Raw genomic sequence first — 112773 nt, 5'->3', positions numbered from 1 at the left:
TTCCGTACGCGGCCTCGTGAGCGACGACTTCTGGGCCTCCGGCATCCCCCTCACCCAGGCCGGGGCCGCGATGTCGCCGGCCGTCGCCGAGATGTCGCTCACCCTGACGCTCTCGCTCCTGCGCCGCGTGCACCGCATGGACCACGCCCTGCGCGGCGGCACCTCGTGGGATGCCGCCCGCGAGATCGCGCGCGCCAGGGAGATCAGCGGATGCCGGATCGCCGTGATCGGGGCGTCGCGCACCGGCCGCGAGTACATCAGGATGTGCACGGCGCTCGGCGCCGACGTGCGGATCTTCGACCCGTACCTGCCGGCCGGCGACCCGCTTTCCGCGCGCGCGGGCGGACTCGACGAGGTCCTGTCGTCCAGCGACGTCGTCGCGATCCACGCCCCCGCCACAACGGAGACTGCGGGGATGATCGGACGCCGCGAGCTCGCGGCGATGCCGGACGGCGCGGCGCTCGTGAACACGGCGCGCGCGTCCCTCGTCGACATGGACGCTCTCTTCGAGGAAGTCGCCTCCGGCCGACTCGACGCCGCCCTCGACGTGTTCGCGACCGAACCGCTCCCGGACGACGATCGCTGGCGCTCGCTGCCCAACGCCCTGCTCACCGGTCATGTCTCCGGAGCGACCGCGGAGTCGCGTGCGCGGGCCGGACGGATCGTGATCGACGAGATCTCCCGCTTCCTCGCGCACGAGGACCTGCAGCACCGGGTGACCGCCGACGCACTCGAGCGGATGGGCTGACCATGGCGCGCCACATCCTGCTCCTGCATTGCCACGATCTCGGCCGCTTCCTCGGGGCCTACGGCGTGACCACCGTGACGACCCCGTACCTCGACGCGCTCGCTGCGGAGTCGACGGTGTTCGACGCGGCGTTCGCCACCTCCCCGCACTGCAGTCCGGCACGGGCATCGCTCTTCACCGGCTCCTACCCGCAGCGTCACGGCGTGCTCGGCCTCACGCACGAGCCCTTCGGCTGGGACCTCGTCGATCCGACCACGCACATCGCGCATCGGCTCCACCGCACCGGCTACCGCACGGAGCTGATCGGCGTGCATCACGAATCCCGCGCACTCCCCGACAAGGAGCTCGCCGCAAGACTCGGCTTCGACCGGGTGCGCACGGGAGGCGACCGCGACGTCGTCGTCGAGCGCGCCACCGAGGCGCTGCAGCGCGCCGCGGCATCCGATCGGCCGTTCTATCTCCAGGTGGGATTCCACGAGCCGCACCGCAGTCCCTCCGACCGCGACAGGGCAGGGATCATGGGCTTCCTCGGAGATCGCGTCGAACCGGACTCCGCGAACGGGGTCTCGATCCCGGCGTATCTGAGCGACACCGCCGACGCCCACGAGGAGATCGCCGAGCTTCAGGGTGCCGTCCGCCACATGGACGAGGGCGTCGGCGCGATCCTCTCCGAGCTGGATCGCCTGGGCCTCGCAGACGACACGATCGTGGTCTTCACGACCGACCACGGTCTGGCCCTCCCCCGGGCGAAGTGCACGCTCTACGACGCGGGGGTCGGCGTCGCCCTCTTCCTGCGCGTTCCCGGCCGATCCGCCTGGCGGGCGCGGCGCATCACCGGGCTGGTGAGTCACGTCGACGTCGTGCCCACGCTCCTGGAGCTCACTGCATCCGCTCCCTCCGACGACATCGCCGGGACGAGCCTGGTGAACCTGGTCGAGCAGGATGCTCCCGCCCGCACGTTCACCTACGGGCAGCTGAGCTATCACACCTACTTCGACCCGAAGCGCTCCGTGCGCTCCGCCGACGCGAAGCTCATCCTCAACCTTTCCAATGCGCCGCGCGCCATGGACCCGACCCAGTCGTGGATGCACCGCAGCATCCCCGTCGATCTGACGGGCCCGACGATCGGGACGAGCGCTGTCATGGAGTTCTACGATCTCGCCACCGACCCCGACGAGCTCGTCAACCTCATCGACGACCCCGCCTGGAGCGAACGGATCGCCGCGTTCGCCGACGCCCTGTGGACGTGGATGCAGGACACCGAGGACCCTCTTCTGTCCCGCCCGGCATCCCCCCGCCATGCCCTCGCCCTGACCACCCTCGAGCAGATCGCGCGCACGCACTCCGCGGCGTCGATCGGCGCTCGCACCTGACCCCCACCCGAGAGAGAGAGATCACTGCAATGAAGCACCGCATCGCCCGAGCGACGGCCGTGACCGCCGTCGCCGCGCTCGCCCTCACCGCCTGCTCCGCTCCGGCCGCCGACACCGATGCCGGCGACGACGGAGCACCGAAGGGGGAAGTCACCCTCTGGATGTACCCCGTGATCCGTGACGAGGCCGCCAGCAAGGACTTCTGGGAGGCCGCCGAGGCGGACTACGAGAAGGAGTTCCCCGACGTCGACCTCACGATCGAGCTGCAGACCTTCGACAAGCGCGACGAGCAGATCTCCGCCGCGCTCGCCGCGAACTCCGGCCCGGACATCGTCCTGATCACCCCCGATCAGGCGGCGACCTACCTCAACGTGGGCGGCCTGCTCCCCGTCGACGACGCCATCGAGGACGAGCGCGACGCGTTCTTCCCTGCGACGTTGGAGGCCGCGACCTTCGAGGACGAGCTGTACGGCGTCCCGCTGTTCCAGAACGTCTTCACGACCGCCTACAACAAGACGGTCTTCGATGACGCCGGCCTCGAGCTGCCGACGACCTGGGACGAGATCCGCGACGCGGCCCCCGTCCTCGCCGACAGCGGCATCGCCGCGATGGACTACCTCGGCACGCCGGAGCAGACGCTGAACCTCAGCTTCTACCCGTTCCTCTGGCAGGCGGGCGGCACCGTGTTCTCCGACGACGGGACCGAGATCGCGTTCGACTCGAAGGAAGGCGTCGAGGCGCTCGAGTTCCTCGTCGACCTGCAGAAGGAAGGCGGCCTCCCCGCGGATGCCGCCACCCAGTCGGTCGGCATCGAGGGCTCGCCCCTCGCGGCCGGCACCGTCGGCATCCGCCCCACCACGCAGCCGTCGGAGCTCGCGCAGATGCGCGCCGCGCTCGGCGAGGAGAACGTCGTGGTGGGCCCGCCCCTGGAGGGCGAGACGCAGGCCACGTACGGCAACCCCGGCCTGCTGTCCCTCACGTCGATCAACAAGAGCGAGAACAGGGCGGCCGCGTCGTCCGTGCTCACCTTCCTGACCTCGAAGGACTTCCAGACCGACCTCAATGCCGCGGCGGGCAACTTCCCGTCTCGGACCGACGTCGAGATCGCCGGCCCCGAGGCCGACAGAGCGGCGTACGAAGCAGCGCTGAAGGTCGCGAACCCCGGCGAGCCGAACCCGGCCGCCCGCCAGGTGATGGCCGTCCTCGCGCCGTACATCCAGTCGGCGCTGCGCGGCGACCTCTCGGCCAAGGATGCACTCGAGAAGGCCGCCGAAGAGGCGCAGGCCGTCCTCGACCGCTCCTGACCCCGTCCCGCTGACCCCGTGCGGGGGCTCCGGCCCCCGCACCCACCCGAGAGGACGCCATGTCCGTCACCACCGCATCGCGCCGCACCACCGGCACCCGTGCCGCTGCGGGCCGCACCGCTCGCCGCCGCGAGGCGCTGGCCGGCATCCTGTTCGTCCTGCCGACCCTCGCGATCTTCGCCCTGTTCAAGTTCCTGCCGATCGCCGGAGCCGGGGCGATGAGTCTGACCCGGTACCGGCTCAACGGCGACATCGAGTTCCTCGGCGTCGACAACTACACCCGGCTGTTCGCTGATCCGCACTTCTGGCAGAGCCTGTGGGTCACGCTGCTCTACGTCGTGTTCTTCGTGCCGCTGATCATCGTCGTCTCGCTCGCCGGGGCCGTGCTGCTGAACCGACTGCTGCGACTGAGCGGGCTGTTCCGCGCCCTGCTGTTCGTGCCCTACCTGAGCTCCTTCGTCCTCGCCGGCATCGTCTGGAAATGGATCTTCGCCTCCGACGGCCCGCTGAACACCGTGATCACCTCGGTCGGACTGGAGCCGGTGCCGTTCCTCACCGGAGACCAGTGGCTCGTGCTGGCGAGCCTCGCGCTCGTCGCCGTCTGGAAGGGCTTCGGGTACTCCATGCTCATCTTCCTCGCGGGCCTCAAGGCGCAGCCCGCCGAAGTTCACGAGGCGGCGACCATCGACGGAGCGGGGCCGTGGAAGTCGTTCTGGCACATCACTCTTCCCCTGCTCAAGCCGGTGCTGTTCTTCGTCCTCGTGATCGAGACGATCGTCGGATTCCAGGTGTTCGACACGATCTACGTGATGACCGGCGGCGGCCCCGCCCGCGCGAGCTACAGCCTCATCTACTTCCTCTACGACCAGGGGTTCAAGTTCTTCGACTTCGGATACGCGGCGGCGGTCGGCATCGTGCTGTTCGTCATCGTTCTCATCCTCTCCCTCATCCAGCGGGGATTCTTCGAAAGGAAGGAGCGGTCATGACCTCGACCGCCATGACTCCCGCCGCAGCCGCGGACAGCATCCGTCCGTCCTCGCCCGCACCGGGCACGAAGCGCCCGCGTCGACGCCGCAGCACGGGCCAGACCTGGACGCTGGTCGCGCTCATCCTGATCTCGCTGTTCACCGTCGCCCCGCTGATCGCGGTCGTGATCCTCGCGCTGTCGCCCGCCGACGCACCGACGATCCCGCATGCGATCCCCGAGGCGCTCACCTTCGACAACATCATCCGGATCTTCCGGGTCGGCGAGTTCCCGCTCTGGGTGTGGAACTCGGTCGTCTACTCGGTGGTGTCGGTCGTCATCGTGCTCTTCACCGCGGCGATGGCCGCGTATGCCCTCGCCCGCAAGCGGTTCCCGGGGCGCAACGCCCTGCTGTGGTCGATCATCGCGACCCTCATGGTCCCGATGCAGGCGACGCTGATCCCGACGTTCATCCTCGTCGCCGGAGCGGGAGGCGTGAACACCCTGTGGGGCCTGATCCTGCCGACGCTCGCGAACGCGCAGGCCGTCTTCCTGATCCGGCAGTTCGTGATGGACATGCCGGACGAGCTCTTCGACGCCGCCCGCATCGATGGCGCCGGCGAGTGGCGCACGTTCGTCTCGATCGTCCTGCCGCTGATCAAGCCGGTGCTCGCGACCCTCGCGATCTTCGTCTTCCTCTGGCACTGGAACGACCTGCTCTGGCCGCTCGTCGTCGGCCAGTCCGACGAGGCGCGGACGCTCACGGTGGGGCTCGCGACGCTCAACACCGAGACGGTCTCGACGTCGAACATCATGGCGGCGGCGCTGATCAGCTTCGTCCCCTGCTTCCTGATCTTCATCTTCCTGCAGCGCCACATCGTCGAGAGCATCACGGCGAGCGGGATCAAGGGATGACGAGTCCGCAGCCGATCCGCTTCGGCCTGATCGGCGTCGACTCCTCGCACGCGCGGCAGTTCACGCGCCTGTTCGGCGACGGCCGCTCCGGACGCGTGCTCGGCGGAGTCGTGGCGACGGCCTGGAAAGCACCGACCTCGGCGGACTTCCCGCCCAGTCGCGACCGCAACGACGAGAACGCGAGGGCTCTCTCCGAAGCCGGTGTGCTGCTGCGGGATTCACCGGAGGCCGTGGCCGAGGCATCCGACGCCCTGCTGCTGGTGTCCTCCGACGTGCGCACGCGGCGCGAGCAGTTCGCCCGCATCGCCCCCTCGGGCAAGCCCGTGTATGTCGACACCAGGTTCGCGGTCGACGCGCAGGAGGCCAGGCACATGCTGCAGCTCGCCGCAGACTCCGGATGCCTGGTGCTCAGCGGCTCCCCGAAGCGATTCACGCCCGAGTTCCTCGCGCTGCCGGCCGCCGAGATCGAGTCGATCGAACTCCGCGGGCCCCTGGTCGTGCAGCCAGGGCATCCGGGTCTCTCCTGGTACGGCGTGCACCTCGTCGACCTCGCTGTGGCGCTCTTCGGGCCGGGGTGCGCGCTCGTCGAGCCCCGAGGCACCGGCGTGCGTCTGGTCTGGCCCGACGGGCGGAACGCGACGCTCAGCGGTCCCGCCGAGTGGGATCCGTGGACCCACGGGCGGGCACGGACGGCGACCGGCGAGATCGGGTTCGCGATCGAGTCGGAGGAGGACATGCTGACCGGTCTCCTCGAATCGGTCGTGCGGTCGTGCCGCAGCGGAGAGTCGAACATCGATCCCGCCGAGATCGTCGCGATCTCCGAGATCGTCGCCGCCGGCTCCGAGGCTCTGGCGAACCGCCTGCCCCTCGCTCTGACGAAACCTGCGCCGGATACCGGCGGCCGCTGATCGTGGCCGTCACAACGGATGAGAGTACCTGCGGACCTTCCTGCACATGCGGAACGCCGACCCGGAGCGCTCTGCTGACGATCGGCTGCGCGCCCGCCTCCTCCCCTTCCCCTGCCCTTCCGCTCGCCGGCGGCGCGGGACGACACTCCGTACCGCAGGCGATCATCCCCGCCGGACGCTTCGTCATGGGCGACTCGACCGGTGACGCCAACCGGGGCGACGGCGAGGAGCCACGGCATCCGGTGGCCCTCAACGGGTTCTCGATCGATGCCACGACCGTGACGAACGACGACTTCGCACGCTTCGTGGCAGACACCGGGTACCGCACCGAAGCGGAGACCTTCGGATACTCCGCGGTCTTCCATCTCGCGGTCGCCGCACGCGAGAGCGACATCATGGGCCCTGCGGCGATGACGCCGTGGTGGATCGGCGTCCGCGGTGCCGACTGGCGCCATCCCGGCGGGCGACTCTCGGATGCCGTGGACGACGGCCTCGGGGACCATCCTGTCGTTCACGTGAACTGGAACGACGCGGCAGCCTACGCCGACTGGGCCGGACGCCGGCTGCCGAGCGAAGCCGAATGGGAGTACGCCGCGCGCGGCGGGCTCGACGGCGCCCGATACCCCTGGGGCGACGAGGGCGTCGACGACGGCGGCTGGCGGGCGAACATCTGGCAGGGGCGCTTCCCGACCGAGAACACGATGGAGGACGGACACCTGACCACGGCACCCGCCGATGCGTTCGCCCCCAACGGCTACGGACTGCACCAGGCCGTGGGGAACGTCTGGGAGTGGTGCCGGGACTGGTACTCGGCGAGCGCCTACACGGAGGCCACCACCACATCGCCGACTGGCCCGGTTCACGGTACCGAGCGCGTCCTGCGCGGCGGCAGCTACCTGTGCCACGACTCCTACTGCAACCGGTACCGGAACTCCGCCCGCTCGCACAACACGCCCGACTCCTCGATGGGCAACGCGGGCTTCCGGACCGTCAGCAGATGAGGACAGCACGCAGATGAAGACAGCACGCAGATGAGCACGAGCAACCGATTCCCGGCATCCGTCTACCGATACGGTCACGAGGCGGACGCGAGGTTCACCCTCGCGAACGAGCGCACCTTCCTCGCCTGGGTCCGCACCGGTCTCGCCCTGATCGCCGGTGGCGTCGCACTGGAGCTCCTCGGGCTCGATCTCCACCCGGGGCTGCGGCTCGCCGCGTCGCTCGTGCTCGTCACCGCCGGCACGGTCATCCCCGCCCTGGCATGGCTCGGATGGTGCCGCACCGAACGGGCGCTGCGCGAGGATACGGCGCTGCCCGGCTCGGCCCTGAGCGCGCTGCTCGCGGCCGTCGTCGCGGTCGCGGGAGCGCTGGTGCTCCTGTCGATGGTCCTGCGGTGACGGCGCCGCCGTTCGATCGGGGCCTGCAGCCCGAGCGTTCGGAACTCGCGTGGCGGCGCACCGGTCTGGCGTTCGCCGTCACGTCGATCGTGGCGCTGCGCCTGCTCCCCGCGGTCTTCGACGATGCCCGCTGGGTCGTCGCCGGCGTGGTCGGCGTGCTGCTCTCGACAGTCCTGTGGACGCTCTCGCGGCGCCGAGGCCGACGCACGTCCGAGGCGCTCCGGGCACAGGGCCTCCGTGCGCGGCTGCCCGGAGGAGGCCTGGTCTTCGCCGTCTCGTTGGGGTTGAGCGTGGTCGGAGCCGCCGGGATCGTGGTCGTCCTCACCGCCGCGACCTCGCGCGGGTGAGCCTCGCGCGTGCGAGTCCGCGCGCTTGAATCCGGCGCGTGTCAGCGCGCGGCCGTACTGGCGCGCGCGACGAGCAGTGTCGGCACGACGGATGCCGCCGCTCCCCCGGCATCCTCCCCCTCGGCATCCTCGCCCTCGATCTCTGCGACCAGGGCACCGACGGTGCGCTGAGCGAGGGCCGTGAAGTCCTGGCGGATCGTGGTCAGCGGCGGGCGGTAGTTCGCGGCATCCGGTACGTCGTCGAAGCCGATCACGCTGACGTCCTCCGGCACGCGCCGGCCCGACTCGGCGAGCGCGCGCAGCAGACCGAGCGCCATCTGGTCGTTGGCGCAGAACACGGCGGATGCCGCAGCCAGGGCAGCACCGGCGCTGAACCCGGCGTCGGCGGTCCAGTCACCACGGACGATCTCGGGCGCATCGATCCCGGCGGCGGAGAGCGTCTCGCGCCATCCGCGCTCGCGCTCGGCCGCGGCGTACGAGTCGGCAGGGCCGGCGAGGTGATGCACGGTGCCGTGTCCGAGCTCGAGCAGATGCGCGGTCGCGGCGGCCGCTCCGCCATGGTGGTCGCTGTGCACGGCCGTGAACCCGGCATCCGTCGGCGCGTCGACCATGACGAGGCGCAGTCCCGCAGGGTGCTCGTCCGCGGAGACCTGAGCGGACGCCTCGTTGAGCACGATGGCCCCGTCGACCTCCTGCTCGGCCAGACGCTCGAAGGCGGAGGCGACCCCGTCGGCCGCCGTCGCGACCATGAGGGCGTAGCCGCGCTCCGCCGCTGCTTCGGCCGTGGCCTGCAGCATCCGGGAGTTTCCGACCGTGGCGAGGGTCGTGACCACGAGGCCGATCGTCTGCGACCGGCCGGTGCGCAGCGCGCGGGCGGCGCGGTGCGGGCGGTAGCCGAGTTCGGACATCGCCTGTTCCACGCGGGCCCTGGTGTCCGGGTCGACACGGGGACTGTCGTTGACCACCCGCGACACGGTCTGCCCGGAGACACCGGCGCGGGAGGCGACCATCGCCATCGACACGCGACCGGACGACGGGCGAGGTGAGCGTGAGTGGGGGGCGGTCACCGGCATCCTCCGTGCATAACTCAGGAATGTTGACGTTACCACAGAGATGTGCGTACCATGTTTACGTGAACACGGATAATCTTGCGGAGTTGCGCACAGAGACCCTCGGCGCCGGCGTCGTCAAGCGCGCCACGACCCTGGCCGACGGCCGCGACCTGATCTACTACGACGACCCGGAGACGACGCTCGGAGCCGAGCGCGCCGTCGACGCACGCACGCTCGACCCTCGCCCCGAGACCGCGACGATGCGCCTCGACGTGCTCACGGGCGACTGGATCACGGTCGCCGCGAACCGCCAGAACCGGGTCATGATGCCGAGCGCCTCGGCCGACCCGCTCGCGCCGCAGACGCCCGACAACCCGTCCGAGGTGCCGTCCCTCTACGACGTCGCCGTGTTCGAGAACCGCTCCCCCGCGTTCGGCCCCGCGCTGGCCGAGGCACTCGGCACGGCTCCCGCCGCCGCCAACCCTCCGCGCGGCCTCGACGACCTCGAAGCCCTCGGCCTCGGCCGCACCCGCACCTCGGTCGGTCGCTGCGAGGTCGTCTGCTTCAGCCCCGAGCACTCCGGGTCCTTCGGCACGCAGTCCGTGACGCGCGCCCGCACCGTGATCGAGGCCTGGGCGGATCGCACCGCCGCCCTCTCGAAGCTCCCCGGCATCGAGCAGATCTTCCCGTTCGAGAACCGGGGCGAGGCGATCGGCGTGACGCTCCCGCATCCGCACGGCCAGATCTACGCCTACCCCTACGTGACGCCGCGCACCACGCGCCTGCTGGATTCGATCGACCGCACCGCACCCGACCTGTTCCAGCACATCCTCGAATTCGAGCAGGCGTCCGAGCGCGTGGTCTTCCGCGGGGAGCACTGGACGGCGTTCGTGCCGTTCGCCGCGCGCTGGCCCCTGGAGGTGCACCTGATGCCGCACCGTCACGTGCCCGATTTCGCCGAGACGACGGATGCCGAGCGCGACGAGCTCGCCCCGCTGTACCTGCGCCTGCTGTCCGGTGTCGATGCGCTCTACGACTCCCCGACGCCGTACATCGCCGCGTGGCACCAGGCGCCGGTGAACGTCGGACGAGAGAGCGTGCGCCTGCACCTGCAGCTCACCAGCCCGCGCCGCGCCGCCGACAAGCTGAAGTTCCTCGCCGGGTCCGAGGCCGCGATGTGGGCCTGGGCCGCCGAGGTCACCCCTGAACAGGGGGCCGCCCGCATCCGCGAGGCGATCGAACGCGCAGCGACCGAAGAGTCCCTGAGCCCGTCGACGGATGGCGAGGTGTCCGCATGACTCTTTCCGAGACGCACGAGACCGAGACGCAGGATGCCGCACGCACCCTGTTCGTCGAGCTGACCGGCCGCGAGCCCGACGGGCTCTGGTCGGCGCCGGGACGGGTGAACCTCATCGGCGAACACACCGACTACAACGACGGCTTCGTCCTCCCGTTCGCGATCCCGCACCGTACGGTCGCCGCGGTCGGCCTCCGCGATGACGACCGCGGCCGCATCCGGGTCGCGTCGACCTTCGCGGCGGAGCCGGTCGAGGTCGCGCTCGACGACCTCGACGGACTGTTCCCCACTGCCTCCGGCGCGAAGCCCGCCGTGCCGGAGTGGGCCGCCTACCCGCTCGGCGTCGCGTGGGCGCTCCGCCAGGCGCTCGCGACGGACGGCGCCGACCATCCGTTCCGCGGGATGGACATCGCGATCGCCTCGGACGTGCCGGTCGGCGCGGGGCTCTCGTCCTCCGCCGCGATCGAGGGTGCCACGGCATCCGCCCTCAACGACCTCTGGGCGGCCGGGCTCGACCGCACCGCCCTCGCCCGCGTCGGCCGTCGCGCCGAGAACGAGGCGGTCGGCGCCCCGACGGGGATCATGGACCAGATGGCCTCGATGCTCGGTGAGCCGGATGCCGCGATCTTCCTCGACTGCCGCTCGCTGGAGGCGCAGCTCGTGCCGCTCGGTGTCGCCGAAGCCGGGCTCGCGATCCTCGTGATGGACACGCGCGTCGAGCACGCGCACTCCACAGGCGGTTACCGGGAGCGCCGCGCGTCGTGCGAGCTCGGCGCCGAGATCATGGGCGTCCCGGCACTCCGGGACGTGTCGGTCGACGACCTCCCCCGTGCCGCGGAGCTGCTGGACGACGTGACCTTCCGTCGCGTGCGGCACATCGTCACCGAGAACCAGCGCGTGCTCGACACCGTACGGGTGCTCCGCGAAGAGGGCGCGCGCGCGATCGGCGACCTGCTCGTCGCCTCGCACGTCTCGATGCGCGACGACTTCGAGATCTCCGTCCCGGAGCTGGACACGGCGGTCGACGCGGCGCTGGCGGCCGGCGCGCTCGGCGCGCGCATGACCGGCGGAGGATTCGGCGGGGCGGCGATCGCCCTGATCGAACGGGATGCCGTGGCGGGCGTATCGGAGGCCGTCACCGCGGCGTTCGCGGCATCCGGTTTCACCGCCCCGGTGCTCTTCACGGTCACGCCGTCCGCCGGCGCGCACCGCGACGCCTGACAGAATGAGTGATCGAGCCGCGATGAGTCTGCGGCAGGAGAGGAACGCCATGTCCTGGATCGTCACCGGCGGCGCCGGCTACATCGGATCCCACGTCGTCCGCGCTCTCGCGGATGCCGGCCTGACCCCCGTCGTCCTCGACGACCTGTCCAGCGGAGTCCCGTCATTCGTTCCGGAGGGCGTGCCCTTCGTGCAGGGCAGCATCCTCGATCGCGACCTCGTCGAGAAGGCGCTGCGCGATCATGATGCGGACGGCGTGATCCACGTCGCCGGTTTCAAGTACGCCGGCGTCTCGGTGCAGCGCCCGCTGCACACGTACGCACAGAACGTCGAGGGCACGCGCATCATCCTCGAGGCCATGGAGGCCGCGGGCGTCGCCAACATCGTCTTCTCCTCGTCGGCCGCCGTGTTCGGCACGCCTGACGTCGCCCTCGTCGAAGAGGACACCGCGAAGAAGCCGGCCAGCCCCTACGGGGAGTCCAAGCTCATCGGCGAATGGCTGCTGCGCGACCAGGCGATCGCGACCGCCGATTCCGCGCACCCGCTGCGCCACACGTCGCTGCGCTACTTCAATGTCGTCGGATCCGCCGACCCGACGGTCTACGACGTCAGCCCGCACAACCTCTTCCCGATCGTCTTCGAAGCACTGATCGCAGGGAAGACCCCGAAGATCTTCGGCGACGACTACGCCACGGAAGACGGCACCAACGTGCGCGACTACGTGCACGTCGGCGACATCGCGGCCGCGCACGTCGAGGCGGCGAAGCGCCTGGCCGGTGGTGAGCCCATCGAAGCCGCCTACAACCTCGGCTCCGGCGACGGCCTCAGCGTGAAGCAGATCATGGATGCCGTGGCCCGCGTGACCGGCATCGACTTCACCCCCGAGATCGGGCCGCGTCGCCCCGGCGACCCCGACCGCATCGTCGCCACCGGAGAGCTCGCAGCGCGCGACCTCGACTGGAAGATGCGGTACTCGGTGGACGAGATGGTGCGGACGGGCTGGGACGCTCGGCGTTCGGCTTCTTAGTCCGTTGTCGGTTTCTTAGGTTTCTCGGGGCGGGTGAGGGGATCGCGCCGCCGCTCGCAGAGCGGGGCGCCCCTCCCCGCAAGCGGGTCCCCTCCCCGATGCTCGCTTCGGCGCGATCCCCGCACCCGCAGCTTGCGTGACTGCGCGAGCTCCCCTGTTGTGGAGGTACATGGGGGCAGCGGCTCGCTTCGCTCGCCGACTGCGCCTTGCCGGGCGTTGAGCGAGCGAAGCGAGACGAAACGTCGCTCGGGCAGACCGCTCAGACGTCGCGCGAACGGATGGGGTAGAGCCAGAAGCAGAGCCAGGCGAGTGCGGTGAACCCGAGCGGGATCACCGCGAGCATCAGCCGGATGCCGCCGTCGACGGACTCCGGTTGCGCATCCTCGAGACCCGCGTCGAATCCGGATGCCGTCAGCACCCAGGCCGCGACCACCGCCTGCAGCACGACCGCCCCGCGCACCACGAAGCCGTTCACCCCGAAGTAGGCGCCTTCGCGGCGGTGGCCGGTGCGCACGGCATCCGCATCGATGATCTGCGCGAGCATCACCTCGAGCAGCTGCAGCAGCCCGCCGACTCCGACGCCGACGGCCACGCCGACGAGGGCCGCGCCGAGCACGTTCGACGGGGCGACGTAGCCGAGCACGGCGATTCCGAACACGGCCACGCTCCACAGCAGGGCCGTGCGCGGGCTGGTGCGCCGCACGACCGCGCTCCACAGCAGGATCGAGGGGATCGCGGTGACGAAGATCGCACCGAGCAGGATGCTGCTCTCGCCCTCGTCCGCGCCCAGCGAGTACCGCACGTAGAAGGGGATGGCGGCGAGGATCACGGCGATCGCGGTCTGCACGAACAGCGACCCGAGGACGTACGGGACGAACGCGCGGTTGCGGAACGTGTAGGTCAGCTGGTCGCGCCAGCGCATCGGGGCGGCGACCCTAGCCTCGCCGACGTCGGGCGCGCGCCGCTCGATCATGCCGCCGAGGAACGACCAGACGAGCAGCACCAGGCAGACGCCGCCGAGCACGATGGCCATGCCCGGCCATCCGATCGCGTCGTACAGGGCGGGGGCGCCGGCGGTTCCGAGCACCATGCCGAGGATCGCGAAGATCTGCCGCGGAACGTTCCCCCTGGACCGTTCCTCTGTCGTGCGGAAGATCTCGGGGAACAGGGCGGAGATGTTGAGCACCACCACCACGAACGCGATGTCGTAGACCGCGACGACGACGAGGAACCAGACGATGAGCCCCGCGACGGGGAGGTCGGGCGGCATCCACACCAGGGCGAAGGCCACGACGAGGGGCACGATGCCGAGACCGATCCACGGGACGCGCCGACCCCACGGGGTGCGCAGCCGGTCGGAGAGCGTTCCGACGACCGGGTTCAGCACCGCGTTGAGGATGCCGTGGGCGATCATCGCCACGGCGACCGCGCCTGCCGGTACCGCGAGATGCGAGACGTAGAAGTAGACGACGAACGCCGAGAACGTCTGCGCCATAAGCTGGGTGGGGAACCCGGAGGCCCCGAAGGCGATCGACTGCGCTCGCGTGGGTGCGGCGTCGAGCCGCCGTTCGCGCAGCCGTCCGCCCAGCGACGTCATCGGATACGGCTCCGCTGCAGGTCGCGTAAGTCGCGCCAGCCCACCCGCACGAGCGCTTCGTCCTCGATCGCCTGCAGCACCACCGGATCGCTGAGCAGCCGCTGCTCGTAGCCGCGCTTCGCGGCGCCGTAGTCGACCGCCGCGCGCAGCTCCTCGTCGTCGACCATCGGATGCAGGTAGATCTCGGTGAGCCCGGCCGGCACGGCGCGCAGCAGCGCGACGAAGCCTTCGCGCACCTGCTCGTACGTCTCTTCCCCGTCCGTGCCCTCGCCGAGGAGCTCGAACGGGTGGCTCCACAGCCGGTCGACGATCTCGACCCCCGCGGCATCGGCGCCCGCGGCGGCTTCGTCGAGCTTCGCCTGCAGCGCGGCATCCGCTCCGACGCCGTCCATGCTGCGCGGAAGGCGGAAGGGGAGACCGTGCCGGGCGGCGAGCTCGAACACGGGACGGAGGAAGTCGCGGCCGGTGAGGAGCCCGTAGACCGAGCCCATGTGGTTGTCGAGGTGTGTCACGTCGACGCCCGCATCGAGCGCGGCCTGCAGCTGCGCGGCGATCTCCGCGGCGACGTCGGCATCCGCGGCGGTCCGCTCGACGACTGCGGTGTCGGCGGGGAAGAATCCGTCGGCGTCGACGAGGGTCGTCGATGTTCCGGTGAGCGGACGCCAGCGGTAGCGGCTCCATTCGCTGGTCAGCACGAGGTGCACGCCGATGTCGAGATCGGTGCGGGATGCCGCGAACGCGAGCGCCTCCGGCGACCAGGAGCACGGCACCATCAGGGTCGTCGAGTCGATCCTGCCGGCGGTGAGCAGGTCGACGATGGCGGTGTTGGCGGCATGGCACATGCCGAAGTCGTCGGCGTTGAGGATGATGGCCCGCGCGCCCGGGGCGAGTCCGAGTCGATCGGCGAGGTCGGACGGAACGGTCATCGGCTGGTCCTGTCGGGTCGGTCAGCGACTGATCTTGGCGGATGGGGTGAGGATGCCGGTGAAGAGCGAGACCCGGAGAGCGGATGCCGCTTCGCCCACAGCCCCGACGAGCGGCGCCTCCGGGCCAAAGGAGGAGACCAGGAAGCGCAGCGGCAGCTGGGCCGCGTACTCGGCGGCGGTGCGTGCGACGGCGTCGACGAGCATCGGGTGCACGGCGTCGCCGCCGAGGATGAAGGCCTCGGGGTCGAGGACGAGTCCGACGCTGCCGGCGACGAGCACGATGCGCCTGCCGATCTCGGCGATGAGCTTCTGTGCGACCTCGTCGCCGGCTTGTGCGGCTTCGAGGTGTTCGAGGAGCGTGGCGTCGACGTCGAGCCCGAGGCCCAGCGCGAGATCTCCGACGACGGCGTCGTTCACGATCGGTGCGCCGATGGGCAGAGGGGTCTGCGGGAGGTAGGCGACCTCGCCGGCGACGCCGGAGAATCCGCGGTGCAGGACTCCGTCGAGCACGATGCCGGCGCCGAGGCCGTCGTCGAGGTGGAGCAGCGCGAAGCTGGCGAGTTCGCCTCCCGACCCGGCCGTGAGCTCGGCCAGGGCGGCGAGGTTCACGTCGTTCTCGACGCGGACCGGGCAGCCGAGCGTCTCGGAGAGGGCGCTGCGGAAGGCTCCGCCGTCGGGTCCGAGGTCGTCGCGGATCCCTCCTTCGGGGGTGACGATGCCCGGGACGCCGACGACCGCGAGGTGCACGGGTCCCTTGAGGGCGCGGCGGCATCTCTCGATGAGTTCGACGATGCGCCCGACGCGGTCGCCGCTGAGGAAGGCGGCGTGCTGCTCGGCCCGCACGGCTCCGGTCGCATCGACGAGGACGACGTGGGCGGCGTGGTGGTCGACGTGCACGGCGGCGGCGAAACCGAGACGCGGGTGCAGTCCGACGCGTCCGGCCGCGGGTCCGCGGGTGTCGCGGTCGACGCCGGCAGCGGCGACGGCGCCGGCCCCGTCGAGCATGCGGAGCACCTGGGTCACGGCCGTGCGGGAGAGTCCGGTGGTGGCCATCAGCTCGGCGCGGGTCTGCGGACCGCTGCGCGCCAGAGCCTCGAGGATCGCGCGGCCGTTGAGTGTGCGAAGCAGGCTCTGCGGTCCCGCGAGTGGTCTCGACATGTCATCCCTGGGTCGGCGTCCCGCCCACTATGCCACATCGGGTTGCACCCGTCGATGGGTGATTCGAGGCTCGATCCTGACGCGATTCACTGGCTTCGATCGGCGTTGACCACCGCGCATCCCGGACATCCTTGGATCACCCTCCTCGACAGGTGACGCGCAGTCGGTCAGCCGGCGCGCCTGTGGATGCTCTGGAGCAGGTGACGGGGCGTGCGCCAGCGTTGTTCGGGGTCCCACCACGCCGGGCCCCGCATCTGCGGGATGCCGTTCTGCATGCGGATCTCCCACCCACTCGTGTCGAGCGTGCGGTGGTGGTGCCAGCAGAGGGTCACCCCGTTGTCGGTATGAGTGGGTCCGCCGCGGGCGTGTTCGGTGACGTGGTGGATCTCGCACCAGGATGCCGGAACATGGCACCCGGGGATGAGGCATTCCTTGTCACGGAGGGTGATCGCCCGGCGTTGATGGACGGTGAAGATACGCTCCGTGGTCCCGATGCCGATGATGCGACCTTCGGGATCGAACAGCACCCGTTGGATATTCCCTCCACACGCGGCGTGCCGGGCGGTGCCCATGGTCGTGGGGGTGTCTGTCCCGTCGATGTGCGCCCATCCGCGGCCGGTCGCATAGTCCTGGGCGGTGACAGACACGACGACGGTCGGGGCGGCACCTCCGAGCCGGGGCATCTCGTCGTGGCGGGCGGCGATCCCGAGCGCGGCGGCGAGAGCATCGTGCTGCTTCTGCGCCCGAGTGCGGGTGTCGACCATCCCAGTGGAGTCACCACCGGGCGGAGTGTCCCCCTCGGCGTGCGGGTCCTCTGGAGTCTCGATCGTGTCGGCGTCGAGGTCGTCAGTGGGCCGGAAGCTCACACCCGGAAGGGGTGGGCCGTCGACTTTGGGGTTGAGGTAGGCGTCCCAGATGCGTTGCAGCTGCCCTGCCACTTCGGGGAGGAGGTCGCCGCGGAGCGGGATGAGGCCGTTCTTCGCCCGGCCGAGGAGCACACCGCGTCCGCGCTGGGCGATGTCCTCCGCGGGTTCGGCGCCGTCGGGGTCGAGGTAGGTCACGATCACCTTCGCAAGAAGCCGCAGATCCTCCGGGGTCGCCGGCGGCGCCGCTTCCGCATCGTCCGCATCCGCATCGTCCGCATCCGCATCCGCATCCGCATCCGCATCCGCATCCGCATCCGCATCCGCATCGGCATCGGCTTCCGCATCCGCATCCGCATCCGAACTCGCAGCGAACCCGCGTGCGAACGCCGCGAGTTCGGCATCTGCCCGCAACCGGTCTTCGGGACTGATGCGCCGCCCCGCCTGCTCCACCGGCACCGTGGCCGCCAAGAGCCCCGCGACCCCGACGACCCCGTCGAGCAGCGCTTCCCGCATCTGCGGCCACAGCGCCGGAAGCGGCGCTCCCGACGTGAACTCGGTCTCGCGGTGCACGGCCTTCGCCGCCCGCACCACCCGCCCGGCCCCTGCCGCGTCCGTGCGCAGCGCCCGCTGCAACAGCTCGTTCATCGACGCGCACCCGAACGACCGCGCGAAATCGGCATCGGTCGATGCGACGGTCTCCACGACCAGCGCATCGACCACCCGCTGCACGTCGCCCGCCGCGCGAAGCAGCTCCATCTTCTCGGCATTCGACAGCACTCGAACGGCATCCGCCCGCAGCACTCCGCGGACGTCGAGGACGACCCGATCGAAGATCTCCGCGGTGCTGTTCATACCCCCATTCAACCGAGGGCCACCGACATTCAGACCTCGAAATCTCCCAGTTCAGGGCAATATTCCAGTACTCCCGCAACAGCCAGTTCCCCTCCACAGAACACCCACCAAGACGGCTCGCTCACACTCCCGCGCCCTCACTAGGGTGGACGGATGACCGCCCCGCTCGAAGTCCGCGACGGCCGCGCCGAAGACGCCGACGATGTCGCCCGCATCCACGTGCGCTCCTGGCAGACCGCCTATCGCGGACTCATCGATCAGGACGTGCTCGACTCCCTCTCGATCCCGGATCGCGCCGCCAATTGGCGGAGGTTCATCGCGGAACCGCTGCCCACCGGCCTCGGCATCCTGGTCGCCGTCCGCGATGACCGGATCCTCGGCTGGGCGTCCTTCGGCTCAGGGCGAGACGAGGACGGCACTGCCGACGGCGAGATCTACGGCATCTACGCCGACCCCGACGCCTGGTCCACCGGCGTCGGCCACGCGCTCCTCATGACCGCAGCGGAGCGGATCATGGATGCCGGCCACACACGCGCCTACCTGTGGGTGCTCGACGGCAACGACCGCGCCGATGCCTTCTACGCACGCCACGGATGGGAGCTCGACGGCGCCACGAAGGTGGACGAGCGGCCGAATCTCACACTGAAGGAGCACCGGCGGGTCAAGGTACTCGCCGGCTGAGGCGTTTTCGTCACTTCGACCCGATCCACTCGAGCACCGCTGTGCACGCCCGCGCTCCCGTCGCGAAACCGCACCTGAGACAGGCGGAAACTCCTGTCATCTCGCGACCGGAACAGCCCGAAGGAACCCGCGCCAGCCAACGGGAGCCCGCCCCTGCGACTCGCGCTCGATTTGACCCAGCGCCGCCCAGCGCATAAATTACGAATCGGTAACGGTGGCATCCGGGGGATCGACCGCCGAGTACACCCGCCTCCGGAAGGACCCGTCACGAACTCCCTGCCAACCGAGCCCGCTCAGGGTGCCTCGGAACCAGCCACCGACATCTCCGACTCGCAGCGCCCGCTGTTGCGCCGTGATCTTCGGCGCGCCGCGTCGGCGAGTGCGCAGAGTTCCCGCACAGTCGACGCGCCTGTGTCAGCACCTGACGCACCGATGTCAGCACCGATGTCCGTACCGACGTCCCCCCAGCTACCCCCGACGATCACACCCCGGCCGACCTCGAAGACGACGCTGCCGGTCGCACCGATCTCCCGGGTTCAGTCCCGCCGGACGAAGCGCCACTGGGCGAAGGTCAAGGCGCTCGGTGCCACGCTCGCCATCGGCGTGATGATCACCGGAGCAGCATTTCCCGGGCTCAACCCGCTGAGCCATCAGACCGCCGCAGCCAGCGCCGCAGCGGCCGTCTCGTCCGCGGCAGACGCCGACTCTCAGTCATACGCGGCGACGAACGAGATCCGCGCGGAGATCGCTCCGCGCGGGGCTTTCGCCGCGACGACGCCCGAGGAGATCAAGGAGACGCGCTCCCGTGCTGTCGCTGCCGCGGTTGCCGCCGGCATGCCGCTCAGCAGCGCGATCGAGATCCCGCTCGCCGATCGCGTCGTGATGCCGATGGCCGATGGGACGTACTCGTTCACCGATGGCTTCGGCGCCTCGCGACCCGGGCGGTCTCATCTCGGCCAGGACTTCGCTGCACCCATCGGCACGCCGATCAACGCGGCCATGAAGGGCTGCGTCTCCCGGTCGACCGAGAGCTTCGAGGGCTACGGCGTGACGATCCAGATCGAGAGCATCGTCGACGGTCAGGCCGTGAGCACCGTCTACTCGCACATGTCCTACGGGAGTCGCGCTGTCGAGGTCGGCGACTGCGTCGACGCAGGCCAGTACATCGGCGACGTCGGATCGACCGGATACGTGTTCGGCTCCTGCCTGCACTTCGAGGTGCACATCAACGGCACCCCCGTGGACCCCCTGCCGTGGCTCACGACGAACGTGACCTGACCCGGATCCCGCCTGACGTCACCCCACGACCACCCGCTCCGACCCGAGCACGCGGACGAGCTGCGCCTCGAGCGCACGCCAGGCGCCGAGCTCGTACGACAGCACGATCAGGATCGGCGAGCTGACGACGATCAGCAGGCACGCCCAGAGCGGCCAGCCGAGCGCAGCGCCGATGATCGCGACCACCGGCAGCGCGATCACGGAGATCTGCAGCGGCGAGTTCTTCGGGAACTCCGAGACGAGCCAGGCGTGCAGCAGATACAGCGTGACCATGAACGCGAGCACCGGGATCGCGATCGACGAGATCGCCGTCAGTGTGCTCACGTGATAATGCTCGTCGTAGACGTAGCCGATCACATGCAGGCCGGCGCCGACCGCGGCGATCGCGGCGAACAGCACGATGTGGCCGTATCCCCACACGAGCGCCTTGGATCGACGCACCGCGAGGATCGGCGCGCTCGGCACCATGAAGTACACCCACCACAGCGCGAACGCCATCACGATCCCGAGACCGATCACCGCGATGGACGAGACCGACCAGCCCTCGGCATCCGTCACCGCCTGCGCGGCGACGAGCGTGCCGAACACCGTCTCACCGAGGGCGATGATCGCAAGCAGCGCGTAGCGCTCGGCGATGTGGTGCGGATGCCACGGGGTGGCGCCTCCGCCATGACGGAAGCCCTTCGTCTCCGCGATGATCGGGCTGGCCCAATCGATCGTCGAGACGACGAGTGCGCCGATCAGGAACCCGAACGGATCCAGCGGAAGGAAGATCAGTACGACCCAGCCCACCTGGGCGATGCCGATGACCATCGCGTAGGTCTTGGCGACGGAGCGATACTTCGGGTTTCCGTGCGCCGCGCGCCACCACTGGGCGATCACGGCGACGCGCATCACCACATAGCCGGCGACCATGACCTCGTTCGCGATCTGTTGCCCGCGCTCCAGCGAGGCGAACACCTGAGGAAGCGCGATCGCGAGCACCACGACACCCGCCATCTGCACCATCGTCAGCACGCGGAACAGCCAGTCATCCGTGTCGAACGCCGAGGCGAACCACGAGTAGTTGATCCACGCCCACACGATCGCGACCATCGCGAAGCAGAAGCCGCCGACGCCGGCCGCGATGTCTCCGTGCGCGATCGCCGAGGCGAGCTGGTTGCCGGCGACCCCGAACGCGGCGACGAACGTCAGATCGAACAGCAGCTCCAGCGGGGTCGCGGCACGGTGCGCCTCAGCAGCATCCCGCCCCGCCATCCTCCGAAGCCCGTGACGGAAGTAGGTCGGCGTGGACATGTGAACCCCCAGTGTTCGTGAGGGTCACGATAGTGGGCGACCGCCGCAGGAACCAGTATTCTGCTGGCCCCCCGGTTCGCCCTCAGTCCAGCGCCGTCATCACGTGCTTGATGCGCGTGTAGTCGTCGAATCCGTACTGCGACAGGTCCTTGCCGTACCCGGAGTGCTTGAACCCGCCGTGCGGCATGTCCGACACGAACGGGATGTGCGTGTTGATCCATACGCAGCCGAAGTCCAGGTCCCGCGAGAACCGCATCGCCCGCGCGTGATCGGTCGTCCAGACCGATGACGCCAGCGCGAACGGCACGTCATTCGCCATCGCGAGCGCCTCATCCTCCGTCTCGAACGCCTGCACCGTGAGCACGGGGCCGAAGATCTCCCCCTGCACGGCCTCGTCGTCCTGATGAAGCCCCGACACGATCGTGGCCTCGAAGAAGTAGCCGCGCTCACCCTGCCGCCTGCCGCCGGTCTCGATCGTCGCGTGCGCCGGCAGCCGCTCGACGAATCCGGACACCTGCGCGAGCTGCGCCGCGCTGCTCAGCGGCCCGTACAGCACGCCCTCCTCCTGCGGCCCACCGGTCCGGGCATCCGAGCGGGTCCGCTCGACGAGCGCCGCCACGAGCTCGTCGTGGATCGAGGAATGCACGAGCACCCGGGTCGCCGCGGTGCAGTCCTGACCGGCGTTGAAGAACGCCGCATTCACGATCCCCGCGGCCGCCTTCTCGATCGACGCGTCCGGGAACACGATCGCCGGAGCCTTGCCGCCGAGCTCGAGGTGCACGCGCTTGACGTCGTTCGCGGCGGAGCGCGCCACGGCCATTCCCGCCCGCACCGATCCCGTGATGGCGACCATCTGCGGAGTCGGATGCTCCACCAGCGCGACGCCGGTCTCGCGGTCGCCCAGCACGACGTTGAGAACGCCGGCGGGCGTGTGCTGCGCGACGATCTCGGCCAGCAGCAGCGTGGTGAGCGGCGTCGACTCCGCGGGCTTCAGCACGACGGTGTTTCCGGCGGCGATCGCCGGCGCGATCTTCCAGACCGCCATGTTCAGAGGGTAGTTCCACGGCGTCACCTGACCGATCACGCCGACCGGCTCGCGGCGCACGAACGAGGTGTGCCCGGCGAGGTACTCCCCCGCCGCACGCCCCTCGAGGCTGCGTGCCGCCCCGGCGAAGAAGCGCAGCTGGTCGACCGACTGCAGGATCTCGTCGGCGACGAGGCTCGCCCGCGGCTTGCCGGTGTCCTGCGACTCGAGATCGGCGAACTCCTCGGCCCGCGCCTGCATCTCGTCCGCGATGCGGAACAGGGCGAGCTGCCGGTCGGCGGGCGTCGTGTCGCGCCAGAGCGGGAAGGCAGCGGATGCCGCGGCATAGGCCGCATCCACGTCGCCGGTGTCCGACACCGGGATCTCGCCGTAGGGCTCCTCGGTCGCCGGGTCGAGCAGCGGCATCCGCCCGGCGCCGTTCGCGGGCACGTAGCGGCCGCCGATGAAGTTCTGCAGCGGCGCGGCGTTCTTCAGAAGATCACTGGGCATGGCGTCAGCGTAGTGCCTTCACCACGAAATCAAAAGGTATTTTCCTCCTAAAACGACTGAATCAGTTGCATGAACGAATGCCGCCTGACAATATCGACCCATGAGCACCAAGCCCAAGCAGCCGGCCCTCGACGGCATCTCGAAGCGGATCGTCGAACTCCTCCAGGAGGACGGCCGACGCCCCTACGCCGAGATCGGCCGCGAAGTGGGACTCAGCGAAGCCGCCGCCCGCCAGAGGGTGCAGCGCATGACCGAGGCGGGCATCATCCAGATCGTCGCCGTCACCGACCCGATGCAGCTGGGCTTCCACCGCATGTCGATGATCGGCATCCGCGTCACCGGCGACCCGCGCGAGATCGCCGAGGAGCTCACGAAGATCCGCGAACTGGCGTACGTCGTCGTCACGCTCGGCACCTTCGACATCCTCGTCGAGGCCGTGTGCGAAGACGACGAGCACCTGATCGACCTCATCGCGACCCGCATCCGCACGATCCCCGGCATCGCGCACACCGAGAGCCTGCTCTACGCCGGCCTCTACAAAGACCTCTACAACTGGGGCACGCGCTGACGCGCACCCCGCCCCCAACGGAAGCCACGGAGAACACCATGGGAACCACCGTCTTCGAACGTCGCCTGCCCGCCCCCGTCGCGGTCGCGGCCTCGCTGCGCGACACCGAGCTCGGGGTGTTCTGGCTCGACGACGTGTCGCGCACGGAGCACCCGACGCTCACCGGACACGTCACGGCCGACCTCGTCATCGTGGGCGGCGGCTACACCGGACTGTGGACGGCCGTGCGCGCCAAAGAGCGCGACCCCGAGCGGCGCGTCGTGCTGCTCGAGGCGTCGCGCATCGCCTGGGCGGCATCCGGCCGCAACGGCGGATTCTGCGAGGCCAGCCTCACGCACGGGCACGAGAACGGACTGACCCGCTGGCCCGAGGAGATCGACCGTCTCGAGGAGCTGGGGCTCGAGAACCTCGACGCCATCGAGCAGACGATCGCCCGCTACGACATGAAGGCCGACTTCGAGCGCACGGGGCAGCTGGCCGTCGCCGTCGAGCCGCACCAGGTCGAGTGGTATCGCGAGGAGCCCGGGTTCCTCGACCAGGAGGCCGTGCAGGCCGAGGTGCATTCCCCCACCTTCCTCGCCGGCGCCTGGGAGCGTGAGGGCTGCGCCCTCGTGCATCCGGCCAAGCTCGGCATGGAGCTGGCGCGCGTCGCCGCGGAGCTCGGCGTCGAGATCTACGAGCACAGCCTGGTGAAGCGCGTCGAAGGCGACGGATCGGGACCGATCACCCTGGTGACGGCGAACGGACGCGTGACGGCGGATGCCGTGGCCCTCGGCACGAACGTGTTCCCCTCGCTCCTCAAGCGCAACCGCCTGATGACCGTGCCCGTGTACGACTACGTGCTGATGACGGAGCCGCTCTCGACCGAGCAGCTGGCGTCGATCGGCTGGTCGAACCGTCAGGGTCTGGCCGACAGTGCGAACCAGTTCCACTACTACCGGCTCACCGCCGACAACCGCGTCCTGTTCGGCGGCTACGATGCGATCTACCACTACGGCGGCAAGGTGCGTCCGGAGTACGAGGACCGCATGGAGAGCCACCGCAAGCTCGCCTCGCACTTCTTCACGACGTTCCCGCAGCTCGAGGGCCTGCGCTTCACGCACCGCTGGGCCGGCGCCATCGACTCGTCGAGCCGGTTCTGCGCGTTCTTCGGCACGGCCCGTCGCGGGCGGGTCGCCTACGCGACCGGATTCACCGGCCTCGGTGTCGGAGCGGCACGATTCGCCGCCGACGTCATGCTCGACAAGCTGTCGGGCGAGGTGACCGAGCGGACCGAGCTGCGCATGGTGCGGGAGAAGCCGATCCCGTTCCCGCCGGAGCCGGCGGCCTCGATCGGCGTCAACCTGGTGCGCGCCGCGATGAACCAGGCCGACCACAACGAGGGCAAGCGCAACCTCTTCCTCAAGACGCTCGACGCCGTCGGCATGGGCTTCGACTCGTGAGCGGGCTCGCGGCCGGGGTGGGGCTGGATGCCGCGACGCTGACCCTCGCCCATGAGCCGCTTCCCACCGAGGAAGTGGTCTCCGGCACCCCGACGACCGCCACCCACGAGCTGACCACGCTGAACGGGCTGGAGATCGGCATCTGGGAGATGACGCCGGGCACGGCGACCGACACCGAAGCCGATGAGGTGTTCGTCGTGCTCTCGGGCCGCGCCACGATCGCGTTCGCGTCTTCCGGGCTGCCGGACCTCGAGGTGGGACCGGGATCAGTCGTGCGCCTCGCCGAGGGGATGCGCACGACCTGGACCGTCACCGAGACGCTGCGCAAGATCTACGTCGTCTGACGCGCGAGCGTCGGCCGCAGCATCCGCCCCTCCTCGAGGTGGCGCCTGTCGCCGCGCCGGCCGTCAGGCCACCGGAACCGGAACCGAGTCGATCAGCAGTCGCGTGTACGCGTGCTGCGGGTCGCCGAGGAGCTGCTCCGTCGATCCCGCCTCGACGATCTCGCCGCGGCGCATGACGATCGTCTCGGCGCACACGCGTCGCACGACCGCGAGGTCGTGGCTGATGAAGAGCAGGGTCAGTCCCTGATCGCGACGGATGCCGGCGACGAGGTCGAGCACCTGCGCCTGCACCGAGACGTCGAGTGCGCTCGTCGCCTCGTCCATCACCAGCAGCGCGGGTTCCACGGCGAGCGCCCGTGCGATCGCCACGCGCTGCCGCTGGCCTCCGGAGAGGGTGCGGGGCCGGGCGGCGACGTACTCTTCGCCCAGTCCGACGGCGGCGAGGAGTTCGACCGCGCGGTCTCGCGCCGCCGCGCCGCGGCGCCCGGTGTGCAGCGTCAGGACGTCGTCGATCGCGCGGCCGACGGGAATCCGCGGGTCCAGCGACAGGTACGGGTCCTGGAAGACCATCTGCACGCTCTTCGCGCGCTCCAGGCGTTCCACCCGCGAACGGGGGATGCCGGCCATCGAGCGTCCGCCGATCCTGATCTCACCGGCGTCCGGCTCCTCGAGACCGACGATCATCCGGGCGAGCGTCGATTTACCCGACCCCGACTCCCCCACCACTGCGAGAGAGCCGCCGCGCGGGATCGAGAGCTCGGCGTTCGCGACGGCGACCACCGGTTCCTTCCCACGTCGGCGGTAGGTCTTGCCCACGCCCGACACCACGAGCTGAGCGTCGGTGCCGGTCGCCGGCGAGGGTGCGGTGATCGCCCCGGAGATGCGCGGGGTCGCCGCCACCAGCCGCCGTGTGTAGTCGGCCGCGGGTGCCGAGAGCACCGCGGTCGCCGGGCCTTCCTCGATCACCGCGCCGTCCTTCATGACGACGAGTCGATCGCACAGCGAGCCCGCGAGATTCAGGTCGTGGGTGATGAACAGCATCCCCATCCCGTTCTGCGCGCACAGCTCTCGCAGTACCCGCACGATCTCGGCCTGGGTCGTGACATCGAGCGCGGTGGTCGGCTCATCGCACACGAGCAAGCCCGGCGATGCGCTCAGGGCGCCGGCGATCATCACGCGCTGCAGCATGCCGCCGGAGAGCTCGTGCGGATGCTGCCGGAGATGGTCTTCCGGAGCGGGGAGCCCGACCGCGGTGAGCAGCTCCAGGGCCCTGGCGTGCGCGGCATCCCTCGACCACCCCTCGCACAGACGCAGCGCCTCGGTCACGTGGTCGCCGACCGTGCGCATCGGGTTCACTCCGGCGCGCGGGTCCTGGAAGACCATGGCCGACTCATGACGACGGATCTCCTGCCGCGCGGCGGCGCCGGCGAGCGGCGAGCGCCCGTTCACGGCGATGGTGCCGCCGACGGCTGACCGATCGGGGAGGAGTCCGAGCACCGCGCGCGCGGTGAGGGACTTGCCCGACCCCGACTCGCCGACGAGCCCCACGGTCTCGCCGGCCGCGACCTGCAGGCTGATGCCGTGCAGCAGCCTGTCGCCGTTCGGCAGATCGAGTGTCAGGTCCTGGATGTCCAGCAGAGTGCTCATGCGGGGGTTCCTCCTCCGATGCGGTCGGACAGCTCCTCGCCGATGATGTTCACGGCGACGACGACGAGCACGACCGCCACGGCCGGTGCGATGGCCGGCAGGAACTGCCCCGCGGCCACGCCCGACTGCGCCTCGTTGATCATCGCGCCCCAGTCGGCCGTCGGCGCCTGCACGCCGAGGCCGAGGAACGAGAGACCGGCGAGCTCGGCGAGCACGTATCCGAAGTTGAGAGTGGATTGCGCGCCGACGATCGGCGTCACGTTCGGCAGCACGCGGCGCAGCGCGATCCACGCACCCCCGAATCCCTGCACCCGGTAGGCCGAGACGTAAGGGCGCGTGCGCTCGGCCGCCACCAGCGACCGGGTGAGTCGGGCCACGAACGGCGCGTAGGCGATGCTCATCGCGATCACCGGTGCGACCAGTCCCTTCCCGAACAGGGCGACGGCCATGATCGCGATCAGCAGCGACGGGAACGCGAAGAGCACGTCGAACACCCGGCTCAGGGCGGCGTCGATCCAGCCACCGCGCCAGCCGGCCCAGAGCCCCAGCAGGATGCCGATCACGGTCGAGAAGACGACGACCAGGAGCGGTCCGATGAGGGCGGTGCGTCCGCCGTAGATGAGGCGGCTGAGCAGATCCCGGCCGAGAGAGTCGGTGCCGAGCCAGTGCGCGGCCGATGGCGGCGCGAGGAAGGACAGGAAGTCCACGGCATCCGGATCGTACGGGGCGACGAACGGAGCGAAGATCGCGGCGAGTGTGACGACGGCGAGCACGACGATCGCCGCGAGGAAGAGGAATCGCGGCCGCTTCCGGCGCGGCGAGCGCAGCAGCCGGATCGCGAGGGTGGGGGTCGAAGAGGTCATCGGGCACCTGCTCCCGCTGCGGAGCGCGGATCGATCCAGGGTTCGAGGATGTCGACCAGGGCGTTCATCACGACGAAGGCGAGCACCACCAGGAGGACGATGGCCTGCACGACCGGGAAGTCCAGCCGGTCGACCGACTGCACCAGGAGCGAGCCGATGCCGGAGAGGCCGAACGCCGCCTCGACGATGGAGCTCGCGACGATGAGCCCGGCCACGAGCACCCCGCTCACGGTGAGGATGGGACCCAGCGCGTTGCGCAGGACGTGACGACGGATGACCGTCGACCGGCGTGCGCCGCGACTCGTGGAGACCTCGACGTGCTCACGGCCCAGCTGATCGACCATGGCCGAACGGGTCACCTTCCCGACCAGCACGATGAAGACGAGCGCCAACGCGAGCGAGGGCAGGGTCAGATGGTAGAGCATGTCGAAGAACCCGTCGCCGGAGCCGAAGGAGGGGAACCAGCCGAGCTGGATGGAGAACACGGCGATGAGCACGATCGCGCCGACGAACGACGGGATGGCGCCGAGCACGGTGAGTCCGATGAGGATGAACCGATCGACAGCCTTCCCCCGGTTGAGCGCCGCGGCAGCGCCGAGCACGACCCCGGCGATGAGCACGATCGCGCCGGCCATGGCGACGAGCATCAGGGTCGCCGGCAGTCGATCGCCGATCACCTGGGTGACATCCTGCCGGTACTGCAGCGAACGGCCGAAGTCCCCTTGCAGCACACCGAGGATCCAGCGGAGGTACTGCTCCCACGGCGGAAGATCCAGACCGTACTGCGCCGTGACCGCGGCCACCGCCTCGTCGCTCGGCTTGCGACCGCGCAGCAGGAAGCTCACCGGGTCGCCCGGCACCAGGAACCGCGAGAAGAAGACGAGCAGCGACGCCAGGAAGAGCGTCAGCAGCAGCCCGCCGAGCTTTCCCGCGACGCGACGCGCGCTGCTCATCGAGCGCCGATCGTGGCGGCCCACGGGTAGTACATGAAGGCCACAGAGGGCTGGACACCGGTGATGCGCTCGCCGAGGTACAGCGAGACCGGCGCCTGGTACAGGGGCAGCCACGGCAGCTCGGCGTTCGCGATCTGCTGCGCCTTCGCGGTCACCTCGCTGCGCGCCGCCGGGTCGTCGATCGCGGTGGCCTCGGCCACGACCGCATCGAACTCGGGGTTCGACCAGCCGCCGTAGTTGCTGAAGTCGCCGGTGCGCAGCACGGAGTACATCTCGAGCGCATCCGGGCTGGAGAGATACCAGCTGGTGTAGAACAGATCGACGCCCTCACGGGCACTCGGGTCCGAGAACAGGGCCGTGTACGCGTTGGGGGTCACGGTCTCGACGTTCACCTTCAGGCCGATCGACTGCGCCGCGGCGACGGTCGCCTGCGAGATGACGGAGAAGTCATTGCTGATGGGCGCGGTCACGTAGGTCAGCTCGGCTCCCTCGGCTCCGGCTTCGGCGATCAGCTTCTTCGCCTCCTCGACGTTCTGGTCGTAATGGCTGACATCGTCGAAGGCCGCGCCGCGCCCGGCATCCGACGCCTCCTGCCAGACCGATTCCGTCGTCATCACGTCGGTGGTCTCCCCCACGCCGCGGTAGGCGGCCTGCAGGATGCCGTCGCGATCCAGCGCGAGCAGCAGCGCCTTGCGCACCCGGAGGTCGCCGAGCGGACCTTCGAGGTCGCTGACCACGAGGTTGCCGACGGCCGTGTTCAACCCGAAGACCACGTCGCCCTTGCCCGAGGACTGCAGAGCGGGGACGGCCTCCATCGGCAGCATCCAGGAGCCGTCGACGCTGCCGGACTTCAGCGCGTTGATCCGCGCGGTGGGATCCGTCATGAACACGAACTCGACCTCGCCGGACCGTGCCTTGAGCTCGTCGTCCCAGTAGTCGTCGAAGCCGGTCAGCGTGATCGACTCGCCCGACTCCCATGCGGCCAGCTCGAACGGGCCTGTGCAGTTCACCCCGCCGGTGGAGTTGCCGTAGTCGGCCCCCTTGTCGGCGAGCGTCGCGGCCGACTCGATGACACCGGCGGCGCCGCCCATCCCGAGGTTGAACTGCGAGTCGGGTCCGTTCATGGTGACGGTCACCTGGCGGTCGCCGGTCTGCTCGATCGATGCGACGTTCTGGTACACCGAGAACCAGAACGATCCCACCTCGGGGTCGAGGTGCCTGCTCATCGAGGCGACCGCGTCGGCCGCGGTGAGCGGCGTGCCGTCGTGGAACGTCACGCCCTCGCGGATCGTGTACACCCAGGTGTCGGGGGTCGGATGCTCGAACGATTCGGCGAGACCCGGGCTGAGGGAGAAGTCCGGGTTGAGGCGCAGCAACGACTCGCAGACGTTGGCGAGCACGGAGTTGTCGGCGTAGTCGAACGCGTAGGCGTAGTCGAGCGAGTTCGGCTCGGCGTAGCTCGCGAACGTGAACGAGTCGATGTCCCCCGAGGGCTCGGCCGTGGCCTCGGTCAGTTCCCAGTCGATGGGGTCGTCGGCGCCGGAGTCGGCCGTGCCCGCCGGGGCGCAGCCGGCGAGCGCGGCGACGGCGAGGATGCCGGCGACCACACCGGCGCTCGTGCGGCGGGTGGAGCGTGCGGAGGAACGGGAGCGGAGAGAGCGGTTCATCAGGACTCCTGGCGATCGTCGGCGGATGCAGTACGTGCGGGTGCAGCAGGTGCGGATGCAGCGGGCTCCGGTGCGGTGTAGACGCGGCGCCCTTCGATCCAGGTCGAGGTGACCCGGGTGAGGTGCAGATCATCGGCGGGGATGCGGAAAGGATCAGGGGAGATGACGACGAGGTTGGCGAGACAGCCCTCGCGGATGCTGCCGGTGTCGTCGTCGCGTCGATTCACGTAGGCGCTGCCGGAGGTGTAGGCGGCGAGCGCCGTCTCGAGGTCGAGACGCTGGTGCTCGCCACCGAGAGGCGGATGCTCGGATCCCGGGTAGGCGCGGTTCACGGCGACGTGGATCGCCGCGAGGGGGTCGGCCGTGGACACGGGCCAGTCACTGCCGGCGGCGAAGCGCACTCCGTCGCGCGCCAGGTCGCCGAACGGATACTGGCGATCGACCTGACCCTCCTGCAGGAAGGGCAGCGTGAGCTCGTCGAGCTGGTCCTCGTGAGTGGCCCACAGTGCCTGGATGTTGGCGACGGCACCCAACTCCGCGAACCGTGGCACGTCATCGGCGGCGACGACCTGCAGGTGCGCGAGGTGGTGGCGGCCGTCGGTGTCGCCGTTGGCATCGCGGGCGACCTGCAACGCGTCGAGCGCCTCGCGCACGGCGCGGTCGCCCAGGGCGTGCATGTGCACCTGCTGACCCGAGGCGTCGAGCGCGGTCACGTACTCGCGCAGTCTCTCCGGCTCGATGAAGCTCAGACCGTGGTTGCACGTGTCGTGGCCGGCATCGTCGCGGTAGGGGGTGAGCATCGCCGCGGTCTGGTTCTCGGCGACCCCGTCGACCATGATCTTGGTGGTGCCGAGGTCGATACGTCGATCGGGGTGGGCTGCGGCGGCGCGCTCACGCCGCTCCGCCATCCGCTCCACCTGGTCGATCCCGCCGTCGCGCCTCCACCACTGCGCACCCACGACGTGCACGAGCAGCCGTCCGTCGGCGGCGGCACGCTCGTACGCGGCGAGCGGATCGGCGATCCCGCCGGAGTCCGCTCCCACCATGGCGTCCTGCCAGCCCGTGATGCCGAGCGCGATGAGCTCGTCCTGCGCGCGGAGCAGCCCCTGGTAGGCGAGGTCGTCCGAGGTCGCCGGCCGCACGGCGGCGAAGAGGTCCCCCGCTCCCTCGTGGAAGGTGCCGGCCGGGTATCCGTCCGACTCGCGCACGATGCGTCCGTCATCGGGATCCGGGGTGTCCGCGGTGATCCCGGCGCGCTCGATGGCGGCCGTGCTCGCCCAGGTGCTGTGGTGGTCGCGGCTCTGCAGCAGCACGGGGCGCCCGCCCGCCGCTTCGTCGAGGATGCCGCGCGGCGGATTGCCGCCGGGGAAGTGGTCCATCCCCCACCCGCCGCCGAGGATCCACTCCTCTTCGGGGTTCGCCTCGGCGTACGCCCGGATGAGCTCGGCGGACTGCGCGGCATCCTCCGCCTCCGTGAGGTTGCACTGGAGCAGTTCGATGCCGCCCCCGACCGGGTGGATGTGCGCGTCCTGGAATCCGGGGCTGAGGAGCGCGCCCCCGAGGTCGACGCGCTCCGCGTCGGCGAAGGCCGGCAGGGCGACCGACGTCTCGGGGACCACGGCGACGATGCGACCGTCGCGCACGACCACGGCGTGCTGCTCGAGGGGCGCCCCGGCACCGGTGAACACGGGACCGCCATGGAAGATGAGCTCGTCGGCCATCGTTCGTCTCTTCTCGTCGTGCTTCGCCATCGAAGCTGCTGGATCGCCCCACGGTAGAACGCCGACGGCTATGCTGTCAACAGTGTTGACAGCGGCGTGGACGAATTCGAGCGAAGTCGTGCCGATCGACGTGACACGATGGACTCGGACGGGACCGGAGAGACGATGACGAACGACAAGGCGACCACGCGGGTACGACTCGACCGGCAGCTGATCATCGACACGGGCTTGGAGCTCGCCGAATCGGGTGCGGCCACGATCTCGGTGCGCGAGCTCGGCAACCGGCTGGGCGCGGATCCGACCGCGATCTATCGTCACTTCGCGAGCAAGGATGCGCTGATGAGCGCTCTCCTCGACGAACTCACCGTGCAGGCCACGGCATCCGTCTCCATCCCGGTCGAGGACTGGCGCGGCCGCCTCCGTCAGCTCAGCGAGACGACGCTCGGCGCCTTCACGCGCTACCCGGCCATCGGGGCAGAGGCGACGTCGCTGACGACCCACGGCCCCGGCGAGCTCGCGGCCATCGAGCTCATGCTCGAGGCGTTCCATCGCGCGGGCCTGCGCGGTGAGGCGCTGGTCCGCCATTACGCGCTGCTCGCCTCGTATGTCCTCTCCGCGGCGGCAGGCATCGCGCGAGCGCGCGCCGGCCATGCCGACGAGAACGCCGACACACCCTGGATCGACTCTCCCCTTCTGGCCGACCCCCGGGAGTTCCCGCATATCGCCGAGAACGGCATCCTGCTCTCGGAGCTGAAGGACCGCGAGCTGTTCCTGCTCGGCGTCGACGTGATCCTCGAGTCGGCGGAGCGCGCCGCCGAGCGCGACTGAACATCCTCTTGCGCTCCGTATAGTTTTGTGACAAAACTATAATCGCTGCTCACGACGAGCAGGGATCAGGAGAGATCGATGAAGATCATCATCGTCGGCGCGGGCATCGGCGGCCTCGCCGCCGCAGTCAGCCTTCACGAGGCCGGCCTGCGGGACGTCGTCGTCTACGAGCGCAGCACCGCCATTCGCGGACTCGGCGTCGGGATCAACCTGCTCCCTCACGCGCTGCGCGAGCTGACCGAACTCGGCGTGGCCGAGACCATCGCCGCCCTCGGCGTCGCCCCGACGAGTCTCAGCTACTTCAATCGGCACGGACAGCGCATCTGGAGCGAACCCCGAGGCATCGCCGCCGGGTATCGCTGGCCGCAGCTCTCCGTGCATCGCGGGCGCCTGCAGCTGGCGCTGCGCGATCTCGCCGAAGCCCGCCTCGCCGAGCCGATCCGCCTCGGTCATCGCCTCGTCGGCGTCGCCGCGAACCCCGACGGCACCGAGACCGCCCGCTTCGCCACGGAGGACGGTGAGGTCGAGGCGACGGGCGACGTGATCGTCGGCGCCGACGGCATCCATTCCGCGCTGCGCGCCCTGCGCCATCCCGCCGAAGGTGCGCCGCCCTGGAGCGGCCTGACGCTGTGGCGGGGCGTGAGTCGGATCCCGGCGTTCCTCGACGGGCGCACCATGATCATGGCGGGAGACGGCGAGCAGAAGTTCGTCGCCTACCCGCTCTCGGAACCGGATCAGGATGGACGGATGCTGGTGAACTTCATCGCCGAGCGCCGGGCGGGCGGCACGGGAGACGCGGACTGGAACCGCTCCGTCGATCCCGGACCGATCGCGGAGCTCTTCCGGGACTGGCGCTTCGACTGGCTCGATGTGCCCGCCGCCATCGCTGCGGCCGACGAGATCCTCGAGTATCCGATGGTGGATCGGGATGCCCTGGCGCAGTGGACGTTCGGGCGCACCACCCTGCTCGGCGACGCCGCGCACGCGATGTACCCGAACGGCTCGAACGGAGGTTCGCAGGCGATCCTCGATGCGCGCACGCTCGCGTTCCACCTCGCGTCCGCGGGAACCGTCGAGGAAGGGCTCGCCGGCTACGAGCAGGCCCGGCGACCCGCGATGACCGCCCTGCTCGCCGGGACCCGGGCGACCGGTCCCGAGCGAGTCATGCAGCTCGCCGCCGAACGCGCCCCGCAGGGCTTCACCGACATCGATGAGGTGATCCCGCTCGCCGAGCGCGAGAAGATCGCGGCCGACTACAAGGCGACAGCGGGCTTCCTCCCGTCGGTCCTGAACGAACGCGCATCGCTCACCCCTCAGGCGGAGGCTTCGCGATGACCGGGTTCGACGCCGCGCGGCTCGCCGCCGTCATCTCACCGCTCCGCCGTGCGCTTCTCGCTGCCACACGAGCCGAGGCTGCGCTCCCCGAACTGAGCGACGCGCAGATCGACGTGATCCGCGCCCTCCCCCGCGGCACATCCCGAGGCTCGGCGGAGATCGCCACCCGCCTGCGTCTGAGCCGCCCCACCGTGAGCAATCTGCTCGGCACCATGGAGGCCGAGGGACTGATCGAACGCGCACCGGACCCCTCCGACGGCCGACGCGTCACCGTCCGCGCCTCGGCGACGGCACTGGACCTGTTCGACCGATTCGATGCGGCGAACGCTGCCCTCGTCACCCGGGCGACGGCGACCCTCGACGACGAGGATCGCGTGGCGCTCGGTCGAGCGCTACCCGTGCTCGAGAAGCTCTGCGCCGCGCTGGGAGCCGCCGACGTCCCGGCCTCGGCCGACCCGAAGGAGATCCGATGACGCCGCACGACCTGTTGCCCCCGCCGACGCTGGACGTCGCATTCGACGTGACCGTCGATCTGGGGCCGCTCGAAGATCATGGTGTCACCAGCGCCGGCCATCGCCGTGTCGTGCCGATCCTGGGCGGACGCATCACGGGCGCCGTCGAGGCGGACATCCTGCCCGGTGGGGCGGACTGGCAGGTGGTCCGCCCCGACGGCACGATCGAGATCGACGGCCGCTACTCTGCGCGCACGGCATCCGGCGACCTGCTGCTGCTGCACGCGAAGGGCCTGCGCACCGGATCGCCCGAGGTGCTGGAGCGGCTGGGCCGTGGCGAGGACGTCGACCCGCGCAGCTACTGCTTCCGCACGACCGTCGCCGTGGAGACTGCCGCGGAGTCGCTCGCACATCTTCCGCGGAGCCTGTTCCTCGCGGTGGCCCAGCGGCAGGCGAGCACCGTGCTCTACCGGGCCTATCGCGTGGGCTGAGCAGCCTCCGCCTTCCGCAGGAACCACGCCCGGCGGTCGTGATCGCGCCGCAGCCACGGCAGGAACGCCCACCACAGCAGCACGGCGACCGCCGCCCCGCCGATCAGTCCCGCGCAGGTGTCGGTGAACCAGTGCGCGTTGATCAGTGTGCGCTGCCACACCATGCCGACGGCCAGCAGCACGCCGATCGCGATCCAGATGCGTCGCGCCCACACCGCGGATGCCGGGATGAGGGCGAGCACCGTGATGATGATCGCCGCCATACTCACCGAGTGCCCGGACGGGAACGAGCCGTGATCGACCGGGACGAGCGGTCCGAACAGGCCCGCCACGGTGTCCTCGGTCGGGCGCGGCCTGTCGACGAGGTTCTTCGTGAGCTGCGACAGGAGCCCCGGTCCGGCCAGCTGCACGGCGATCACGAAGAGCGCCGAACGCCACCGCCCGACGAGCACGAGCACCAGCGGGAGCAGGAGCATCATCAGCACGACTCCGGGGAGCTGGCCGAGGTGCTGGAACAGCTGCGCGACGGCGAAGCCGGGGAGCCAGGACTCCGGCCCCACACCGGCGAACCGTCTCCAGCCGTCATCGAGCGCCTGCGACCACGGCGCATCCGGCGCGGCGAGCACGCCGAGAGCCAGCGCGACGAACACGACGAGAAGCCCGAGGGAGATCCACAGCATCCGTCGCGGGCGCGCGATCTTCACCGGCCGGGTGCGGACCCCGGCCGTCTCGATAGCGGTCACGACGCCGCACCCCGCAGCGGGCGCACCGAGGCGTAGGCGTCGGCGACATCACGCGTCGGCACGTCGTACACCCGCGCGATGCCGGCCGCCCCTTCGTGCCGTGGCCAGCCCGGGTCTCCCCCGGCGATGAACGCGACCGCGGTGCCATGCAGCTCATCGGCAAGACCCTGCGGCGGGTTCGGGCCGGCGAGCGGTTCCATCGAGGGGCCGTCGAGGCAGTCGAAGAAGAACGGCACGTCGAGGCAGTGCTCAGCGAAGCCGAAATGTCCGGACGGCCACGCGAAGCGGTACAGCCAGGTCGGGGCCGACCCGCGATCCTCCACCACGTTCAGCAGCGCGGTGCGGAACATCCGGTCGGTGAGCAGCCGCCCCGCGAGGCGCGCCTTGCCCTGTCCTGCGACATCGGCGTTCGCGGCGAGATACGCGTGCCGCGCGCTCTTGGGCAGGCCGAGCCTGGCGAGCAGGAAGTTCTGCGGCACCCAGCGCAACGCACGCTCCGCTGCGCCCGTGAACGCCATCGTGAACTCGTCGTCGGTCGCCCCGAGGACGAGCGGTTTGTCGGCGCCGACGCCCGCACGCAGCGACTCTCGCGTCGAGCGCGGCAGCAGGTCGCCGTCGATCGACGGCCCGAGCGGCAGCCCCTCGTCGACGATCGTCCCGAGCGAGTTCGGACCCATCCGGGTCGCCTTCTTCTGCAGCTCCAGGACGCGATCCTCGCTGAGCGATGAGAATCCGGCGACGGTCGGCTCGACTCCTGCGGCGGCCGCGAGACCACGACCGAACGCCTCCACCCGCTGCGGGGCGACGTCGGCGAGTGCGCCGGAGAGGGCGTAGACACCGTGGAACAGATGCTGCGCCTTCTCCATCCCGAGCAGCGTCAGTACCGCGCCGCCGCCCGCGGACTGCCCGGCGATCGTCACGCGTGACGGGTCGCCGCCGAACGCCGCGATGTTCTGCTGCACCCACTCGAGCGCCAGCAGCCAGTCGCGCACGCCGCGGTTCGACGGAGCATCCTCGATCCAGCCGAAGCCGTCGAAACCGAGCCGGTACGAGATCGACACCGTGACGACGCCGTCGCGGTTGAAGTTGCGGCCGTCGTACCAGGGGCTGGCCGGCGACCCGGCGAAGTACCCGCCGCCGTGGATCCAGACCAGCACCGGCAGGCCGGGACCCGCCTCCTCCGCCTCACCGGGTCCCTGAGCTCGTCGAAGGGCGGGCGTGAAGACGTTGACGTTCAGCGTGGCCTCGCCCTCGACGCTCGGCTCGGGGATCAGAGTGACTCCGGGGTCCCCGCGCTGTGCGGTCGGCGCGAAGACCAGCGCGTCGCGCACCCCGGCCCAGGGCGCCTTCGGCACCGGCGCCTGGAATCGACGCGCGCCGACCGGTGGCTCTGCGAACGGGATGCCGAGGAATGCGGCGGACCGCGGATTCCCCCGCCCGCCCGTGGTCGGACGCCAGCGACCTCTCACGCGCCCTGCGGCGGTGGTCACCTCGACGAACTCGGTGTCGGTGTCGGTCATCACAGCATTCTCCTGTTCGTTGCTGAGCATCAGCGGACTCCCTTGATCGGGGCGGTGGCGATCGCCGCGAGGATGACGAAGACGATCGCGAACACGAAGAGCGTCGCGTATCCGCCGAGTGCCGTGATGATCACTCCTCCGATCGCCGGGCTCAGGGCCTGCGGCACGTTCGTCGCGACGTTGAGGATGCCGAGGTCCTTGCCCGCCGAGACGCCCTCGTTCGGCAGCACCTCGGTCATCAGCGCGGCATCCACCGACATGTACAGTCCGAAGCCGATGCCGTTGATGATGCTCATCAGGATCATGCCGGTCATGTTCGGCTGCAGCAGGGGCATCGCGAGACCGGCGACCATCACGACGGATGCCGCGTAGATGAACACCTTGCGGCGCCCCACCTTGTCGCTCCACCAGCCCGACAGCGCGATCGCGATGAGCGTGGGGATGAAGGCGACCAGCGTCAGCGTGACGACGGCCCCCTGCGCGTCGGCGAGCGGCAGTCCGATGTAGTCGGTGAGCATGTACAGCTGGTACGACGTGACGACGAAGTAGCCGAGGATCAGCAGGAAGCGGGCGGCGAAGGCCCACGCGAAATCGGGGTGGCGCCGAGGGTCGATCCAGAAGCCCTTGAAGAACGCGCCCCAGCGGAACGCGTCGACCGCGGCATCCTTCGAGGACCAGTCCCGGTTGACGACGGCGAACAGCAGCGCCGCGACGATGACCGCGCCGCCGAACACCGAGTACCCGATGCCGATCTGCGCGGCGAAGGCACCGGCGAGCATGATCCCGACGGTCATCCCGAGCTGGGTGCCGAGCCCGATCATCGCGCTCGCGCCGCCGCGCTTCGCCCGGGGGAAACGGTCGGCGGTGATGGCGGTGAGCGGCGCCTGGAAGAAGTTGAGGGCGACCTGGATCACGACCCAGAACACCGTGATCCAGAGGATGTCGCTGAGCGAGCCGAGCCCGAAGAGGAAGATACCGCCGACGATCGCGCCGATCACCATCCACGGCACCCGGCGGCCGAAGCGCGACCGGGTGCGGTCGCTGAGCGCGCCGACGATCGGCTGCGCGAAGAGGGTGAAGACGAACGAGATCGTGGTGACCAGGCCGAGGTTGGCGACCTTGTTGGCCTCGTCGATCAGCAGCACCTGACTCGGCAGCAGGATCGCGATGAGTCCGCCGTAGGTGGCGAACAGGGTGAGCGAGGCGATCAGCAGACTGGGCAGCAGGCGCCTGTTCGCGGGTGGACTGGCAGCGGGTTCGCCCGGCGCGGGCGGTGCGGATCGGATCGTCCCGGTCGGGGCGAGATCGGTGGCGGGGTCGAGCGGGGACACGGACATGTCGGCTCCTCGTTGAGCGGATTCGGAATGAATACCAAACGTCATTCGGTATTCATCGGACATCGTGACAGACGAGCGGCGGCGAGCGCAAGTGATTCACGAACGTTGTTCGGTATTCGTGACCGAGTCGTGAGAAAGACATCGCCGTGACGGTTACCCTGGATCCATGGCGACTCGAGGGGCATACGCGAAGGGCGTCGCCAAGCGCGAGGAGATCCTCGAAGCCGCGCTCTCCGTCGTCGCCGAGCACGGCTACCGCAAGGCCTCGGTGCGGGAGATCGCGGATGCCGCCGGCCTCAGCCCCGCCGGCCTGCTGCACTACTTCGGCACGAAGGAAGAGCTCTTCGTCGCGATCCTCCAGGCGCGCGACGACCGCGACGAGCAGGAGTACGCCGGCGAAGACGTGATCGCCGCCTTTCTCGCCGTGACCCGGCACAACGCCTCGGTCCCCGGACTCGTGCAGCTGTACGCGCAGCTCGCGGCGGAGGCGGGCGACCCCGAGCATCCGGCGCATGCCTACTTCCGCGAGCGCACCGCGCGGGTCGAGAACTTCACGCTCGCGCAGGTGGCCGCGGACCAACAGGCGGGGCTTCTGCGCGACGACCTCGATCCGGCGTGGATCGTGCGCACCATGCACGCCCTCGCCGACGGCCTCCAGTCCGCGTGGATGCTCGACCCGACGCTCGACATGGCTGCCGAGATCGAGCAGTTCCTCGTGCTGCTGCGCCCGTCCTGACGCCGGGGCGGCTGCATCTGCAGGTTCGTTTCACGGGTGCAGGTCGAAACCGCCCGTTTCGACCTGCAACCGGGAAATCGACCGATGGATGCCGGTGGCGGCGGCTACTCAGACAGGCGCGAGACCTCGGCGTGCGGCATCCGCTCGGTCATCACACGGACGGCCTCGGGGTTGTCGTCGACGAGCACGGCGTCGCGGCCGAGCGCCGAGGCGACCGCCCCTGTCGTGCCGCTGCCGGCGAAGAGGTCGAGCACGCGGTCGCCGGGACGGCTCGACGCGGTCACGATGCGGCGGAGGATCCCCTCGGGCTTCTGCGTCGGGTACCCGGTCTTCTCGCGTCCGGTCGTCGGCACGATCGTGTGCCACCAGACGTCGGTGGGGAGCTTGCCCCGTGCCGCCTTCTCGGCGGTGACGAGCCCCGGCGCCATGTAGGGCTCGCGGTCGACGTCCTCGGAGTTGAAGACGTACTCCCGGGGGTTCTTCACGTAGACGAGGATCGTGTCGTGCTTCGTGGGCCAGCGACGGCGAGACTTCGCCCCGTAGTCGTACGCCCAGATCAGCTCGTTGAGGAAGCACTCGCGCCCGAACACCGCGTCGAGCATCACCTTCGCGTAGTGCGCCTCGCGGTAGTCGAGGTGCAGGTAGAGGGTGCCGTCGTCGGCGAGGAGCCGCCATGCCTCCTCGAGCCGCGGCATCAGGAACGTGCCGTAGTCGTCGAAGCTGTCGTCGTAGGTGCGCAGCATGCCGCGGACCCGCTCGTAGGCGTGGCCGTGGAATCCGTGCCGGACCTCAGTCGCCGCGGCCGGCTGTGCAGTATTCAGTCCATTCGTCGCGAGTTCTGCCGAACGGGCGCCTTCAACGCCCGGTTCGGCAGATTCTTCCTGAGTTGTGAACGCCCGCCGCGCGGTGACGACCTGCCGCTCCTGTGCGCGACCGGTGTTGAACGGCGGGTCGAGATAGACAAGCGTGAAGGATGCCGTGGGCAGAGCCGCTGCGACGGCGAGGTTGTCGCCCTCGATGATCGTGACGGCGCCGGTCACGGCACCCGATGCAGCCACGCCTCGGTGGCGAACTTCGACTCCACCAGGTCTTCGGCTGCGGCGTACTCCTCCGGGGCGATCGCGACCGTCTCGGCACCCGTCAGCGAACGGAAGGTGTCCTTGAAGCGCTCGATGATCTCGGCGCGCGTCAGTCCGGTCTGGCTGCGCAGCGGGTCGACGCGCTTCGCCGCCGAGGTGGTGCCCTTGTCGCTCAGCTTCTCTCGGCCGATGCGCAGCACCTCGGTCATGGTCTGGCCGTCGATGTCGTACGAGAGCGTGGCGTGGTGCAGCACGCCACCGTTGGCGAGGCGCTTCTGCGCGGCGCCGCCGATCTTGCCGGTCGGGCTCGCGATGTCGTTGAGCGGCTGGTAGACCGCATCGATCCCGAGCGACCGCAGCGCCTGCAGCACCCAGTCGTCGAGGAACGCGTACGAGTCGGCGAACGTCATGCCCGCGACGAGGGATGCCGGAACGTACAGCGAGTACGTGATGATCTGTCCCGCGGCCATGAGCATCGCTCCACCGCCGGAGATGCGGCGCACGACGTCGAAGCCGTGCCGTGCCGCCCCCTCGGGGTCGACCTCGTTGCGGTACGACTGGAACGAGCCGATCACGACGGCCGATTCGTCCCACTCCCAGATGCGCAGCGTCGGCCGGCGACGCCCTTCGCCGACGCGCGAGGTGAGCACCTCGTCGAGGGCGAGGTTCATCCGCGGCGAGACGGCCTTGTCGTGCACGATCTCCCAGTCGAAGTCGCGCCAGCCCGGCGCGGTCACCAGCGCGCGGCGCACGGCGGTGCCGACGGCCTCGGGCGTGAAGCCGAGGAGTTGCGCGCCGTCCGGGAGCGCCTCGCGCACCGCGGCGGCGATGACCGTCGCATCCGACTCGACCGCCAGGCCGTTCACGGCGGCGTTGATGTCGTCGAGCGCCGTGTCGGGCTCGAGGAAGAAGTCTCCGGCGAGGCGGAAACGCGCGATCCGATCGTCTTCGACGTCGAGGTCGACGACGACCAGCTTTCCCCCTGGGACCTTGTATTCACCGTGCACGGTTCCAGCTTAAGGCGCGCAGAGCGCCCGCGGCGGGTCAGCCGCCGAGCACCACGACTCGCTCTCCGGCCCGGATCGGCGTCGAATAGCGGTTGCCCGACGGTGGGAGCGGGCAGACGAACTGATCCGAGAACGCGCAGGGCGGCAGGTAGGCGCGGTTGAAGTCGATGATCGCCGAGCCGTCTTCGGCGGGCTCCTCGATCGGGAGGAAGCGGAACCGGTAGGTCTCGAGCCCGTTGGTGCCGTCGGCGAAGACCGCACTCAGCGTCCCCTGCGAGCTCCGCGTCACGGTCAACGTGTGCGGCGCGCCCGCGAGCTCGAAGTGCAGACGCCCCGCGACCGGGGATTCCCGCTCCTCGCCGTCGACCGCGGTGATGACGATCCGCTCGTCCGGCGTCGGCTCGAACCGCGCGGGCAGACGCCACCGCTCGTCGGGCGCGTAGGCGTCGATCGCCGTGAACCATTCGCGCTGCGGGCGGGACGGGTTCAGCACCCGGAGTGCCAGCGTCCCGTGCCGGTCGAAGACGCGCAGCTCGCGCCGCCCGAGCCGGAAGCTCTCCGCACCCCGCAGCGTCACGCTCGCGCCGGACTGCCCGAGCTCGCTGCCGCGGATGCCGCCGTCGCCGGTCAGCGCCCAGAGGCCGGGGATGCCGTCGACGGCGGCGGGCATCTCGATGAGCCAGTTCGTCGACTCGAGGGCTGACGGGCCGTACTCCGAGCCCGCGAGCCGCTCACGCGCCGCGTGCCAATCGCGCCATTCGCTGACGAAGCTCATCCGACCGCCCTCTCGCGTTCCCGCGGAATACTGGTCCGAATGTAGAGCGCATCAGGCGTCGCCTGCCCGGATGACGTCACGCACCTTCACCGTGCGTAATCTCGCGACTCCGAAGGGAATGCGCGGGCGCTCAGCCGGGTTGGCGGTCAGCTCTGCGCGCGCGAGGGGAAGTGCGTGTCGAGCCAGGCGAGCACGTCGGCGCGCACCTCTTCCTGCTGCAGCTCGTTGAAGATCTCGTGACGCGCATCCGGATAGACCAGGGTGGTGACGTCGGTGAGACCGGAACGCGAGCGGTACTCGTCGGCGAGCTTGTGCACACTGTGCGGTCCGCCCACCGGATCGTCGCGGCCGACCATCAGGAGCATCGGGATGTCGTGGCCCGCCTTCGCGACGAGATCCTTCGCCGGGCGTCCGTAGAGCTTGGCGGCCTCGATCGGGCCGAACAGCTTGAGGAGCGGGACGTCGGTGGTGAGCGGATCGTCGTCGAACGACGCCCACACGGCGGGATCGCGACTGAGCCACTCGAGCCCCGTCGCGCCCTCGTCCTTCGCCCAGCGCGCGTTGAGCGGCGCGGCGTTCAGCGAGCCCGGGGTCAGCAGGGCCGAGCCGGAGAGGATGACCGCATCCCAGGCCTCGGGGTGATGGTTGACGAGCTTCTGCGCCAGGAACGATCCCCAGGAGTGCCCGAGGAGCACGAGCGGCAGGTCGGGGTTCTCGTCGCGGATGATGCCGGTGAGCTGCCAGATGGCATCCTCCGCTGCGCGCAGTCCCCCCTTGCCGAGGTGCCCGAGTCGCGCGGGTCCGTCGTGCTGGCGGATGCCGGTGCGGCCGTGGCCGCGATGATCGTCGGCGTACACGGTGAAACCGGCTGCGGCGAGGGCCTTCGCCAGCACGCCGTACCGGCCGGCATGTTCGCCGACGCCGTGCAGGAGCTGGACGACTCCGCGCGGCGTCGTGGTGGCCGGATGGACGTCGTAGACGATGGCGATGCCATGGGCGTCGGTGAACTCGCGAGTATCCGTCACGGGGAGAGCCTACCGACCGCGGGTCGCCGGCGGGTCACCGACCGAGCGCGGCGCAGACCGCGAGCGCCGTCTCGCGGTCGGTGACCTCGTAGCCCCCGACGCCGTCGGAGGCGGACCCCATGCGCACTCCCCCGGCCTCGCTGACGGCTCGCTTCGCGGAGAAGTGGATCGCATCGACGCCGCTCGCGGCGAGCCCCGGAGCGTTGGCCGCGTCGACGCCGCTGCCCGCCATGATCTCGATCCCGCCCTCGGCCGCAGCCACGAGGGCGCGGAGCGTGTCGATGCCGTCGATCGCGACGGATGCTCCGCCCGAGGTGAGGACGCGACGGAGTCCGAGGTCTCTGGCCGTGCGCAGGGTCGCGACCGGATCGACCGTCATGTCGATCGCGCGGTGGAGGGTGACGGATGCTCCGCCGGCAGCGTCGCGCAGACGCGCCATGGCATCGACGTCGAGTGCGCCGTCGGCATCGAGGGCGCCGATCACGACACCGGCGGCACCGGCTCCGATGGCCCGGCGCACGTCGCGCTCCGAGACGACGAGCTCGTCCTCGGTGTAGTGGAATCCCCCCGCGCGCGGCCGGATCAGCACGTGCACCTCCGGCCCTTCGGCGCCGGCGGTCTCGACGGCCAGCTCGAGCGTCGCGGGCGAGGGAGTGAGCCCGCCGAGGGCGAGGGCGGTCGCGAGCTCGACGCGCGTCGCGCCGACCTCCGCGGCGATGCGCACTCCGGCGGGGTCCTGCACGGCGATCTCGAGGGCGAGGGTTCGGGTCATCCCCCCATTCTGCCGGGTCGGCCTTTCCCTCTTCCAGAAGGTTAGGTAGGCTACCTAAGTAATGTCTGCGTCTGATGAATCCCTCCACCTCACCGCCACAGACCTCCGCATGGCCACATTCCGGCTGGCCCGCCGCCTGCGCTGCGCCCGGGCCGCGGATTCGATGAGCGATGCGCAGCTCGCGGTGCTCGCCGATCTGCGCATGAACGGTCGCCGGACGATCTCGACGCTGGCCGAGCGCGAACGCGTGGCCGCTCCATCGATGACCGGCCTCGTCAACGGCCTGGAGGAGCAGGGGTTCGTCGTGCGCACGCCCGACGAAGACGATCGCCGCCGCGTGCAGGTCGACATCACCGACGCCGGGATCGCGATCGTCGTCGAGACCATCCGACGCCGCGACGAACTGCTGGCCGACATGCTGCGCGAGGTCGACTACACCGAGGCGGAGCTGACCACGCTCCGCGAAGCCAGTGCACTGATGCGACGGGCGGTCGAGCGATGAGCGCCATGTTCCGTTCGTTCGCGAACATCAACTACCGCATCTGGTTCGCCGGCGCCCTCGTCTCGAACATCGGCGGCTGGATGCAGGCCACGGCGCAGGATTGGGTCGTCCTCACCGAGCTGACCGACAACGACGCGACGGCGATGGGCGTCACGATGGCGCTCCAGTTCGGCCCTCCCCTCCTGCTGGTCAGCCAGACCGGTTGGGTCGCCGATCGCTTCGACCGGCGCCACATCCTGATGGTCACGCAGACCGCGCTGCTCGGCCTGGCCATCGCCGTCGGCATCCTCCTTCTCAGCGGCGTCATGACGCTGCCGATGATGTTCTGCTTCGCGCTCGGGTTCGGCGTCGTCAACGCCTTCGACGCGCCCGCGCGGCAGGCGTTCGTGTCCGACATGGTCTCCGCCGGCGACACGTCGAACGCGGTCGCCCTGAACTCGGCATCCTTCAACCTCGCCCGCATGATCGGGCCCGCTGTCGGCGGCCTCCTGATCGTGGCGATCGGCTCCGGCTGGGTGTTCATCGTCAACGCCGCGACGTTCCTCGCGATGATCCTCGCCCTGCTGATGCTGCGGAAGAGCCTGCTCGCCGCGCGTCCGAAGACGCGCAACAGGGGCGGCCTCCTCGCCGGCTTCCGTTACGTGTGGGGGCGCAGCGACCTGCGCGTGGTGTTCGTGACCGTCTTCCTCATCGGCGCGTTTGGCATGAACTTCCCGATCTTCGCCTCGACCATGGCGATCGAGTTCGGGTCCGGAGCCGACGGCTACGGCGTGCTCAGCTCGATCCTCGCGATCGGCTCCCTCGCGGGCGCCCTGCTCGCTGCACGACGCGACCGGGCGCGCGTGCGCGTCGTCATCCTCGCCGCGGGCGGATTCGGCGTCGCCGCCTTCGTCTCCTCCGCGATGCCGACCTACGCGTCCTACGCGGTCACGCTGATGTTCACGGGCTTCATGATCGTGACGCTGCTGACCACCGCGAACGGCTACGTGCAGATGACGACCGACCCGTCGCTGCGCGGACGCGTGCTCGCCCTCTACATGGCCGTGATCATGGGCTCGACGCCGGTCGGCGCGCCCATCGCCGGCTGGGTGGCCGATGCCTTCGGGCCGCGCACCGCGATCATGCTCGGCGGGACGGCCGGATTCGTCGCCTGCGCGATCGGCGCGATCTGGGTGTTCACCTCCGGACGCCTGCACCGCGACGAGAACCGCCGGTTCCTGCTCACCCTCGACGAGACGCGCCCCCTCAGCGTGATCGAGCGGGCCGACCCGATCGAGTTCAGCGACGAGGCCGCCGCGACCACGCCGATCCGCACCGCGACGAAGAACGACTGAAGGGTCCTCGCACGACGGCCCGTTGTCAACACCCTTCGTGCACGCTGCGGCCGAACGTAGTGTCGGCGCATGGACGAGAACAGCGAAAGCACCCCGCACCCGCAGGAACCGGCCGAAGGCGCGACCGGCGTCGACGGCACGACAGAGAACGAAGGCCATGAGGGCGGTGACAACGGCGCCATCCAGGGCGATGCCGCGCGCGGCGAGTCCACGGGCGGCGCGATCCAGGGCAGCGCAGGACCCGATCACGACGGTGCCGACAGCGGCGACGGCGGCGCGATCCAGGGCGACAGCTCCCGCGGCGAGTCCACGGGCGGCGCCATCCAGGGCAGCGCAGGTCCCGATCACGAGGCACCGCTCGGCGGCGACAAGGCGACCGAGGATCAGCTCCAGGCCGACAACGCGGCCGAAGAGGCCACCCTCAAGACGCTCGACCCTGATTCCCCGCCGGCCTGAGTCACCGCGCCGCCGAGCCGCCCCTTTTCGTGCGAGCGGCCCCTGTGAAGACGTTCACAAAGGGGCCGCTCGCACCGAAGCGGGTGGTTCGACAGGAGCGCGAGTCAGGCCCCGAGAACGAGCTTGAGCTGCTCCACCGCCCAATCGAGCTCCGTCGCGCGGATCACGAGCGGCGGGGCGATGCGGATGGTCTGACCGTGCGTGTCCTTGACGAGCACGCCCCGCGCGAGCAGCTTCTCGGCGATCTCGCGGCCGGTGCCCTTGGCGGGGTCGATGTCGACGCCCGCCCACAGTCCTGCGAGGCGGACGGCCGTGACGCCGTGGCCGATCAGCGGCTGCAGCGCCTGACCGAGGTGCTCCCCGAGTGCGCGGGCGCGCTCCTGGAACTCCCCCGACTCGAGCATCTCGACCACGCGCAGGCCCACGGCTGCGGCGAGCGGGTTGCCGCCGAACGTCGAGCCGTGCTCCCCGGGCTGGATGACGCCGAGCACGTCGGCGTTCCCGACCACGGCCGAGACCGGAAGGATTCCGCCGCCGAGCGCCTTGCCGAGCAGGTAGAGGTCCGGGACGACGCCCTCGCGGTCGCACGCGAACGTCTCGCCGACACGGCCGAGTCCGGACTGGATCTCATCGGCGATGAACAGCACGTTCTTCTCATCGCAGATCTCGCGGATGCGGCGCAGGTACCCCTCCGGCGGGATCACGACGCCGGCTTCGCCCTGGATCGGCTCCACGAGCACGGCGGCCGTGTCGTCGGTGATGGCTGCCGCGATGGCATCCGCATCTCCGTACGGGACCACGTCGAACCCGGGCGTGTACGGCCCGAAGCCGTCGCGTGCCGACTCGTCGTCGCTGAAGCTGACGATCGTGGTGGTGCGGCCGTGGAAGTTGCCGGCGGCGACGATGATGCGCGCACGGCCCTCCGCGATGCCCTTCACCCGGTAGCCCCAGGCGCGGGCGACCTTGATGCCGGTCTCGACGGCCTCGGCTCCGGTGTTCATCGGCAGGACCATGTCCTTGCCCGCGAGCTGGGCGAGCGCCGCGGCGAACGGCTCGAGCCGGTCGCTCTGGAACGCGCGGCTGATCAGGGTGACGCGTCCGAGCTGCTCGGTGAGAGCTGCGACGAGAGCCGGATGCCGGTGGCCGAAGTTCACCGCGGAGTAGGCGGCGAGCAGGTCGAGGTAGCGCTTGCCCTCGACATCCGTCAGCCAGGCCCCCTCACCCCGCGCGATGTTCACCGGAAGCGGGTGGTAGTTGTGCGCGACGTGCGGCTCGGTCACGCCTTCGACCTGGGTCCCTGAGCTTGTCGAAGGGCCGCTCAATTCGCACCGCGCAGCTCGAGCGTGCAGCACTTGATGCCGCCGCCGCCGAGCAGCAGCTCGGAGAGGTCGATCATGATCGGGTTGTAGCCGCGCTCGCGCAGCTGCTTCTCGAAGCCCTTCGCGCGCGGCGAGATGATGACGTTGTAGCCGTCGCTGGCCGAGTTCAGCCCGAACACCGAGCCGTCCTCGTCCGAGACGAGGATCGCCTCGGGGAAGCGCTCCTCGAGGATCGCGCGGCTCGCGTCGTCGAACGCGCCGGGGAGGTACGCGATGTTGGCCCGCTCCGGGCCGCCGTTCTCCGTGCCCTGCACCGGGTCGAGCACGGCGATCGCGGTGTCGAGGTGGTAGAACCGCGGATCGACGAGGTTCAGCGACACGACCTCGCGACCGAAGATCTCGCCGACCTCGCGGTGGCTGTCGCCGGTCGAGCGGAAGCCGGTGCCGGCGAGGATCACGTCGCCCACGAGCAGGAAGTCCCCCTCGCCCTCGTTGACCTCCTCCGGGATGACAGTGTCGTAGCCGGCCGCGCGGAACCAGTCGGCGAAGGCCGGGGACTCGCCCTGGCGCTCCACGAACCGGAACTTCGGCACATAGGCGCGGCCGTCGATGAGGAAGCCGCCGTTGGCCGTGTAGACCATGTCGGGGAATCCGGCGAGCGGCTCGATGAGCTCGACCTCGTGGCCCAGCTCGAGGTAGAGGTCGTGCAGCTGCTGCCACTGTGCGACGGCTTTCGCCGTGTCGGTCGGGTTGGCCGGCTCCATCCACGGGTTGATCTTGTAGCTGACGGTGAAGTGCGACGGCTTGCACATCAGGTAGTGCCGGTGGTGAGCGGTGCGGGTCGCGGTGGCCTCAGGCGTCGACAGCGTGTTTTCGAAAGACAAGATGCTCCTCGGAACGGGACGCGGCGGACTCTGTCCAGGGGCCCGGCGGTCCTTCGACCCGCTTCTCGTCAGAGGGGTTGCGGGGAAGATGCGACTCGAGCACGCCAGCTCCCATTCTGTCATCCACCCCCTGTGCGTCGCCAGAGCGCGCGCGCCGGTGTGCGGAGCGCGTCAGGCCCCGCGGACGACGAGCTTGCCGACCGTGTGCCCGGCTTCGATGTGCGCGAGCGCGGCGGATGCCTCGGCGAAGGGGTACTCGCGCTCGATCACGGGCGAGATGCGGCCCTCGGCGACGAGCTCCAGGAGCTTGGCCAGGACCTCGGGGCGCGGCGAGGCCGCGAGGGGACGGATGCGGCGGGATCCGATCGAGAGGAAGGCGGCCTTGATCATGCGCGGCACCGGTCCCAGCACGTGCCCTCCGTCGCCGGTGACGAGCACGACCGTGCCGCCGGGCGCGACGAGGCGCTGCAGATCGCGCAGCGGCATCCCACCGGCGATGTCGATGACCGCGTCGAAGTGCTCGGCCGGCAGCTCGCTCAGCGGCGACGTGCGGTGGTCGAGGGTGCGGGTGGCCCCGAGGTGCTCGATGAGCGGCGCGTTGCGCGTGCGGCACGTCGCCCAGACCTCGGCGCCGCGGAGCGCGGCGAGCTGCACCGCGAAGGTGCCGACTCCGCCGGACGCGCCGATGATGAGGACCCGTGGAGCGCTGCCCGCGCGCAGCCCGACCTCGGCGAGGTCGAGAGCCTGCCAGGCGGTCCCCCCGGCGACCGGAAGGCACGCCGCGACCGCGGGCTCGACGTCGGGCGGGACCGGCACGAGCCGGGCGGCGGGTACGCGCACGTACGTGGCGAGCCCCCCTCCCCCGACGAGCTCTCCCACCACATGTTCGTCGAGCTCGGCGCCCACGACATCGGGTCCGACCGCGACGACGGTTCCGGCGACCTCGATGCCGCGCACCGGGTATTTCGGCTTCGTGAGGCCGAACACCGGCCGCACGAGCAGCGGGTCTCCGAGCATCAGACGCACGTCGCCCGCGTTGAGAGCCGTGGCGGTCACGCGCAGGACCACCTCTCCGCGGCCGGGGACGGGCACGGGGATCTCCTGCAGGGTCGTGCCGGCGGCGGGCCCGTACGTCTCACGACGCCAGGCGCTCATGGTCGAGGTCTCAGGTGTGTTGTCCATGTCACTGCTCCGGATACTGGAAGAGGTCGTCGATCCCCACGCCGAAGGCGCGGGCGATCTGGAAGGCGAGTTCGAGCGTGGGCGAGTACTTCTCCTGCTCGATCGCGATGAGCGTCTGCCGGGTCACGCCGATCGTGCGGGCGAGGTCGGCCTGGGTCATCCCCGCCGACTCCCGGTGGGCGCGGATGCGGTTGGAGACGCGGGTGGGCTTGACCATCAGATCAGTCCCCTGCGGTAGGCGACGACCCGCGCGACGCTGCCGATGGTGGCGGCCACCCAGAAGCCGGCGAACATCGTGTTCGCGATCCAGAAGACGTCGGCGCCGACGGCGCAGAGGGCGATCACGCCGAGTCCCGCGATCACGAGGAAGGCCTGCTCGACGCGTCCGCCCAGGCGGCTGATGTCACGGTCGCGGATGTCGGACTTGCCGATGCCGCCGGCATCCGTCATCCCGGCGATCATGCCCCAGACGACGCTGAGGATGATCACGGCCACGATGCTGCCGCCGATCACCCACAGCATGAGCGGGAACCAGTCGACGTCGGTGAGCGGACCGCCGGCCGCCTGCTGAACGATGAGGATGACATAGACGATCATCGTGATCGGGCTCACGATCAGCCCCGCCCAGGCGTTGCGCTCCTCGTAGACCATGATGCCTCCTATGTAAAAGATTCTTGACACACTGAGCGTACGACGCAGGTGCGGGCTATGTCAAGAATCTTTTACATGCGGGGCCGCCGGCCCGCGCGATCCGCTCAGATGACGTCGCTGAAGCGGCGGTCGACGTTCCCGTAGCGGTGGGCGGTGATGCTGATGGACTGCTCGTGCACGAACGGCAGCAGCTCGATGCGGGCGGCCGCGGTCACCTCGCCGTCGTACACCGCGAGGTCGGGATCACCGCTCGATGCCACGGCCAGCGAGGCATGGGCCGCGGCGACCGCGTCGCGACCGCCGACCAGGCGCACCCGGTTCCGGCTCGGCGCAGGACGACGGTCGCCCTCCGCGGGCTCCTCATGGCGCAGCATCCGCTCGATCCACTCGCCCTCGGTCTCGAGGAAGACGACGGCGTCCAGATCGCCCAGGGCTCGACGCACCTCGGCCGGCAGACCGCTCGGCGTGGACAGCACGAAGCGGGCGCCCGCACGCACGCCGGCGATCACGACCCGCAGCAGATCCTGCAGGGCCGCATCGTCGGTCGCCCTGATCTCGACGGGCACCGGCCGATAGCGGAAGAGGTTGCGCTCGACGCCCAGCCGGGACACGTCGCGCACCTGCCCGAACTCGCGATCCCAGGCGAGCGCGTCCGACAGGGCGGAGCGTCGCAGCCACTCGAACGGCTCGTACGCGAGCGACGGCTGCGCCGCCTCGATCAGGGCGGTGATCCGGGAATCGAGACCGCGGAGGTGCAGGGTGCTGGATGCCGGACCGCCCGGGTGCGAGCGCCACGACCCGAGGCCGATCAGGTAGTTCGGACCACCCGCCTTGGCGCCGGGACCGACCGAGGAGCGCTTCCAGCCGCCGAACGGCTGCCGCTGCACGATCGCGCCGGTGATGCCCCGGTTGACGTACAGGTTGCCCGCCTGCACGCGGTCGAGCCACTGCGCGAGATCGTCGGGGTCCTGGGTGTGCAGGCCCGCCGTGAGGCCGTAGGCGACTGCGTTCTGCAGCTCGATCGCCCTCTCGAGCGTGGGCGCGTGCATCACGCCGAGCACGGGACCGAAGAACTCCTCCGTGTGGAAGCGCGATCCTGCCTGCACGCCGACCCGGATGCCGGGGCGCCAGAGGCGTCCGCTGCCGTCGTCGTCCGCCGCGAGCGCGGGCTTGATGAGCCACTGCTCGTCGCCCTCGAGCTCGGTCAGCGCCCAGGCGAGCTTGCCCTGCGGCTTCTCGATCACCGGGCCGACCTCGGCGAGCGGATCCGTGGGCCAGCCGACGTGCAGGGAGCGGACGGCATCCGCCAGCTGCCGCGCGAACCGGGGAGAACGGCCGACCGGCCCGACCAGGATCGCCAGCGAGGCCGCGGAGCACTTCTGCCCGGCGTGGCCGAAGGCGCTCTTGACGAGGTCGGCGACCGCGAGATCCAGGTCGGCGGACGGCATCACGATCATCGCGTTCTTGCCGCTGGTCTCGGCCAGCAGCGGCAGATCGGGCCGCCAGGAGCGGAACAGCGCCGCCGTGTCCCAGGCGCCGGTGAGGATCACGCGTTCGACCGCGTCGTGACTGACCAGCGCGCGACCGAGGTCGCCCTCCTCGATGTCGACCAGTGCGAGCACGTCGCGCGGGACGCCGGCCTGCCAGAGCGACTCCGCGACGACGGCCGCGCAGCGGCGGGCCTGCGGGGCGGGCTTGAACACCACGCCGGAACCTGCGGCGAGCGCGGCGAGCACGCCGCCCGCCGGGATCGCGATGGGGAAGTTCCAGGGCGGCGTCACCACGGTCACCTTCGCGGGGACGAAGGATGCTCCGGAGATCGCATCGAGCTCGCGGGCCTTGGCGGCGTAGTAGCGGGCGAAGTCGACGGCCTCGCTGACCTCGACGTCGGCTTCGGCGAAGACCTTGCCCGTCTCGGATGCCGCGACTTCGATCAGCTCGCCGCGGCGCGACTCGAGCGCGGCGGCGGCGCGGAGCAGGACCTCGGCGCGCTCGGCGGCGGGACGAGCGCCCCACGCGGGAGCCGCGTCGCGCACCCGCTGCACGGTCTCGTCGAGAGCGGCGGGGTCGTCGATCCGCGCGGCCTCGAGGGTCGTCCTGCCGACGGTCGAACTCGGGATGCTCTCGCGCACGGAGCGCGCCCAGTCGCGGTTGGCCGGGAGGGCGGGGTCGCTGTCGGCGGTGTTCGAGAACCCGGGGGCGCCGCCGGTGCCTTCGGCCACCTCCCGCGCGGAGTAGACGGCGGTCTCGAGGAAGGCCTCGCCGTCGCTGTCGTCCGATCCGCGCGAGATGCCGAGCACGGCCTTGGTCAGGCCGACCTCGGGGGCGGGCGCCACCGGAGCAGGTCGCACCGACTCGTGCACCGGGGCGAGCCGGTCCTGTGTGCGGCGCGGGCCGATCCGCAGCGTCGGGTCCGTGGACCGGTCGAGGGCGTCGAGGAACCGATCCTGCTCGCGGACGAACAGGGACTCGTCCTCGTCGAGCCGGAACGCCGCGGACAGGAAGTTGTCGGCCGACGCGTTCTCCTCGAGTCGGCGCACCAGGTAGCTGATGGCGACGTCGAACTCGGCAGGCTCCACGACCGGCACGTACAAGAGCACGGCACCGACCTCGCGGGACACGGCCTGCACCTGCCCCTGAGCCATGCCCAGCAGCATCTCGAACTCGATCGCCTCGCGCACCCCTCGTTCACCGGCCAGCAGCCAGGCGTAGGCGATGCCGAAGAGGTTGTGCCCGGCGACGCCCAGCTTCACGGCCGCCGCCCGCTCGGGGTGCAGCGCCCAGTCCAGGCAGCGCAGGTAGTTCGCGTCGGTGTCGAGCTTCGTGTCGTAGGTCGCGGGTGTCCAGCCGTGGAGCTGCGCCTCGACGTTCTCCATCGCGAGGTTGGCGCCCTTCACGAGGCGCACCTTGATCGGCGCTCCCCCGTGCGCGACCCGGTCCTGCGCCCATGCGGTGAGCTCCTGCAGGGCGGGGAGGGCATCGGGCAGGTACGCCTGCAGCACGATGCCAGCCTCGAGGTGCTGCAGTCGCGGGTCCTCGAGGATGCGCGTGTACACCGCGATCGTGAGATCGAGATCGCGGTACTCCTCCATGTCGAGGTTGATGAACGTCTGGGCTCCTGAGCCTGTCCCCTCCTGGGTCCCTGAGCCCGTCGAAGGGCCCGCCGCGGTCAGGTAGAGCGGCATCAGCCGCTCGACCACCTGATCGACGACCTCGTCGAACGCCCACATCGAGATGTGGCTGATGATCGCCGACACCTTCACCGAGACGTAGTCGACGTCGGGGCGGCGGATCAGCTCATGGATGCCGTCGAGCCGGCGCTTCGCCTCGGCTTCGCCCAGCACGGCCTCGCCGAGCAGGTTGAGGTTGACGCGCGCGGCGGTCCCGGTGGCGGTCGAGGGCGTGCGGATCTTCTCCAGCGCCGGTCCGAGCTTCGCGGGTCGGACGTCGACCACGAGGTGTCCGACCATGTCGCGGAGCACGCGACGGGCGATGGGCACGACCGGAGACGGCAGGATCTGCGCCATGCCGCCGCCGAGACGCACGGCGGACCGCAGGTACCACGGCAGGAATTCGGGCACGATCGGAGCGATCCGGTGCAGTTGGGATGCTGCTGCAGCCAGGCTCTCCGGACGCATCACGCCGTCGACGAACCCGAGGGTGAAGGGGAGTCCATTCGTGTCCTGCAGCACGCCCGCGAGCCGCTCCGCCGCGGGGTCGACCTCGGCCGCCGCGGCCTCGGTCACCCAGCGGCGCGCGAGCTCGACGGCACGATCCGCGAGAGGAGCGGATGCCACGGCATCCGAGGAGGATGACGACGACTCTGCCATGGTGTCCACATTAGGTCTGGATGCCGCTCGAGCAGCGGACGCCACCCGGTTCTCCCCGTCACAGCGCCGCGATGATGTCCTCCACCTTCTGCTTCGCGTCGCCGAAGAGCATCGACGCGTTCTCGCGGAAGAACAGCGGGTTCTGCACGCCGGCGTAGCCCGCTGCCATCGACCGCTTGAACACGATGACGTTCTCGGCCTCCCACACCTTCAGCACCGGCATCCCGGCGATCGGGCTCGAGGGGTCTTCGGCGGCGGCCGGGTTCACGGTGTCGTTCGCGCCGATCACGAGCACGACCGAGGTCGCGGCCAGGTCGTCGTTGATCTCGTCCATACTGAGGACGATGTCGTACGGCACCTTCGCCTCGGCCAGCAGCACGTTCATGTGCCCCGGCAGTCGGCCGGCGACCGGATGGATGCCGAAACGCACGTCCACGCCCCTCTCGCGCAGCCGGCGCACGAGGTCGGCGACCGGGTACTGCGCCTGCGCGACGGCCATGCCGTAGCCGGGCGTGATCACGACCGATTTCGCCTCGGTGAGCATCTCCGCCGCACCTTCGGCGGTGATCTCGCGGTGCTCGCCGTACTCCTCGTCCGATGCGGACGGCGCGACGATTCCGAAGCCACCGGCGATCACCGACAGGAACGAGCGATTCATCGCCTTGCACATGACGTAGGAGAGATACGCACCCGACGACCCGACGAGCGCACCCGTCACGATCAGCAGGTCATTGTTCAGCAGGAAGCCGGCCGCGGCCGCCGCCCACCCCGAGTAGCTGTTCAGCATCGACACGACCACGGGCATGTCGCCGCCGCCGATCGAGGCGACCAGGTGCCACCCGAGAGCGAAGGCCAGCACCGTGACGCCGATCAGCAGTCCGAGCTGCTGGTCGTTCACGAACCACACCGTCAGCGCGATGAAGGCGACCAGAGCGCCGATGTTCAGCACGTTCTTGCCCGGCAGCACGAGCGGCTTGGAGGAGATCTTCGCCGACAGCTTCAGGTACGCGACGATCGATCCGGTGAAGGTCACGCCACCGATGAAGATGCCGATGAAGACCTCGGCGTTGTGGATGCCCTCGAGCTGCGGAGCGATCTCCGGATGCGCGAGGTAGCCGTTCCAGCCGACGAGCACGGCGGCGAGACCCACGAAGCTGTGCAGCAGGGCGATGAGCTCGGGCATGCCGGTCATCTCGACCGAGCGCGCCCGCCACAGGCCGATGGCCGCACCGATGGCGACCGCCGCGACGAGCAGGCCGAGTCCGAGGAAGGCACCCGTGGTCCAGGCATCCGCCACGGTGAGGGCGACCGTCGCGAGCAGCGCGATCGTCATGCCGGAGATGCCGTAGACCACGCCGGAACGGGCGGACTCGTGGCGGCTGAGCCCGGCGAGGCTCAGGATGAACAACAGGGCCGCGACGATGTACGCCGCGCCCGCGAGGGCGTCGACGGTCATTTGTTGCCACCCTTCGTGAACATCGCGAGCATTCGACGGGTGACCGCGAATCCTCCGAAGATGTTGATGGATGCCAGCAGCACGGCGATCGCGGCCAGCACCTGCACCACCGGGATGGCCGAGGTGATCTGCAGCATGGCGCCGACGACGATGACGCCGGAGATGGCGTTGGTCACCGACATGAGCGGCGTGTGTAGCGCGTGGTGCACCTTGCCGATCACGTAGAACCCGATCACGACGGAGAGCACGAGCACGGTGAAGTGCTGCGGCAGTGGCGCGGGCGCGAACGCGTTCACCGCGAACAGCGCCGCGATGCCGACCACGATGAGCGCGACCTTGCGGCCGGTCGACATCGTGGCAGGCTTCGCGATCTCGGCCGGCGCCGCGACCGCTTTCGCGGGTGCCGCCGCGACCTGCACGGCGGGCGGCGGCCAGGTCACGGCCCCGTCGCGGACGACGGTGACCGAGCGCTGCACGACGTCGTCGAAGTCGATCACCAGCCGGCCGTCCTTCGCCGGCGTCAGAAGGGCGACGAGATTCGCGAGGTTCGTGCCGTACAGCTGCGAGGCCTGCGCGGCGAGGCGCGACGCGAGATCGGTGTAGCCGAGGATGATGACGCCGTTGCCGGTGACGATGCGCTCCCCCGCGACAGAGCCCTCGACGTTGCCGCCCTGGCCTGCGGCCATGTCGACGATGACGCTGCCCGGCTTCATCCGCGCGACGTCGGATGCCGTGATCAACCGCGGCGCGGCGCGACCGGGGATCAGCGCGGTCGTGATGATGATGTCGACGTCGGCGGCCTGCTCGGTGTAGATCTCGGCGGCGCGGCGGTTGTAGTCCTCGCTGGTCGCCTTCGCGTAGCCGTCGGCGGATGCCGCGACGGCGACGTCGACGGCGAGGTACGTCCCGCCGATCGAGGACACCTGGTCGGCGACCTCGGGACGCGGATCGGTGGCGCGGACGATCGCGCCCAGGCTCGACGCGGCACCGATCGCCGCGAGACCCGCGACACCGGCTCCGGCGACGAGGACCTTGGCGGGCGGCACCTTGCCGGCAGCGGTGACCTGCCCGGTGAAGAAGCGTCCGAACTCGTGCGCGGCCTCGACGACCGCGCGGTACCCGGCGATGTTCGCCATCGAGCTCAGCACGTCCATCGACTGCGCGCGCGAGATGCGCGGCACCGCGTCGAGGGCGAGGGCCGTGATGCCCCGCTGCGCGAGCGACTCGACGAGGTCAGGACGGAGAGCCGGCGACAGCAGCGCGATGAGCGTCGCCCCGTCGGCGAGGAGTGCGATCTCCGCGGCATCCGGTGCCGTGATCGCGAGGACGATCTCGCTCCCCCAGGCCCCGGCCCGATCGACGAGCGTCGCACCCGCCGTCTCGTACTCCGAATCCGGGTAGGACGCTGCTGCGCCCGCTCCCCGCTCCACGCTGACCGTGTGGCCCAGCTTCCGCAGCGACGCGATCGTCGCCGGGGTGGCCGAGACCCGTGCTTCGCCCGCAGGCTCCCGCACGATGCCGATGACTGCCACTTGCTCCTCCTCCGCCCGTCTGCCTCGACGGGGTCTTGCGGGCTACCGTGCCCGTATGTTCCGCTCACAGTACTGAGAGGAGACGCCACCACTCTGCTCTTCTCGCCACATGACGAGAAAAGAATTCCATTTCTTGCGGAATACGTATGCTGTGCGCTGGGCACTCGTTCCCACCGCGCGAACGCACCCCCGGCTCTATGCTGTTTCCGTGAACGCCACACCGCCGGGTGATCCGGGAGCGCAGCCCGATGCCCGCGGCGTCGTCGCCGCGAACGCGAGCGCACGCGCGAAAGTGCTCGGCTGGGCACGGCGCAGCATCGACCTCGTCCCGACCTCGTGGCTGATCACCGGCGCGGGTGCCGTACTGCTCGGCGCGACCGCGATCTTCGGAGGTCTGGAGGCCGCGGCGGTCGACCCGACACCCACGGTCGACGTCGGCGAGACGTTCGAGGGATCGGACTTGGAGATGACCGTCGTGGGAGTCGAGCTCAGCGACGACCCCGACAATGTCATGGTCTTCCCCGATGAGGAGAAGGGAGAGCGCGTGCTCGTCGTCACCGTCGACGTGGTCAACACCTTCGACAAGCCGCGGCCGTCATCTGACAACGAAGCAGGCTCGCCCGTCCTCGACGGCATCATTCTCGAAGGTCTCGACGAGCGGCCCTCGATCTCGCGCGCCGACGACGGCCTAGGCTCTCCGAGGCTGCAGCCCGACGTGCCGGCCCGCCTGCTGCTCGCCTGGGTCGTGGGCCCCGACGACTTCCACGATGGCGACGAGGTGCACCTGACGCTCCCGGATTCGACGCATTACGTCGGTAAGAGCGTCGTGCGCGGGGACTACTGGTACGACGTCGTCGTCGGCGCGACGGTCACCGCGACGGTCGAGGAGGTGACCTCACCGTGAAGGAGAAGATCCTGGTGTGGTCGCTCACTGTCGTGCTCCTGGCGGCAGCCTGGGGCGTTTCGAAGGCCACTCTCACCGACGATGCCGCGACAGCACCGTTCCCGACTGTTGCTGCCCTCGACGAACCGGTTGCCGCTCGCAACCTCGCGGCCACCGTGACCGATGTGCACGTCGCAACCAGAGTGACGGACGCCGAGGGATGGACAGCCGAGGGAACCTGGCTCGTGGTCGACCTGACGGCGGCCACCGTCGTGACGCAGCAGAGCGCCACCCTTCGACTCGCCGAGCTCGTCATCGGCGATCGGACGTTCACGGCGACCGACCGGGGCACGACCTTGGTCGGGCAGCGACTCTTCACCGGTGTTCCTCGCTCTGGCAGCATCGCCTTCGAACTCCCCGCTGACGCGCTGACCGGTTCGGGCGTGCTGCGGCTGGGCGTGCCGAGCGAAGCCTCGCCGAACGATGTGCCGCTCGACGGCGTGATCGAGCTGACGGTGCGCCTCGACGAGCTGCCCGTCGAGGTCGACGCGGCTCTCGACGAGAACGGATGGGCGCGATGACGATTCCCCCGCCCCCCGCACCCGCGCCCGAGGTGGTGCCCGTGGTCGAGCCACCCGCGAAGCCGCGATCCTGGTGGCGACGCAACCGCCTGGCCTTGGTCGCCCTCGCGGTCCTCGCCCCCGGGACGGCCATCGGCATCGGCTGGCACGAGTGGCACCAGTACTACGGTTTCGACGCCCGCCCCTTCGTCCCGGTGGTCGTCGAAGACGGCGACACGGCCGAGCTCGCCGGAGCGACCTGGGGGCCCGTGCGCGGCGGAGAGCTCGAGGATCTCAGCGGGTTCGACGTGCCCGACGGCGCGACGGTGATCGCTGCCGGCATCCCGGTCGACCCCGGCCCCGACGGCGTCAGCTGCACGACACCCGTTCTCGTGCACCAGGCGACCGGACGCGAATGGCAGACGGCACGTACCGAGATGGGGCTGCTCTTCGATTCCGAAGAACCCGAGTACTGCGTGAGCGACGAGAAGGGCGAGTACGAACTGATCGTCCCGTTCGTCGTCCCCGATGACGTCGAAGGCCCGTTCTGGGTCGACGTCTGGCCTCAGGAGGCGGGCGGATCGTTCCTCAGGTTCACGCTGGAGGACTGACCGCCCACAGCATCCCGCGGCGATGTCGAGACGACGGCAGCGGCGACGGCATTCGCTGAAGCCGGAAGAAGACCGGCGGCATCCGCCACGGCGCGCATCTCGGTCTCCTCGGCCGAGACGGATGCCGAATCGGCGCGCTCCTGCGGTCGACGACGGAGTCGACCCAGCGTCGCGTCGTACGCACCGCTGATGACGGCGATACGCAGGGGCTCGATGATGAGCAGCGGCACGATCGAGACCACGGGCAGGATGATCGCCCAGGTCAGGAACTCGTGCGGGCCGATCAGCCGCGTGATGCCGAGGGAAAGGTACGACTCCAGCGCCTTCACGATCACGTAGACGAGGGCGTACGAGGCGACAAGCAGCGGCCCGGCCCGCCACATCAGGAGGATCGCGCGACCGATGGGCCGGAAGCGCGCACCGAGCTCGTCTCCGAGATCCTTCAGCCGTCGGACCACCGGGTTCGGGATCACGGTCGCGTGCTGACGGAAGCGGGAGATCAGCTGGTTCTCCACGCGCAGCTTCTCCGCCACGATCGCCTGGCCGAACACGACACCGGCGATCGTGAGCCAGGCGAGCGGAGCGAGGAGCACGGGTCCCGCCTCGGTGAGCACCCACCCGATCGCCTCCCACAGCCAGCGCAGTGGCGCGACGGCATTCAGGATCTGCTCCCGCAGATCCTCCAGGAACGCCATGGCCGCGCGGCTGTCCACCCAGGCCTTGATCGAGTCGAAGAGATCGCCCAGCAGGATGACCGAGAAGAAGACCCACACGACCTCGAAGTAGACCGCGACCGGCGACAACCAGGTCGAGAGCTTCGCCGACCACTTCGACCACGCCCATCGCCCGGCGAACGCGATCACGATGATCGCCACCGTCCAGACGTTGAACGGCAGGTTGAGGACCGTGTCCTGATCGCCGACCGGAGCGTCGCCGTTCACGCTCGCCGTGAAGATGATGCCGGAGCGCACCTCCAGCGCTCGCGACGAGTAGGCGTTCACATCCTCCCGGAGAAGCCCCTGCGCCCAGTACACGGCGAAGAAGGGCAGGATGCCGGCGAGCAGCGCGGAGAGGAAGGTGCGCCGTCGCTCGACCGGCTCCTCCGGCAGCGGGGCGACCTCCTGCAGATTGCGCAGCCCGTCCCGCAGCACGAGGAACATCGCGACGAGACTGATCAGTCGCGCGAGGATCCCGATCGGCAGCACGAGGAAGCCGAGCGTGGCCGAGGACGCTCCGATGAATCCTGCGACCTGGCCGATCACGTACTGCACGAGCACGCCGGCGAGATACCACGCCATGAGCGCCGGCCAGTGCCGCATCAGCACGCGTCCGGTCGTGGTCAGGATCCCCAGCACGGCCCTAAACTACCGCGTCGAGCGCCTACCGGAATACCGGAATCACGACCAGACGCTCGGCGCCTTCACCCGCACGGGCGGAAGAGCGGATGCCGCGGCCCAGTCGTGCACCCACGGATCGATCTCCGGCACGCCCTCGGGCTTGCCGACCGCGGCGAAGAGCTCCTCGTTGCTGACGGTGCCGCCGGTGCGGCGCAGCATCCGCGCCCGCACGATCGCGCGCGCGTAGACCTCGCCGTCGACCACGGCCCGGTGCTCCATGAACAGCGCCTTCTCGTCGTGGCCGATGAACCGCGACTGCACCTCGAACCGCTGCCACAGCTCCAGCGACTTGCGGAAGGTGATGGTCTCGCTCGACACCACCGCGTACCAGCCCTGGTCCTTCATGGCGCCGAACAGGCCGGTGCGGATGAGCAGGTCCCAGCGACCGAGGTCGAACAGCGACAGGTAGCGGCCGTTGTTCATGTGGCGCAGGATGTCGATGTCGGTCGGCAGGGTGGTGAGGCGGACGGTGCCGACGGCCGTCGGGTCGAGGGTCTTTCCCCGCCGCACACGGCGACGAGCACGGAGGATCACCAAGAGGGTGCGCCAGATCACATTCACGAAGATCGATCGTAGCCATCGACGAACGATCCGCGAACATCGTTGTACGAATCCTCCATCCGCTCCGATCACTCCGCGCAGGGCATCCGCTCGATTTCCCGTTCGCTCATGCCGCGCGTAGAGTCGCGGCATGAGCGCCGAAGCCCAGCCTGAAGTCATCGTCCGTCCGGTCCGTGATGTGGACGCGGAGGCGCTCGGTCGCGTGCACGCCCAGTGCTGGCACGAGACCTACGACCACCTGATCAGCAAGGCCGCGCTCGAACGGGTCTCACCCCGACGCATGGCGGAGCTGTGGACGCACTGGGCGGCCCAGGGCCCCGAGTTCACCATGCGTGCCGCGCTGGTGGACGGCGAGATCGTCGGGTTCGTCGGCTCCGGCCCCGCCCGCGACAAGGATGCCCCGGCGTTCCGCGAGCTGTACTTCATCTACCTGCTCGACGCGCTGCACGGCACGGGCATCGGCCAGAAGCTCTTCGATGCCGCGGTGGAGAAGGAGGAGCCGCTGTACCTCTGGGTCGCCGAGGACAACCCTCGCGCACACCGGTTCTACACGCGCAACGGCTTCACGCTCGACGGCGCCACGCACACCGAGCCCTTCCTCGGCGAGACGCTGACCGAAGTCCGCTTCGTCCGCTCCTGAATTCACCGGCTCGGACTGGGTCGGGCGGGCGGCGTCGCCCGCAGTCCGAGCGGCTGCCCGTGCACGATTCAGCAAGATTTCGCGCCGGAGCCCACGAATCGGACTTTCACACCGCCGAGTCCGACTTTCTGGCTGAATTCTGCACGCGCAGCGACCGTCAGAGGCGCTCGATGATCGTGACGTTGGCGACGCCACCGCCCTCGCACATCGTCTGCAGTCCGTAGCGGCCGCCGGTGCGCTCGAGTTCCGCGAGCAACGTGGTCATGAGTCGGGTGCCCGTCGCGCCGATCGGGTGACCGAGAGCGATCGCTCCACCGTTGACGTTGACCTTCTCGTACGGGACGTCGAGCTCGCGCATCCAGGCGAGCACGACGGAGGCGAACGCCTCGTTGATCTCGAACAGGTCGATGTCGGCGACGGTCAGTCGCGTCCGCTCGAGCGCATGCCGGGTGGCGGGGATCGGCGCGGTGAGCATGAGCACGGGATCGTCGCCGCGCACGGACAGATGATGCACGCGCGCCCGGGGAACCAGCCCGTGCTCCTTGACAGCCCGTTCGCTCGCGACGAGAACGGCACTCGACGCATCGCTGATCTGCGATGAGACGGCGGCCGTGATGCGCCCGCCGGGTCGCAACGGCTGCAGCCCCGCCATCCGCTCGAGCGTCGTGTCGCGGCGCACGCCCTCGTCGTGGTCGAGCCCGTTCTGCGGCGCGATCTGACGGGCGAAGCGCCCTTCGTCCTGCGCGAGCGCTGCTCGGCGGTGACTCTCCAGCGCGAACTGCTCCATCTCCTCGCGGGTGATGTCCCACTTCTCGGCGATCAGCTCGGCGCCGACGAACTGCGAGATCTCCTGGTCGCCGTAGCGAGCCTGCCATCCGGGCGACTCCGCGTAGGGCGTCGTGAACCCGAACGCCTCCCCCACGAGGGCCGACGACGTCAGCGGCACCTGCGACATGCTCTGCATTCCGCCCGCGATCACGAGGTCGGTCGTGCCGCTCATCACGGCCTGCGCGGCGAAGTGCACGGCCTGCTGACTCGACCCGCACTGACGGTCGATCGTGACGCCGGGCACATGCTCGGGGAATCCGGCGACGAGCAGGGCAGTGCGGGCGACGTTGCCGGCCTGCCCGCCGATCGCGTCGATCGTGCCGAGGATCACGTCGTCGATCAGTCCCGGATCGATGTCGACCCGGTCGACCAGCGCCCGCAGACTGTGCGCGCCCAGGTCGGCGGGATGGATGCCGGAGAGCGATCCGCCGCGCCTGCCGACCGGCGAGCGGACCGCGTCGACGATGTATGCCTCTGCCATGTTCCTCTTCCTCTCCCTCGTCGCGCGCGTGCACGTTCGCGGGTTCACGCGGCGTGGATCAACCGGAACCTCTCGCACACGACGGGCATGTCGGGCGCATAGCCGCGGGGGTTCTCGGAGTGCTCACGCCAATACCGCTCGTGAACTGCACGCCAGTGCGCGAGCGTGCGGTCGCCCTCACCCTCGGCGTGGGCATGCGCCTCGTCGACCTCATCGAAGGGGACGATCTCGACCGCCGTGGTCTCGATCACCGCTCGCGGTGCACCCGCCCCGTCGAGGATGATGCTCAGCTCTCCGACCGTCGGCAGCGGGTCCCGGTTCGCCTCGTAGTCCCACAGGGACGACGCGGTTCCGTCCTTCAGTCCGGTGACCACGAGCGCAAGGAGCTCATCGGCCTGCTGGGGGGTCGCGCCGAATCCCCATGCCTCGGGTGGGGTCTCCGGCAGCTCCGGCAGCGCTGTTCGCGCATCGCGCCAGTAATCGGCGATATGCGCGTCGTCGCTCTCCGGACTCACCGGCCCGACACCTGGCCGAAGAGCTTCGCGATCGGCGCGAGCACGAGCGGCCGCGCCGAGAACCAGCCGACCGCGAGCACGGCCAGCGAGGCGAGGAACACCCAGAAGCCCGTCCAGGTCACGGCATCCTGCGCTGCGTACATGTGGTTCAGGTTGCGCAGGAACCCGGTGAGCATCACGAGCGCGACGTGGGCGATGATGAACGCCACGAAGTACAGCATGATCGGGAAGTGCAGCGCCCTGGCCCACTCGACCGGGTACGCCTTCGACAGCTTCTCGGCCTTCTTCGGCCACAGCCCCGACATCCGGAATCCGGTCGCCACCGCCAGCGGCGCGGCGACGAAGACAGTCGTGAAGTACGCGAGCTGCTGCAGGCTGTTGTAGTTGTTCCAGCCGTTCTCATGCGGCCAGTCGAACGACACGTACTGCAGCGCGGCGGAGAGAGCGTTCGGGAAGACCTCCCAGCTCGTCGGCACGATCCGCACCCAGTGCCCGGTGACGAAGATCAGCACGACGAAGATCACGCCGTTGATGATCCACAGGAGGTCGAGCGCCTGGTGGAACCAGAGCGTCAGGCTGATCTTGCCCTTCTGACTGCCGCGCGGTGTCCAGAACACCGTCGGCCGCTTCTCGCTGCGCACGCGCAGCCCCGAGCGGATGATCAGCACGATCAGGAACATGTTGAAGAAGTGCTGCCAGCCGATCCACGGCGCGAATCCCGGTGCGACCGCGATGGCCGGTTCGTACTCCCCGGGGAATGCGGCGAGGAAGTCCTGCATGAAGGGGAAGCTGAGGAGGGTGCGAACGAACGCGATCGCCGCGCCTGCGACCAGCCCAAGCGCCGCGGCGCCCAGCAGACCGGCGATCGCCTGCGGCCACGACGGAAGACGACGAGCGGATGCCGGAGCCGCAGCCACATGCCGGGGAGCGCGGCCGTTCCAGACGGTGCGCGTCCACGGCAGCGGGGTGTCGAGGTCGGCGGAGAGGATCGCGACCGGGGCCGCGGCTTCGGCCTGGACGACGGCGGCACCGGTCTGCTCCGGCGCGCCATCGGCCGGAGTCTCCGCACCCGTCGCCGGGCTCGCGCTCGCGCTCAGCACCGGCGCCGTTCCGGCCGGCGGCCAGGGCTCACCACCGGCGACGCGCGGGAGGCCTCGGCGGACCGACGACTCGCCAGATGCCGGCGCCACGGCGGCTGCCGCAGCCACGGGCGTCGTCACCGCCTCGGGCGCCGCCGGCGCCACAGCGGGGGTCGACACGCCAGATGTCGGACCGGATGGAGACGAATGTCCGACATCTGGCGTGTCGGCCCCCTCTGCTGACGCGGAACCACGGTCAGACGCGGGACCAACCGCAGCCGTGGCGGCGGGCGGCCAGGGCTCGCCGCCGACGACGCGAGGCAGACCGCGGCGCATGCGCGCGACCGGACCTTCCGCGACCTGGGTCTCCGCGACCTGGGTCCCTGAGCTTGACGAAGGGCCCACGGCGGAAGACGCTTCGACAGGCTCAGCGACCCAACCGGGAGTCGCCTCTGCACTGCTCGCGACCTGGGTCCCCGAGCTTGTCGAAGGGCCAACGACCGAGGACGCTTCGACAGGCTCAGCGACCACTCCCGCGGCATCCGCCGGCGGCCACGGCTCGCCGCCGGGCACGCGCGGGAGTCCGCGCCGCAGCATCCGTGTGGCCATGGCTACTTCTTCCGCGCCTCGAGCGCGGCGATGACCTGCGGCACGACGGAGAAGACGTCGCCGACGATGCCGAAGTCGGCGACGTCGAAGATCGGCGCCTCGCCGTCCTTGTTGATCGCGACGATGTTCTTCGAGGTCTGCATGCCCGCGCGGTGCTGGATCGCCCCGGATATGCCGAGAGCGACATACAGCTGCGGAGACACCGAGACTCCCGTCTGTCCGACCTGGTGCGACTGCGGGATGTATCCGGCATCCACCGCCGCACGCGAGGCGCCGACCGCGGCGCCGAGCGCATCGGCGAGCTCCTCGACGAGCACGAACTTCTCCTTCGACGCGAGACCGCGTCCGCCCGAGACGACGCGCGTCGCCCCTCGGAGCTCGGGCCGGGAGGAGGCGACCTCCACCGCCTCGACCGCACCGGCGGTCGCGGCGACCGCACCGGATGCCGCGACCTGCAGCACCTCGACCTGCGGCGAAGCCACGGCCTCGGCACGCGCGTCGACCGCGCCCTGACGCACCGTGATGACCGGCGCCCCGAAGGTCGCCGCCGCATCGACGAGGTACGAGCCGCCGTACACCGAGTGCTGCGCGACGATGCCCTCGTCATCGCGGGAGACGCCCACCGCGTCCACCGCGAGCGCGCTCCTGGTACGCACGGCGAAGCGACCGGCGACGTCGCGGCCCGCGATCGAGTTGGAGATGAGCACGGCATCCGGCTTCACCTGGTCGAAGGCGGCCTGCAGGGCGTCGACGATCGGCACCGTGAGCGATGCGGAATCGCCCTCGGCGGTCAGCACGACCGCCGCACCGGCTGCCGCCGCGGCATCCACCGCGGCCTGGCTGCCGCCGACGATCAGGGCCACAGGAGCGCCGATCGTCGAGGCCGCGCCGACAAGAGCCGCGGTGCTGCTCGCGGCGCCGCCCGATGGGTCGACGTCGACGAGGACGAGGATGGGGTTCTCGGGATAGGTCATCTCACACCAGCCTGTTCTGCACGAGGTACTCGACGAGCTTCTCGGCGGCATCGCCCTCGTCGGTGATCTTCACGCCTGCCGCCCGCGGCGGCTTCTCCGACACCGCGGTCATGATGGTGCGGGGCGCTGCGGCAGGGTCCGCCGAGACGTCGAGGTCGGCGAGCGAGAGCACGTCGAGCGGCTTCTTCTTGGCCGCCATGATGCCCTTGAAGTTCGGGAACCGCGCGTCAGGGAGCGCCTCGGTGATCGAGACGACGGCGGGCAGCGGAGCCGAGACCTGCTGGCCGCCGGCATCCGCGGCGCGCGTGCCGGAGACGCCGTCGGCGGTGATCTCCACGGAGCTGAGGGCCGTGACCTGCGCGAAGCCGAGATGCTCGGCGAGCATCGCCGGGATCACGCCGCCGGAGCCGTCGGTCGACAGGTTCCCGGTGATCACCAGTTCGGGGGCTCCGCGGCGGATGGCCGCGGCGAGCACCTCTGCCGTGAGTCCGAGATCCGCACCGGCCAGCTGCTCGTCGGCGACGTGCACGGCGGAGCCGGCGCCGATCGCGAGCGCCCGTCGGACGGATGCCGTCGACCCGGCCGGCGCCATGGAGAGAGCCACCACCTCGGTGCCCTCGTTCTTGTCGGCGTAGCTCAGCGCGACCTCGAGCGCCCGCTCCGTGATCTCGTCGAGGACCACGTCGCCGGCGCCACGATCAGCCAGGCCGGTCTCGAGATTCAGCTTGCGATCGCCATAGGTGTCGGGCACCTCTTTGACCAGGACGAAGATCTTCATCGATTGCTCCTCACGACTGCTGCAATTCTAGACCGCGATACTGAGTCCCAGTCCACCTGCGACTCAGACCCAGAAGCCTCGGCAGCGGGCGCGTCGCGCGCCGTCCCGCCGCACCGCCCTCCCGCCGCTACCGTAGGGATGTGGCCCAATCCCGACCGCTCCCCGTTGACCCGCTCGCCGAGGCGAAGCGGCAGTGGCTCGCGCACGGATGGACGGATGCCGCTGACGGCATGACCGTCGTCACCTCGGTCATGCGTGCGCAGCAGCTGCTGCTCGCCCGCGTCGACGCCACGCTCAAGCCGTTCGCACTGAGCTTCGCCCGCTACGAGGTGCTGCGGCTTCTCGCGTTCAGCCGCGCGGGAAGCCTGCCGCTGTCGAGCGTGGTCGCCCGACTCCAGGTGCATGCGACGACCGTGACGAGCACGGCCGAGCGCCTCGTGCGGGACGGTCTGATCGTGCGTGCGCCGCACCCCTACGACGGCCGCGCCGCGCTCCTCGCCCTGACGGATGCCGGTCGAGAGCTCGTCGAACGGGCGACCGAGGCCCTCAACGCCGACGTCTTCGCCGATCCGGGTCTCAGCCGCGACGACGCCGCCGAGCTCGTCGCGATCGTGGCCAGGATGCGCAAGGACGCCGGCGACTTCACCGACCCGCGCCCGCAGCCCGAAGCGCTCTGACGTGGCCAGGTTCGTTCTCGAGACGATCGTCGCCGCCGGCCCTGCCGAGGTGTTCCGCGTCTCGCTCGATCCGGGCCTGCACGTGCGCTCCATGTCCCGATACGGCGAGACGATGGTCGAGCCGCCCGCGGGCGGAGTGTTCACCGAGGGCTCGACGGTGACCTGGCGGGCGCGCCACTTCGGCATCCCCTTCCGTCTGCGCTCGGTGGTCTTCGACATCGATCCGCCGCGCGGGTTCTCCGATCGGCAGATCGCCGGACCGTTCGGCGCCTTCCTGCACGAGCACAGGTTCGACGAGCATCCGGCCGGCACCCTCATGCGCGACACCGTGACCTTCCGCTCGCCGTTCGGTCCGCTCGGCCGATTCGTCGACGCCGTCTTCCTGCGCGCGTACATGCGCCGGCTGATCGCGCAGCGCAACGAGGTTCTCGTCGCCGAGATCGACGATCCCGGGCGTAGCCTGTCGGCATGAGCGAACTCAGGCTGCACACCGTCCTCATCGGCCGCGGTCCCGCTGCGGCGATCGTGCTCAGTGACGAGCAGGTCGCGTCCCTCGGCGCGGGCAAGGTGTTCCCGGTCGCGGTCACGATCGGCGGACGCACGGCGCGGCTGCGTCTGGCGCGCATGGGTGGCGAGAACCTGATCGGCTTCACGAAGGCCGTGCGCGCCGACCTCGGGCTGGAGGCCGGCCAGGAGATCGACGCCGTCATCCGGGTGGATTCCGCCGAGCGGACGGTCGACGTGCCGGCGGAGCTGGCCGCGGCGCTCGACGCCGATCCCGCGGTGCGCCGCCTTCGACGCCCTCAGCTACTCCGCCCGCAAGGAGCACGCCCGGATGGTGGCCGACGCGAAGCAGGACGCGACGCGCGAGCGTCGGATCGCGAAGATCGTCGAGGCGCTGCGCGGCTGACCGGTCAGCGGTTCTCAAAGGCGGGCGTCCTCTTCTCCCGGAACGCGGCCATGCCCTCTTTCTGATCCGCGGTGTCGAACAACGCCGCGAAGGCCTGCTTCTCGTGCGCCAGCCCCTCGGCGAGGGACGTCTCCATCGCCGCATCCAGAGCCGCCTTCGCGGCGAACAGCGACGGCAGCGACTTCGAGGCGATCGTCTCGGCGAGCGTCGAAGTCTCGGCGAGGAGATCGGATGCCGGAACCACCCGCGAGACGAGACCCGCGCGTTCCGCCTCCTCGGCACCCATGAGGCGTCCGGAGAGGACCAGCTCCGCGGCCTTGTAGTAGCCGACGGCGCGGATCAGACGCTGCGTCCCTCCCATGCCGGGAATGACGCCGAGGTTGATCTCCGGCTGCCCGAACTTCGCGGTGTCGGCGGCGAGGATGATGTCGCACATCATCGCCAGCTCGCATCCGCCGCCCAGGGCGAAGCCGGAGACGGCGGCGATCACCGGTGTGCGCACGGCCGCGAACTCGTGCCACACACCGAAGTGGTCGGTCTCGAGCATCTCCGCGGCGGACATGCCCTCCATCTCCTTGATGTCGGCACCCGCGGCGAACGCCTTCTCGGACCCGGTCACCACGATCGCGCCGACGCCGTCATCCTCGTCGAAGGCGACAGCGGCCGCGGTGACCTCTTCCGCGAGCCGGCTGTTGAGGGCGTTGAGCGCCTGCGGCCGGTTCAGCGTGATCCATCCGACGCGTCCGCGCTGCTCGACCAGGATCGTCTCGTACTCCGTCATGTCGCCCTCTCCGTCGTGGTCATCCCAGTATCGCCCTGCGTGTCGTCTCGTCGCGTTCCCCCGACCCGCCGCTTGCAGGTCGAGAAGACAGTTGCAGGTCCGGATGCGCGGATACGACCTGCACATGTGTTTCCGGCCTGCAGGCGTCCGACACCGGTCAGGAGCCCGCCTCACGGATGTCGGTGATGATGCCGGAGAAGTCACGGCCGGCACCGTCTCCCGCGGCGAACGCGGCGTAGATCTGCTGCGCGAGCCTGCCCATCTGGGCATCCGTCGACGTCTGCTCGATCGCCTGCAGCGCGAGCCCCAGGTCCTTCGCCATCAGGGCTCCGGCGAACCCCGGCTGGTAGTCCCGGTTCGCGGGACTGGTCGGCACCGGACCGGGCACCGGGCAGTTGGTCGTGATCGACCAGCACTGGCCGGAGGCCTGCGACACGACGTCGAACAGCGCCTGATGTTCCAGGCCCAGGCGCTCCCCCAGCACGAACGCCTCGGCGACGGCGATCTGCGACACCGCGAGCACCATGTTGTTGCACACCTTCGCCGCCTGACCGAGGCCCGGACCGCCGCAGTGCACGATCCGCTTGCCCATCACCTCGAGCAGCGGAAGGGCGGCGGCGAAGTCCTCGTCGGAGCCGCCGACCATGAAGGCCAGAGTGCCGTTCTCGGCCCCGACGACGCCGCCCGAGACGGGGGCGTCGACGTTGCGGTGGCCGGCGGCGAGCGCCAGCGCGTGTGCGGCACGGGCTTCGTCGACCGCGATCGTCGACGACTCGATGAAGAGGGTGCCAGGGCGCGCGGCGGCGAGCAGCTCGGTGCGGTACGCCTCGATCACGTGCTTCCCCGCGGGGAACATCGTGATGACGACATCCGCGTCGACCACGGCATCCGCCCCGCTCGAAGCCACCGTGATCCCGGCTGCCTGTGCCGCCTCGATCGCCGCCGGAACCAGGTCGAAGCCGCGCACCTCATGGCCCGCGGCGACGAGGTTCTTCGCCATCGGAAGGCCCATGTGGCCGAGACCGAGGAAGGCGACGACGGCCGGCGCCGTGGTCATGATGCGCTCCGCATCGACGACGACCCCGCGGGTCGCAGCATCTCGCGGCCGACGATCAGGCGCATGATCTCATTCGTCCCCTCGAGGATCTGGTGCACGCGCAGATCGCGCACGACCTTCTCGATCCCGTAGTCCTGCAGGTAGCCGTATCCGCCGTGCAGCTGGAGCGCACGGTTCGCGACGTCGAAGCCGGCGTCGGTGGCGAAGCGCTTGGCCATCGCGCAGCGCATGGTCGCGTCGGGTGCGTGCTGGTCGACGGCCTCCGCGCCGTCGCGCACCATCAGGCGGGCGGCCTGCAGGTCGGTGCGCATGTCGGCGATCGCGAACATGATCGACTGCTTCTCGGCGAGGGGCTCTCCGAAGGCGACCCGCTCGTGCACGTACTGCACCGCCCTGTCTAGCGCCCACTGCGCACCGCCGAGCGAGCACGCGGCGATGTTGAGCCGGCCGCCGTTGAGGGCCGACATCGCGATCGCGAAGCCGCGACCCTCCTCGCCCAGAAGAGCGGATGCCGGAACGCGCACGCCGTCGAGGATCACCTGCCGCGTGGGCTGGGCATGCCAGCCCATCTTCTTCTCCGGCGCTCCGAAGCTGAGACCGTCCGCGTCACCGGCGACCAGGAACGCGCTGATGCCACGGGCGCCCGGCTCCCCGGTGCGCGCCATCACGACGTACACCGCCGCCTCTCCCGCGCCGGAGATGAACTGCTTCACGCCGGTGAGCACGTAGTCATCGCCGTCGCGGACCGCACTCGCGGCGATGTTCGCGGCATCCGATCCTGCTCCGGGTTCGGTGAGGCAGTAGCCGCCGAACTCCTGCATCGCGGTGAGTTGCGGCAGCCATGCGCTCCGCTGCGCGTCGTCGCCGTAGGTGTCGATCATCCACACGACCATGTTGTGGATCGAGATGTAGGCGGCGACCGCGGGATCGCCCTTCGCGAGCTCCTCGAAGATCGCGACGGTGTCGGTGCGGCTCAGACCGCTTCCCCCGAACTCCTCGTCGACGTAGATGCCGCCGAGCCCGAGCTCGCCGGCCCGGTTCAGCGACTCCCGCGGGAAGATGTGCTTCTCGTCGCGCTCTGCGGCGAACGGTGCGAGCTCGGTCTCCGCGAACTCGCGGACCGCGTCGAGAATGGCTTCGCGCTCTTCGGCGGTGGTGGTGACGGTGGTCATTGTCATCAGAGTTCCTTGTCGAAGGGTGGGTCAGTGCATGGTGGGGATGACGAAGCTGGCGCCGTCCTTGATGCCCGAAGGCCAGCGGCTCGTCACGGTCTTGGTCTTCGTGTAGAAGCGGAACGCGTCGGCGCCGTGCTGGTTCAGGTCGCCGAAGCCGCTGCGCTTCCAGCCGCCGAACGTGTAGTACGCGATCGGCACCGGGATCGGCACGTTAACGCCGACCATCCCGACCTGCACCCGGGCGGCGAAGTCGCGGGCCGCATCGCCGTCACGGGTGAAGATCGCGACGCCGTTGCCGTACTCGTGCTCCGACGCCATCCGCAGCGCCTCTTCGTAGTCGGCGGCCCGCGCGATCACGAGCACCGGCCCGAAGATCTCCTCGCGGTAGATCGCCATGTCGGTCGTGACATGGTCGAACAGCGTCGGGCCGAGGTAGAAGCCCTCCTCGTAGCCGTCGACGGTGAATCCGCGGCCGTCGGCGAGAAGCGTGGCTCCCTCGTCGATGCCCTGCTGGATGTATCCCTCGACGCGCTCGACCGCGGCGCGGGTCACGAGAGGCCCGTAGTCGACATCCTTCGCGAGCGACGGACCGATGCGGAGCTGTGCGACGCGCTCGAGGAGCTTCGCCGCCAGCGCGTCGGCGGTCTCCTGCCCGACCGGGACGGCCACGGAGATGGCCATGCAGCGCTCCCCCGCCGAGCCGTACCCCGAGCCGATGAGAGCGTCGACGGTCTGATCGAGGTCGGCATCCGGCATCACGATCATGTGGTTCTTGGCGCCGCCGAAGCACTGGGCACGCTTGCCGTGCGCCGCGGCGGTCGAGTAGATGTACTCGGCGATCGGCGTGGAGCCGACGAAGCCGACCGCGCGGATGCGGTCGTCGGTGAGCAGCGCGTCGACGGCTTCCTTGTCGCCGTGCACGACGTTGAGCACACCGGCGGGGAGACCCGCTTCGAGGAACAGCTCGGCGATGCGCACCGGCACGGAGGGGTCGCGCTCGCTGGGCTTGAGCACCACGGCGTTGCCCGCGGCGAGCGCCGGCCCCGCCTTCCACAGCGGGATCATGGCGGGGAAGTTGAACGGGGTGATCGCGGCGACCACGCCGAGCGGCTGCCGCATCGAGTAGACGTCGATGCCGGCGCCGGCGCCCGTCGAGTACTCGCCCTTGAGGAGGTGCGGGGCACCGGCCGAGAACTCGATGACCTCGAGGCCGCGCTGGATGTCGCCCTTCGCGTCGTCGACGGTCTTGCCGTGCTCGCTGGCGAGGAGCTCGGCGAGCGACTGCATCTCGCGCTGCACGAGATCGAGGAAGCGCAGGAGCACGCGGGCGCGCTTCTGCGGGTTCGTCGCGGCCCAGGCGACCTGCGCCGCCTCGGCGTTCGCGATCACCTCGCGCACCTCGTCGGCCGACGCCAGGGGCACTCGCGCCTGCACGGCGCCCGAGCTCGGATCGAACACGTCGGCGAAGCGACCGGTGTCCGGGGTGAGAAGCGATCCGCCCACGAAGTGCGGGATAGTACGAGTCATTGTGTGACATCCCTCCGAGCCATCATTGGCACATTGGGAGTTTACTCCGGCATCCGACCATTTACTAGGACATCCTTGTAAATGATGAACGGCGCCTGCGAGCGGATGTTCGCGCCGCGTTCACCATCCGGCCACCTCGGTCGATTACAACTGCAGATGCGCGGGCAAGGAGACTCAGACCGGATCGGGTAGTCACATCATCCGCGCACTCGGTGAGCACTCTCGCTCCCGTCGCGGTGCCCACGCCGCGAGACCCCCGCCGAATCGGGTCGGCGGGGGTCCTCTCTTTCCTGGGAGCCTCACGCGGACGCGCGAGATCAGGGGATCGCGTGGATTCAGGCCGTTTCGCAGCCGATCGGCCTGAATCGGCGCGATCGCCTGATTCCGCGTGCCCGCCGAGCCGAAATAGAATCGACGTGCGCCCACACCCCGGCGCGACCGCTCCGGCAGCCCGCGATCCGGGCTCCCCGTCACGAGGACTTCGCCGTGTCCGAACCCATCACCGTGTCCATCCGCCGCGAGGTCGACCCCGGTCGCATCACCGAGGCGACCGTCTGGGTGCAGACGGGCGTCAACCTCGCGACGAAGTATCCGGGATTCCTCGGCTCCGGCTGGGTGCGCGCCGGCGAGGATTCCCAGATCTGGCACATGCTCTACCGCTTCGCGAACGAGGAGTCTCTCGTCGCATGGGAGAAGTCCGGGGAGCGCGAGTGGTGGCTCTCGATGGGCGAGGGCTTCATCCGCAGCGAGCGCTCCAAGCGCCGGACGGGCATCGAGGGCTGGTTCGACGAGCCGACCACCGGGACGATCACCCTGCCGACCAGCGAGGGCGGGACCACCACCGTCACCGTCGCGCCCGCCCCGCCCCGCTGGAAGCAGGCGGTCTCGATCTGGCTCGGCTTCTTCCCCGTGAACGTCGCGTTCACCTACGCCATGGGCCCTGTCCCCGGCTGGGACGCTCTGCCGATCTGGCTGCGCGTGCTCGCCACGACCCTGGTGCTCACGCCGATCATGACGTACTGGGTGCTGCCCTTCGTGACCCGTTCGCTGCGGAACTGGTTCGCGCGCTGATTCAGAGGTCCGCGACGGCGTCGCGCAGCGCGCGCTCGACCACGGCGACTCCGTCGGCGAGCGGCCCCGGACGCCGCACCAGATAGAGGGTGTTGATCGGCGGGTCGTCGGTCTCACGGAGGACGGTCAGACGCCCGTCGGCCAGCTCGTCGGCGATCAGGTAGGTGGGCAGCACCGTGACTCCCGCACCGGCCACCGCCGCGGCGACCAGCGTGCGCAGGTCGGGCGCGACGAGAGCGGGCGTGCGCTCGAGCCGGATCCCGAACACGTGCCGCCAGTAGCGGCGGAGGATCGGCACGTCCTGGGCGAAGGCAAGAAGCGGCGTCGACGCCAGCGCATCGGGCCGCAGGTCGACGGACGACTCGATCCCGAGCGAGGACGACGCGACGAGGACGAACTCCTCGTCGAAGAGCGCAGCGGTCGGGAGCGCGCGCCCGCGTGGCCGCACCGCCGAGATCACGAGATCGAGGCTCCCCGCCGCGATGCTGTCGAGCAGGTCGGCCGCGAGCCCCGGCATCATCGTGATCCGCAGCCCTCCCGCCACGGCCGGGGCGAGTGCGGGAGCAGCGACCGCCGCGAGCAGATCACCCGCGCCGCCGAGTCGGACCGGCGGCGCATCCGCGGGCGGCGGTGAACGGAGCGCGGTCGCGAGAGCGTCGAGCGGACCGGCCAGCCGCTCGGCGAGATCGTCAGCCCGGAGCGTCGGACGGATGCCGCGGGCGTGACGGTCGAACAGCGGTTCGCCGATGCGCACCTCCAGCGCCTGCAGCTGCGCCGTCACGCTCGACTGCGCCAGTCCCAGCATCCGCGCCGCTGCCGACACCGACCCCGACCGATACGCCGCGAGGAACGTCCGCCACAGCGCGACATCCCTCAGTCCATCGGAATTCCGATCGCTCATATCGCGAATCTATCGGAAGAGTGCGCGACGGTGAACCGTTGTCCTCGATACCGGCATCCGCTCGGCACACGTCGTCCCTTGAAGGAGCATCCATGTCCACCGTCCTCTTCGTCGTCACCGCCGCCCGCACCTGGACACTCACCGACGGCACTGCGCACCCCACCGGGTTCTGGGCCGAAGAACTGCTCGCCCCCTACCGACTACTGACCGCGGCCGGTCACGACATCGCGTTCGCCACTCCGGCTGGGGCGTCCCCGGTCGCCGACGCCGCGAGCCTGGCCGACGGCGACGCCGCAGCGCTCGCGGAGATCTCCGCGCTCACCACACCCCTGGTGCTGGCCGATGTCGACCCCGCGGCCTACGACGCCGTGTACTACCCGGGCGGCCATGGACCGATGCAGGACCTCGCCGAAGACGACGACTCGGCGAGGCTCATCACGGCGACCCTCGCCGCCGGCCGCCCCCTCGCCGCGGTGTGCCACGGCCTGGCTGCCCTCCTCCCCGCCCGCACGGCCTCCGGCGACCCGGTCGTCTCCGGACGACGGATCACCGGCTTCTCCGACGAGGAGGAGCGCCTGGGCGGTCTGGCCGACCGCGCGCCGTTCCTGCTCGAGAGCGCGCTGCGCGCACAGGGTGCCGAGGTCGAGGTCTCCGAGGCCTGGAGCGATCACACGATCGTCGACGGACTGCTCATCACGGGGCAGAACCCGCAGTCGTCGGAGTCGGCAGCGCGGGCGCTCGTGGCCGCGCTCGCCTGATCCGCCCACCGGCGGGGCTCGTCAGATCACGCCGACCGAGGTGAAGGCGAGTTCCGCAGCGCCGAGCAGCAGCCGGTCGGCGGCGAGCGATGCCGGGAGGATGCGGAGACCCTCCGCATTCTCCGACATCGCACGCTCCGCCACGGCGGCGGCGAAGCCCTCCGGGTCGAGCTCCTCCAACTGGGCGAGGAAACCGCCCAGCACCACCACGGAGGGGTTGAGGATGTTCACGGCATCCGCGATCGCCTGCGCCAGCAGTCCCCGCTGGCGCGCGCACTCCTCACGGACCGGGTCGTCGTCGGATGCCGCGGCGAGAGCATCCGCGAGGGTCGCGTCGTCCGCCGCCGCCAGGCCGAGCACGGCCAGGAGCCGGGCGCGGCTGACGTCGTCCTCGAGCACGGTCGCACGCACGGCGTCGACCCGGTTCTGACCGAACTCGCCGGCGTAGCCGCCCACGCCGCCGACCGGTGAGCCGTGAACGATGATGCCGCCGCCGATGCCGGACGGCCCGCCGTTGAGGTACACGATGTCGTCGGCTCCCTGCGCCGCGCCGAACAGGTGCTCGGCGAGCGCGCCGAGACTCGCGTCGTTCCCGACGGCGGCCGGGAGGCCCGTGGCCTCGGCGATCAGCGCCCGCACCGGGGCATCCGTCCATCCGAGGTGCGGGGCGTTGCGGACGAGGCCGTCGGCCGCGCGCACGAGTCCGGGCACCGCCACGCCGACGGCGACGAGCCGCGCATCTTCCAGCGGACCGGCACGCCAGCGATCGACGACATCCGCGACGAGGTCGGCGACATCGACGGCGGTGAGCAGGGTCGAGGACTCGATGCGCTCACGGACCGCGATCGTCCGCGAGAGGTCGATCGCGGCGATCTCGACCGCGTCGATCTCGGGATTCACCGCGATCACGACCGAGCGCGGCGAGGCCGCGACGACGGGCGATGGTCGCCCCACGCGTCCGACGGGATCGGGATCGCGCTCGACGACCCACCCCTCGCCGACGAGCTCGGCGACCAGATCGGCGATCGTCGAGCGGTTCAAGCCGGTCGCCGTCGTCAGCTGCGCCCGGGACTGGGCGCCGCCGAGGTGGACGAGCCGCAGGACCCGTGCGAGGTTGCGCGCACGCACGCCGTCGCCCGAGTCCTTGAGCACAGCGGTTCCGCTGCGCCCCGTCGAAGCGTCCGTCACATCGTCCTCGCATTCGGTCCGGCGTCTCAGTCTAGGAGGCTGGACATCCGCTCCTCCAGGTTATATGTTGTTGCTCACAACATTTTCTGCCGCGCCGCTGTCCGGCACCATGCGAAGGAGCATCATGAGCCTCACCCCGACCCGCGACGACAAGTTCTCGTTCGGCCTCTGGACCATCGGCTACAACGGCACCGATCCGTTCGGCGGCCCCACGCGTCCGGCCCTCGACGTCGTGCACGCGGTCGAGAAGCTCGCCGAGCTCGGCGCCTACGGGCTCACCTTCCACGACGACGACCTGTTCGCGTTCGGATCGACCGATGCCGAGCGGCAGAACCAGATCGACCGCCTCAAGGGCGCGCTCGCCGACACCGGGCTGATCGTGCCGATGGTCACCACCAACCTCTTCAGCGCACCGGTCTTCAAGGACGGCGGCTTCACCTCGAACGACCGCGACGTGCGCCGCTACGCGCTGCGCAAGGTCTTCCGTCAGCTCGACCTCGGCGCAGAGCTGGGCGCCAAGACCTTCGTCATGTGGGGCGGCCGCGAGGGCGCCGAGTACGACTCCGCCAAGGACATCCGGGCGGCGCTCGAGCGCTACCGCGAGGCCGTGAACCTGCTCGGCGACTACGTGACCGACAAGGGTTACGACATCCGCTTCGCGATCGAGCCCAAGCCCAACGAGCCCCGCGGCGACATCCTGCTGCCGACGCTCGGGCACGCGATCGCGTTCATCGACTCCCTCGAGCGCCCCGAACTCGTCGGCGTGAACCCCGAGGTCGGGCACGAGCAGATGGCGGGTCTGAACTTCACGGCCGGCATCGCTCAGGCGCTGTACCACGGCAAGCTGTTCCACATCGACCTCAACGGCCAGCGCGGCATCAAGTACGACCAGGACCTCGTGTTCGGACACGGCGACCTGCACAACGCCTTCTCGCTGGTCGACCTGCTCGAGAACGGCGGACCGAACGGCGTCCCGGCGTACGAGGGCCCCCGGCACTTCGACTACAAGCCGAGCCGTACCGAGGACGAGAACGGCGTCTGGGACTCGGCCGCCGCGAACATGCGCACCTACCTGCTGCTGAAGGAGCGCGCCGCGGCCTTCCGCGCCGACCCCGAGGTGCAGGAGGCGCTGGCCGCCGCCAAGGTCGCCGAGCTCTCGACGCCGACGCTCAACCCCGGCGAGAGCTACGACGACTTCCTCGCCGACCGGAGCGCCTACGAGGACTTCGACGCCGACGCGTACCTCGGCGGTCACGGCTTCGGGTTCGTGCGCCTGCAGCAGCTGGCGACCGAGCACCTGCTCGGCGCGCGCTGAGCACGGCGATGACCCTCGTCCTCGGCGTCGACTCCTCGACGCAGTCGTGCAAGGTCGTCGTCGTCGACAGCTCGATCGGTGCCGTCGTGCGCACCGGTCGGGCATCGCACCCCGACGGGACCTCGGTCGATCCCGAGGCGTGGTGGACCGCGCTCCAGACGGCGATCGCCGGTGCGGACGGACTCGACGACATCGCGGCGTGGGCCATCGGCGGGCAGCAGCACGGCATGGTCGCGCTCGACGCCGACGGCCGGGTCATCCGCGATGCGCTGCTGTGGAACGACACCCGATCGGCGGATGCCGCGACGGCGCTCGTCGCCGAGTTCGGGGCGCAGAAGCTGGCAGACCGCACGGGACTCGTGCCCGTGGCATCCTTCACGATCTCGAAGGTGCGCTGGCTCCGCGACCACGAACCCGACAACGCGGCGCGAGTGGCCGCGATCGCTCTGCCGCACGACTGGCTGACCTGGCGGCTGCGCGGCTTCGGTCCGGCAGGCGAGGCGCCGCGCGGACCCGTGCTCGACGAGCTGGTCACCGACCGCTCCGACGCCTCGGGCACCGGGTACTGGAACCCCGCGACCGGCGAGTACGACCGCGAGCTCTTCATCGCCGCGCTCGGACACGACGCGGTGCTGCCGCGGGTGCTCGGCGCGCACGAGTCGGTGACGGATGCCGCGGGGCGCCTGGTCGCGCCAGGAGCCGGCGACAACGCCGCGGCCGCCCTCGGTCTCGGTGCGGGGCCCGGCGACGTCGTCGTGTCGATCGGCACCAGCGGCACGGTCTTCGCGGTGAGCGAGACGCCGTCGGCCGATGCCTCAGGGATCATCGCCGGGTTCGCCTCCGCCGACGGGCATTTCCTCCCGTTGGTCTGCACGCTCAATGCGGCGCGGGTTCTCGACGTGACGGCATCCCTCCTCGGAGTGGATCACGACGAGCTGAGCCGGCTCGCGCTGGCGGCGCCGTCGGGCGCGGCCGGCCTCGCACTCGTCCCCTACTTCGAGGGGGAGCGCACCCCGAACCTGCCCGATGCGACCGCGACGCTCAGCGGCATGACCCTCGCCTCGACCACGCGGGAGAACCTCGCGCGGGCCGCGGTCGAGGGGATGCTGTCAGGCCTCGGCGCCGGCCTCGACGCGCTGCGCGAAGAGGGTGTGCCGCTGCGGCGCGCACTGCTCATCGGCGGCGGCGCGCAGTCGGAGGCGGTGCGCGCCATCGCCCCCGAGGTGCTCGGCATCCCGGTCGAGGTTCCCGCGTCCGAGGAGTACGTCGCCCTCGGCGCTGCGCGCCAGGCGGCATCCGTTCTCACTGTCTGACCGGCTCCGGTCTCTCGGCTTGCGGTCGCGGTTGTTGCCGGTTCCCCCGGCTCCGGTCGCAGTTGCTGCCGCTTGGCGGTGCCGGAGACGGCTGGAAATGCGACCGGAGCAGGTGTGCGCGACCTACAGAGCCCGGATGCGCCAGGATGCGGCGTGCGACTGACCGGGGGCGAGCGTCACGAGGTCGGTGCCGGAGTTGAAGGCGTCGGGCGGGCAGGTCATCGGCTCGACCGCGAGACCGATGCGGTGGATGCCGTCGAGTCCCGGGTTGTCGGCCGTGTGCACCTGCACCCACGGGCAGCGCTCGTCGAAGCTGATCGCCACCCCGGTTCCGCCCTCGCTCGTGAGCCGCACCTCGGCCACGCCGTCGGTGCGGGCGAGACCCGTGAAGGCGTGGTCGATGAAGACGTCGCCGATCGGGCGGGCCGTGCGGAAGTCCCACTCGGGATGCTCCGCCACCGGCTCGACGGCGACCGGGCTCAGACGATCGGGAGTGACCGTCAGAACCTCGGATGCCGGGAGGGTGAGGGTCCAGGAGTCGACGCGTTTCGTCTCGTCGCTGCGCTTGTCGCTCAACGACCGGGACTCTGCCATGAGGTACGGATGCGGTCCGGTGCCCCAGGGCGCGGCATCCGCTCCGATGTTGTGCGCGGAGACCGTCTGCCGCAGACCGTCGGCGTCGAGGCGGTACTCGACCTCGACCTCGATGCGGAACGGATACCCGGACTGCGGTTCGATGACCGCGGCGAGCACGACGCGGTCGTCGACCACGAGGCGGTCGGAGAACTCCGCCCAGGCGAGCAGACCGTGCAGGGCCTGTCCGCGCGCGGGCTCGGTCAGCGGGAGCTGGTGGACGGCGCCGCCGAAGCGGTAGCGACCGTCGACGATGCGGTTCGGCCACGGGGCGAGCGTCGCGCCGCGGTACCCGGGCCGCACCTCGTCGGCATCGAACGGCACGACGAGGTCGCGGCCGTCGAAGGTCAGCGTGCGCAACGAGGCGCCGACGCTCGCGATGATCGCCTCGTACCCGTGGCCGGCGAGGCGCAGCTGGTGTCCGGAACGCGGTCCGACCGTCATCACAGTCCCTGCGCGAGACGGTAGTACGCCTGGTTCCAGCGCACCTGCTTCTGGAACTCCGGCAGCGTGGTGCTGTCGTCGATCACGAGCAGCTCGACCTCTGCCATCTCGGCGAAGTCGCGGAACGCCTCGATGCCGACGGCGGTCGACATGACGGTGTGGTGCGCGGCGCCGGCGGTCAGCCAGGCGGCGGCGCTCGTGTTGAACTCCGGCTGCGGCTTCCACACGGCGCGACCGACCGGCAGCTTAGGGAGGGACGCCCGCGGGGGCACGTTCTCGACCACGTTCGCGGTGAGCCGGAAGCGGTCGCGCATGTCGCTCAGCGCGACCACGACGGCGGTTCCGGGGTCGGCGGTGAAGACGAGGCGCACCGGGTCGTCCTTGCCGCCGATGCCGAGCGGGTGGATCTCGAGCGTGGGCTTCGCGGTCGTGAGCGACGGCGAGACCTCGAGCATGTGGGCGCCGAGGATCAGCTCGTCGCCCGGCGTCATGTCGTAGGTGTAGTCCTCCATGAGGCTCGCGCCGCCGGGGAGGCCTGCGCCCATGACGTTCGCGATGCGCACGAGGATAGCCGTCTTCCAGTCACCCTCGGCGCCGAACCCGTAGCCCTCGGCCATCAGGCGCTGCACCGCGAGGCCAGGCAGCTGCTTCAGCGCGCCGAGGTCCTCGAACGAGGTGGTGAAGGCGCCGAAGCCGCCCTCCTCCAGGAACGACCGCAGTCCGAGCTCGATCGCGGCGCCGTCGCGCAGCGACTGGTGACGGTCGCCGCCCTTCCGCAGCTCGGGGACGACCTCGTACAGCTCCTCGTACTCCGCGACCAGCGCGTCGATGTCGGAGTCGGATGCCGCGGCGACGGCATCCGCCAGCTCGTTCACGCCCCAGGTGTTCACCTGCACGCCGAACCGCAGCTCGGCCTCGGTCTTGTCGCCCTCGGTCACCGCGACGAAGCGCATGTTGTCGCCGAAGCGGGCGAGCTTGAGGTCGCGTGACGCGGCGAGTCCCGCGGCGGCGCGCTGCCAGGTGCCGAGTTCACGGCGCACGCGCGGGTCGGAGGCGTGTCCGACGATGGTCTTGCGCGGCACACCGAGGCGCGTCTGGATGTACCCGAACTCCCGGTCGCCGTGCGCGGCCTGGTTGAGGTTCATGAAGTCGAAGTCGATGTCGGCCCACGGCAGCTCGACGTTGGCCTGCGTGTGCAGGTGCGCGAGGGGCTTGCGCAGAGCATCGAGACCGGCGATCCACATCTTCGCGGGGCTGAACGTGTGCATCCAGGCGACGAGCCCGATCACGCGGTCGTCGGCGTTCGCCTCGAGGGCGGTGCGCTTGATGGCGGCGGCATCCGTCAGCACGGGCTTCCAGACGATCTTCACCGGCACCTCGTCGGCGGAATCGAGCAGACGCGCGATCTCCTGCGACTGGTCGGCGACCTGCGCGAGCGTCTCGGGCCCGTAGAGGTGCTGGCTGCCGGTGAGGAACCAGACCTCGTAGCCGTCGAGGGAGGTGGTGAGGGCCATGGGTTATACCTTTCGGAGGCGGATCGGTCGCTGACGTTTCGTCTCGCTGCGCTCGCTCAACGAGCGGTGTGAGGCTAGGGGAGGGATGCGACGGCGGCGGCCTCGACGGCCAGTCCCGCCCGGTACCGGTCGAGGTAGGCCGCGAAGCCGGCGACGTCCGCCGGATCGGGTGCGGTCGTGGACAGGGATGCCGTGGCGAACACCTGCTGCTCGAGGTAATCCCCCAACGACAGCGAGTCGGCATGCGCCAGGTAGGAGGCGAGCACCGCGATGCCCCAGGCTCCCCCCTCGGAGGCCAGCTCGCCGACGGCCACCGGCGCCCCCAGGGCACCGGCGAGGAAGCGCTGGGCGACTCCGGCGGTGCGGAACATGCCGCCGTGCGCGAACATCCGATCCAGCTCGACGCCCTCGTCGGTCAGCACCTGCATTCCGAGCGCGAGCGTGCCGAACACGCCGTAGAGCTGCGAGCGCATGAAGTTCGCGAGCGTGAAGGCGCTGTCGGGCGTGCGCACGAACAGCGGCCGGCCGGCATCGAGCCCGGCGATGGGCTCTCCGGCGAGATGGTTGTAGGCGATCAGGCCGCCGGCATCCGCTTCGCCCTCGAGTGCCTCGCGGAACAGGGCGTCGAACACGGCGTCGTCGCCGAGCGGCTGCCCCGCGGCGGCCGAGAAGCGGGTGAACAGCCCGGCCCAGGCCGCGAGCTCGCTGGCGCCGTTGTTGCAGTGCACCATCGCGACGGCATCGCCGGCCGGCGTGGTCACGAGATCGAGCTCGTGATGCACCTCGGCCAGCGGACGCTCCAGCACGACCATCGCGAAGATGCTCGTGCCCGCCGAGACGTTGCCGGTGCGCGGGGCGACCGAGTTCGTGGCGACCATGCCGGTCCCCGCGTCGCCCTCGGGCGGGCACAGCGGGATGCCGGGCTGCAGGGTCCCGCTCGGGTCGAGCAGCGCCGCGCCCTCCGCCGTGAGAGCGCCGGCGTCGGCACCCGCGGGGAGCACGGCCGGCAGAATCTCGGCGAGCGGCCGGGGAAGACGGTCGGCGGCGAGCGCGTCGTAGGCGCCGAGCATCCGCTCGTCGTAGTCATGGGTGGAGGAGTCGATCGGGAACATGCCCGAGGCGTCGCCGACGCCCAGCACGCGCCGACCGGTGAGCCTCTCGTGCACGTGGCCGGCGAGCGTGTTCACGCTCGCGATCCGCGGCACGTGCCCCTCGCCGTCGACGACGGCCTGATGCAGGTGCGCGATCGACCAGCGCAGCGGGATGTTGACGCCGAGAAGCTCGGTGAGCTCCGCGGATGCCACGCCGGTGTTCGTGTTGCGCCAGGTGCGGAACGGCACGAGCAGCTCGCCCGCCGCGTCGAACGCGAGGTAGCCGTGCATCATGGCCGAGATGCCGATCGCACCGAAGGACTCGGGGCGGATGCCGTGCTGCTGCTCCGCGTCGGCGACCAGTGCGGCGTAGGCGGCCTGCAGCCCGGCCCAGACCTCGTCGATCGCGTAGGTCCACAGGCCGTCCTCGAGGCGGTTCTCCCAGGAGAACGAGCCGGTGGCGAGCACCTCGGTGGGGTCGGCCCCGATCAGGCAGGCCTTGATGCGCGTGGAGCCCAGTTCGATGCCGAGGCTCGTCCGGCCCGCGCGGATGTCTTCGGCGCTCATCGGCGGGCGTCCGCACTCTGGCCGTAGACGTTCTGGTATCGGTCGAAGAGGCTGTCGATCGCCGCCTGCGGGATCGGGACCAGCGGACCGGCCTCGCGCGCGAGGTGCACGGTGCGGGCGACGTCCTCGACCATGACCGCGGCCTTCACGGCATCCTTCGCGTCGACGCCGATCGTGAACGGGCCGTGGTTCTGCATGAGCACGGCCCGCGAGCGGTGGCCGCTGAGGGTCTCGACGACCCCCCGGCCGATCGAGTCGTCGCCGATGATCGCGAAGGGGCCGATCGGGATCGGCCCGCCGAACTCATCGGCCATGGCGGTGATGACGCACGGGATCTCCTCGCCGCGCGCGGCCCAGGCGACGGCGTAGGTCGAGTGCGTGTGCACCACCCCGCCGACCGCCGGCATGTTCCGGTACACGTAGGCATGCGCGGCCGTGTCGCTCGACGGCGAGCGGTCGCTGCCGGGAGTGCCGGGGATGACGTTTCCGTCGAGATCGCAGAGGATCATGTTCTCCGCGGTCAGGTCGTCGTAGGAGACGCCGGACGGCTTGATCACGAACAGGTCGGCACCGGGAACCCGTCCGGAGACGTTGCCGCCGGTCCAGACGACCAGCCCGTAGCGCACGAGCTCGCCGTGGAGCAGGGCGACATCGGCGCGCACGGTGGCGATGGCTGCTTCGACGGCGGGGTCGAAGGCGGGGGCGTCGTTGCTCACAAGGACCTCGGATGGTTCGCGGCCGGCCGCTGTGACCGGTCACAGCAGTGTGTCACGGTCGGGTTGCGGGCGTCAAGAGGAGCGGGCGCGGCGGCGGGCGGTGCACAATTCAGCAAGAACGCTCGGGGCAGTGGGCGCGACTCGCGGAAGCGCGGGGGCCAACGACCCGCCAGGCGGTGTTCTTGCGGAATTGTGCACAGCCGATCCGTGAGGCCGACCTCCCGCACGCCCCTGACCGGGCGGCTCGACGGTCAGCGCGGCGGCGCGACCGACGCGCGCGCGACCAGCACGGGGGCGACCGGCGCGAGGGCGGAGGCCGCACTGTCACCGCCGATCACGACGGCGACGGCCCGTCGGGCGAGCTCCTCGAAGTCCTGGCGGACCGTCGTCAGCGCCGGCCAGTAGTACGCGGCGTCGGGCGTGTCGTCGAACCCGACCACGCTCACATCCCCCGGCACCGCGATACCCGCCTCGTGCAGCGCGCTCAGCAGTCCGAGTGCCATCTGGTCGTTCGCCGCGAACACCGCGGTGGCGCCGGAACTCCGCACGGCATCGACGGCGGCGTAGCCCGACCCCGCGGACCAGTCCCCCGCGATGACCGGCCCCGGGGTCAGCCCCCGTGCGGAGAGCTCCGCGGCGAAGCCCTCGGCCCGCGACTCGGCCTCGAGCCAGTCCGCCGGTCCGGCGAGGTGCGCGATGCGGGTATGTCCGGCGTCGGCGAGGGCCGCAACCGCCAGTCGGGCGCCGGCGGCCTGGTCGACCGACAGGCCGGCAGCGCCGAGTCCCGCGGAGTGCAGCGTGACCACCGGCACGTCGATCCGCAGAGCGGCGAGCGCCTCGAGGGTCTGCGAGTGCGGAGCCACCACGACGATCCCCTCCACGCCCTGGGCGATCAGATGATCCACCGCCGCCACGACCGCGTCGGCATCGCCCGCATCCGCGAAGGCCGCGCTGACCCAGTAGCCCGCGGCGCGAGCGGATGCCTCGAGCGCGGCGATGCTGCGCGAGGGACCGTACTGCAGCGCGTCGGAGGCCAGCACGCCGAGCGTGCGCGACCGGCGCGTGCCCAGCGCGCGGGCGGCGTTGTTCATCCGGTACCCGAGCTCTGCCATTGCGGCCTGCACACGCAGCTGCGTGTCGGCGGCGACGTCGGGGTGATCGTTGAGCACCCGCGAGACGGTCTGCCTGGACACACCGGCGAGCGCCGCGACATCGCGGACACCGACCGTGCGATTCGATGTGCGGGGGGACTCAGTCACGCCGACGAGTGTACGACGCCCGACCCTCCTTGCTCGCAGCCGTGCCACTCTGGAGACATGCGCATCGCTCTCACGGGATCATCGGGCAAGCTCGGCCGCGTCGTCGCTCGCGAACTGCGCGCGAACGGCTACGACGTCATCGGCATGGACGTCGCCGGCGTCCGCGGACCGGACTTCGTCCAGGTCGACCTCACCGATTACGGCCAGGTCGTCGACGCCTTCACCGCGGTGGGCGACACGCACGACGGCATCGACGCCGTGGTGCACCTGGGGGCGATCCCGGCTCCCGGCATCCGCAGCGATGTCGCGACGTTCCACAACAACATGCCGGCGACGTTCAACGTGTTCTGGGCCGCCGTGCGACTCGGCATCCGCCGGATCGTCTACGCGTCGAGCGAGACCGTGCTCGGGCTGCCGTTCGACGTGCCCCCGCCCTATGTGCCCGTCGACGAGGACTACCCGGCACGTCCGGAATCCGTCTATTCGCTGGTCAAGACCCTCGAGGAGCATCTGGCGACCGAGCTGGTGCGCTGGCATCCCGATCTGTCGATCACGGCGCTGCGCTTCTCGAACGTCATGGACCCCGAGGACTACGCCGCCTTCCCGTCGTTCGACGCCGACGCACTGCTGCGCAAGTGGAACCTCTGGGGCTACATCGACGCCCGCGACGGGGCGCAGGCCGTGCAGCGGGCGCTCGAGAACGCGGCTCCGGGCTTCGATCGGTTCATCATCGCCGCCGCCGACACGGTGATGACGCGGCCGAACGCCGAGCTGCTCGCCGAGGTCTTCCCCGACGTCCCGGTGAAGGGCGAGTTCGGCCCGAACGAGACCCTGCTCTCGATCGACAAGGCCCGACGCGTGCTGGGATTCGATCCGCAGCACTCCTGGCGCGACCACGTGTGACCCGCGGCCCTTCGACAAGCTCAGGGACCCAGGTACTTGGGTTGCTGAGCCTGTCGAAGCACCCCCGGGCTACCGCCGGGCGATCGTCGATCCGCGGATGACCAGCCGCACGGGCAGGTGGTGCGAGCCCTCGCCGATGTCGACGCCGTCGATCGCGTCGAACACGCGCTGGGCGGCCTGGCGCCCGAGCTGCTGCAGGTTCGCGTCGATGCTGGTGAGCTCGGGACGGGCGTTGGTCGCGAGCACCTCCCAGTTGTCGTAGCCGATCACGGCGAGGTCGTCGGGCACCGAGCGGCCGAGGTCGCGCGCCGAGTCGAGCACGCCGCGCGCGATCTGATCGGAGCCGCAGAACACCGCGTCGATGTCGGGATGCCGCTGCAGCAGCAGCGCGCCGGCGTCCCTGCCCCAGTGCTCGGTCCACTCCGAGAACATCGGCTCGCCGACGAGCTCGAGTCCGGCCTCGCCGAGGGCGGCGCGTGCGCCGGCGAGACGATCCTGGGCCGCAGCGTATGACGGCTCGCCTGAGACGTGCGCGATGCGTCGCCGGCCGCAGGCCAGCAGGTGCTCTATCGCGAGACGCCCTCCGGCGTAGTTGTCGGGGGTGAGCGAGAGGTCGCGCGGGTCGTCCGACGGCGCGTACGCGTAGACGACCGGCACGGGCAGGTCCTGCCCGAGCGAGGGGCGCGGATCGGTCTGCCGCCCCACCACGATGATGCCGTCGACCCGCCGACTCAGCAGCTCCTTCAGGTGGTGCTGCTCGCGGATGGCGTCGCCCCGGGCATCGCACAGGAACACGTTGATGCGGCCGGCCCCGAAGGCATCCTCGGCTCCCATCAGGATCGGGATCATGAAGCGGCCCTCGAGGTCGCTCGTGAGCAGACCCACCGTGCCCGTGCGTCCGGCCAGCAGCCCCCGCGCCATCGCGTTCGGCGTGAAGGAGAGCTCGTCGGCGATCGCGAGGACACGGGCCCGCGTCGCCGCGGCGACGTCCCCTCGATCGTTGAGCGCCTTGGATGCCGTCGCGATCGAGACGCCCGCGAGACGGGCCACATCACTGAGCGTCGCCGCCTTGCCCGCTGGCTCGCCGTTTGCCATCTCGCCCCCTGAACGTTGCTGAAAGGTTATCGGAGCAGTCCTTGACCGCTGCGCAACATTCACGATATACCTTTTCGAAAGGGGTTTCGGAGTTTTCGGAACCGTCCATCCTCGCTAGACAGCGCCGTCGCCCGACGACAGCATCCGCTCACCGAAGAGTCCTGGAGGCATTCCATGCACACCACCCGACGCCGTGCGCTCCGACGCACCGTCACCGCCCTCGCCGTCACCGGCCTGCTGCTCGGCCCGCTCGCGGCCTGCGCCGCCGGCGGGACGGACACCGGCTCCGACGAGCCCATCACCGCGGAGGGTGTCGACGACGGTTCGACCCTGACGCTCTGGACCCGCGCACCCATCGAGCGCCAGGCGAAGCTGCTCGTCGACGCATACAACGACTCGCACGAGAACCAGGTCGAGCTCACCGTGGTCCCCAACGACGACTACGTCGCCAAGGTCGGCGCCGCCGCAGGCTCCGGCGGACTCCCCGACCTCTTCGCCGCCGACATCGTCTACGTGCCCAACTGGGCGCAGCAGGGTCTCTTCGCCGACATCTCCGAGCAGATCGACGGCCTCGACTTCAAGGACGACATCAACCAGGGCCACCTCTCCGCCGGAACCGTCGACGACAAGGAGTACGTGCTGCCCTTCGCCCTCGACCTCTCGATGCTGTTCTGGAACAAGGAGCTGTTCGCCGAGGCCGGGCTCGACCCCGAGAAGGCGCCGGCCACGCTCGAGGAGTTCTCCGAAGCAGCGCAGGCCGTGCAGGCCCTGAACAAGCCCGACACCTACGGCACCGCCACCGGTCTGAACTGCGGCGGATGCCTCGTCTTCACGTGGTTCCCCTCGGTCTGGGCATCCGGCGAAGAGGTCATGACCAATGACGGCTCCGAGGCGCTGCTCGACGGCGACGCCGCGCAGGCCGTGTACGACACCTGGGCGGAGCTCGAGAAGGCCGGCGCCGTGCTGCCCAGCTCCACGGATGAGGCCGGTCCCACCTGGACCGCGGCGTTCAGCGAGGGCAAGGTCGGCGTCATGCCGTTCCCGGCGACGCTGCTGCCGTCCCTCGAGTTCGACGCGGGCGTTGCCGGCATCCCCGGTGTCGACGGCGGCGTCTCCACGTTCGTCGGCGGCGACGGCATCGGCATCTCGAAGGACTCGAAGCAGTCGGCGCAGGCCTGGAACTTCCTCAACTGGATGATGTCCGAAGAGGCGCAGGTCGAGGTGCTCGCGAAGGACGGCAACGCGGTCTCACGCGGCGATCTCGCCGACAACGAGTACGCCGCCGCCGACCCGCGCCTGGTCACGATCAACGAGGTCGCAGCGCAGGGCAGCACGCCCGTCGCCCTGAACTTCCAGCAGGCGTTCAACGCACCGGGCAGCCCGTGGCTCACGCTGGTGCGCAACAGGGTGCTGAACGGCGAGGACGCCGTCGAGGCCGACAACGAGGAGATCACCGCGATCCTCTCGCAGTGACCTCCGGTGGGGCGGCGCACGTCGCGCCGCCCCACCGCCCGCTCGCCCCCGATCGAAAGAGACTGAGATGACCTCGACCGCACCCCCGCTGCGCCGCCGCCGCGCGCGCACCGGATTCGGCGGCCCCGTGCAGGGCTGGCTCTACGCCGCCCCGACCGCGATCTTCGTGGCCCTGCTGTTCGTGGTGCCGCTGGTGCTCGTGCTGCAGATGTCGGGCTCCGACTGGCCGCTGCTCAGCGGCAACCGCGGCCCGAACTTCCCCGAGAACTACGTGGATGCCGTCAGCCATCGGCTCTTCTGGGACAGCATCCGCTTCACCCTGCTGTACACCGTCATCACGACCGTGATCCTCATCGGCCTGGGCCTCGGCCTCGCCCTCCTCGTGCAGGAGTCGACCCGCTGGAAGGGCCTCCTGCGCACGGCCTTCCTGATCCCGAGCGCGCTGGGGCTGGCATCCGCCTCGCTGCTGTTCTACGTGCTGTACTCCCCCATCGCCGGCCCCTTCGCGGGCCTGATGAAGTCGTGGGGCATCACGTTCCTCGGCACCCCCGAAGGCGCACTCTGGTCGACGATCTTCCTCATCGTGTGGCGCTTCGCCGGCTTCTACATGCTGCTCATGCTCGTGGGCCTGCAGGGCATCCCGGACGACATCTACGAAGCAGCGCGCATCGATGGCTCGAGCCGCTGGCAGACGTTCCGCTACATCACGGTGCCCCTCCTCAAGCCGACCTTCGCCCTCACGACCGTGATGTGCGTGACCGGGTCGCTGCTCGCGTTCGAGCAGTTCTACATCCTCACCAAGGGCGGCCCCGACAACAGCACCATGACCGTCGTGCAGCTCATCTACAACGTGGCCTTCCAAGGTCAGAACAGCCTCGGCATCGCCGGTGCCCTCTCGGTGATCGTGCTGCTCGCGCTCATCGTCATCAACGTCTTCCAGTTGCGCGCCTTCCGGCGTCCGGATGAGAGCTGAAGCCATGTCCCAGACACTGACGCGCACGATCGTCGCCCCGGACCACCAGCCCACGACCCCGCGATACCGCTCGAAGGCGGCGCGCATCGTCTTCGGCATCCCGTACTGGGTGTTCACGACCGCCCTCGCGGTGATCTTCCTCTACCCGCTCATCTGGACCGGGGTCTCGTCGCTCAGCCCGGTGGCGGGCACGAGCCAGACCGACGGCTGGGGCTTCGGCAACTACATCGCCCTCGCCGACTACCAGGCGGGCATCTGGGTGTACCTGGGCAACTCGCTCTTCGTCTCGGTGCTCACGGTCGCTCTCACCCTGTTCATCTCGCTGCTCGGCGGCTACGCGTTCGCCCGGTTCTCGTTCCCCGGCAAGAACGCGCTGTTCCTGCTCACCCTCGCGATCCTCATGGTGCCGTACGCGACGCTGCTGATCCCGCTCTACGTGATCCTCAACGCGGTCGGCCTGCAGAACTCGCTGGTGGGCGTGGCACTGGTGATCACGATGTTCCAGCTGCCGTTCTCGATGTTCATGATGCGCATCTCGTTCGAGTCGATCCCGAAGGAGATGGACGAGGCCGCGATGGTCGACGGATGCTCCAGCTGGGGCGCCCTGTGGCGGGTGCTGCTGCCGGCGGTCAAGCCGGGCCTCGTGACGGTCGGGCTGTTCGCGTTCCTCACAGCGTGGAACGACTTCATGGCCCCGCTGATCCTCATCAACGACTCCAACCGGATGACGCTGCCGCTCGCGGTCGCGAACCTCCGCGGGCAGGTGCAGGGCGTGGTCGACTACGGCGCGACCGAGGCCGGGGTGGTCGTGCTGGCACTCCCCTGCATCGTGCTCTTCCTGATCCTCCAACGACACTACGTGCGCGGCTTCATGTCCGGCGCCTTCAAGGGATGACGATGTACGACTTCACTGCACCGGCGGCGCCGGTGGTCCCCACGCGCGGTCGCCTGCGCCCGCTCGGCGTCTCCGAGGTGCGCATCACCGGAGGCTTCTGGGGCGATCGCCAGGCCGTCAACGGCACGGCGACGCTCGATCACATCGAATCGCGCCTCGAGTCGGAGGGCTGGCTGCCGAACTTCGATCTCGCTGCCGCCGGCACGCTTCCCGCCGGGCGCCGCGGCCGGGAGTTCGCCGACTCCGAGGTCTACAAGTACCTCGAGGCGCTCGCCTGGGAGATCGGACGGACGGATGCCGCGGCAGACGCCGCGCTCGAGCAGCGGTTCCGGTCGGTCGTGGCGCGCGTCGCTGCCGCGCAGGAGGCCGACGGCTACGTGAACACGATGTTCGGCCGCCCGGGCCAGGGCGACCGCTGGTCGGATCTGGAGTGGGGGCACGAGCTGTACTGCCTCGGGCATCTGTTCCAGGCGGCGGTCGCCAGGCACCGCACGCGACCGGATGCCGACGACGGGCTCGTCACGATCGCCCGACGCGCCGCGGACCTCGTCTGCCGCGTGTTCGGCCCCGACGGGCGCGATGCGATCTGCGGCCACGCCGAGGTCGAGGTCGGCCTCGCGGAACTCGGACGCGCACTCGGCGAGCAGCGCTACATCGATCAGGCCGCCCTGTTCGTCGAGCGGCACGGGCACGGGTCGCTCGCCGAGATCGAGTGGGGCCAGGAGTACTTCCAGGACGACGTTCCCGTGCGCGACGCCGTGGCACTGCGCGGGCATTCCGTGCGCGCCAACTACCTCGCGTCCGGGGCGACGGACGTCGCGATCGAGCTCTCCGACGACGGCCTGCTCGACGCGCTGCGCGGTCAGTGGGACCGCACGGTCGAGCGTCGCACGTATGTGACCGGCGGACAGGGCTCGCATCACCAGGACGAGGCGTTCGGCGCCGACTGGGAGCTGCCGAGCGACCGCGCCTACTCCGAGACCTGCGCCGGCGTGGGCTCGATCATGTTCTCGTGGCGCCTGCTGCTCGCGACCGGCGACACCCGGCACGCAGACCTCATCGAGCGGACGCTGTTCAACGTGGTGGCGACATCACCCGCGCCAGACGGACGAGCGTTCTACTACGCCAACACGCTGCATCAGCGCGTGCCGGGGGTCGAGGCCGATCCCGAGGGCACGTCCCCGCGCGCCTCGTCGTCGCTGCGCGCCCCCTGGTTCGAGGTCTCGTGCTGCCCGCCGAACGTGGCACGCACCTTCGCGAGCCTCGCCGCCTACGTCGCGACCGCCGACGACGACGGCGTGCAGGTGCACCAGTACGCGCCGGCATCCGTTCGCACGACGCTCCCCGACGACCGCGCGGTGTCCTTCGACGTCGTGACCGGATACCCGGTCGATGGCGGCATCCGCGTGACGATCGCCGAGGATGCGGAGTTCACGCTGACCCTTCGCGTGCCGTCGTGGGCCGAGGGGGCGACGGTGCGCGTGGATGCCGGTGGCGAGAGCGCGCAGCATCCGGCCGAGCCCGGCACGATCGAAATCCGCCGGGCGTTCCGCGCCGGCGACGTCGTCGAGCTGACCCTGCCGCTGGTCGCCCGGGTGAGCAGCGCCGATCCTCGCGTGGATGCCGTGCGCGGAACGGTCGTCGTCGAACGCGGCCCCGAGGTGCTCGCGCTGGAGTCGATCGACTTCGGAGCGGATGTCGTCGACGCGGTGGTCGCCGGAGCCCCGGTCGAGCACGACGGCAGCGTGCGGCTCCCGGTGCGCAACCGCACGTCCGGCCAGGTCACGGACGCCGTGCTGGTGCCGTACCACGACTGGGCCCACCGCGGTCCGTCGACGATGCGCGTCTGGATCCCGACGAGCTGAGCCGCGTCGGGGTGCTTCGACAGGCTCAGCAACCCAGGTTCCTGGGCCCTCGGCTGCTGGGTCCCTGGACCTGTCGAAGGACCCCCGGCTACTCCCGCTTCCGGGTCACCGCCCGCTGCAGCAGCACGAACACGAGCAGGATGCCGCCGGTGATGATCGTGGTCATCTCGGGCGGGATGCCGCCGTCGCGCGTGATCAGGACGTTCATCAGCCCCAGCACGAGGGCGCCGATCACCGAGCCGAGCACGTAGCCGTAGGCGCCGGTGAGCACCGTCCCGCCGATGACCGCCGCGGCGATCGCGTCGAGCTCCCACCCGATACCGGTGATGTTCTGCGCCGTGCCGAGCCGAGCCGTGTAGAGCACGGCCGCGAGACCGGCGAGCGAACCGCTGATCACGTACACGAGCACCTTCGTGCGGTGCACCGGAAGCCCCATCAGCAGCGCCGAGCTCTCCGAGCCGCCGATCGCATAGACCGTGCGGCCGGTGCGCGTGCGGTGCAGGACGAAGAAGGCCACCGCGACCACGATCACCGCGATCACCACGGCCGGCGTGATCACGAGGTCGTTGACCTTCGGCCCGTCGACGATCTTGAGCTGCACCCCGATCCAGCGGATGGGCGAGTCCTCACCCAGGCGCTCCGGCTTGGTGCTGAGCAGAGAGGCGAGACCGCGTCCGAGGAACATCATCGCCAGCGTCGCGATGAACGGCTGCACGCCGAAGTAGCGGATCAGCACTCCGGAGATCACGCCGAACAGCGATCCGATGCCGATCATCGCGACGATCACCGCGATCGCGTTCCATCCGGCGTTGGACAGCATCACGCCGGCCACCGACGACAGCGCGATGATCGAGCCGACCGACAGGTCGATGCCGCCGGTGAGGATCACGAAGGTCAGCGCCACGGCGAGCACGATCAGGTGCGCGTTGTTGATCAGCAGGTTCGAGAGCGTGTTGGCCTGCACGATGCGGCCGTACGCGACCTCGCCGAACACGATCATGCCCACGAAGATGACCACAGACGCGATGGTCGGCAGCACGGAGGGATTCGCTCCGATCATGCGGCGCACGCGATCGAGCACGGTCTCCTGGATCTGCGGCGCTCGCGCCTCTGTCACGACGCTCATGCCGTCACCTCCTCTTTCGCGGTGAGCTGTTCGACAGGCGGCGCCTGGCGTCGACGGCGGAACCAGCTCCGCACGCGCTCGGACTGCAGCAGGCACAGCGCGACGATCACGATGGCCTTGAACGCGGGTGTCGCCGACGACGAGATGCCGAGATAGAGCACGGTCTTGTCGAGCGTCGCGATCAGCAGCGCTCCGACGAACGCCCCGCTGAGGGAGAACTTGCCGCCCGCGAGAGACGCCCCGCCGATGACGACCGCGAGGATCGCGTCGAGCTCCAGCTGGTATCCGGTACGCGAGATGTCGACCGTCATGACGGTGCCGACCGACATGATGCCGGCGATCCCGGCCAGGATGCCGCTGAGGATGTACGTGGTCAGCAGCAGCCCCTTGGGCTTGATGCCCGCCATCCGGCTGGCCCGCGGGTTGATGCCGATCGCCTCGATCATGAGGCCGAGAGCGCTCTTGCGCACGACCCAGCCGACGATGAGCACGAGCAGCACCGCGAGGATGAACACCACCGGGATGCCGATCACGAAGCCGTTCGCGATCCACCGGAACGGGTCGTTCGACGCGGTCGTGTTCTGTCCCCCGGTGATCACCTTGGCGATGCCGCGCCCTGCCAGCATCAGCACGAGGGTCGCGATGAAGGGCTGCAGGCCGACATAGGCGACGAGGATGCCGTTGACCGCCCCGAGGATGCCGGTGATGACGAGCGCGAGCCCGATCGCGCCGAGCGCCGCACCGACGCTTCCCGAGTCCCCGGCGGCGCTGAGGAACTCCATCGCCACCGCGCCCGAGACCGCCATCAGCGATCCGACCGAGAGGTCGATGCCACCGGTCGCGATCACGAGGGACATGCCGATCGCGATCATCATCACCGGCGCCGCCTGGCGCAGGATGTCGATGAGGTTGCCGACGAGGTTGCCGTTGTTCGGGTTGATCGTGAGGGCCAGGTACGTCGGGTCCTTCAGCACGTTCAGCGCGAGGAGTGCGACGATCGCCACGATCCCCCAGAAGAAGGGCTTGTGGATCAGATCGCGCCAGAAGCTGGTGCCGGCTGCGGCGGTCATCGCGCTGCCTCCTTGTCGGTCGTGAGGGCGATGCTATCCGGCAGGGCGCCGTCGGCGTCGTCGAGGGTCTCGGCCGCGGCCTCCACGCCGTGCGCGGCGATCACGTCGACGATCGCCTGCGCCGTGACATCCGGTCCGTTCTGGAGCTCGCCGATCTTGCGGTGGTCCTTGAGGACGACGATGCGCTCGGAGAGTCGCACCACCTCCTCGAGCTCGGACGAGATGAAGACGACGGCGACGCCTTCCTCGGCGAGTTCGGCGACGGCCTCCTGGATCTCGGCCTTGGCGCCGACGTCGATGCCGCGCGTGGGCTCGTCGAGGATGAGAAGTTCGGGCTTGGTGGCCAGCCAGCGCCCGAGGAGCACCTTCTGCTGGTTCCCGCCGGAGAGGTTCTTGATCATCCGCTCCGGATCGGCCGGTCGGACGTTGAACTGGGCGATGTATTTCTCCACGATCGCGTCCTGCTCCTTGCGCGACATGGGTCTGGCCCATCCGCGTTCCGCCTGGACGGCGAGGATGATGTTCTCGCGGACGGTGAGGTCGCCGATGATCCCCTCGTCACGCCGGTTCTCGGTCGAGAACGCGATGCGCCGCGGGAGGGCATCCGCCGGCGAGCGCAGGTCGACACGGCGGCCGTGGAGCTCGATCGCGCCCTCGTCGGCGCGGTCGGCGCCGTAGAGCAGACGGGCGAGCTCGGTGCGGCCGGAGCCGAGGAGCCCCGCGAACCCGACGATCTCACCGGGGCGGATGTCGAGGTCGGTCGCCTCGACGGCGCCGCGGCGGGCGATGCCGGATGCCGACAGCAGCGGCTCCTCGTCGGCCGCACGCGGCGCGCGCCGACGGTTGCCGCCGAGCGACTTCAGGGCGTCGAGGTCCTTGCCGATCATCTTCGAGATCAGGGCGTGGCGGTCGAGGTCGCGGGTGAGGTATTCGCCGACGTACTGTCCGTTGCGGAGCACCGTGAGCCGGTCGCTGATCGCGTAGACCTGATCGAGGAAGTGCGAGACGAAGAGGATCGCGATGCCCTCGTCGCGGAGGGAGCGGATCACCGTGAACAGTCCGTCGACTTCGGCGGCGTCGAGGCTCGACGTCGGCTCGTCGAGGATCAGCACCTTGGCCTTGATGGCCATCGCCCGGCTGATCGCGACGAGCTGCTGCAGGGCGATCGAGAGGGTGGAGAGCGGCTTGCGGGTGTCGAGGTGGCCGAGTCCGAGGCGGGTGAGGGCATGAGTCGCCGCGCGGTGCGTCGCCGCCCAGTTGATGCCGAACGCGCCGCGGACCTCGTGCCCGAGCATCACGTTCTCCCCGATGGAGAGGTTCGGCGCGAGGTTGACCTCCTGGTACACCGTCGAGATCCCGGCATCCTGCGCATCGCCGGCACCCGCGAAGCTGCGCTCCTGGCCGGTGACGACGATCGATCCGGAGTCGATCCGGTAGACGCCGGTCAGAGCCTTGATCAGGGTCGATTTCCCGGCGCCGTTCTCGCCCATGAGCGCGTGCACCTCACCGGGGAACAGGCGGAAGCCGACTCCGTCGAGGGCCTTCACCCCGGGGAACTCGATCGTGATCCCACGCATCTCGACGAGGGGGAGTTCTTCGTTCATCGCTGTCTTTCCCGTCTGGGCGACCCGGGTGACGCGGTGTTCCGCGCCACCCGGGTTCGTCGCCGGATCGCTCCGGCGCCTGGTTCCGTACGCCTGGCTCAGTACTTGCGGTCTGCGAGCACGGCCTTGGCCGCCTCCGCGGAGTCGAAGGCCTCGCTCGGCACGACGATGTACGACTCGACCTTCTCCCCGGCGAGCGTCTTCTCGACGACCTCCATGGCGGTCTCACCGAACAGCGGGTTGTACTCGTGGACGTAGCTGAGCTGACCGTCGGCGAGCGCCTGCATGGCGTTCTTGGTGCCGTCGATCGTGGCGATCTTCACGTCCGTGCCCACGACGAGGCCGGCCTCTTCCGCTGCCTGGGCGGCTCCGAGTCCCATCTCGTCGTTCTGGGCGAACACGAGCTGGATGTCGTTGTTCGCCGACTTGAGCATCGTCTCGAAGACGCTCTTGCCCTCCTCCGCCGACCAGTTCGCGGTCTGCGCGTCGAGCTTGGTGAGCGACGAGCCGCCAAGGCCCTCGTCGAAGCCCTCGTTGCGCTCGTTCACGACGCCGACGCCGGCGGGACCCTCGAGGACGACGTAGTTGCCGCCGTCCGGGAAGGTGGCCGCAGCCCACGTGCCGACCTCTTTCGCGACCTCGACGTTGTCGGGCGCGATGCGGGTGACGTACAGGCTGTCGTCGTCGGGCTCGATGCCGCGGTCGAGCAGGATGACCGGGATCTCGGCTTCCTGTGCCCGCTTGAGGGAGTCCTCCCAGCCGGAGGCCTCGGTGGCCGACAGCAGGATCACGTCGACGCCTTCGTCGACGAACGACGTGAACGCGTCGATCTGCGACTTCTGGTCGAGGTTGGTGGCCGGTGCGTACTTGAGGTCGTATCCGGCATCCTCCGTGAAGGTGTCCTGGATGTTCTGCTCGTTGGCCTCTCGCCAGGCGCCCTCGGGGCCGACGGCGACGAAGCCGACGGTGGTGAGTTCGTCGGAACCACCGGCGTCACCGCCGGAGCCACCGGAGCCGCCGGCCGAGCAGGCCGCAAGGCCGATGGTGAGTGCGCCGGCTGCTGCCAGACCGAGCGCGACGCGGATGCGCTTCTTCGCGGACATGTTCTCCTCCTTGAGACGCCGGCCGTCAGCCCGGCAATGGGTGGACCAGACGTGGTCCCTTGCGTGATTGCAGGTCACTGTCGTCGTGACCTGCGGCGATGTTACCGGGAACAAAATCTGGAACACAAGCAATGTTCCAAAAATCAGGAATGTTCCACGCCGGGATCTTTGTTACCGCTCACAGTCCCGCGTCAGGACCGGGATCCGCGGCGATCATCTCGACCACGGTGTCCACCGTCACACCGGGTCCGTTGCTGAGTTCGCCGATCTTCTCGCGGTCCTTGAGCACGATGATGCGATCGCTCAGGCGCACGACCTCTTCGAGTTCGGAGGAGATGAACACGACGGCGACCCCGTCGCCCGCGAGCTGACTGATGCGGCGCTGCACCTCCAGCTTCGCCGCGATGTCGATCCCCCGCGTCGGCTCGTCGAGGATCAGCACGTGCGGGCGCACGGCGAGCGCGCGGGCGAGCAGCACCTTCTGCTGCGTCCCACCGGACAGCATCCTGACGGGCCGGTCCAGATCGGACGGCGCGAGGTGCAGGGCCTCGACGTAGGTGTCGACGAGCGCCGCCTCCTCCGCCGTCGAGAGCGGACGCGTCCAGCCGCGCAGCGCCTGCAGCGAGAGGATCATGTTCTCCCGGGCGGTGAGATCGCCGATGATCCCCTGCGTGCGCCTGCTCTCCGCGGACAGGGCGATGCGATGGCGGAGGGCGGCCGAGGGACTCCGCAGCTCCACGCGTTCGCCGTCGACCCACAGCTCCCCGCTGTCGGCCCGCACCGATCCGCTCAGCAGCGAGGCGAGTTCGGAGCGGCCGGACCCCCGGAGGCCGGCGAGCCCGACGATCTCGCCGCGCTGCACGTCGATGTCCGTCCGCTCGATCGCTCCGCGTCGCCCGAAGGACGTCGCCCGCATCGCCGGCTCGCCGTCCGAGGCGTAGTGATGGGCCTTGCGCTCGGAGCCCAGCGCCCTCAGCCCGTCGATGTCCTTGCCGAGCATCTTGGAGATGAGGTCCGCCCGCTCGAGATCCCGCGTCGCGTACTCGCCGATGCGCTTCCCGCCGCGCAGCACCGTCATCCGGTCGCTGATCGCGAACGCCTGCTCGAGGAAGTGGGAGACGAAGAGGATCGCGACCCCGCGCTCGCGCAGACCGCGGATGACGCGCATGAGCGTCGCGACCTCCGCCTGGTCGAGACTCGACGTCGGCTCATCGAGCACCAGGACCCGCGGGTCGTCGACCACGGCCCGCGCCAGGGCGACGAGCTGCTTCTGCGCGGGCGTCAGCATCGACAGCGGCGTCTTCGGGTCGAGGTCGTCGAGACCGAGCCTGCCGAGCGCCTCGGCGGCGGCCGCGCGCGTCCTCTTCCAGTCGATGCCGAGACGTCCCCGGCGCTCGCGCCCCAGCATGACGTTCTCGGCGACGCTGAGGTTCGGGCTGAGCTGCGTCTCCTGGAACACGGTGGCGATGCCCGCGGCGCGGCTGTCCGCGACGCCGCCGAACCGGCGGGGCTCCCCGGCGACGACGACGGTCCCGGCGTCGGGTGCCCGCGTGCCGGTGAGCACGGCCACCAGCGTCGACTTGCCCGCCGCGTTCTCCCCCATCACGGCGTGCACCTCGCCCGGGAACATCCGGAAGTCGACGCCGTCGAGCGCCCGCACCCCCGGATAGTCGACCGTGATGCCCTCGAGCCGGATCAGCGGCTCGAGGGCGGACTCGGCGATCACCGCACCTCCCGCGGAGCGGCGGACGACGCACGGGCGACCAGCTCGGTGGGGATGCGGGTGAGCGGCGGGATCTCCCTGCCTTCGATCGCGGCACGGAGCATCTCGACCACGGCGATTCCCAGCGCGCCGAAGTCCTGACGCACGGTCGTCAGCGGAGGCAGGAAGTGCCGGGCCAGCGGCACGTCGTCGAAGCCGACGACGCTGAGGTCGTTCGGCACATCGAAGCCCTTGTCGTGCAGACCGTGGATGAGGCCGATCGCCATGTCGTCGTTGGCGGCGAAGATGGCCGTGTAGTCGGGCAGGCGCTGCAGGCCCTTGGCGAAGTCGTACGCGAAGTCGGCGGTCCAGTCCCCCACCACGATCGGCCGTTCGCGGATGCCCCACGACTTCGCCCGCGAGTGGAAAGCCCGCTCCCTGGCGCGCGCGTCGAGCCAGTCCAGAGGGCCGGACATGTGCAGGATGTCGCGGTGGCCGAGGGCGACGAGATGGTCGACCACGAGGGTCGTCCCGGCGTGCTGATCGATCGACACCGTGAGAAACGTCGGGTCCGCATCCGCCTTGACGACCAGCATGGGGACCGTGATGGCGATCCTGCGCAGCGCCGCGACCGACGACGACCGCGGAGCGATCACGCAGAGCGCGTCGACACCCTGCGTGACGAGGTTGTCGACCGCCTCCTGGGGCGAGAGGGCATCGCCTTCGTGCAGCGCGATGGGTGTGACGGAATATCCCGCCGCGCGGGCGGACAGCTCGATCGCCCGCAGGATGCTGGTCGGGCCGTGCGCCACCGCGCTCTCGACGATCACGCCGATGCGACGCGTGCGCTGGGTCGCCAGCGCCCGCGCGACGAGGTTCGGACGGTAGTCGAGCTCCTCGATCGCCTCGAGCACGCGCCGCCGGGTGTCGGGCTTGATGTTCGGGTGATCGTTGAGCACCCGGGAGACGGTCATGTGCGAGACCCCGGCGATCGTCGCGACCTGCCGGATGTTGGGCTTGTCCGAGCCGACGTTCACCATGCGCACCTCCGTCGGCTGCTCCGGCGATGTTACCGAGAACAACCCTGCAGGTGCAACGGCATCCGATGCCTCGACAAGCTCAGCAACCCAGGTTGTCCTGGGTCCCTGGGCCTGTCGAAGGGCCGCTACAGCCCGAGGCGCTCCAGGTACGGGTTCACCAGGCGGCTCTCGGGATCGAAGCGGGCGGCGAGGGCGGCGAAGTCGTCGAACCGCGGGTAGCGCGAGCGCACCTCGGCGCCGTCGAGCGTGAACACCTTGCCCCAGTGCGGGCGGGCCGTCGGCGGCAGGGCCGCCTCGATCGCCGGGAGGAGCGCCCGGACCGCGGCCTCCTCGGGCTTCCACGTGAAGTGGATGCCGACGGCATCCGTCTCGAACGATGAGCTCAGCCAGAGGCTGTCGGCCCGCACGGTGCGGATCTCGTTGACCAGCAGCAGCGGAGCGATCTGGCCGGCGAGCGTGCGCACGGCCTGGATCGCGGCGACCGCGTCGGCGCGAGGGACGAGGTACTCACTCTGGATCTCGGCACCGGCCGAGGGCGTGAACTCGAGCTTGAAGTGGGCCAGCCGTTCGGACCAGGGTCCCGGCACGCCCAGCTGATCCGTGCAGGCCACCGGATCGACACCGAGGATCGGATGCCGCTTGCTCACGGCGGCCGCCGCGCCGAGGCGGTCGAACAGCGACTCCCGCGCGGCCTCGTGCGCCTCGGGGAGGCGCTGCTTGACCCAGATCTGGTCGGCGATGTCGGTGCGCTGCCAGGTGGAGAAGATGCTCACGCTCGTGCCGGCCGCGGTCGCATCGTCGAAGTCGCGGAGGATCGCGTCCCAGTCCGGATGCTCGAACACGTGCTGCGCGACCTCGTAGGTGGGCTCGACGTCGAGGGTCAGGTCGACGACGGCTCCGAGCGCGCCGAGACTCACCACCGCACCGTCGAAGTCGTCGTCACCTCGGCGCAGCGTGCGGGTCTCGCCTGCCGGCGTGATGATCGTGAGCGCCCGCACCGCGCTCGACAGCGAGCCGATCGCGTCTCCGGAGCCGTGCGTGCCGGTGATGATCGCGCCGGCCACCGAGATGTGCGGGAGCGAGGCGAGGTTCGCCAGCGCGAGCCCCTCCGCCTGGAGCAGCGGCGCGATGTCGCCGTAGCGGAGACCCCCCGAGACGCGGACGGCATCGCGCGCCTCGTTCACCTCGAACACCGCGGGCAGGGCGTCGAGGGCCACGAGCAGACCGTCGGTGTCGGCGAGGTCGTTGAAGCTGTGCCGTGATCCCAGCATCCGAAGGGCGCCGCCCTGTGCGAGCAGCGCGGCCAGCTCCTCCGTCGACGAAGGATGCTCCACACGGGATGCGCGATACGTGAGGTTGCCCGCCCAGTTGCGTTCGTTGCCCATGGCGCCATGATAGCCGCGAGCCATCCGGCTACATCGTTGTACTCCCCCGCCGGAGACGGTCCCCACTAGGCTGACCGGATGACAGCGACGCCCCCGCCACGCGCGACGATGAAAGACGTCGCCGCCCTCGCCGGGGTGTCGATCAAGACGGTCTCGAACGTCGTCACCGGAACCGTGGCCGTGCGCGAGGAGACGCGCGCCAGGGTCGAGTCCGCGATGACGCAGCTCGACTTCGTCCCGAATCTGAGCGCGCGCGGACTCCGCAAGGGTCGGTCCGGCATCATCGCGGTGGCTCTTCCCGATCTCGCCACCGCCTTCTCCGCCGAGCTCATGCACCGCATCGTGGAGGCCGCGCACGAGCGGGGCCTGGCCGTGCAGATCGAGGAGACCGCGTCGGAGCCCGAGCGCGAGAAGGAGCTCGTCTCGCGTGCCAGGGCGCACCTCGTCGACGGGCTGATCCTCAACCCCATCCGCCTCGAGGACAGCGTGATCAAGTACGCCGACCGCCTCCCGCCCCTGGTCGTGATCGGCGAGGTCGAGCAGAACAGGGCCGACCACGTGCGCATCGACAGTCGCGTGGCCGCCGCGGATGCCACCCGACATGTGCTCTCGCGCGGCGCCACGAGGATCGCGGTCGTCGGCGCCGATGACGACCCGTCCGTCGCGACGGCGACCAGCCGGCTCCGACTCGAAGGCGTGCACGACGCCCTGCGTGAAGCCGGCATCCCGCGGGACCCGGCGCTCGAGGTGAACCGCCTGCCCTGGTCGATGTCGGGAGGAGCGGATGCCGCGCGCACCCTGCTCGCCCGCGGAGTCGCGTTCGACGCGATCGTGGCCTTCACCGACTCGCTGGCGCTCGGAGCCCTGCACACGCTGCACGATCACGGCATCCGCGTTCCCGACGACGTGATCGTCACGGGCTTCGACGACGTGGAGTTCTCGAAGTACACCTCCCCCGCGCTCACCTCGGTGGCCTTCGACCGTCGCGCGTTCGCCGAGGCCGCGCTCGGTCTGCTCGAATCGCGAATGGACGATCGCAGCACCCCGCCGCGCTCCCTCACGCTGTCACACCATCTCCTCGAGCGCGCGAGCACCGCAGGGCGCCCCGCGGGCTACCGCCCCTGAAACGCCATTCGACCTAATCCGGTTCTGCTTCTTGCGCGCCGATTACATCGATGTAATGATGAGGTCGTCCACCCACCGGTCACGAAGGAGTGACGATGACGCCCCCACTCGATCTGTCCCGTAGGCAGTTCCTGACCGCCGCCTCGGTGGCCGCCGGCACAGCCCTGCTCGCCGGCTGCGCACCCGGTGCGGTCCCCGGCTCGGGACCCCAGACGCTGCAGTTCTGGCACCTGCTCTCCGGAGGCGACGGTGTCACCATGTCGCAGCTGCTCGACGACGTGAACGGCGCGCAGAGCGCGTTCCGCATCCGTCCCACCGTGCTCGCCTGGGGTACGCCGTACTACACGAAGCTCGCGATGGCGGGCGCCGGCGGCCGCGCACCCGACGTCGCGATCATGCACGCCACCCGCACCGTCGGCTGGGCACCGGGCGGCCTGCTCGACCGCTGGGACGTCGACAAGCTCGCCTCGCTCGGCATCGACAGCTCGACGTTCCCGAAGCCGATCTGGGAGAAGGGCTTCGTCGGCGAGGGCATGTACAGCATCGCGCTCGACGCCCACCCGTTCGTGATGATGTTCAACACCGACATCTGCGACGCGGCCGGGGTCCTCGACAGCGACGGCCGGCTCACCGAGACCTCGTCCCCCGAGGAGTTCCTCGACCAGCTGCGCGAAGTGGGCGGCAAGGCCGAGGGGCACGCGCTGTCCTACGGCTACCTCGGCGACGGCGCCCAGATGTGGCGCCTGTTCTACACCTTCTATTCGCAGCACGGCGGCGCCATCGAGCTTCCGCCGGGCGGCCCCGCCGAGATCGACAAGGACGTCGCCGTCGAGTCGCTGTCGCTGATGCGCACGCTCCTCGACGGCGAGATCGCGCTCGCGCAGGCCGACTACGGCAGCGCTGTCGCCGAGTTCGCGACCGGCAAGAGCGGCATGCTCTTCACCGGCGTCTGGGAGCTGCGCACGATGCAGGCGGCGGAACTCCCCTTCGACGCGACCATGATCCCCACCCTGTTCGGGACCCCGGCCGTCTACGCCGACTCGCACTCCTTCGTGCTCCCGCACCAGACGAACGCCGACCCCGTCCGTCGCGACCTGACCTACCAGTTCGTCGCCGACATGCTGAAGGGATCCTTCGGGTGGGCCGAGGCCGGGCACATCCCCGCCTTCCTCCCGGTCACGGAGTCCCCCGAATACGACGACCTCATCCCGCAGGCGCACTACGCCGATGCCGCGCAGCACGTCGTCTACGACCCGACCGCGTGGTTCACCGGATCGGGATCGAACTTCCAGTCCGAGTTCGGCGCCGCCGTGCAGGGCGTGCTGCTCTCGGGCGACGACCCCGCTGCCGCGATCGACCGCTTCGAGGCACGCGTCAACACTCTGCTCCGACAGCCCAACCCGGCTGACCCCGAAGGGACGTTCGGATCATGACCACCTCGACCTCCGCCATCGGCTCCACCGATTCCACGCGCACCATCGTCACCGGATCGAAGACCGCGGCTCCCGCCCGCCGCCCCGGCTCCCGCAACCGCGAGCAGCTGATCAGCTGGGCCTTCCTCGCCCCGTTCCTCGTGGCCTTCATCCTGTTCCTGGCCTGGCCGATCGTGCACGGCATCATCCTCAGCTTCACGGATCAGTCGCTGACCGGCGCCGGCGGCGCGTTCGTCGGCTTCGCCAACTACGTCGAGGCGCTCGGCGATCCGAAGATGTGGCAGTCGATGGGGAACACCGTGTGGTTCACGCTGCTCTCCACGGTGCCGCTCGTCGTGATCGCCCTCGTGATGGCCGCCCTCGTCGACCGCGGCATCCCCGGCCAGTGGCTCTGGCGGCTGTCGTTCTTCATGCCGTTCCTTCTCGCCTCGACCGTGATCTCGCAGATCTGGGTCTGGATCTTCAACCCGCAGGTCGGCGCGGCCAACAACATCCTGAAGTTCTTCGGCCTCGAACCGCTCGCCTGGCTGCAGAACCCCGACACGAACATGCTGTCGATCGTGATCGCCACGGTGTGGTGGACCGTCGGGTTCAACTTCCTGCTGTACCTGGCAGCGATGCAGAACATCCCGCCGCAGCAGTACGAGGCGGCGTCGCTCGACGGCGCGGGCGCCTGGCGCCAGTTCTGGTCGATCACGCTCCCGCAGCTGGGACCGGCGACCGTCCTGATCCTGATCCTGCAGATCCTCGCCTCGCTGAAGCTCTTCGACCAGGCGTACCAGATGCTCGGTGGCGTCGCGAGCGACACCACCCGCTCGATCGTCCAGTACATCTACGAGGCCGGTTTCGTCAGCTACCGGTTCGGCTACTCGGCCGCCATCTCCTACGTCTTCTTCGCTCTCATCGTCATCCTCGGCGTCGTGCAGGCTCTCATCACGCGCCGCCGGAAGGAGCAGTTCTGATGTCCACCGCCACCGTCACCGCCACCCGCACCGAGGCGATCACCACCCCCGACACGCGCAAGCCCCGCCGCGGGCACCTGCCCGGCCAGAAGCCGTTCGGGCCGCTGCGCATCACGGCCTTCGTCGTCCTGCTGCTGCTCGCGATCGGCTGGCTGCTGCCCTTCCTCTGGGCCGTCGCCACCGCGTTCAAGACCGAGACGGATGCCGCATCAGGCGACCCCGGCTGGATCGGCGCCGCCGGCCCCACGATCGACGCGTTCACCGCGATCCTGTCGCAGGGCAACGTGTACACGTGGGCCTTCAACAGCCTCTGGACCTCGGTCGCGATCACCCTGATCACGCTGACGATCTCGGCGCTGGCCGCGTACGCCTTCTCGCGACTGGATTTCACCGGACGCAAGTGGCTGTTCGTCGTCATCATCGCCTCGATCGTGGTGCCGCCGCAGGTGCTGATCATCCCGCTGTTCTACGAGATGCTCGCGTTCAACCTGATCGACACCTATTGGGGCCTGATCCTGCCGCAGGTCGTCGCACCCGCGATGGTGTTCATCCTGAAGCGGTTCTTCGACGCGATCCCGATCGAGCTCGAAGACGCGGCCCGCGTCGACGGCGCCGGTCGTCTGCGCATCTTCTGGTCGATCGTGCTGCCGCTGTCCCGCCCGATCATGGCATCCGTCGGCATCTTCGTGTTCATCGCCGCCTGGAACAACTTCCTCTGGCCGTTCCTCGTCATCAACGACACCACGCTGATGACGCTGCCGGTCGGACTCCAGACGGTGATCAGCGCGTACGGCGTGCAGTACGCGCAGGTCATGGCGCAGGCCGTGCTCGCCGCACTTCCGCTCATCGTCGTGTTCCTCATCTTCCAGAAGCAGATCGTCAAGGGAGTCGCGACGAGCGGCTTCGGCGGTCAGTAGCCCTGCCCTCGCGGCATCCGTTCCCACACCCACGGCCCACTCACTAGGAGAGCAATGTCTCAGGCCCGCATCACCATCGACCGCGACTTCACGATCGCCGACGTCCCCCGGAGGCTCTTCGGCTCGTTCGTCGAGCACATGGGCCGCTGCGTCTACACCGGCATCTACGAACCCGGCCACCCGCAGGCCGATGCGCGTGGATTCCGTCAGGACGTGCTCGCACTGGTGAAGGAGATGGGCCCGACCGTGGTCCGCTACCCCGGCGGCAACTTCGTCTCCGGCTACCGCTGGGAGGACGGCGTCGGGCCCGCCGAGGATCGGCCCGTGCGCATCGACGGCGCGTGGCACACGATCGAGACCAACGCGTTCGGCCTGCACGAGTTCATGGACTGGGCGAAGGAGGCCGACGTCGAGGTCATGGAGGCGGTCAACCTCGGCACCCGGGGCGTCGAGGAGGCCCGCGCGCTCGTGGAGTACGCGAACCACCCCGGCGGTACGTACTGGTCGGACCTTCGCCGCAAGAACGGCGCAGAGCAGCCCTTCGACATCAAGCTCTGGTGCCTCGGCAACGAGCTCGACGGGCCGTGGCAGATCGGCGGCAAGACGGCGACAGAGTACGGCCGTCTCGCGCAGGAGTCCGCCAAGGCCATGAAGCTCGTCGACCCGTCGATCGAGCTGGTCGCCGTGGGTTCCTCCGGCCGCTCGATGCCGACCTTCGGCACCTGGGAGCACACCGTGCTCAGCCACGCCTACGACGAGGTCGACTTCGTCTCGATGCACGCGTACTACCAGGAGCACGACGGCGACGCGGAGTCGTTCCTCGCGGAGTCGGTCGACATGGATGCCTTCATCGAGGGCGTCATCGCGACGGTCGACGCGGTCAAGGCAGCGGGCAAGCACACCAAGCAGGTCGACATCTCGTTCGACGAGTGGAACGTGTGGGACCAGGTCAAGTACAACGACGTCGAGGCGGGCGAGATCGAGAAGGCCGGCTGGCGACAGCATCCTCGCCTCATCGAGGACACCTATTCGGTGACGGATGCCGTCGTCGTCGGCACTCTGCTCAACAGCCTGCTGCGCCACGGCGACCGAGTGAAGATCGCCAACCAGGCGCAGCTCGTGAACGTGATCGCGCCGATCCGCTCGGAGGAGGGCGGGGCCGCGTGGCGCCAGACGAGCTTCTGGCCGTTCGAGCGGATGGCGCGCCTGGCGAAGGGTCGGATCCTGCGGCTCGCGGTCGCCGCCCCGCAGATCGAGACGAAGCGCTACGGCGGCGTCGACGCGGTCGATGCGGCGGCGACCTGGGACGAGGCCACCGGACGTGTCGTGGTGTTCGTCGCCAACCGCTCGCTCGACGAGGAGAGCGACCTCACGATCGACCTGCACGGGCTCGGCGACCTGCGCGTCGTGAACGCCGAGACGCTGACCATCCCCGAGGGCGGCGACCGCCACACGGCGAACCTCGAGACGGCTCCCGATTCCGTGCACATGGTGCCGCTCGCGCGTGCCGAGGTCGTCGACGGCGCCGTGCGCTCGACGCTCCCGCCGCTGTCGTGGTCGGTCATCGAGCTGGACGTGACCCGCGCCTGACCCCGCGTCGAGAACGAAGAAGCCCGGTATCCTCCGATACCGGGCTTCTTCGTCGTCCGAGTACGACCGAGGTCGTGTCGAATCAGGTTCCGATCAGTGCGGTCAGGCCTCGATCGTCCGACGACGACGTGCCATCAGCAGCAGTCCGCCCGAGAGCAGCGCGAGCGCGACGGCCGCGGCACCCATCGGGACCAGAGCATCGGCACCCGTCTGGGCGAGGTTGCCGTTGCCGGTGCCGGTGCCGCCGGGAGCGACGACGCCGCCACCCGGTGCCGGCACGCCGAGCACGGAGAACGAGACCAGCGTCGCCGAGGAGACGAAGCCGGAGACGCTCTGCCGCGCGGAGACCGTGTACGAACCGGTCATGAGGACCTCGGGGAACGTCACGCTCCACGTGCCGCCGGCGACGGTCGTGGTGTAGACACCGCTCAGCGCCGCGAGGGCACCGGCATCCGCCTTCGCCACGGGCGCGTCGACACCGGTGAGCACCACGGTCACCGTGGCGCCGTCGATACCCGTGCCGGAGAGGGACGAGGGGCCGGCGTCATGCGGGAAGGCCGAGCCGCCCGCGATCGACGTCACGCCCGGAGCGACCGGCACGACCGTGAAGCTGGCCGTGGCCTCCGGGGAGACCTCGCCGGCGCGCGACTGCGTGACGACGACCGTGTGCGAGCCGTATCCGAGGGTCAGCCCGTCGACGGTCCAGTTGCCGGTCCCGTCGACCACTGCCGTGCCGAGCGTGGCGCCCGCACCGTCGACGACCGTGATGTCGGCAGTCGGGAGACCCGTGCCGGTGATCGCCGTGACCGGCGGCGTGATGGTCGTGCCGCTGGTCGGCGAGGTGATGATCGGCGCAGCGAGCGGAGCCGCCTTCACGGTGACGGCGATGGTGGTCGTGTCCGAGCGGCTGAAGCCGTTCGCGGACGTGACCGAGATCGATCCGGCGCCCAGTGCGACGGGGCCCGCGAAGGAGAACGCGCCGTTGGAGACGGGGACCGTCTGGTCGCCGGCTCCCACGTTCACGATGACGGAGGTCGCGCCGGGGGCGGTGCCGCTGACGGTCTGGCCGGGAGTGACGTCGGCGCCGGCGACCGGGCTCGTGATGACCGGTGCGGCGAGGTCGAGTGCGACCTCGTATCCGCCGGTCTTCGGAAGCGCGTGCACGAGCGACGTCGCCCAGGTGAACTGCTCGGCGCCGGTCGCGGGATCTGCCGCGCTGCCGCCGCTGATCACGCCGACGGCCGTGTTGCCCTGGATGACCGATCCGCCGGAGTCACCGGGAGCCGCCAGCGTGTTGCTGGAGAAGCCCCGGACCCACTGTCCGCTGATGTTCGCCCAGCCGTCGAGGACGTCGTTCCCGTCGATCGCGCCGGTCGTGTAGCCGGTCGTGCGGCCGCTCTTGGAGACGGCGCCGGCCGTCGGAGCACCGACCGCCGTCACCGGGATGGTGCTGGCGGCGAGCGAGTCGAGCGAAGCGCCCGCGGTCGTCCAGTCGGTCACGGCGGGAAGCGGGTTGAAGCCGGCCTCGAGGTCGATGACCGAGATGTCGGTCGCGTTGGTGTCGCCGTTCGAACCGGCGGCGTTGTTCGTGCTGCCGAACTGGGCGAAGCCGAAGCGGCCCAGCAGCTCGGGGTCGGCCGGGAGGCCGCCCGTTCCGCCGACGGCCGGCTCCTGGTTGGGGATGCTCAGCGTCGTGGCCGAGAGCTTGTCGTCGGCGTCGTCGAACGCGCAGTGGCCGGCGCTCAGCAGCGCGGCCGAGCCGTCGGGAGCGAAGGCGGAGAAGCCGATCGAGCAGGCCCATGCCGCGCCGTCGGACTCACGCACGCTGAGGTAGCCCTGTCCGCCGACGAGGTCGCCCTCGGCGAACTTCTCCAGGGTGGCGGCGGCCGTGACGATCTTCGGGTCCTCGAGCTCGGCCTCGACCGCGAACTCCTCGATCGCGGCTTCCTCGCCGGCACTCGCCTCGGTCACGACCACGACGTCCTGGCCGGCCGCGTTCGAGCCGACGGCGAGAACCTCGACGCCGCTCTCCGCTGCCTCGGCCACAGCCTTGAGGACCTCGGGGGCCGGGGCGGCGGGCGCCTCGGTCTCCACCGGTGCCGTCGGAGCTGCGGTCTCCGCAGGCGCTTCCGGTGCAGCGGTCTCCGACGTCGTCACCGACGGGTCGGCGGGCAGGTCAGCCCCGTCTTCGGCGAAGGCCGGTGCGCTGATGAAGAGCCCCGAAAGGGCGATCGTCGCTGCGGCGGTCAACGCCAGTGGGCGCCGTCCTGTCCCTCTGTGCTTCATGTGATGTATGTCCTTGCTGGTCGCGGATCGTCATTCACTTGTGGACTGCGGCCTCGTGCTGATGCACACGGCCCGTCTGCGTCCCGGTCGGGGCGCGAAGTGCGACGCTGGTCCCCCGAGCAGCAGAGTCCCCCGCCGTCACAGCGAGGGATCGCCCCAACCCTACTCAGCGAACACACAGGAAAGCGCGTCCATTCACGAGGAATTCATAAGATGGACGAAAGTCTGCGCGCGTTGTTCCATCGACTCGATGAACCCTCGGCGTCGCGACTCATCCGACTACAGTGGCGTGCATGAGCCGAACTATCGCACGAACCCTGATCGGCGTCGCGATGCTCGGCGCTCTCGCCCTGGTCGGCACCGCCTGCGCGTCATCGGCGGGAGACGCGGCACCCACATCGACGCCCACGAACGGCGGCGCAGCGAACGCCGCCGACGTCGTCGGCCACTGGGGCGACGATGCCACCGGCAAACCCCACCTCGAGTTCACCGAAGACGGCACGGTGAACGGCAGCGACGGATGCAACGGCATCAGCACCACCTACGTCGCCGCGGACGGCCGCTTCGAACTGGCGCCTTTCGCATCGACGCTCAAGGCGTGCGTCGGCGTGGATGACTGGCTGCGCGGCGTCCGCGCCGTCGAGATCGACGGCGACGTGCTCGTCGCGCTGGATTCCTCCGGCGCACGACTCGGCGAACTCGCCCGCTCCCACTGATCGGACGCCGAGGGGCCGATCAGCGGGCGGGCGCACGTCGACTCAGCCGGCGGCCTCCTCCGGGCGTTCGAGCACGTCGATCGCGGCGGTGTCGGGCTCGTACTCGTCGATGTGCCGCTCGTCCGGGCCGTCGTAGGCCGACAGCGGACGGATCAACGCATTCGAGGACTGCTGCTCGATGATGTGGGCGGTCCACCCCGTGATGCGTGCGGCGACGAAGAGCGGCGTGAACGTGAGCGTGTCGAAACCGATCAGGTTGTACGCCGGCCCCGAGGGGTAGTCGAGGTTCGGGTAGATGCCCTTGCGCGCCACGAACTCGCGCTCGAGCGTCTCGTACAGCTCGGCCACGGCCGGCTTGTCGTAGTGCGCGACGAGCGAGTCGAGCGCGGCCTTCATCGTCGGCACCCGGGAGTCGCCGCGCTTGTACACGCGGTGCCCGAATCCCATGATCTTGCGCTTCTCGGCGAGCGCTTTCTCGAGCCAGGCCTCGACCTGGTCCGCCGTGCCGATCTCGTCGAAGATGTGCATGACGGCCTCGTTCGCACCACCGTGCAGCGGACCCTTGAGCGCGCCGATAGCCCCGACCACGGCCGAGTACAGGTCGCTCAGCGTGGAGGTGATCACACGGGCCGTGAACGTCGAGGCGTTGAACGAGTGCTCCGCGTAGAGGATCATCGAGCGGTTGAACGCGTCGACCACCGCAGGCTCCGGCTCTTCGCCGAACGTGAGCCAGAGGAAGTTCGCGGCGTAGTCGAGGTCGTCGCGCGGCTCGACGGGCTCCAGCCCCCGGCGACGACGCTGACCGTACGAGACGATCGCGGGAAGCGCGGCGAACAGGGTCAGGCTGCGCTCGAGGTTCTCCTCCGGCGTGCCGACGGCATCGAGAACGTTGGCGATGCCGGCGGTCTCGATCGCGCCGATCACGCTCACGGCGGTGCGCACCTCGTCCATCGGGTGCGAGTCCAGCGGCAGCCGGTCGATCGCGTCCTTGACGACCGGCGAGAGGGCGCGGTGCCGGCGCTCGGTGAGGCGGAACGCCGCGAGTTCCTCCGCCGTGGGCAGCTCTCCGTTCCAGAGCAGGTAGGCGACCGCCTCGAAGGGCTGCGTCGCGGCCAGCTCCTGCACCGGGTATCCCCGGTACAGCAGGCTGTTCGTCTCGGGATTGACCTTCGAGATCGCGGTCGTGTCGACGACGACGCCCGCGAGGCCCTTCTTGATGTCCGGCTCGGTCACGGTCACTCCTTCTCGATGGTGAAGTTGAAGACGCCCGAGTCGAAGTGGTTGTACGACTCGTAGTCGATCAGGTCATAGAGATCGGCGCGGTGCTGCATCTCGCCGAGCTTCGAGGTCAGGTGCCCCTCGTCGTTCAGAGTATCCAGTGCACGGCCGGATGCCCCCATCGAGATACGCAGCAGGGACACCGGCCAGATCACGAGGTTCACTCCGGCGTCCCGCAGCTGGTCGACCGAGAACAGCTCGCTCTTGCCGAACTCGGTCATGTTGGC

Annotated in this window: 104 protein-coding genes (2 of these 104 cut by a window edge); 47 read left to right on the top strand and 57 right to left on the bottom strand. The window is 69.9% G+C overall.

What is annotated here, in order from left to right:
• The 9 genes in view from ABD648_RS15815 to ABD648_RS15775 are tightly spaced (at most 59 nt apart) and all read left to right on the top strand, a layout consistent with a single transcriptional unit that may run on beyond the window.
• Nucleotides 1-748: the 3' portion of a hydroxyacid dehydrogenase gene (locus tag ABD648_RS15815; RefSeq protein ID WP_282215916.1), read on the top strand. It extends 284 nt beyond the left edge of the window; the window shows 748 of its 1032 coding nt (coding positions 285-1032); its start codon lies off the left edge, out of view; it ends in the stop codon at nt 746-748.
• A gap of 2 nt (nt 749-750) precedes the next feature.
• Nucleotides 751-2121, top strand: a complete 1371-nt coding sequence (locus tag ABD648_RS15810; RefSeq protein ID WP_282215915.1) for a sulfatase family protein — start codon at nt 751-753, stop codon at nt 2119-2121.
• A 29-nt stretch (nt 2122-2150) separates the two neighbouring features.
• Entirely contained in the window at nt 2151-3425 is a 1275-nt protein-coding gene (locus ABD648_RS15805) for an extracellular solute-binding protein (RefSeq protein WP_282215914.1), read from the top strand.
• Nucleotides 3426-3484: 59 nt separating this feature from the next.
• A complete protein-coding gene (locus ABD648_RS15800; protein ID WP_282215913.1) occupies nt 3485-4411 on the top strand; it encodes a carbohydrate ABC transporter permease in 927 nt (308 codons plus the stop codon).
• The gene (locus ABD648_RS15795) at nt 4408-5304 is read left to right on the top strand and encodes a carbohydrate ABC transporter permease (RefSeq protein ID WP_282215912.1); all 897 of its coding nucleotides are present in this window, start codon (nt 4408-4410) and stop codon (nt 5302-5304) included. Before ABD648_RS15800 ends, ABD648_RS15795 begins: the two co-directional genes overlap by 4 nt.
• Nucleotides 5301-6212 (top strand): Gfo/Idh/MocA family oxidoreductase, encoded by a 912-nt coding sequence (locus ABD648_RS15790; RefSeq protein ID WP_282215911.1) that lies wholly within the window; start codon nt 5301-5303, stop codon nt 6210-6212. Before ABD648_RS15795 ends, ABD648_RS15790 begins: the two co-directional genes overlap by 4 nt.
• 2 nt (nt 6213-6214) lie before the next feature.
• Nucleotides 6215-7213 (top strand): formylglycine-generating enzyme family protein, encoded by a 999-nt coding sequence (locus ABD648_RS15785; RefSeq protein ID WP_486348113.1) that lies wholly within the window; start codon nt 6215-6217, stop codon nt 7211-7213.
• A gap of 30 nt (nt 7214-7243) precedes the next feature.
• Nucleotides 7244-7609 carry a YidH family protein gene (locus ABD648_RS15780; RefSeq protein WP_282215910.1) on the top strand — a complete coding sequence of 122 codons (366 nt, stop codon included), beginning with the start codon at nt 7244-7246 and terminating at the stop codon, nt 7607-7609.
• Entirely contained in the window at nt 7606-7956 is a 351-nt protein-coding gene (locus tag ABD648_RS15775) for a DUF202 domain-containing protein (protein ID WP_282215909.1), read from the top strand. The genes ABD648_RS15780 and ABD648_RS15775 overlap by 4 nt, the downstream gene beginning before the upstream one ends.
• A gap of 41 nt (nt 7957-7997) precedes the next feature.
• On the opposite strand, the gene ABD648_RS15770 is transcribed toward ABD648_RS15775, so the two are convergent.
• Nucleotides 7998-9029 carry a LacI family DNA-binding transcriptional regulator gene (locus ABD648_RS15770; RefSeq protein WP_425561714.1) on the bottom strand — a complete coding sequence of 344 codons (1032 nt, stop codon included), beginning with the start codon at nt 9027-9029 and terminating at the stop codon, nt 7998-8000.
• A 59-nt stretch (nt 9030-9088) separates the two neighbouring features.
• On the opposite strand from ABD648_RS15770, the gene galT reads away from it, so the two are divergent.
• The 3 genes from galT to galE are packed head-to-tail and all read left to right on the top strand — an operon-like array spanning nt 9089 to nt 12553.
• Nucleotides 9089-10306: a galactose-1-phosphate uridylyltransferase gene (gene galT / locus ABD648_RS15765; protein WP_282215908.1), complete on the top strand. Its 1218-nt coding sequence runs from the start codon at nt 9089-9091 to the stop codon at nt 10304-10306.
• On the top strand, nt 10303-11526 hold the full coding sequence (galK, locus tag ABD648_RS15760; protein WP_282215907.1) for a galactokinase: 1224 nt from the start codon (nt 10303-10305) through the stop codon (nt 11524-11526). The genes galT and galK overlap by 4 nt, the downstream gene beginning before the upstream one ends.
• A gap of 49 nt (nt 11527-11575) precedes the next feature.
• Nucleotides 11576-12553 (top strand): UDP-glucose 4-epimerase GalE, encoded by a 978-nt coding sequence (gene galE / locus ABD648_RS15755; RefSeq protein WP_282215906.1) that lies wholly within the window; start codon nt 11576-11578, stop codon nt 12551-12553.
• A gap of 259 nt (nt 12554-12812) precedes the next feature.
• On the opposite strand, the gene ABD648_RS15750 is transcribed toward galE, so the two are convergent.
• From ABD648_RS15750 to ABD648_RS15735, 4 genes are all read right to left on the bottom strand, one after another.
• Nucleotides 12813-14150, bottom strand: coding sequence for an MFS transporter (locus ABD648_RS15750; RefSeq protein ID WP_282215905.1), 1338 nt, complete (start codon nt 14148-14150; stop codon nt 12813-12815).
• Nucleotides 14147-15076: a polysaccharide deacetylase family protein gene (locus ABD648_RS15745; protein WP_282215904.1), complete on the bottom strand. Its 930-nt coding sequence runs from the start codon at nt 15074-15076 to the stop codon at nt 14147-14149. Before ABD648_RS15745 ends, ABD648_RS15750 begins: the two co-directional genes overlap by 4 nt.
• Nucleotides 15077-15097: 21 nt before the next feature.
• Nucleotides 15098-16234 carry an ROK family protein gene (locus ABD648_RS15740; protein WP_282215903.1) on the bottom strand — a complete coding sequence of 379 codons (1137 nt, stop codon included), beginning with the start codon at nt 16232-16234 and terminating at the stop codon, nt 15098-15100.
• Between the two features lie 167 nt (nt 16235-16401).
• Nucleotides 16402-17952 (bottom strand): HNH endonuclease signature motif containing protein, encoded by a 1551-nt coding sequence (locus ABD648_RS15735; RefSeq protein ID WP_282215902.1) that lies wholly within the window; start codon nt 17950-17952, stop codon nt 16402-16404.
• Nucleotides 17953-18105: 153 nt separating this feature from the next.
• On the opposite strand from ABD648_RS15735, the gene ABD648_RS15730 reads away from it, so the two are divergent.
• Nucleotides 18106-18633, top strand: coding sequence for a GNAT family N-acetyltransferase (locus ABD648_RS15730; protein ID WP_282215901.1), 528 nt, complete (start codon nt 18106-18108; stop codon nt 18631-18633).
• A gap of 444 nt (nt 18634-19077) precedes the next feature.
• A complete protein-coding gene (locus ABD648_RS15725) occupies nt 19078-19911 on the top strand; it encodes a M23 family metallopeptidase (RefSeq protein ID WP_282215900.1) in 834 nt (277 codons plus the stop codon).
• 18 nt (nt 19912-19929) lie between these two features.
• Here ABD648_RS15725 and ABD648_RS15720 read toward each other — a convergent pair whose 3' ends face one another.
• Together ABD648_RS15720 and ABD648_RS15715 are read right to left on the bottom strand one after the other, a co-directional pair.
• Nucleotides 19930-21207 (bottom strand): low temperature requirement protein A, encoded by a 1278-nt coding sequence (locus ABD648_RS15720; RefSeq protein WP_282215899.1) that lies wholly within the window; start codon nt 21205-21207, stop codon nt 19930-19932.
• A gap of 82 nt (nt 21208-21289) precedes the next feature.
• Complete coding sequence (locus ABD648_RS15715; protein ID WP_282215898.1) at nt 21290-22741, bottom strand: gamma-aminobutyraldehyde dehydrogenase; 1452 nt, start codon at nt 22739-22741, stop codon at nt 21290-21292.
• A gap of 100 nt (nt 22742-22841) precedes the next feature.
• On the opposite strand from ABD648_RS15715, the gene ABD648_RS15710 reads away from it, so the two are divergent.
• From ABD648_RS15710 to ABD648_RS15700, 3 genes are read left to right on the top strand one after another with little or no spacing between them, the layout of a single operon-like run.
• Nucleotides 22842-23309: an Lrp/AsnC family transcriptional regulator gene (locus ABD648_RS15710; RefSeq protein ID WP_282215897.1), complete on the top strand. Its 468-nt coding sequence runs from the start codon at nt 22842-22844 to the stop codon at nt 23307-23309.
• Nucleotides 23310-23347: 38 nt separating this feature from the next.
• Nucleotides 23348-24751 (top strand): NAD(P)/FAD-dependent oxidoreductase, encoded by a 1404-nt coding sequence (locus ABD648_RS15705; protein ID WP_282215896.1) that lies wholly within the window; start codon nt 23348-23350, stop codon nt 24749-24751.
• Entirely contained in the window at nt 24748-25095 is a 348-nt protein-coding gene (locus ABD648_RS15700; protein ID WP_282215895.1) for a cupin domain-containing protein, read from the top strand. Before ABD648_RS15705 ends, ABD648_RS15700 begins: the two co-directional genes overlap by 4 nt.
• Before the next feature lie 63 nt (nt 25096-25158).
• Here the strand turns inward: ABD648_RS15700 and ABD648_RS15695 are convergent, their stop codons facing one another.
• From ABD648_RS15695 to ABD648_RS15675, 5 genes are read right to left on the bottom strand one after another with little or no spacing between them, the layout of a single operon-like run.
• Entirely contained in the window at nt 25159-26742 is a 1584-nt protein-coding gene (locus ABD648_RS15695) for a dipeptide ABC transporter ATP-binding protein (protein ID WP_282215894.1), read from the bottom strand.
• Nucleotides 26739-27605 carry an ABC transporter permease gene (locus ABD648_RS15690; RefSeq protein WP_282215893.1) on the bottom strand — a complete coding sequence of 289 codons (867 nt, stop codon included), beginning with the start codon at nt 27603-27605 and terminating at the stop codon, nt 26739-26741. The genes ABD648_RS15695 and ABD648_RS15690 overlap by 4 nt, the downstream gene beginning before the upstream one ends.
• Entirely contained in the window at nt 27602-28558 is a 957-nt protein-coding gene (locus tag ABD648_RS15685; protein ID WP_282215892.1) for an ABC transporter permease, read from the bottom strand. Before ABD648_RS15685 ends, ABD648_RS15690 begins: the two co-directional genes overlap by 4 nt.
• A complete protein-coding gene (locus ABD648_RS15680; RefSeq protein WP_282215891.1) occupies nt 28555-30225 on the bottom strand; it encodes an ABC transporter substrate-binding protein in 1671 nt (556 codons plus the stop codon). The genes ABD648_RS15685 and ABD648_RS15680 overlap by 4 nt, the downstream gene beginning before the upstream one ends.
• Nucleotides 30225-31976 carry an amidohydrolase gene (locus tag ABD648_RS15675; protein ID WP_282215890.1) on the bottom strand — a complete coding sequence of 584 codons (1752 nt, stop codon included), beginning with the start codon at nt 31974-31976 and terminating at the stop codon, nt 30225-30227. Before ABD648_RS15675 ends, ABD648_RS15680 begins: the two co-directional genes overlap by 1 nt.
• A 135-nt stretch (nt 31977-32111) precedes the next feature.
• On the opposite strand from ABD648_RS15675, the gene ABD648_RS15670 reads away from it, so the two are divergent.
• The 4 genes from ABD648_RS15670 to ABD648_RS15655 all read left to right on the top strand — a co-directional run bounded on the left by ABD648_RS15670 (nt 32112) and on the right by ABD648_RS15655 (nt 35052).
• Nucleotides 32112-32774 (top strand): TetR/AcrR family transcriptional regulator, encoded by a 663-nt coding sequence (locus ABD648_RS15670; protein WP_282215889.1) that lies wholly within the window; start codon nt 32112-32114, stop codon nt 32772-32774.
• A 78-nt stretch (nt 32775-32852) separates the two neighbouring features.
• Entirely contained in the window at nt 32853-34109 is a 1257-nt protein-coding gene (locus tag ABD648_RS15665) for a flavin-dependent oxidoreductase (RefSeq protein ID WP_282215888.1), read from the top strand.
• Nucleotides 34106-34582: a MarR family winged helix-turn-helix transcriptional regulator gene (locus ABD648_RS15660; RefSeq protein WP_282215887.1), complete on the top strand. Its 477-nt coding sequence runs from the start codon at nt 34106-34108 to the stop codon at nt 34580-34582. Before ABD648_RS15665 ends, ABD648_RS15660 begins: the two co-directional genes overlap by 4 nt.
• Nucleotides 34579-35052: a DUF3237 domain-containing protein gene (locus tag ABD648_RS15655; protein ID WP_282215886.1), complete on the top strand. Its 474-nt coding sequence runs from the start codon at nt 34579-34581 to the stop codon at nt 35050-35052. The genes ABD648_RS15660 and ABD648_RS15655 overlap by 4 nt, the downstream gene beginning before the upstream one ends.
• On the opposite strand, the gene ABD648_RS15650 is transcribed toward ABD648_RS15655, so the two are convergent.
• From ABD648_RS15650 to ABD648_RS15640, 3 genes are read right to left on the bottom strand one after another with little or no spacing between them, the layout of a single operon-like run.
• The gene (locus ABD648_RS15650; RefSeq protein WP_282215885.1) at nt 35037-35795 is read right to left on the bottom strand and encodes a phosphatase PAP2 family protein; all 759 of its coding nucleotides are present in this window, start codon (nt 35793-35795) and stop codon (nt 35037-35039) included. The two genes, ABD648_RS15655 and ABD648_RS15650, sit on opposite strands and share 16 nt — an antisense overlap.
• Complete coding sequence (locus ABD648_RS15645; protein WP_282215884.1) at nt 35792-37315, bottom strand: carboxylesterase/lipase family protein; 1524 nt, start codon at nt 37313-37315, stop codon at nt 35792-35794. Before ABD648_RS15645 ends, ABD648_RS15650 begins: the two co-directional genes overlap by 4 nt.
• A 29-nt stretch (nt 37316-37344) precedes the next feature.
• Nucleotides 37345-38652 (bottom strand): MFS transporter, encoded by a 1308-nt coding sequence (locus tag ABD648_RS15640; RefSeq protein WP_282215883.1) that lies wholly within the window; start codon nt 38650-38652, stop codon nt 37345-37347.
• Nucleotides 38653-38818: 166 nt separating this feature from the next.
• Here ABD648_RS15640 and ABD648_RS15635 point away from each other — a divergent pair, with 166 nt between their 5' ends.
• Nucleotides 38819-39388 carry a TetR/AcrR family transcriptional regulator gene (locus ABD648_RS15635; protein ID WP_282215882.1) on the top strand — a complete coding sequence of 190 codons (570 nt, stop codon included), beginning with the start codon at nt 38819-38821 and terminating at the stop codon, nt 39386-39388.
• Nucleotides 39389-39492: 104 nt separating this feature from the next.
• Here the strand turns inward: ABD648_RS15635 and ABD648_RS15630 are convergent, their stop codons facing one another.
• From ABD648_RS15630 to ABD648_RS15610, 5 genes are all read right to left on the bottom strand, one after another.
• The gene (locus ABD648_RS15630; RefSeq protein ID WP_282215881.1) at nt 39493-40446 is read right to left on the bottom strand and encodes a DNA-methyltransferase; all 954 of its coding nucleotides are present in this window, start codon (nt 40444-40446) and stop codon (nt 39493-39495) included.
• Nucleotides 40425-41474, bottom strand: coding sequence for a lipoate-protein ligase LplAB (gene lplAB / locus ABD648_RS15625; protein WP_282215880.1), 1050 nt, complete (start codon nt 41472-41474; stop codon nt 40425-40427). The genes ABD648_RS15630 and lplAB overlap by 22 nt, the downstream gene beginning before the upstream one ends.
• Before the next feature lie 37 nt (nt 41475-41511).
• The gene (locus ABD648_RS15620) at nt 41512-42249 is read right to left on the bottom strand and encodes a DUF1684 domain-containing protein (protein ID WP_282215879.1); all 738 of its coding nucleotides are present in this window, start codon (nt 42247-42249) and stop codon (nt 41512-41514) included.
• A gap of 146 nt (nt 42250-42395) precedes the next feature.
• Nucleotides 42396-43274 carry an alpha/beta fold hydrolase gene (locus ABD648_RS15615; RefSeq protein WP_282215878.1) on the bottom strand — a complete coding sequence of 293 codons (879 nt, stop codon included), beginning with the start codon at nt 43272-43274 and terminating at the stop codon, nt 42396-42398.
• A gap of 34 nt (nt 43275-43308) precedes the next feature.
• Entirely contained in the window at nt 43309-44046 is a 738-nt protein-coding gene (locus ABD648_RS15610; protein ID WP_282215877.1) for a copper homeostasis protein CutC, read from the bottom strand.
• 61 nt (nt 44047-44107) lie between these two features.
• On the opposite strand from ABD648_RS15610, the gene ABD648_RS15605 reads away from it, so the two are divergent.
• The 3 genes from ABD648_RS15605 (at nt 44108) to ABD648_RS15595 (ending at nt 46338) form a co-directional block, all read left to right on the top strand.
• Nucleotides 44108-44548, top strand: coding sequence for a MarR family winged helix-turn-helix transcriptional regulator (locus tag ABD648_RS15605; protein ID WP_282215876.1), 441 nt, complete (start codon nt 44108-44110; stop codon nt 44546-44548).
• Nucleotides 44549-44553: 5 nt separating this feature from the next.
• Nucleotides 44554-45882 carry an MFS transporter gene (locus ABD648_RS15600; protein WP_282215875.1) on the top strand — a complete coding sequence of 443 codons (1329 nt, stop codon included), beginning with the start codon at nt 44554-44556 and terminating at the stop codon, nt 45880-45882.
• Nucleotides 45883-45951: 69 nt separating this feature from the next.
• Complete coding sequence (locus ABD648_RS15595; protein ID WP_282215874.1) at nt 45952-46338, top strand: hypothetical protein; 387 nt, start codon at nt 45952-45954, stop codon at nt 46336-46338.
• A gap of 104 nt (nt 46339-46442) precedes the next feature.
• On the opposite strand, the gene rocD is transcribed toward ABD648_RS15595, so the two are convergent.
• From rocD to ABD648_RS15555, 8 genes are all read right to left on the bottom strand, one after another.
• Complete coding sequence (gene rocD / locus ABD648_RS15590; protein ID WP_282215873.1) at nt 46443-47618, bottom strand: ornithine--oxo-acid transaminase; 1176 nt, start codon at nt 47616-47618, stop codon at nt 46443-46445.
• 38 nt (nt 47619-47656) lie between these two features.
• On the bottom strand, nt 47657-48469 hold the full coding sequence (gene ddaH / locus ABD648_RS15585) for a dimethylargininase (protein WP_425561731.1): 813 nt from the start codon (nt 48467-48469) through the stop codon (nt 47657-47659).
• Nucleotides 48470-48712: 243 nt separating this feature from the next.
• Complete coding sequence (locus ABD648_RS15580) at nt 48713-49723, bottom strand: NAD(P)-dependent alcohol dehydrogenase (RefSeq protein WP_282215872.1); 1011 nt, start codon at nt 49721-49723, stop codon at nt 48713-48715.
• A 1-nt stretch (nt 49724) separates the two neighbouring features.
• The gene (locus tag ABD648_RS15575; RefSeq protein WP_282215871.1) at nt 49725-49940 is read right to left on the bottom strand and encodes a helix-turn-helix transcriptional regulator; all 216 of its coding nucleotides are present in this window, start codon (nt 49938-49940) and stop codon (nt 49725-49727) included.
• Nucleotides 49940-50374 (bottom strand): hypothetical protein, encoded by a 435-nt coding sequence (locus tag ABD648_RS15570; RefSeq protein WP_282215870.1) that lies wholly within the window; start codon nt 50372-50374, stop codon nt 49940-49942. The genes ABD648_RS15575 and ABD648_RS15570 overlap by 1 nt, the downstream gene beginning before the upstream one ends.
• Before the next feature lie 104 nt (nt 50375-50478).
• Nucleotides 50479-54204: a proline dehydrogenase family protein gene (locus tag ABD648_RS15565; RefSeq protein WP_282215869.1), complete on the bottom strand. Its 3726-nt coding sequence runs from the start codon at nt 54202-54204 to the stop codon at nt 50479-50481.
• Between the two features lie 58 nt (nt 54205-54262).
• Nucleotides 54263-55660, bottom strand: coding sequence for a Re/Si-specific NAD(P)(+) transhydrogenase subunit beta (pntB, locus tag ABD648_RS15560; RefSeq protein ID WP_282215868.1), 1398 nt, complete (start codon nt 55658-55660; stop codon nt 54263-54265).
• The gene (locus tag ABD648_RS15555) at nt 55657-57192 is read right to left on the bottom strand and encodes a Re/Si-specific NAD(P)(+) transhydrogenase subunit alpha (RefSeq protein ID WP_282215867.1); all 1536 of its coding nucleotides are present in this window, start codon (nt 57190-57192) and stop codon (nt 55657-55659) included. The genes pntB and ABD648_RS15555 overlap by 4 nt, the downstream gene beginning before the upstream one ends.
• Before the next feature lie 208 nt (nt 57193-57400).
• On the opposite strand from ABD648_RS15555, the gene ABD648_RS15550 reads away from it, so the two are divergent.
• From ABD648_RS15550 to ABD648_RS15540, 3 genes are read left to right on the top strand one after another with little or no spacing between them, the layout of a single operon-like run.
• A complete protein-coding gene (locus tag ABD648_RS15550) occupies nt 57401-58096 on the top strand; it encodes a hypothetical protein (RefSeq protein ID WP_282215866.1) in 696 nt (231 codons plus the stop codon).
• Nucleotides 58093-58656: a DUF4352 domain-containing protein gene (locus ABD648_RS15545; RefSeq protein ID WP_282215865.1), complete on the top strand. Its 564-nt coding sequence runs from the start codon at nt 58093-58095 to the stop codon at nt 58654-58656. Before ABD648_RS15550 ends, ABD648_RS15545 begins: the two co-directional genes overlap by 4 nt.
• The gene (locus tag ABD648_RS15540) at nt 58653-59246 is read left to right on the top strand and encodes a hypothetical protein (protein ID WP_282215864.1); all 594 of its coding nucleotides are present in this window, start codon (nt 58653-58655) and stop codon (nt 59244-59246) included. The genes ABD648_RS15545 and ABD648_RS15540 overlap by 4 nt, the downstream gene beginning before the upstream one ends.
• On the opposite strand, the gene ABD648_RS15535 is transcribed toward ABD648_RS15540, so the two are convergent.
• Nucleotides 59201-60601, bottom strand: coding sequence for a hypothetical protein (locus tag ABD648_RS15535; protein WP_282215863.1), 1401 nt, complete (start codon nt 60599-60601; stop codon nt 59201-59203). The two genes, ABD648_RS15540 and ABD648_RS15535, sit on opposite strands and share 46 nt — an antisense overlap.
• 42 nt (nt 60602-60643) lie before the next feature.
• Complete coding sequence (locus ABD648_RS15530) at nt 60644-61204, bottom strand: acyl-CoA thioesterase (protein ID WP_282215862.1); 561 nt, start codon at nt 61202-61204, stop codon at nt 60644-60646.
• A 130-nt stretch (nt 61205-61334) separates the two neighbouring features.
• Here ABD648_RS15530 and ABD648_RS15525 point away from each other — a divergent pair, with 130 nt between their 5' ends.
• Nucleotides 61335-61844 carry a GNAT family N-acetyltransferase gene (locus ABD648_RS15525; protein WP_282215861.1) on the top strand — a complete coding sequence of 170 codons (510 nt, stop codon included), beginning with the start codon at nt 61335-61337 and terminating at the stop codon, nt 61842-61844.
• A gap of 157 nt (nt 61845-62001) precedes the next feature.
• On the opposite strand, the gene ABD648_RS15520 is transcribed toward ABD648_RS15525, so the two are convergent.
• The 5 genes from ABD648_RS15520 to ABD648_RS15500 form a co-directional block, all read right to left on the bottom strand.
• Complete coding sequence (locus ABD648_RS15520) at nt 62002-63153, bottom strand: acetyl-CoA C-acetyltransferase (protein WP_282215860.1); 1152 nt, start codon at nt 63151-63153, stop codon at nt 62002-62004.
• Between the two features lie 44 nt (nt 63154-63197).
• The gene (locus ABD648_RS15515; protein ID WP_282215859.1) at nt 63198-63668 is read right to left on the bottom strand and encodes an ASCH domain-containing protein; all 471 of its coding nucleotides are present in this window, start codon (nt 63666-63668) and stop codon (nt 63198-63200) included.
• On the bottom strand, nt 63665-64927 hold the full coding sequence (locus ABD648_RS15510; RefSeq protein WP_282215858.1) for a cytochrome b/b6 domain-containing protein: 1263 nt from the start codon (nt 64925-64927) through the stop codon (nt 63665-63667). Before ABD648_RS15510 ends, ABD648_RS15515 begins: the two co-directional genes overlap by 4 nt.
• A gap of 431 nt (nt 64928-65358) precedes the next feature.
• Nucleotides 65359-66330: an electron transfer flavoprotein subunit alpha/FixB family protein gene (locus ABD648_RS15505; protein ID WP_282215857.1), complete on the bottom strand. Its 972-nt coding sequence runs from the start codon at nt 66328-66330 to the stop codon at nt 65359-65361.
• Between the two features lies 1 nt (nt 66331).
• On the bottom strand, nt 66332-67108 hold the full coding sequence (locus tag ABD648_RS15500) for an electron transfer flavoprotein subunit beta/FixA family protein (protein WP_282215856.1): 777 nt from the start codon (nt 67106-67108) through the stop codon (nt 66332-66334).
• A gap of 140 nt (nt 67109-67248) precedes the next feature.
• Here ABD648_RS15500 and ABD648_RS15495 point away from each other — a divergent pair, with 140 nt between their 5' ends.
• From ABD648_RS15495 to ABD648_RS15485, 3 genes are read left to right on the top strand one after another with little or no spacing between them, the layout of a single operon-like run.
• Nucleotides 67249-67785 (top strand): MarR family winged helix-turn-helix transcriptional regulator, encoded by a 537-nt coding sequence (locus ABD648_RS15495; RefSeq protein ID WP_282215855.1) that lies wholly within the window; start codon nt 67249-67251, stop codon nt 67783-67785.
• A gap of 1 nt (nt 67786) precedes the next feature.
• Nucleotides 67787-68257, top strand: a complete 471-nt coding sequence (locus tag ABD648_RS15490) for an SRPBCC family protein (protein WP_282215854.1) — start codon at nt 67787-67789, stop codon at nt 68255-68257.
• Nucleotides 68254-68760, top strand: a complete 507-nt coding sequence (locus tag ABD648_RS15485; RefSeq protein ID WP_282215853.1) for a DUF1905 domain-containing protein — start codon at nt 68254-68256, stop codon at nt 68758-68760. Before ABD648_RS15490 ends, ABD648_RS15485 begins: the two co-directional genes overlap by 4 nt.
• Here ABD648_RS15485 and ABD648_RS15480 read toward each other — a convergent pair.
• The 4 genes from ABD648_RS15480 to ABD648_RS15465 form a co-directional block, all read right to left on the bottom strand.
• The gene (locus ABD648_RS15480) at nt 68700-69476 is read right to left on the bottom strand and encodes an enoyl-CoA hydratase-related protein (RefSeq protein WP_282215852.1); all 777 of its coding nucleotides are present in this window, start codon (nt 69474-69476) and stop codon (nt 68700-68702) included. The genes ABD648_RS15485 and ABD648_RS15480 overlap by 61 nt on opposite strands.
• Before the next feature lie 157 nt (nt 69477-69633).
• On the bottom strand, nt 69634-70533 hold the full coding sequence (gene mmsB, locus ABD648_RS15475; RefSeq protein ID WP_282215851.1) for a 3-hydroxyisobutyrate dehydrogenase: 900 nt from the start codon (nt 70531-70533) through the stop codon (nt 69634-69636).
• Entirely contained in the window at nt 70530-71711 is a 1182-nt protein-coding gene (locus tag ABD648_RS15470; RefSeq protein ID WP_282215850.1) for an acyl-CoA dehydrogenase family protein, read from the bottom strand. The genes mmsB and ABD648_RS15470 overlap by 4 nt, the downstream gene beginning before the upstream one ends.
• 24 nt (nt 71712-71735) lie before the next feature.
• A complete protein-coding gene (locus ABD648_RS15465) occupies nt 71736-73235 on the bottom strand; it encodes a CoA-acylating methylmalonate-semialdehyde dehydrogenase (protein WP_282215849.1) in 1500 nt (499 codons plus the stop codon).
• Between the two features lie 486 nt (nt 73236-73721).
• Between ABD648_RS15465 and ABD648_RS15460 the strand changes: the two genes are divergently transcribed.
• Nucleotides 73722-74306, top strand: a complete 585-nt coding sequence (locus tag ABD648_RS15460) for an antibiotic biosynthesis monooxygenase (RefSeq protein ID WP_282215848.1) — start codon at nt 73722-73724, stop codon at nt 74304-74306.
• Between the two features lies 1 nt (nt 74307).
• On the opposite strand, the gene ABD648_RS15455 is transcribed toward ABD648_RS15460, so the two are convergent.
• Nucleotides 74308-75207: a LysR family transcriptional regulator gene (locus ABD648_RS15455; protein WP_282215847.1), complete on the bottom strand. Its 900-nt coding sequence runs from the start codon at nt 75205-75207 to the stop codon at nt 74308-74310.
• A 92-nt stretch (nt 75208-75299) separates the two neighbouring features.
• Here ABD648_RS15455 and ABD648_RS15450 point away from each other — a divergent pair, with 92 nt between their 5' ends.
• Entirely contained in the window at nt 75300-75965 is a 666-nt protein-coding gene (locus ABD648_RS15450) for a type 1 glutamine amidotransferase domain-containing protein (protein ID WP_282215846.1), read from the top strand.
• A gap of 21 nt (nt 75966-75986) precedes the next feature.
• Here the strand turns inward: ABD648_RS15450 and ABD648_RS15445 are convergent, their stop codons facing one another.
• Nucleotides 75987-77153, bottom strand: coding sequence for an ROK family protein (locus ABD648_RS15445; RefSeq protein ID WP_282215845.1), 1167 nt, complete (start codon nt 77151-77153; stop codon nt 75987-75989).
• Between the two features lie 124 nt (nt 77154-77277).
• Here ABD648_RS15445 and xylA point away from each other — a divergent pair, with 124 nt between their 5' ends.
• Together xylA and xylB are read left to right on the top strand one after the other, a co-directional pair.
• A complete protein-coding gene (gene xylA, locus ABD648_RS15440; RefSeq protein WP_282215844.1) occupies nt 77278-78468 on the top strand; it encodes a xylose isomerase in 1191 nt (396 codons plus the stop codon).
• Between the two features lie 8 nt (nt 78469-78476).
• Complete coding sequence (xylB, locus tag ABD648_RS15435) at nt 78477-79781, top strand: xylulokinase (protein WP_282215843.1); 1305 nt, start codon at nt 78477-78479, stop codon at nt 79779-79781.
• Between the two features lie 123 nt (nt 79782-79904).
• Here the strand turns inward: xylB and ABD648_RS15430 are convergent, their stop codons facing one another.
• The 5 genes from ABD648_RS15430 to ABD648_RS15410 all read right to left on the bottom strand — a co-directional run bounded on the left by ABD648_RS15430 (nt 79905) and on the right by ABD648_RS15410 (nt 86005).
• Complete coding sequence (locus ABD648_RS15430; protein WP_282215842.1) at nt 79905-80858, bottom strand: aldose 1-epimerase family protein; 954 nt, start codon at nt 80856-80858, stop codon at nt 79905-79907.
• On the bottom strand, nt 80858-82372 hold the full coding sequence (araA, locus tag ABD648_RS15425) for an L-arabinose isomerase (protein WP_282215841.1): 1515 nt from the start codon (nt 82370-82372) through the stop codon (nt 80858-80860). The genes ABD648_RS15430 and araA overlap by 1 nt, the downstream gene beginning before the upstream one ends.
• Before the next feature lie 74 nt (nt 82373-82446).
• Nucleotides 82447-84030 (bottom strand): xylulokinase, encoded by a 1584-nt coding sequence (locus ABD648_RS15420; RefSeq protein ID WP_282215840.1) that lies wholly within the window; start codon nt 84028-84030, stop codon nt 82447-82449.
• A complete protein-coding gene (locus ABD648_RS15415; RefSeq protein ID WP_282215839.1) occupies nt 84027-84746 on the bottom strand; it encodes an L-ribulose-5-phosphate 4-epimerase in 720 nt (239 codons plus the stop codon). Before ABD648_RS15415 ends, ABD648_RS15420 begins: the two co-directional genes overlap by 4 nt.
• A gap of 251 nt (nt 84747-84997) precedes the next feature.
• A complete protein-coding gene (locus tag ABD648_RS15410) occupies nt 84998-86005 on the bottom strand; it encodes a LacI family DNA-binding transcriptional regulator (RefSeq protein WP_282215838.1) in 1008 nt (335 codons plus the stop codon).
• Between the two features lie 57 nt (nt 86006-86062).
• On the opposite strand from ABD648_RS15410, the gene ABD648_RS15405 reads away from it, so the two are divergent.
• Entirely contained in the window at nt 86063-86908 is an 846-nt protein-coding gene (locus ABD648_RS15405; RefSeq protein WP_282215837.1) for an NAD-dependent epimerase/dehydratase family protein, read from the top strand.
• Nucleotides 86909-86977: 69 nt separating this feature from the next.
• Here ABD648_RS15405 and ABD648_RS15400 read toward each other — a convergent pair whose 3' ends face one another.
• Entirely contained in the window at nt 86978-88003 is a 1026-nt protein-coding gene (locus ABD648_RS15400) for a LacI family DNA-binding transcriptional regulator (protein ID WP_282215836.1), read from the bottom strand.
• Nucleotides 88004-88177: 174 nt separating this feature from the next.
• Here ABD648_RS15400 and ABD648_RS15395 point away from each other — a divergent pair, with 174 nt between their 5' ends.
• The 4 genes from ABD648_RS15395 (at nt 88178) to ABD648_RS15380 (ending at nt 93209) form a co-directional block, all read left to right on the top strand.
• Entirely contained in the window at nt 88178-89476 is a 1299-nt protein-coding gene (locus tag ABD648_RS15395) for an ABC transporter substrate-binding protein (RefSeq protein ID WP_282215835.1), read from the top strand.
• Nucleotides 89477-89543: 67 nt separating this feature from the next.
• A complete protein-coding gene (locus tag ABD648_RS15390; protein ID WP_282215834.1) occupies nt 89544-90449 on the top strand; it encodes a carbohydrate ABC transporter permease in 906 nt (301 codons plus the stop codon).
• A 4-nt stretch (nt 90450-90453) separates the two neighbouring features.
• On the top strand, nt 90454-91344 hold the full coding sequence (locus ABD648_RS15385; RefSeq protein WP_282215833.1) for a carbohydrate ABC transporter permease: 891 nt from the start codon (nt 90454-90456) through the stop codon (nt 91342-91344).
• Nucleotides 91341-93209 carry a glycoside hydrolase family 127 protein gene (locus tag ABD648_RS15380; protein ID WP_425561713.1) on the top strand — a complete coding sequence of 623 codons (1869 nt, stop codon included), beginning with the start codon at nt 91341-91343 and terminating at the stop codon, nt 93207-93209. The genes ABD648_RS15385 and ABD648_RS15380 overlap by 4 nt, the downstream gene beginning before the upstream one ends.
• 88 nt (nt 93210-93297) lie before the next feature.
• On the opposite strand, the gene ABD648_RS15375 is transcribed toward ABD648_RS15380, so the two are convergent.
• From ABD648_RS15375 to ABD648_RS15345, 7 genes are all read right to left on the bottom strand, one after another.
• Nucleotides 93298-94335 (bottom strand): ABC transporter permease, encoded by a 1038-nt coding sequence (locus ABD648_RS15375; protein WP_282215831.1) that lies wholly within the window; start codon nt 94333-94335, stop codon nt 93298-93300.
• Nucleotides 94332-95405 carry an ABC transporter permease gene (locus ABD648_RS15370; protein WP_282215830.1) on the bottom strand — a complete coding sequence of 358 codons (1074 nt, stop codon included), beginning with the start codon at nt 95403-95405 and terminating at the stop codon, nt 94332-94334. Before ABD648_RS15370 ends, ABD648_RS15375 begins: the two co-directional genes overlap by 4 nt.
• A complete protein-coding gene (locus tag ABD648_RS15365; RefSeq protein ID WP_282215829.1) occupies nt 95402-97009 on the bottom strand; it encodes a sugar ABC transporter ATP-binding protein in 1608 nt (535 codons plus the stop codon). Before ABD648_RS15365 ends, ABD648_RS15370 begins: the two co-directional genes overlap by 4 nt.
• Before the next feature lie 98 nt (nt 97010-97107).
• Nucleotides 97108-98112, bottom strand: a complete 1005-nt coding sequence (locus tag ABD648_RS15360) for a substrate-binding domain-containing protein (RefSeq protein ID WP_282215828.1) — start codon at nt 98110-98112, stop codon at nt 97108-97110.
• A 178-nt stretch (nt 98113-98290) separates the two neighbouring features.
• Nucleotides 98291-99838, bottom strand: coding sequence for a sugar ABC transporter ATP-binding protein (locus ABD648_RS15355; protein ID WP_282215827.1), 1548 nt, complete (start codon nt 99836-99838; stop codon nt 98291-98293).
• On the bottom strand, nt 99835-100854 hold the full coding sequence (locus ABD648_RS15350) for a LacI family DNA-binding transcriptional regulator (protein ID WP_282215826.1): 1020 nt from the start codon (nt 100852-100854) through the stop codon (nt 99835-99837). Before ABD648_RS15350 ends, ABD648_RS15355 begins: the two co-directional genes overlap by 4 nt.
• A 125-nt stretch (nt 100855-100979) precedes the next feature.
• Nucleotides 100980-102239 carry an FAD-binding protein gene (locus ABD648_RS15345; RefSeq protein ID WP_282215825.1) on the bottom strand — a complete coding sequence of 420 codons (1260 nt, stop codon included), beginning with the start codon at nt 102237-102239 and terminating at the stop codon, nt 100980-100982.
• Nucleotides 102240-102317: 78 nt separating this feature from the next.
• Here ABD648_RS15345 and ABD648_RS15340 point away from each other — a divergent pair, with 78 nt between their 5' ends.
• The 5 genes from ABD648_RS15340 (at nt 102318) to arfA (ending at nt 108266) form a co-directional block, all read left to right on the top strand.
• Nucleotides 102318-103364 (top strand): LacI family DNA-binding transcriptional regulator, encoded by a 1047-nt coding sequence (locus tag ABD648_RS15340; RefSeq protein ID WP_282215824.1) that lies wholly within the window; start codon nt 102318-102320, stop codon nt 103362-103364.
• Nucleotides 103365-103459: 95 nt separating this feature from the next.
• Nucleotides 103460-104797 carry a substrate-binding domain-containing protein gene (locus tag ABD648_RS15335; protein WP_282215823.1) on the top strand — a complete coding sequence of 446 codons (1338 nt, stop codon included), beginning with the start codon at nt 103460-103462 and terminating at the stop codon, nt 104795-104797.
• Complete coding sequence (locus ABD648_RS15330; protein ID WP_282215822.1) at nt 104794-105759, top strand: carbohydrate ABC transporter permease; 966 nt, start codon at nt 104794-104796, stop codon at nt 105757-105759. Before ABD648_RS15335 ends, ABD648_RS15330 begins: the two co-directional genes overlap by 4 nt.
• A complete protein-coding gene (locus ABD648_RS15325) occupies nt 105759-106676 on the top strand; it encodes a carbohydrate ABC transporter permease (RefSeq protein ID WP_282215821.1) in 918 nt (305 codons plus the stop codon). The genes ABD648_RS15330 and ABD648_RS15325 overlap by 1 nt, the downstream gene beginning before the upstream one ends.
• A gap of 54 nt (nt 106677-106730) precedes the next feature.
• The gene (arfA, locus tag ABD648_RS15320) at nt 106731-108266 is read left to right on the top strand and encodes an arabinosylfuranosidase ArfA (RefSeq protein WP_282215820.1); all 1536 of its coding nucleotides are present in this window, start codon (nt 106731-106733) and stop codon (nt 108264-108266) included.
• A 102-nt stretch (nt 108267-108368) separates the two neighbouring features.
• On the opposite strand, the gene ABD648_RS15315 is transcribed toward arfA, so the two are convergent.
• Complete coding sequence (locus ABD648_RS15315) at nt 108369-110552, bottom strand: trypsin-like serine protease (protein WP_282215819.1); 2184 nt, start codon at nt 110550-110552, stop codon at nt 108369-108371.
• A 293-nt stretch (nt 110553-110845) separates the two neighbouring features.
• Between ABD648_RS15315 and ABD648_RS15310 the strand changes: the two genes are divergently transcribed.
• On the top strand, nt 110846-111268 hold the full coding sequence (locus tag ABD648_RS15310; RefSeq protein ID WP_282215818.1) for an META domain-containing protein: 423 nt from the start codon (nt 110846-110848) through the stop codon (nt 111266-111268).
• Nucleotides 111269-111310: 42 nt separating this feature from the next.
• On the opposite strand, the gene ABD648_RS15305 is transcribed toward ABD648_RS15310, so the two are convergent.
• Both ABD648_RS15305 and prpB read right to left on the bottom strand, forming a co-directional pair.
• The gene (locus tag ABD648_RS15305) at nt 111311-112501 is read right to left on the bottom strand and encodes a bifunctional 2-methylcitrate synthase/citrate synthase (protein WP_282215817.1); all 1191 of its coding nucleotides are present in this window, start codon (nt 112499-112501) and stop codon (nt 111311-111313) included.
• A gap of 2 nt (nt 112502-112503) precedes the next feature.
• Nucleotides 112504-112773, bottom strand: partial view of a methylisocitrate lyase gene (gene prpB / locus ABD648_RS15300; RefSeq protein WP_282215816.1) — the 3' end only. The gene runs 633 nt beyond the window's last position; only the last 270 of its 903 coding nucleotides appear in the window; the start codon falls outside the window, past its right edge; the stop codon is at nt 112504-112506.

The sequence above is a fragment of the Microbacterium luteolum genome (assembly GCF_039533965.1).
Lineage (GTDB): Bacteria > Actinomycetota > Actinomycetes > Actinomycetales > Microbacteriaceae > Microbacterium > Microbacterium luteolum.
Note: the sequence above shows the minus strand (reverse complement) of the source record. Positions and strands in the feature narration are given on the sequence as shown.

Bases quoted from the DNA above. Each gene is read 5' to 3' on its own strand.
- ABD648_RS15390 (WP_282215834.1), top strand. From the start codon at position 89,544: ATGACCTCGACCGCACCCCCGCTGCGCCGCCGCCGCGCGCGCACCGGA.
- ABD648_RS15710 (WP_282215897.1), top strand. From the start codon at position 22,842: ATGAGCACCAAGCCCAAGCAGCCGGCCCTCGACGGCATCTCGAAGCGG.
- ABD648_RS15400 (WP_282215836.1), bottom strand. From the start codon at position 88,003: ATGGCAAACGGCGAGCCAGCGGGCAAGGCGGCGACGCTCAGTGATGTG.
- ABD648_RS15470 (WP_282215850.1), bottom strand. From the start codon at position 71,711: ATGACAATGACCACCGTCACCACCACCGCCGAAGAGCGCGAAGCCATT.
- ABD648_RS15730 (WP_282215901.1), top strand. From the start codon at position 18,106: ATGACCGCCCCGCTCGAAGTCCGCGACGGCCGCGCCGAAGACGCCGAC.
- ABD648_RS15800 (WP_282215913.1), top strand. From the start codon at position 3,485: ATGTCCGTCACCACCGCATCGCGCCGCACCACCGGCACCCGTGCCGCT.
- ABD648_RS15325 (WP_282215821.1), top strand. From the start codon at position 105,759: ATGTCCACCGCCACCGTCACCGCCACCCGCACCGAGGCGATCACCACC.
- ABD648_RS15540 (WP_282215864.1), top strand. From the start codon at position 58,653: ATGACGATTCCCCCGCCCCCCGCACCCGCGCCCGAGGTGGTGCCCGTG.
- ABD648_RS15480 (WP_282215852.1), bottom strand. From the start codon at position 69,476: ATGACGGAGTACGAGACGATCCTGGTCGAGCAGCGCGGACGCGTCGGA.
- ABD648_RS15385 (WP_282215833.1), top strand. From the start codon at position 90,454: ATGTCCCAGACACTGACGCGCACGATCGTCGCCCCGGACCACCAGCCC.
- ABD648_RS15365 (WP_282215829.1), bottom strand. From the start codon at position 97,009: ATGAACGAAGAACTCCCCCTCGTCGAGATGCGTGGGATCACGATCGAG.
- xylA (WP_282215844.1), top strand. From the start codon at position 77,278: ATGAGCCTCACCCCGACCCGCGACGACAAGTTCTCGTTCGGCCTCTGG.
- ABD648_RS15430 (WP_282215842.1), bottom strand. From the start codon at position 80,858: ATGACGGTCGGACCGCGTTCCGGACACCAGCTGCGCCTCGCCGGCCAC.
- ABD648_RS15420 (WP_282215840.1), bottom strand. From the start codon at position 84,030: ATGAGCGCCGAAGACATCCGCGCGGGCCGGACGAGCCTCGGCATCGAA.
- ABD648_RS15380 (WP_425561713.1), top strand. From the start codon at position 91,341: ATGACGATGTACGACTTCACTGCACCGGCGGCGCCGGTGGTCCCCACG.
- mmsB (WP_282215851.1), bottom strand. From the start codon at position 70,533: ATGACCACGGCGCCGGCCGTCGTCGCCTTCCTCGGTCTCGGCCACATG.
- ABD648_RS15310 (WP_282215818.1), top strand. From the start codon at position 110,846: ATGAGCCGAACTATCGCACGAACCCTGATCGGCGTCGCGATGCTCGGC.
- ABD648_RS15505 (WP_282215857.1), bottom strand. From the start codon at position 66,330: ATGACCTATCCCGAGAACCCCATCCTCGTCCTCGTCGACGTCGACCCA.
- arfA (WP_282215820.1), top strand. From the start codon at position 106,731: ATGTCTCAGGCCCGCATCACCATCGACCGCGACTTCACGATCGCCGAC.
- ABD648_RS15375 (WP_282215831.1), bottom strand. From the start codon at position 94,335: ATGAGCGTCGTGACAGAGGCGCGAGCGCCGCAGATCCAGGAGACCGTG.
- ABD648_RS15405 (WP_282215837.1), top strand. From the start codon at position 86,063: ATGCGCATCGCTCTCACGGGATCATCGGGCAAGCTCGGCCGCGTCGTC.
- ABD648_RS15360 (WP_282215828.1), bottom strand. From the start codon at position 98,112: ATGTCCGCGAAGAAGCGCATCCGCGTCGCGCTCGGTCTGGCAGCAGCC.
- ABD648_RS15720 (WP_282215899.1), bottom strand. From the start codon at position 21,207: ATGTCCACGCCGACCTACTTCCGTCACGGGCTTCGGAGGATGGCGGGG.
- ABD648_RS15580 (WP_282215872.1), bottom strand. From the start codon at position 49,723: ATGGACAACACACCTGAGACCTCGACCATGAGCGCCTGGCGTCGTGAG.
- ABD648_RS15600 (WP_282215875.1), top strand. From the start codon at position 44,554: ATGTTCCGTTCGTTCGCGAACATCAACTACCGCATCTGGTTCGCCGGC.
- ABD648_RS15340 (WP_282215824.1), top strand. From the start codon at position 102,318: ATGACAGCGACGCCCCCGCCACGCGCGACGATGAAAGACGTCGCCGCC.
- ABD648_RS15805 (WP_282215914.1), top strand. From the start codon at position 2,151: ATGAAGCACCGCATCGCCCGAGCGACGGCCGTGACCGCCGTCGCCGCG.
- ABD648_RS15640 (WP_282215883.1), bottom strand. From the start codon at position 38,652: ATGTCCGTGTCCCCGCTCGACCCCGCCACCGATCTCGCCCCGACCGGG.
- ABD648_RS15645 (WP_282215884.1), bottom strand. From the start codon at position 37,315: ATGACCGACACCGACACCGAGTTCGTCGAGGTGACCACCGCCGCAGGG.
- ddaH (WP_425561731.1), bottom strand. From the start codon at position 48,469: ATGTGCAAGCCGTCGCACTTCACCGTCAGCTACAAGATCAACCCGTGG.
- ABD648_RS15670 (WP_282215889.1), top strand. From the start codon at position 32,112: ATGACGAACGACAAGGCGACCACGCGGGTACGACTCGACCGGCAGCTG.
- ABD648_RS15795 (WP_282215912.1), top strand. From the start codon at position 4,408: ATGACCTCGACCGCCATGACTCCCGCCGCAGCCGCGGACAGCATCCGT.
- ABD648_RS15740 (WP_282215903.1), bottom strand. From the start codon at position 16,234: ATGTCGAGACCACTCGCGGGACCGCAGAGCCTGCTTCGCACACTCAAC.
- ABD648_RS15595 (WP_282215874.1), top strand. From the start codon at position 45,952: ATGGACGAGAACAGCGAAAGCACCCCGCACCCGCAGGAACCGGCCGAA.
- ABD648_RS15350 (WP_282215826.1), bottom strand. From the start codon at position 100,854: ATGGTGAACGTCGGCTCGGACAAGCCCAACATCCGGCAGGTCGCGACG.
- ABD648_RS15665 (WP_282215888.1), top strand. From the start codon at position 32,853: ATGAAGATCATCATCGTCGGCGCGGGCATCGGCGGCCTCGCCGCCGCA.
- ABD648_RS15655 (WP_282215886.1), top strand. From the start codon at position 34,579: ATGACGCCGCACGACCTGTTGCCCCCGCCGACGCTGGACGTCGCATTC.
- pntB (WP_282215868.1), bottom strand. From the start codon at position 55,660: ATGACCGTCGACGCCCTCGCGGGCGCGGCGTACATCGTCGCGGCCCTG.
- ABD648_RS15705 (WP_282215896.1), top strand. From the start codon at position 23,348: ATGGGAACCACCGTCTTCGAACGTCGCCTGCCCGCCCCCGTCGCGGTC.
- ABD648_RS15575 (WP_282215871.1), bottom strand. From the start codon at position 49,940: ATGGTCAAGCCCACCCGCGTCTCCAACCGCATCCGCGCCCACCGGGAG.
- ABD648_RS15780 (WP_282215910.1), top strand. From the start codon at position 7,244: ATGAGCACGAGCAACCGATTCCCGGCATCCGTCTACCGATACGGTCAC.
- ABD648_RS15690 (WP_282215893.1), bottom strand. From the start codon at position 27,605: ATGACCTCTTCGACCCCCACCCTCGCGATCCGGCTGCTGCGCTCGCCG.
- ABD648_RS15695 (WP_282215894.1), bottom strand. From the start codon at position 26,742: ATGAGCACTCTGCTGGACATCCAGGACCTGACACTCGATCTGCCGAAC.
- galK (WP_282215907.1), top strand. From the start codon at position 10,303: ATGACTCTTTCCGAGACGCACGAGACCGAGACGCAGGATGCCGCACGC.
- ABD648_RS15620 (WP_282215879.1), bottom strand. From the start codon at position 42,249: ATGAGCTTCGTCAGCGAATGGCGCGATTGGCACGCGGCGCGTGAGCGG.
- ABD648_RS15715 (WP_282215898.1), bottom strand. From the start codon at position 22,741: ATGCCCAGTGATCTTCTGAAGAACGCCGCGCCGCTGCAGAACTTCATC.
- ABD648_RS15330 (WP_282215822.1), top strand. From the start codon at position 104,794: ATGACCACCTCGACCTCCGCCATCGGCTCCACCGATTCCACGCGCACC.
- ABD648_RS15370 (WP_282215830.1), bottom strand. From the start codon at position 95,405: ATGACCGCCGCAGCCGGCACCAGCTTCTGGCGCGATCTGATCCACAAG.
- ABD648_RS15735 (WP_282215902.1), bottom strand. From the start codon at position 17,952: ATGAACAGCACCGCGGAGATCTTCGATCGGGTCGTCCTCGACGTCCGC.
- ABD648_RS15525 (WP_282215861.1), top strand. From the start codon at position 61,335: ATGAGCGCCGAAGCCCAGCCTGAAGTCATCGTCCGTCCGGTCCGTGAT.
- ABD648_RS15680 (WP_282215891.1), bottom strand. From the start codon at position 30,225: ATGAACCGCTCTCTCCGCTCCCGTTCCTCCGCACGCTCCACCCGCCGC.
- ABD648_RS15395 (WP_282215835.1), top strand. From the start codon at position 88,178: ATGCACACCACCCGACGCCGTGCGCTCCGACGCACCGTCACCGCCCTC.
- ABD648_RS15345 (WP_282215825.1), bottom strand. From the start codon at position 102,239: ATGGGCAACGAACGCAACTGGGCGGGCAACCTCACGTATCGCGCATCC.
- ABD648_RS15335 (WP_282215823.1), top strand. From the start codon at position 103,460: ATGACGCCCCCACTCGATCTGTCCCGTAGGCAGTTCCTGACCGCCGCC.
- ABD648_RS15660 (WP_282215887.1), top strand. From the start codon at position 34,106: ATGACCGGGTTCGACGCCGCGCGGCTCGCCGCCGTCATCTCACCGCTC.
- ABD648_RS15450 (WP_282215846.1), top strand. From the start codon at position 75,300: ATGTCCACCGTCCTCTTCGTCGTCACCGCCGCCCGCACCTGGACACTC.
- ABD648_RS15725 (WP_282215900.1), top strand. From the start codon at position 19,078: ATGTCCGTACCGACGTCCCCCCAGCTACCCCCGACGATCACACCCCGG.
- ABD648_RS15605 (WP_282215876.1), top strand. From the start codon at position 44,108: ATGTCTGCGTCTGATGAATCCCTCCACCTCACCGCCACAGACCTCCGC.
- ABD648_RS15685 (WP_282215892.1), bottom strand. From the start codon at position 28,558: ATGAGCAGCGCGCGTCGCGTCGCGGGAAAGCTCGGCGGGCTGCTGCTG.
- ABD648_RS15745 (WP_282215904.1), bottom strand. From the start codon at position 15,076: ATGACCGTTCCGTCCGACCTCGCCGATCGACTCGGACTCGCCCCGGGC.
- ABD648_RS15500 (WP_282215856.1), bottom strand. From the start codon at position 67,108: ATGAAGATCTTCGTCCTGGTCAAAGAGGTGCCCGACACCTATGGCGAT.
- ABD648_RS15520 (WP_282215860.1), bottom strand. From the start codon at position 63,153: ATGGCAGAGGCATACATCGTCGACGCGGTCCGCTCGCCGGTCGGCAGG.
- araA (WP_282215841.1), bottom strand. From the start codon at position 82,372: ATGGCCCTCACCACCTCCCTCGACGGCTACGAGGTCTGGTTCCTCACC.
- xylB (WP_282215843.1), top strand. From the start codon at position 78,477: ATGACCCTCGTCCTCGGCGTCGACTCCTCGACGCAGTCGTGCAAGGTC.
- ABD648_RS15675 (WP_282215890.1), bottom strand. From the start codon at position 31,976: ATGGCGAAGCACGACGAGAAGAGACGAACGATGGCCGACGAGCTCATC.
- ABD648_RS15770 (WP_425561714.1), bottom strand. From the start codon at position 9,029: ATGCCGGTGACCGCCCCCCACTCACGCTCACCTCGCCCGTCGTCCGGT.
- ABD648_RS15610 (WP_282215877.1), bottom strand. From the start codon at position 44,046: ATGACCCGAACCCTCGCCCTCGAGATCGCCGTGCAGGACCCCGCCGGA.
- ABD648_RS15750 (WP_282215905.1), bottom strand. From the start codon at position 14,150: ATGACGTCGCTGGGCGGACGGCTGCGCGAACGGCGGCTCGACGCCGCA.
- ABD648_RS15455 (WP_282215847.1), bottom strand. From the start codon at position 75,207: ATGAGCGATCGGAATTCCGATGGACTGAGGGATGTCGCGCTGTGGCGG.
- ABD648_RS15790 (WP_282215911.1), top strand. From the start codon at position 5,301: ATGACGAGTCCGCAGCCGATCCGCTTCGGCCTGATCGGCGTCGACTCC.
- ABD648_RS15810 (WP_282215915.1), top strand. From the start codon at position 751: ATGGCGCGCCACATCCTGCTCCTGCATTGCCACGATCTCGGCCGCTTC.
- ABD648_RS15570 (WP_282215870.1), bottom strand. From the start codon at position 50,374: ATGGTCTACGAGGAGCGCAACGCCTGGGCGGGGCTGATCGTGAGCCCG.
- galE (WP_282215906.1), top strand. From the start codon at position 11,576: ATGTCCTGGATCGTCACCGGCGGCGCCGGCTACATCGGATCCCACGTC.
- ABD648_RS15565 (WP_282215869.1), bottom strand. From the start codon at position 54,204: ATGGCAGAGTCGTCGTCATCCTCCTCGGATGCCGTGGCATCCGCTCCT.
- ABD648_RS15315 (WP_282215819.1), bottom strand. From the start codon at position 110,552: ATGAAGCACAGAGGGACAGGACGGCGCCCACTGGCGTTGACCGCCGCA.
- ABD648_RS15465 (WP_282215849.1), bottom strand. From the start codon at position 73,235: ATGACTCGTACTATCCCGCACTTCGTGGGCGGATCGCTTCTCACCCCG.
- ABD648_RS15485 (WP_282215853.1), top strand. From the start codon at position 68,254: ATGAGCGAACTCAGGCTGCACACCGTCCTCATCGGCCGCGGTCCCGCT.
- ABD648_RS15635 (WP_282215882.1), top strand. From the start codon at position 38,819: ATGGCGACTCGAGGGGCATACGCGAAGGGCGTCGCCAAGCGCGAGGAG.